General features: G+C 66.9%; 114 protein-coding genes and 1 tRNA gene (2 of these 115 only partly in view). 50 read left to right on the top strand and 65 right to left on the bottom strand.

Annotated features, from left to right (window positions below; all coding sequences use genetic code 11):
* The 3 genes from pcaF to pcaG form a co-directional block, all read left to right on the top strand.
* Positions 1-858 carry the 3' portion of a 3-oxoadipyl-CoA thiolase gene (gene pcaF / locus E8M01_RS13115; RefSeq protein ID WP_136960525.1) on the top strand. The gene continues 348 nt to the left of window position 1, outside the view, so only the last 858 of its 1,206 coding nucleotides appear in the window; its start codon lies beyond the left edge, outside the window; it ends in the stop codon at positions 856-858.
* Between the two features lie 76 nt (positions 859-934).
* Positions 935-1,645 carry a protocatechuate 3,4-dioxygenase subunit beta gene (gene pcaH / locus E8M01_RS13110; RefSeq protein ID WP_136960524.1) on the top strand — a complete coding sequence of 237 codons (711 nt, stop codon included), beginning with the start codon at positions 935-937 and terminating at the stop codon, positions 1,643-1,645.
* Complete coding sequence (gene pcaG / locus E8M01_RS13105; protein ID WP_136960523.1) at positions 1,635-2,231, top strand: protocatechuate 3,4-dioxygenase subunit alpha; 597 nt, start codon at positions 1,635-1,637, stop codon at positions 2,229-2,231. The genes pcaH and pcaG overlap by 11 nt, the downstream gene beginning before the upstream one ends.
* Before the next feature lie 13 nt (positions 2,232-2,244).
* Here the strand turns inward: pcaG and E8M01_RS13100 are convergent, their stop codons facing one another.
* The gene (locus tag E8M01_RS13100; protein WP_136960522.1) at positions 2,245-2,859 is read right to left on the bottom strand and encodes a LysE family translocator; all 615 of its coding nucleotides are present in this window, start codon (positions 2,857-2,859) and stop codon (positions 2,245-2,247) included.
* 75 nt (positions 2,860-2,934) lie between these two features.
* The gene (mutY, locus tag E8M01_RS13095) at positions 2,935-4,038 is read right to left on the bottom strand and encodes an A/G-specific adenine glycosylase (protein WP_136960521.1); all 1,104 of its coding nucleotides are present in this window, start codon (positions 4,036-4,038) and stop codon (positions 2,935-2,937) included.
* 47 nt (positions 4,039-4,085) lie between these two features.
* On the opposite strand from mutY, the gene E8M01_RS13090 reads away from it, so the two are divergent.
* Both E8M01_RS13090 and E8M01_RS13085 read left to right on the top strand, forming a co-directional pair.
* Complete coding sequence (locus E8M01_RS13090; RefSeq protein ID WP_136960520.1) at positions 4,086-4,583, top strand: DUF721 domain-containing protein; 498 nt, start codon at positions 4,086-4,088, stop codon at positions 4,581-4,583.
* A gap of 482 nt (positions 4,584-5,065) precedes the next feature.
* Entirely contained in the window at positions 5,066-5,341 is a 276-nt protein-coding gene (locus E8M01_RS13085) for a hypothetical protein (protein ID WP_136960519.1), read from the top strand.
* A 34-nt stretch (positions 5,342-5,375) separates the two neighbouring features.
* On the opposite strand, the gene E8M01_RS13080 is transcribed toward E8M01_RS13085, so the two are convergent.
* Positions 5,376-5,963, bottom strand: coding sequence for a histidine phosphatase family protein (locus tag E8M01_RS13080; protein WP_136960518.1), 588 nt, complete (start codon positions 5,961-5,963; stop codon positions 5,376-5,378).
* Between the two features lie 148 nt (positions 5,964-6,111).
* Between E8M01_RS13080 and lspA the strand changes: the two genes are divergently transcribed.
* From lspA to E8M01_RS13065, 3 genes are all read left to right on the top strand, one after another.
* Positions 6,112-6,621: a signal peptidase II gene (gene lspA / locus E8M01_RS13075; RefSeq protein ID WP_246088713.1), complete on the top strand. Its 510-nt coding sequence runs from the start codon at positions 6,112-6,114 to the stop codon at positions 6,619-6,621.
* Positions 6,622-6,685: 64 nt separating this feature from the next.
* Complete coding sequence (locus E8M01_RS13070) at positions 6,686-7,384, top strand: hypothetical protein (protein ID WP_136960516.1); 699 nt, start codon at positions 6,686-6,688, stop codon at positions 7,382-7,384.
* Positions 7,385-7,409: 25 nt separating this feature from the next.
* Positions 7,410-7,646, top strand: coding sequence for a DUF2093 domain-containing protein (locus E8M01_RS13065; protein WP_136960515.1), 237 nt, complete (start codon positions 7,410-7,412; stop codon positions 7,644-7,646).
* Here the strand turns inward: E8M01_RS13065 and lpxK are convergent.
* Genes lpxK through E8M01_RS13035 form a run of 6 tightly spaced genes read right to left on the bottom strand, consistent with a single transcriptional unit; the run spans position 7,627 to position 13,196 of the window.
* The gene (lpxK, locus tag E8M01_RS13060; protein WP_136960514.1) at positions 7,627-8,631 is read right to left on the bottom strand and encodes a tetraacyldisaccharide 4'-kinase; all 1,005 of its coding nucleotides are present in this window, start codon (positions 8,629-8,631) and stop codon (positions 7,627-7,629) included. The genes E8M01_RS13065 and lpxK overlap by 20 nt on opposite strands.
* A gap of 25 nt (positions 8,632-8,656) precedes the next feature.
* Positions 8,657-9,994: a 3-deoxy-D-manno-octulosonic acid transferase gene (locus tag E8M01_RS13055; protein ID WP_246088712.1), complete on the bottom strand. Its 1,338-nt coding sequence runs from the start codon at positions 9,992-9,994 to the stop codon at positions 8,657-8,659.
* The gene (locus E8M01_RS13050; RefSeq protein WP_136960513.1) at positions 9,957-10,772 is read right to left on the bottom strand and encodes a lysophospholipid acyltransferase family protein; all 816 of its coding nucleotides are present in this window, start codon (positions 10,770-10,772) and stop codon (positions 9,957-9,959) included. Before E8M01_RS13050 ends, E8M01_RS13055 begins: the two co-directional genes overlap by 38 nt.
* Before the next feature lie 24 nt (positions 10,773-10,796).
* Positions 10,797-11,033 (bottom strand): DUF4170 domain-containing protein, encoded by a 237-nt coding sequence (locus E8M01_RS13045; protein WP_136960512.1) that lies wholly within the window; start codon positions 11,031-11,033, stop codon positions 10,797-10,799.
* Between the two features lie 53 nt (positions 11,034-11,086).
* On the bottom strand, positions 11,087-11,860 hold the full coding sequence (locus tag E8M01_RS13040) for a 3'(2'),5'-bisphosphate nucleotidase CysQ (RefSeq protein WP_136960511.1): 774 nt from the start codon (positions 11,858-11,860) through the stop codon (positions 11,087-11,089).
* Complete coding sequence (locus E8M01_RS13035; RefSeq protein ID WP_136960510.1) at positions 11,847-13,196, bottom strand: TldD/PmbA family protein; 1,350 nt, start codon at positions 13,194-13,196, stop codon at positions 11,847-11,849. Before E8M01_RS13035 ends, E8M01_RS13040 begins: the two co-directional genes overlap by 14 nt.
* A gap of 425 nt (positions 13,197-13,621) precedes the next feature.
* Here E8M01_RS13035 and E8M01_RS13030 point away from each other — a divergent pair, with 425 nt between their 5' ends.
* From E8M01_RS13030 to E8M01_RS13020, 3 genes are all read left to right on the top strand, one after another.
* A complete protein-coding gene (locus tag E8M01_RS13030) occupies positions 13,622-14,152 on the top strand; it encodes a DUF6101 family protein (protein WP_246088711.1) in 531 nt (176 codons plus the stop codon).
* Positions 14,153-14,262: 110 nt separating this feature from the next.
* Complete coding sequence (locus E8M01_RS13025; RefSeq protein WP_211596719.1) at positions 14,263-14,988, top strand: DsbA family protein; 726 nt, start codon at positions 14,263-14,265, stop codon at positions 14,986-14,988.
* A gap of 135 nt (positions 14,989-15,123) precedes the next feature.
* Complete coding sequence (locus E8M01_RS13020; protein WP_136960508.1) at positions 15,124-15,825, top strand: DsbA family protein; 702 nt, start codon at positions 15,124-15,126, stop codon at positions 15,823-15,825.
* 101 nt (positions 15,826-15,926) lie between these two features.
* Here the strand turns inward: E8M01_RS13020 and E8M01_RS13015 are convergent, their stop codons facing one another.
* The 5 genes from E8M01_RS13015 to E8M01_RS12995 form a co-directional block, all read right to left on the bottom strand.
* Positions 15,927-16,412 (bottom strand): F0F1 ATP synthase subunit B family protein, encoded by a 486-nt coding sequence (locus tag E8M01_RS13015; protein ID WP_136960507.1) that lies wholly within the window; start codon positions 16,410-16,412, stop codon positions 15,927-15,929.
* A gap of 10 nt (positions 16,413-16,422) precedes the next feature.
* Positions 16,423-16,968, bottom strand: a complete 546-nt coding sequence (locus tag E8M01_RS13010; protein WP_136960506.1) for a F0F1 ATP synthase subunit B — start codon at positions 16,966-16,968, stop codon at positions 16,423-16,425.
* A gap of 105 nt (positions 16,969-17,073) precedes the next feature.
* Positions 17,074-17,301 (bottom strand): F0F1 ATP synthase subunit C, encoded by a 228-nt coding sequence (locus E8M01_RS13005; RefSeq protein WP_136960505.1) that lies wholly within the window; start codon positions 17,299-17,301, stop codon positions 17,074-17,076.
* Positions 17,302-17,368: 67 nt separating this feature from the next.
* Positions 17,369-18,115, bottom strand: coding sequence for a F0F1 ATP synthase subunit A (locus E8M01_RS13000; RefSeq protein WP_136960504.1), 747 nt, complete (start codon positions 18,113-18,115; stop codon positions 17,369-17,371).
* Positions 18,116-18,189: 74 nt separating this feature from the next.
* Positions 18,190-18,546, bottom strand: coding sequence for an AtpZ/AtpI family protein (locus E8M01_RS12995; protein WP_136960503.1), 357 nt, complete (start codon positions 18,544-18,546; stop codon positions 18,190-18,192).
* Between the two features lie 359 nt (positions 18,547-18,905).
* Here E8M01_RS12995 and E8M01_RS12990 point away from each other — a divergent pair, with 359 nt between their 5' ends.
* Positions 18,906-20,879: a primary-amine oxidase gene (locus tag E8M01_RS12990; protein WP_425467721.1), complete on the top strand. Its 1,974-nt coding sequence runs from the start codon at positions 18,906-18,908 to the stop codon at positions 20,877-20,879.
* Between the two features lie 9 nt (positions 20,880-20,888).
* On the opposite strand, the gene E8M01_RS12985 is transcribed toward E8M01_RS12990, so the two are convergent.
* The 3 genes from E8M01_RS12985 to smc form a co-directional block, all read right to left on the bottom strand.
* A complete protein-coding gene (locus tag E8M01_RS12985) occupies positions 20,889-21,287 on the bottom strand; it encodes a BrnA antitoxin family protein (protein WP_136960502.1) in 399 nt (132 codons plus the stop codon).
* Positions 21,238-21,519, bottom strand: a complete 282-nt coding sequence (locus E8M01_RS12980; RefSeq protein ID WP_136960501.1) for a BrnT family toxin — start codon at positions 21,517-21,519, stop codon at positions 21,238-21,240. Before E8M01_RS12980 ends, E8M01_RS12985 begins: the two co-directional genes overlap by 50 nt.
* A gap of 163 nt (positions 21,520-21,682) precedes the next feature.
* Positions 21,683-25,138: a chromosome segregation protein SMC gene (gene smc / locus E8M01_RS12975; protein WP_136960500.1), complete on the bottom strand. Its 3,456-nt coding sequence runs from the start codon at positions 25,136-25,138 to the stop codon at positions 21,683-21,685.
* Positions 25,139-25,403: 265 nt separating this feature from the next.
* On the opposite strand from smc, the gene E8M01_RS35760 reads away from it, so the two are divergent.
* Positions 25,404-25,532 (top strand): hypothetical protein, encoded by a 129-nt coding sequence (locus E8M01_RS35760; protein ID WP_281287844.1) that lies wholly within the window; start codon positions 25,404-25,406, stop codon positions 25,530-25,532.
* A 101-nt stretch (positions 25,533-25,633) separates the two neighbouring features.
* Here E8M01_RS35760 and E8M01_RS12970 read toward each other — a convergent pair whose 3' ends face one another.
* Complete coding sequence (locus E8M01_RS12970) at positions 25,634-26,218, bottom strand: L,D-transpeptidase (protein ID WP_136960499.1); 585 nt, start codon at positions 26,216-26,218, stop codon at positions 25,634-25,636.
* A gap of 328 nt (positions 26,219-26,546) precedes the next feature.
* On the opposite strand from E8M01_RS12970, the gene E8M01_RS12965 reads away from it, so the two are divergent.
* Positions 26,547-26,726 carry a hypothetical protein gene (locus E8M01_RS12965; protein ID WP_136960498.1) on the top strand — a complete coding sequence of 60 codons (180 nt, stop codon included), beginning with the start codon at positions 26,547-26,549 and terminating at the stop codon, positions 26,724-26,726.
* A 167-nt stretch (positions 26,727-26,893) separates the two neighbouring features.
* Here E8M01_RS12965 and E8M01_RS12960 read toward each other — a convergent pair whose 3' ends face one another.
* Positions 26,894-27,526 carry a LysE/ArgO family amino acid transporter gene (locus E8M01_RS12960; protein WP_136960497.1) on the bottom strand — a complete coding sequence of 211 codons (633 nt, stop codon included), beginning with the start codon at positions 27,524-27,526 and terminating at the stop codon, positions 26,894-26,896.
* A 230-nt stretch (positions 27,527-27,756) separates the two neighbouring features.
* Between E8M01_RS12960 and corA the strand changes: the two genes are divergently transcribed.
* Entirely contained in the window at positions 27,757-28,734 is a 978-nt protein-coding gene (corA, locus tag E8M01_RS12955) for a magnesium/cobalt transporter CorA (RefSeq protein ID WP_136960496.1), read from the top strand.
* A gap of 60 nt (positions 28,735-28,794) precedes the next feature.
* On the opposite strand, the gene E8M01_RS12950 is transcribed toward corA, so the two are convergent.
* The gene (locus E8M01_RS12950) at positions 28,795-29,214 is read right to left on the bottom strand and encodes a hypothetical protein (protein WP_136960495.1); all 420 of its coding nucleotides are present in this window, start codon (positions 29,212-29,214) and stop codon (positions 28,795-28,797) included.
* 151 nt (positions 29,215-29,365) lie between these two features.
* On the opposite strand from E8M01_RS12950, the gene E8M01_RS12945 reads away from it, so the two are divergent.
* Entirely contained in the window at positions 29,366-30,169 is an 804-nt protein-coding gene (locus E8M01_RS12945) for a helix-turn-helix domain-containing protein (RefSeq protein WP_136964604.1), read from the top strand.
* A 16-nt stretch (positions 30,170-30,185) separates the two neighbouring features.
* On the opposite strand, the gene E8M01_RS12940 is transcribed toward E8M01_RS12945, so the two are convergent.
* Entirely contained in the window at positions 30,186-30,998 is an 813-nt protein-coding gene (locus E8M01_RS12940; RefSeq protein WP_425467737.1) for an SDR family NAD(P)-dependent oxidoreductase, read from the bottom strand.
* Between the two features lie 24 nt (positions 30,999-31,022).
* Here E8M01_RS12940 and E8M01_RS12935 point away from each other — a divergent pair, with 24 nt between their 5' ends.
* Together E8M01_RS12935 and eutC are read left to right on the top strand one after the other, a co-directional pair.
* Positions 31,023-32,396, top strand: coding sequence for an ethanolamine ammonia-lyase subunit EutB (locus E8M01_RS12935; protein ID WP_136960493.1), 1,374 nt, complete (start codon positions 31,023-31,025; stop codon positions 32,394-32,396).
* Positions 32,397-32,401: 5 nt separating this feature from the next.
* Entirely contained in the window at positions 32,402-33,178 is a 777-nt protein-coding gene (gene eutC / locus E8M01_RS12930) for an ethanolamine ammonia-lyase subunit EutC (RefSeq protein WP_136960492.1), read from the top strand.
* Here the strand turns inward: eutC and pdxH are convergent.
* On the bottom strand, positions 33,169-33,786 hold the full coding sequence (gene pdxH / locus E8M01_RS12925) for a pyridoxamine 5'-phosphate oxidase (protein WP_136960491.1): 618 nt from the start codon (positions 33,784-33,786) through the stop codon (positions 33,169-33,171). The genes eutC and pdxH overlap by 10 nt on opposite strands.
* A 126-nt stretch (positions 33,787-33,912) precedes the next feature.
* Here pdxH and E8M01_RS12920 point away from each other — a divergent pair, with 126 nt between their 5' ends.
* The 5 genes from E8M01_RS12920 to proB all read left to right on the top strand — a co-directional run bounded on the left by E8M01_RS12920 (position 33,913) and on the right by proB (position 38,988).
* Entirely contained in the window at positions 33,913-34,491 is a 579-nt protein-coding gene (locus E8M01_RS12920; protein WP_170181886.1) for an RT0821/Lpp0805 family surface protein, read from the top strand.
* Between the two features lie 126 nt (positions 34,492-34,617).
* The gene (locus E8M01_RS12915; RefSeq protein WP_136960489.1) at positions 34,618-35,613 is read left to right on the top strand and encodes a DnaJ C-terminal domain-containing protein; all 996 of its coding nucleotides are present in this window, start codon (positions 34,618-34,620) and stop codon (positions 35,611-35,613) included.
* A gap of 74 nt (positions 35,614-35,687) precedes the next feature.
* Positions 35,688-36,497: an enoyl-ACP reductase FabI gene (gene fabI, locus E8M01_RS12910; RefSeq protein WP_211596717.1), complete on the top strand. Its 810-nt coding sequence runs from the start codon at positions 35,688-35,690 to the stop codon at positions 36,495-36,497.
* Between the two features lie 108 nt (positions 36,498-36,605).
* Complete coding sequence (locus E8M01_RS12905; protein WP_136960488.1) at positions 36,606-37,691, top strand: BMP family ABC transporter substrate-binding protein; 1,086 nt, start codon at positions 36,606-36,608, stop codon at positions 37,689-37,691.
* A 169-nt stretch (positions 37,692-37,860) separates the two neighbouring features.
* Positions 37,861-38,988, top strand: a complete 1,128-nt coding sequence (gene proB / locus E8M01_RS12900; RefSeq protein WP_136960487.1) for a glutamate 5-kinase — start codon at positions 37,861-37,863, stop codon at positions 38,986-38,988.
* Between the two features lie 28 nt (positions 38,989-39,016).
* On the opposite strand, the gene E8M01_RS12895 is transcribed toward proB, so the two are convergent.
* Positions 39,017-39,658 (bottom strand): TetR/AcrR family transcriptional regulator, encoded by a 642-nt coding sequence (locus tag E8M01_RS12895; RefSeq protein ID WP_136960486.1) that lies wholly within the window; start codon positions 39,656-39,658, stop codon positions 39,017-39,019.
* Between the two features lie 157 nt (positions 39,659-39,815).
* Between E8M01_RS12895 and E8M01_RS12890 the strand changes: the two genes are divergently transcribed.
* The 4 genes from E8M01_RS12890 (at position 39,816) to E8M01_RS12875 (ending at position 44,735) form a co-directional block, all read left to right on the top strand.
* Entirely contained in the window at positions 39,816-40,577 is a 762-nt protein-coding gene (locus tag E8M01_RS12890) for an SDR family NAD(P)-dependent oxidoreductase (protein ID WP_136960485.1), read from the top strand.
* Positions 40,578-40,603: 26 nt separating this feature from the next.
* Positions 40,604-41,770, top strand: coding sequence for an acyl-CoA dehydrogenase family protein (locus E8M01_RS12885; RefSeq protein ID WP_246088709.1), 1,167 nt, complete (start codon positions 40,604-40,606; stop codon positions 41,768-41,770).
* A 175-nt stretch (positions 41,771-41,945) separates the two neighbouring features.
* On the top strand, positions 41,946-43,427 hold the full coding sequence (locus tag E8M01_RS12880; protein WP_246088801.1) for an acyl-CoA synthetase: 1,482 nt from the start codon (positions 41,946-41,948) through the stop codon (positions 43,425-43,427).
* Positions 43,428-43,517: 90 nt separating this feature from the next.
* On the top strand, positions 43,518-44,735 hold the full coding sequence (locus E8M01_RS12875) for an ABC transporter substrate-binding protein (protein WP_170181885.1): 1,218 nt from the start codon (positions 43,518-43,520) through the stop codon (positions 44,733-44,735).
* An 83-nt stretch (positions 44,736-44,818) separates the two neighbouring features.
* Here E8M01_RS12875 and rpoN read toward each other — a convergent pair whose 3' ends face one another.
* The 5 genes from rpoN to E8M01_RS12850 form a co-directional block, all read right to left on the bottom strand.
* Positions 44,819-46,348, bottom strand: coding sequence for an RNA polymerase factor sigma-54 (rpoN, locus tag E8M01_RS12870; protein ID WP_136960482.1), 1,530 nt, complete (start codon positions 46,346-46,348; stop codon positions 44,819-44,821).
* Between the two features lie 126 nt (positions 46,349-46,474).
* On the bottom strand, positions 46,475-47,368 hold the full coding sequence (gene lptB / locus E8M01_RS12865; protein WP_246088708.1) for an LPS export ABC transporter ATP-binding protein: 894 nt from the start codon (positions 47,366-47,368) through the stop codon (positions 46,475-46,477).
* A 22-nt stretch (positions 47,369-47,390) separates the two neighbouring features.
* Positions 47,391-48,098, bottom strand: a complete 708-nt coding sequence (locus E8M01_RS12860; RefSeq protein ID WP_136960481.1) for an LptA/OstA family protein — start codon at positions 48,096-48,098, stop codon at positions 47,391-47,393.
* A 16-nt stretch (positions 48,099-48,114) separates the two neighbouring features.
* Positions 48,115-48,861: an LPS export ABC transporter periplasmic protein LptC gene (gene lptC, locus E8M01_RS12855; RefSeq protein WP_136960480.1), complete on the bottom strand. Its 747-nt coding sequence runs from the start codon at positions 48,859-48,861 to the stop codon at positions 48,115-48,117.
* Positions 48,862-49,010: 149 nt separating this feature from the next.
* Entirely contained in the window at positions 49,011-49,628 is a 618-nt protein-coding gene (locus E8M01_RS12850) for a ribonuclease D (RefSeq protein WP_136960479.1), read from the bottom strand.
* A 94-nt stretch (positions 49,629-49,722) separates the two neighbouring features.
* Here E8M01_RS12850 and E8M01_RS12845 point away from each other — a divergent pair, with 94 nt between their 5' ends.
* Positions 49,723-50,148 carry a DUF2948 family protein gene (locus E8M01_RS12845; protein WP_246088707.1) on the top strand — a complete coding sequence of 142 codons (426 nt, stop codon included), beginning with the start codon at positions 49,723-49,725 and terminating at the stop codon, positions 50,146-50,148.
* 25 nt (positions 50,149-50,173) lie between these two features.
* Here E8M01_RS12845 and E8M01_RS12840 read toward each other — a convergent pair whose 3' ends face one another.
* Positions 50,174-51,058, bottom strand: a complete 885-nt coding sequence (locus E8M01_RS12840; RefSeq protein ID WP_136960477.1) for a LysR family transcriptional regulator — start codon at positions 51,056-51,058, stop codon at positions 50,174-50,176.
* Between the two features lie 119 nt (positions 51,059-51,177).
* Here E8M01_RS12840 and E8M01_RS12835 point away from each other — a divergent pair, with 119 nt between their 5' ends.
* The 9 genes from E8M01_RS12835 to E8M01_RS12795 all read left to right on the top strand — a co-directional run bounded on the left by E8M01_RS12835 (position 51,178) and on the right by E8M01_RS12795 (position 61,593).
* Positions 51,178-51,993: a putative hydro-lyase gene (locus tag E8M01_RS12835; protein WP_136960476.1), complete on the top strand. Its 816-nt coding sequence runs from the start codon at positions 51,178-51,180 to the stop codon at positions 51,991-51,993.
* On the top strand, positions 51,990-52,421 hold the full coding sequence (locus tag E8M01_RS12830) for a cupin domain-containing protein (protein ID WP_170181884.1): 432 nt from the start codon (positions 51,990-51,992) through the stop codon (positions 52,419-52,421). Before E8M01_RS12835 ends, E8M01_RS12830 begins: the two co-directional genes overlap by 4 nt.
* Positions 52,422-52,440: 19 nt before the next feature.
* A complete protein-coding gene (locus E8M01_RS12825) occupies positions 52,441-53,520 on the top strand; it encodes a TRAP transporter substrate-binding protein (protein ID WP_136960474.1) in 1,080 nt (359 codons plus the stop codon).
* 32 nt (positions 53,521-53,552) lie between these two features.
* On the top strand, positions 53,553-54,173 hold the full coding sequence (locus E8M01_RS12820) for a TRAP transporter small permease subunit (RefSeq protein ID WP_136960473.1): 621 nt from the start codon (positions 53,553-53,555) through the stop codon (positions 54,171-54,173).
* Positions 54,170-55,546: a TRAP transporter large permease gene (locus E8M01_RS12815; protein ID WP_136960472.1), complete on the top strand. Its 1,377-nt coding sequence runs from the start codon at positions 54,170-54,172 to the stop codon at positions 55,544-55,546. Before E8M01_RS12820 ends, E8M01_RS12815 begins: the two co-directional genes overlap by 4 nt.
* A 314-nt stretch (positions 55,547-55,860) precedes the next feature.
* Positions 55,861-58,023, top strand: coding sequence for an FAD-dependent oxidoreductase (locus tag E8M01_RS12810; RefSeq protein WP_170181883.1), 2,163 nt, complete (start codon positions 55,861-55,863; stop codon positions 58,021-58,023).
* A 196-nt stretch (positions 58,024-58,219) separates the two neighbouring features.
* Positions 58,220-60,052, top strand: a complete 1,833-nt coding sequence (locus E8M01_RS12805; RefSeq protein WP_136960470.1) for an ABC transporter ATP-binding protein — start codon at positions 58,220-58,222, stop codon at positions 60,050-60,052.
* The gene (locus tag E8M01_RS12800; RefSeq protein WP_136960469.1) at positions 60,052-61,116 is read left to right on the top strand and encodes an MBL fold metallo-hydrolase; all 1,065 of its coding nucleotides are present in this window, start codon (positions 60,052-60,054) and stop codon (positions 61,114-61,116) included. The genes E8M01_RS12805 and E8M01_RS12800 overlap by 1 nt, the downstream gene beginning before the upstream one ends.
* A 153-nt stretch (positions 61,117-61,269) precedes the next feature.
* Positions 61,270-61,593 carry a hypothetical protein gene (locus E8M01_RS12795; RefSeq protein WP_136960468.1) on the top strand — a complete coding sequence of 108 codons (324 nt, stop codon included), beginning with the start codon at positions 61,270-61,272 and terminating at the stop codon, positions 61,591-61,593.
* Between the two features lie 38 nt (positions 61,594-61,631).
* Here E8M01_RS12795 and E8M01_RS12790 read toward each other — a convergent pair whose 3' ends face one another.
* Positions 61,632-62,642, bottom strand: a complete 1,011-nt coding sequence (locus tag E8M01_RS12790) for a YeiH family protein (RefSeq protein WP_170181882.1) — start codon at positions 62,640-62,642, stop codon at positions 61,632-61,634.
* A gap of 101 nt (positions 62,643-62,743) precedes the next feature.
* Here E8M01_RS12790 and E8M01_RS12785 point away from each other — a divergent pair, with 101 nt between their 5' ends.
* Entirely contained in the window at positions 62,744-63,631 is an 888-nt protein-coding gene (locus E8M01_RS12785) for a LysR family transcriptional regulator (protein WP_136960466.1), read from the top strand.
* 3 nt (positions 63,632-63,634) lie between these two features.
* Here the strand turns inward: E8M01_RS12785 and cysN are convergent, their stop codons facing one another.
* Genes cysN through E8M01_RS12730 form a run of 11 tightly spaced genes read right to left on the bottom strand, consistent with a single transcriptional unit; the run spans position 63,635 to position 75,125 of the window.
* Entirely contained in the window at positions 63,635-65,572 is a 1,938-nt protein-coding gene (gene cysN, locus E8M01_RS12780; RefSeq protein ID WP_136960465.1) for a sulfate adenylyltransferase subunit CysN, read from the bottom strand.
* Positions 65,572-66,531: a sulfate adenylyltransferase subunit CysD gene (gene cysD, locus E8M01_RS12775; RefSeq protein WP_246088800.1), complete on the bottom strand. Its 960-nt coding sequence runs from the start codon at positions 66,529-66,531 to the stop codon at positions 65,572-65,574. The genes cysN and cysD overlap by 1 nt, the downstream gene beginning before the upstream one ends.
* 2 nt (positions 66,532-66,533) lie before the next feature.
* Positions 66,534-67,061 carry a DUF934 domain-containing protein gene (locus E8M01_RS12770; protein WP_136960464.1) on the bottom strand — a complete coding sequence of 176 codons (528 nt, stop codon included), beginning with the start codon at positions 67,059-67,061 and terminating at the stop codon, positions 66,534-66,536.
* Between the two features lie 5 nt (positions 67,062-67,066).
* Positions 67,067-67,828: a phosphoadenylyl-sulfate reductase gene (locus tag E8M01_RS12765; RefSeq protein ID WP_136960463.1), complete on the bottom strand. Its 762-nt coding sequence runs from the start codon at positions 67,826-67,828 to the stop codon at positions 67,067-67,069.
* On the bottom strand, positions 67,815-69,473 hold the full coding sequence (locus tag E8M01_RS12760) for a nitrite/sulfite reductase (protein ID WP_136960462.1): 1,659 nt from the start codon (positions 69,471-69,473) through the stop codon (positions 67,815-67,817). The genes E8M01_RS12765 and E8M01_RS12760 overlap by 14 nt, the downstream gene beginning before the upstream one ends.
* Positions 69,474-69,487: 14 nt before the next feature.
* Positions 69,488-69,814 (bottom strand): DUF2849 domain-containing protein, encoded by a 327-nt coding sequence (locus tag E8M01_RS12755; RefSeq protein WP_136960461.1) that lies wholly within the window; start codon positions 69,812-69,814, stop codon positions 69,488-69,490.
* Positions 69,815-69,823: 9 nt separating this feature from the next.
* A complete protein-coding gene (gene cysG, locus E8M01_RS12750) occupies positions 69,824-71,242 on the bottom strand; it encodes a siroheme synthase CysG (protein ID WP_136960460.1) in 1,419 nt (472 codons plus the stop codon).
* A gap of 9 nt (positions 71,243-71,251) precedes the next feature.
* Positions 71,252-72,325, bottom strand: coding sequence for a sulfate/molybdate ABC transporter ATP-binding protein (locus E8M01_RS12745; RefSeq protein ID WP_425467720.1), 1,074 nt, complete (start codon positions 72,323-72,325; stop codon positions 71,252-71,254).
* Complete coding sequence (gene cysW / locus E8M01_RS12740; protein WP_136960459.1) at positions 72,315-73,196, bottom strand: sulfate ABC transporter permease subunit CysW; 882 nt, start codon at positions 73,194-73,196, stop codon at positions 72,315-72,317. The genes E8M01_RS12745 and cysW overlap by 11 nt, the downstream gene beginning before the upstream one ends.
* On the bottom strand, positions 73,189-74,049 hold the full coding sequence (cysT, locus tag E8M01_RS12735; RefSeq protein ID WP_136960458.1) for a sulfate ABC transporter permease subunit CysT: 861 nt from the start codon (positions 74,047-74,049) through the stop codon (positions 73,189-73,191). Before cysT ends, cysW begins: the two co-directional genes overlap by 8 nt.
* Complete coding sequence (locus E8M01_RS12730) at positions 74,046-75,125, bottom strand: sulfate ABC transporter substrate-binding protein (protein ID WP_136960457.1); 1,080 nt, start codon at positions 75,123-75,125, stop codon at positions 74,046-74,048. The genes cysT and E8M01_RS12730 overlap by 4 nt, the downstream gene beginning before the upstream one ends.
* Before the next feature lie 640 nt (positions 75,126-75,765).
* Here E8M01_RS12730 and E8M01_RS12725 point away from each other — a divergent pair.
* The 3 genes from E8M01_RS12725 (at position 75,766) to E8M01_RS12715 (ending at position 78,180) form a co-directional block, all read left to right on the top strand.
* Positions 75,766-75,963 carry a hypothetical protein gene (locus E8M01_RS12725; protein WP_136960456.1) on the top strand — a complete coding sequence of 66 codons (198 nt, stop codon included), beginning with the start codon at positions 75,766-75,768 and terminating at the stop codon, positions 75,961-75,963.
* 193 nt (positions 75,964-76,156) lie between these two features.
* The gene (locus E8M01_RS12720) at positions 76,157-76,831 is read left to right on the top strand and encodes a response regulator transcription factor (RefSeq protein ID WP_136960455.1); all 675 of its coding nucleotides are present in this window, start codon (positions 76,157-76,159) and stop codon (positions 76,829-76,831) included.
* Positions 76,828-78,180, top strand: a complete 1,353-nt coding sequence (locus tag E8M01_RS12715) for an ATP-binding protein (RefSeq protein ID WP_136960454.1) — start codon at positions 76,828-76,830, stop codon at positions 78,178-78,180. Before E8M01_RS12720 ends, E8M01_RS12715 begins: the two co-directional genes overlap by 4 nt.
* A 6-nt stretch (positions 78,181-78,186) precedes the next feature.
* Here E8M01_RS12715 and E8M01_RS12710 read toward each other — a convergent pair whose 3' ends face one another.
* The 6 genes from E8M01_RS12710 to E8M01_RS12685 all read right to left on the bottom strand — a co-directional run bounded on the left by E8M01_RS12710 (position 78,187) and on the right by E8M01_RS12685 (position 83,566).
* On the bottom strand, positions 78,187-78,756 hold the full coding sequence (locus E8M01_RS12710; protein ID WP_136960453.1) for a flavin reductase family protein: 570 nt from the start codon (positions 78,754-78,756) through the stop codon (positions 78,187-78,189).
* Positions 78,757-78,772: 16 nt separating this feature from the next.
* On the bottom strand, positions 78,773-79,633 hold the full coding sequence (locus E8M01_RS12705) for an ATP-binding cassette domain-containing protein (protein WP_136960452.1): 861 nt from the start codon (positions 79,631-79,633) through the stop codon (positions 78,773-78,775).
* On the bottom strand, positions 79,630-80,406 hold the full coding sequence (locus tag E8M01_RS12700) for an ABC transporter permease subunit (protein WP_246088798.1): 777 nt from the start codon (positions 80,404-80,406) through the stop codon (positions 79,630-79,632). The genes E8M01_RS12705 and E8M01_RS12700 overlap by 4 nt, the downstream gene beginning before the upstream one ends.
* A gap of 89 nt (positions 80,407-80,495) precedes the next feature.
* On the bottom strand, positions 80,496-81,668 hold the full coding sequence (ssuD, locus tag E8M01_RS12695; RefSeq protein WP_136960451.1) for an FMNH2-dependent alkanesulfonate monooxygenase: 1,173 nt from the start codon (positions 81,666-81,668) through the stop codon (positions 80,496-80,498).
* 60 nt (positions 81,669-81,728) lie between these two features.
* Positions 81,729-82,694, bottom strand: a complete 966-nt coding sequence (locus E8M01_RS12690) for a sulfonate ABC transporter substrate-binding protein (RefSeq protein WP_136960450.1) — start codon at positions 82,692-82,694, stop codon at positions 81,729-81,731.
* Positions 82,695-83,305: 611 nt separating this feature from the next.
* Entirely contained in the window at positions 83,306-83,566 is a 261-nt protein-coding gene (locus E8M01_RS12685) for a hypothetical protein (RefSeq protein WP_136960449.1), read from the bottom strand.
* On the opposite strand from E8M01_RS12685, the gene cysE reads away from it, so the two are divergent.
* From cysE to E8M01_RS12670, 3 genes are all read left to right on the top strand, one after another.
* Positions 83,565-84,422, top strand: coding sequence for a serine O-acetyltransferase (cysE, locus tag E8M01_RS12680; protein WP_136960448.1), 858 nt, complete (start codon positions 83,565-83,567; stop codon positions 84,420-84,422). The two genes, E8M01_RS12685 and cysE, sit on opposite strands and share 2 nt — an antisense overlap.
* Before the next feature lie 93 nt (positions 84,423-84,515).
* The gene (locus E8M01_RS12675; protein ID WP_136960447.1) at positions 84,516-85,043 is read left to right on the top strand and encodes a cupin domain-containing protein; all 528 of its coding nucleotides are present in this window, start codon (positions 84,516-84,518) and stop codon (positions 85,041-85,043) included.
* A gap of 111 nt (positions 85,044-85,154) precedes the next feature.
* The gene (locus tag E8M01_RS12670) at positions 85,155-86,255 is read left to right on the top strand and encodes an alkene reductase (protein WP_136960446.1); all 1,101 of its coding nucleotides are present in this window, start codon (positions 85,155-85,157) and stop codon (positions 86,253-86,255) included.
* 61 nt (positions 86,256-86,316) lie between these two features.
* On the opposite strand, the gene E8M01_RS12665 is transcribed toward E8M01_RS12670, so the two are convergent.
* From E8M01_RS12665 to E8M01_RS12635, 6 genes are all read right to left on the bottom strand, one after another.
* On the bottom strand, positions 86,317-87,417 hold the full coding sequence (locus E8M01_RS12665) for a siderophore-interacting protein (RefSeq protein ID WP_136960445.1): 1,101 nt from the start codon (positions 87,415-87,417) through the stop codon (positions 86,317-86,319).
* A gap of 268 nt (positions 87,418-87,685) precedes the next feature.
* Positions 87,686-88,117 (bottom strand): nucleoside diphosphate kinase regulator, encoded by a 432-nt coding sequence (gene rnk, locus E8M01_RS12660; RefSeq protein ID WP_136960444.1) that lies wholly within the window; start codon positions 88,115-88,117, stop codon positions 87,686-87,688.
* A gap of 441 nt (positions 88,118-88,558) precedes the next feature.
* Positions 88,559-89,908 carry a group II intron reverse transcriptase/maturase gene (gene ltrA / locus E8M01_RS12655; protein ID WP_246088531.1) on the bottom strand — a complete coding sequence of 450 codons (1,350 nt, stop codon included), beginning with the start codon at positions 89,906-89,908 and terminating at the stop codon, positions 88,559-88,561.
* A gap of 500 nt (positions 89,909-90,408) precedes the next feature.
* Entirely contained in the window at positions 90,409-90,666 is a 258-nt protein-coding gene (locus tag E8M01_RS12645) for a hypothetical protein (RefSeq protein ID WP_136960443.1), read from the bottom strand.
* Positions 90,667-90,969: 303 nt separating this feature from the next.
* Entirely contained in the window at positions 90,970-91,599 is a 630-nt protein-coding gene (locus E8M01_RS12640; protein ID WP_136960442.1) for a response regulator, read from the bottom strand.
* A 195-nt stretch (positions 91,600-91,794) separates the two neighbouring features.
* Positions 91,795-92,124, bottom strand: a complete 330-nt coding sequence (locus tag E8M01_RS12635) for a hypothetical protein (RefSeq protein WP_136960441.1) — start codon at positions 92,122-92,124, stop codon at positions 91,795-91,797.
* Positions 92,125-92,365: 241 nt separating this feature from the next.
* Here E8M01_RS12635 and E8M01_RS12630 point away from each other — a divergent pair, with 241 nt between their 5' ends.
* The gene (locus E8M01_RS12630) at positions 92,366-93,151 is read left to right on the top strand and encodes a response regulator (protein WP_342778707.1); all 786 of its coding nucleotides are present in this window, start codon (positions 92,366-92,368) and stop codon (positions 93,149-93,151) included.
* Positions 93,152-93,363: 212 nt separating this feature from the next.
* A complete protein-coding gene (locus E8M01_RS12625; protein ID WP_136960440.1) occupies positions 93,364-93,747 on the top strand; it encodes a hypothetical protein in 384 nt (127 codons plus the stop codon).
* A gap of 195 nt (positions 93,748-93,942) precedes the next feature.
* Here the strand turns inward: E8M01_RS12625 and E8M01_RS12620 are convergent.
* A tRNA-Ser gene (locus tag E8M01_RS12620) sits at positions 93,943-94,032 on the bottom strand.
* A gap of 173 nt (positions 94,033-94,205) precedes the next feature.
* A complete protein-coding gene (locus E8M01_RS35325; protein WP_246088706.1) occupies positions 94,206-95,153 on the bottom strand; it encodes a L,D-transpeptidase in 948 nt (315 codons plus the stop codon).
* A gap of 287 nt (positions 95,154-95,440) precedes the next feature.
* Between E8M01_RS35325 and mepA the strand changes: the two genes are divergently transcribed.
* Positions 95,441-96,391: a penicillin-insensitive murein endopeptidase gene (mepA, locus tag E8M01_RS12610; RefSeq protein ID WP_136960439.1), complete on the top strand. Its 951-nt coding sequence runs from the start codon at positions 95,441-95,443 to the stop codon at positions 96,389-96,391.
* A 17-nt stretch (positions 96,392-96,408) separates the two neighbouring features.
* On the opposite strand, the gene E8M01_RS12605 is transcribed toward mepA, so the two are convergent.
* The 6 genes from E8M01_RS12605 to ppdK form a co-directional block, all read right to left on the bottom strand.
* Complete coding sequence (locus E8M01_RS12605; protein ID WP_136960438.1) at positions 96,409-97,650, bottom strand: MFS transporter; 1,242 nt, start codon at positions 97,648-97,650, stop codon at positions 96,409-96,411.
* A gap of 176 nt (positions 97,651-97,826) precedes the next feature.
* The gene (locus tag E8M01_RS12600; RefSeq protein WP_136960437.1) at positions 97,827-98,066 is read right to left on the bottom strand and encodes a hypothetical protein; all 240 of its coding nucleotides are present in this window, start codon (positions 98,064-98,066) and stop codon (positions 97,827-97,829) included.
* A 150-nt stretch (positions 98,067-98,216) separates the two neighbouring features.
* A complete protein-coding gene (locus tag E8M01_RS12595) occupies positions 98,217-99,737 on the bottom strand; it encodes a cell wall hydrolase (protein WP_246088705.1) in 1,521 nt (506 codons plus the stop codon).
* Positions 99,738-99,836: 99 nt separating this feature from the next.
* Entirely contained in the window at positions 99,837-100,778 is a 942-nt protein-coding gene (locus E8M01_RS12590; protein ID WP_246088704.1) for an ArgK/MeaB family GTPase, read from the bottom strand.
* 84 nt (positions 100,779-100,862) lie between these two features.
* Positions 100,863-101,147 (bottom strand): hypothetical protein, encoded by a 285-nt coding sequence (locus E8M01_RS12585; protein ID WP_136960436.1) that lies wholly within the window; start codon positions 101,145-101,147, stop codon positions 100,863-100,865.
* A gap of 95 nt (positions 101,148-101,242) precedes the next feature.
* A complete protein-coding gene (gene ppdK, locus E8M01_RS12580; protein WP_136960435.1) occupies positions 101,243-103,921 on the bottom strand; it encodes a pyruvate, phosphate dikinase in 2,679 nt (892 codons plus the stop codon).
* Positions 103,922-104,121: 200 nt separating this feature from the next.
* On the opposite strand from ppdK, the gene E8M01_RS12575 reads away from it, so the two are divergent.
* From E8M01_RS12575 to E8M01_RS12565, 3 genes are all read left to right on the top strand, one after another.
* A complete protein-coding gene (locus E8M01_RS12575; protein WP_246088797.1) occupies positions 104,122-104,697 on the top strand; it encodes a glycosyltransferase in 576 nt (191 codons plus the stop codon).
* Between the two features lie 92 nt (positions 104,698-104,789).
* Positions 104,790-105,944, top strand: coding sequence for a DUF2336 domain-containing protein (locus E8M01_RS12570; RefSeq protein ID WP_136960433.1), 1,155 nt, complete (start codon positions 104,790-104,792; stop codon positions 105,942-105,944).
* 287 nt (positions 105,945-106,231) lie between these two features.
* Positions 106,232-107,188, top strand: a complete 957-nt coding sequence (locus E8M01_RS12565; RefSeq protein ID WP_136960432.1) for a DUF2336 domain-containing protein — start codon at positions 106,232-106,234, stop codon at positions 107,186-107,188.
* A gap of 4 nt (positions 107,189-107,192) precedes the next feature.
* Here the strand turns inward: E8M01_RS12565 and hemA are convergent, their stop codons facing one another.
* From hemA to E8M01_RS12545, 4 genes are all read right to left on the bottom strand, one after another.
* The gene (hemA, locus tag E8M01_RS12560) at positions 107,193-108,422 is read right to left on the bottom strand and encodes a 5-aminolevulinate synthase (protein WP_136960431.1); all 1,230 of its coding nucleotides are present in this window, start codon (positions 108,420-108,422) and stop codon (positions 107,193-107,195) included.
* Between the two features lie 162 nt (positions 108,423-108,584).
* Positions 108,585-109,301 (bottom strand): aldolase, encoded by a 717-nt coding sequence (locus E8M01_RS12555; protein ID WP_136960430.1) that lies wholly within the window; start codon positions 109,299-109,301, stop codon positions 108,585-108,587.
* 191 nt (positions 109,302-109,492) lie between these two features.
* A complete protein-coding gene (infC, locus tag E8M01_RS12550) occupies positions 109,493-110,032 on the bottom strand; it encodes a translation initiation factor IF-3 (RefSeq protein WP_246088796.1) in 540 nt (179 codons plus the stop codon).
* A 129-nt stretch (positions 110,033-110,161) separates the two neighbouring features.
* Positions 110,162-110,357, bottom strand: partial view of a glycosyltransferase gene (locus E8M01_RS12545; protein ID WP_136960429.1) — the 3' end only. The gene runs 1,028 nt beyond the window's last position; only the last 196 of its 1,224 coding nucleotides appear in the window; its start codon lies beyond the right edge, outside the window; the stop codon is at positions 110,162-110,164.

The following is a 110,357-nucleotide window of genomic DNA, read 5'->3' as shown; positions in this document are numbered from 1 at the left end:
GAGAGCATGACGCGCGCGCCCTTCGTCATGGGCAAATCGGCCGAGCCGTTCCAGCGCACCTCGGAGATTTTCGACACGACGATCGGCTGGCGCTTCATCAACCCCCTGATGAAGGCGCAATATGGCGTCGATTCCATGCCGGAGACCGGCGAGAACGTCGCCGAGGAGTTCCAGGTGTCACGCGAGGCGCAGGATGCCTTCGCGCTGCGCTCCCAGCACCGCGCCGGCCGGGCGATCGCATCCGGCTATTTCGCCGAAGAGATCGTGCCGGTCGAGATCGCCGGCGGCAAGGCCGGCCCCGTCATCGTCGACAAGGACGAACATCCGCGCCCCGAGACGACGGCCGAGGGCCTGGCCAAGCTGAAGGCCTTCGTGCGCCAGCCGGGCACGGTGACCGCCGGCAACGCCTCCGGGGTCAATGACGGCGCGGCCGCGATGATCATCGCCTCGGCAGCGGCGGTCCGGAAATACGGCCTGACGCCGCGCGCCCGCATTCTCGGCCTTGCCTCCGCCGGCGTGCCGCCGCGGATCATGGGCATCGGCCCGATCCCGGCGGTGAAGAAGCTGGTCGAGCGGCTCGGCATCAAGGTCTCGGATTTCGACGTGATCGAATTGAACGAGGCCTTCGCCAGCCAGGGCATCGCGGTGCTGCGCGGCATCGGCGTGCCCGAGGACGCCGACCATGTGAACCCGAATGGCGGCGCCATCGCGCTCGGCCATCCGCTCGGCATGTCGGGGGCCAGGATCGCGGCGACCGCCGTGCACCAGCTGGAAAAGACCGGTGGACGCTACGGCCTCGCCACCATGTGCGTGGGTGTCGGCCAGGGCGTGGCGCTGGCGGTCGAGCGGGTCAGCTGAACCGGCCAGACCGAATTCCGATTGGCCGGGTGAACCACCCGGCAAGACCTCGAGGAAGCCACAAGGGAGCGAGACGATGACGTTGGAATTTCCACGCAAGTCGACGCTGGCGCATCCGCCGAGCCTGCATCCGAGCTATACCAGCACGGTTTTGCGCGCGCCGAAGAAGCCGTTGATCATCGTGCCGCATACGCTGTCCGAGCTGACCGGCCCGGTCTATGGCCACGACAAGGTCACCGAGACCGACAGCGACCTGACCCGCCAGCATGACGGTGAGCCGCAAGGCGAACGCATCATCGTCACCGGCCGGGTGCTCGACGAGGACGGCCGGCCGGTGCCGAACGCCCTGGTCGAGCTCTGGCAGGCCAATGCGGCCGGCCGTTATGTCCATAGCCGCGACCAGCATCCGGCGCCGCTCGATCCGAACTTCACCGGCGCCGGCCGTTATGTCACCGGCGAGGACGGCCGCTACCGCTTCACCACGGTGAAGCCCGGGGCCTATCCGTGGCGCAACCACCACAATGCCTGGCGGCCGGCCCATATCCATTTCTCGGTGTTCGGCCCGTCCTTCCTGTCGCGGCTGGTCACCCAGATGTATTTCCCCGGCGACCCGCTGTTTCCGTTCGATCCGATCTTCAACGGCATTCACGATGCGAAGGCCCGCGAACGGCTGATTTCCCGCTTCGACCTCGACACCACCGTGCCGGAATGGGCGCTGGGTTATCAGTTCGACATCGTCCTGCGCGGCCGTGAGGCCACTCCGATGGAAGAGCCCCATGAGCACTGACCGGCCGGACGGCATCTCACCCTCGCAGACGGTCGGGCCGTTCTTCCATTATGGCCTGACGCCCGGCAGCGCCTATCCAAAGGTGCCCGTCACGGTCGACGGCCAGGTCGCGGCGCAGGGCACGCCGGGCGAACGGATCGTCGTCACCGGCCGCGTTTTCGACGGCGAAGGCACGCCGGTGCCGGATGCCATGATCGAGATCTGGCAGGCCGACGCCGAGGGCCGCTACGCCCATCCGGCCGATGGCCGGGCGCGCGCCAGCAACAGTTTCATGGGTTTCGGACGGTCCGACACGCTGGCCGACGGCACCTATCGGTTCGAGACGATCAAGCCCGGCCGCACGCCCGGCCTGAACGGCGGCGAACAGGCGCCGCACTTGCTTGTGGCGGTGTTCGGCCGCGGCATGCTGAAGCACCTCTATACCCGGATCTATTTCGACGGCGAGCCGTCGAACGCGACCGACGCGATCCTCAACCTGGTGCCGTCCGACCGGCGCCAGACCTTGATCGCCAGGCGCGAAGGCTCGACCTACCGGCTCGACATCCGCCTGCAGGGCGACGGCGAGACGGTGTTCTTCGAAATCTGAAGAGCCCGTCCGCTCAGCCGCGGGCGGCAACCGCCAGGGCGGCGCCCGCCATCACCGCGCCGGTGCCGCGATTGACCAGCTTCATCGCCCTGGGGCTCGCGATGAACCGGCGGGCGCGGGCAGCGGCGAGCGCATAGGTCCACATCGCCACCGACAGGATCAGCATCATCACCGCCGAGAGCTCGACCGCCATCAGCGGGCTGATCGCCGCGAGATCGACCACCAGCGGCAGGATCGAGACGAAGAACACCATGACCTTGGCATTGCCCATGGTCAGCGCCAGGCCGCCGAGAAACAGCCTGAAGCCTTCACCGCGGGCCTGTTCGGCGGCCTCGGGCGCCTCGGCCGGGGCGGTCCACAGCTTGTAGGCGAGATAGAGCAGGTAAGCCGCGCCGGCATATTTGATGACCAGGAACAGCGCGTGGAAATTCTGCGCCAGTGCCGCAAGCCCAAGGACGACGAGCGCGAACCAGACGAGGTCGCCGGCGACAATGCCCCAGATGAACGGCGCGGTCCGCCGCAAGCCGGTGCCCAGCACCCGCGCGACGACCGCGGCGACCGCCGGCCCCGGCGAAAAGGTCGCCATGGCATAGACGCCGCAAAACAACAGAAAGCCTGAGAGATCCATGATCTTGCCCCGAGCCGAGGGCGGCCATCAAACATCTCAGCGGGTCGCCTGTCGAGGCCGTCGCGCCGTTTCGGTTCAGAGCGCGTGGGCGATCACCTTGCGCATGACGGTCGGAAAGGCCTCGCCGGCAATCTCGTCGAGGGTGATCCAGCGCATGCCGGCCGGCGCCGGCGCGCCGGCCGGCGCCGAGGCATGGAACACCGCGAGCTCGAGCGGGAAATGGGTGAAGACATGGCTGACCGAGCCCGGCAGCCGGGTGAAGGCCAGCGGCATCGGCGCTTCCGCCCTGGCCGCCGCGACGGCGAAATCGGCGCTCCAGACGCTACCTGGGATTTCGGTCATGCCGCCGAGCAACCCCTTGGGCGGGCGGGTCCTGACCAGCAAATGGCGATCGGCGCGGACCACGACGAAAGCCGCGCCGCGCCTGAGCCTGCCGGTGGTTTTTGGTGCTTTGCGCGGATAGGTCTCCTGGGTCCCGGCCTTGCGGGCGGCACAGGACGCCTGCCAGGGACACAGCGAACAGGCCGGCCGCTTGGGTGTGCAGATGGTTGCGCCGAGATCCATCATGGCTTGCGCGAAATCGCCCGGGCGGGTGGAATCGAGCAGTTCGGCGACACGGGCCTTGATCGCCGGCTTGGCCGCGGGCAGTTCCGTCTCGATGGCATCGAGCCGGGTCACCACCCGCTCGACATTGCCGTCGACCACCGCCGCGGGCCGATCGAAGGCAATGGCGGCAATGGCGGAGGCGGTATAGTCGCCAATGCCGGGCAGGCCGCGAAGGCCCTCGACGTCGGACGGAAAGCGGCCGCCATGGCGTTCGGCGACCGCCAGGGCGCAGGCATGCAGGTTGCGGGCGCGGGAATAATAACCAAGCCCCGCCCAGGTCTTCATGACCTCCTCGACCGGACTTCGCGCCAGCGCTTCGACGGTTGGCCAACGCTCGGTGAAGCGGGCGAAATAGGGACCGACGGCCTTGACGGTCGTCTGCTGCAGCATGATTTCCGACAGCCAGACCCGATAGGGATCGACCGCGGCGCCGGGCAGGGCGCGCCAGGCCAGCCGGCGGCGGTGCCGGTCGTACCAGGCCAGCAGCGCGGCGGCGTGGTGGCGCGACGCATCGGCCTCACGCCGCTGCTTCGGCCGTGTTAAAGTCGTTGATGTCACCGGTCGACTCGCCATGGCTCGACCCTGACGCGAGGCGCGGGCGCTTTCAACGGTTGGCGATGATGAACACACAGACGTTCCGCCGCAGGGGGCCCCGTCCGCTTGCCGACCTGGTCGCCGCCCAGATCGCCGAAACCCTGCAGAAGGCCGGTTTCGCGGCGACCGAAGTGGTCACCCGCTGGGATGAAATCGTCGGGGACGATCTTGCCAGGCGCTGTTCGCCGATCAAGATCGCCTGGCCCAAGCGAACCCAGGCGACCGCCGAACCGGAGCCGGGCACCCTGCATGTCCGGGTCGAGGCACCCTTCGCGCTCGAGGTCCAGCACATGACCCCGGTGGTCATCGAGCGGGTCAATGCCTTTTTCGGCTGGCGCTGCGTCGCGGCGATGCGGCTGACCCAGGTGCCGATGGCGCTGAAGAAGAAACCCGCCGCGCCGAAGCCGCCGCCGGCGGACGAGCGGCGGCTCGCCGCGGCGCTCGCCGGTTTCGACGACGATGGCCTGCGCCAGGCGGTCGAGCGCTTCGGCCGCGCGGTCGGCCGCAAGACCGGCATGCGGTGACGCCGCAACGCCTGGAACCCGATGACGGTCCCGGTGGTTGGTGTTAGGTCGTGCACTCATAATGGATGGCGTCACGACGCGAGGATTTTTGGCCGGATGGCAGGAGGCTTGCCGACGCAAGCCTCTCGGCTTGCTCAAGGCAAACCAATTGGTTTGCCGGGGTAAGTCGACGCACCAGCCGGCCAAAAGGACCGCGCCGCTTCGCGGTGGGGCGAAAATGGTCGATGGCCGCGTCGAAGCGCTTGCCCGATGGAAGACATCGGGCTGCGCACTTCTCCAAATTGCCAGTGTTTCTCGGCCCTCGATCATTTTGGCCCCATCGTGACGCCATCCATTATGAGTGCACGACCTAAGCCTGAACTCCTCCGTTACGAGCATATTTCCGCCTTACGTCCGGTGGACAACTGCTCGCCTTGCAGTCGCATTTGGTTGCGCGAAGCCGTTGCCGTCGCGTGAAAAATGCTTTCGCTTGAGGAAGCGCCATGATCCGCCCGACCGCCTTCGCCACCTTGCTGCTGCTGGCCGCCGCCGTTCCGGCGCATGCCCAACCGGGCCTTGATGACGAAACCCGCGACCGCGTCCTGCTGGTGCACCAGAGCCGCGGCACATTGGCGCCGGGCACCCGGCCGAAATGTTTCCCGGCGCGCATGGACGAGACGGTCAGCGCCGGGCACTTCCAGTGCCCGTGGGATCGGCCGAGCGGCCGTCCGAACCTGCCGACCGCGCGCAGCATATTCGGCCTGCTCGGCAATTATTGAGGCGCCCCGTCAGCGGCGCCCCGTCAGCGGCGCCTCATGGCTCCTCGACCCGGAAGCCGCCGGCCTCGAAGACATAGATGACGCCTTGTCGGACATAGGTTTCGGCCGCCGCCGGCTTGGCCAGGCCGCCGGCGAGCGCCATCAGGGCACGGCCGACGCCGCCATGAGCCACCACCACGCTGTCGCGCTCGACGAGCCCGAGGAACTGGTGCAGGCGGGTGGCGACCACCTCGTAGTTCTCGCCCGACGGCGGTGTGACATGCCATTTGTCGGCGATCCGCGCGGCGGCAAGCTCAGGGTTTGCCTGTTCCACCTGGCTCCAGGTGAACCCCTCCCAATCGCCGAAGGCAATCTCCTTCAACCGATCATCGGTGCGATAGGCCTTAGCCGCGAGGCCGAGCCGGATGCGCATCAGCTCCATGGTTTCGCGGGCCCGCGACAGCGGGCTTGCCCAATAGGCCAGATCTTCGAAGCGGCCATTGAGCCTGGTCAGCACGCCGGCGACCTCTTCGGCCTGCACGCGGCCGAGATCGTTCAGGGGAATGTCGCGCTGGCCCTGCAGGCGCCCTTCGGCATTCCAATCGGTCTCGCCGTGGCGAACGAAATAGATGATGGGCGTCATGTCGGGCATTTCGGCTGGCGGTTGCGCGGATATGACGGGTCGCGGATGTCTTGTCGAGATGAAAGACCGCTGCCGTGAAAATCGAAGGGGGCTTGACCCGGGCGACCTGGCACGCCAACTGCGCCTGATCTCGACTGGAACCGTACCCGTGACCGCATCGCCCTATCTCCGGCTCGGCCTCATGGCCGTCATCGCGACCCTTGCCGTCGACCAGGCCTTCAAGGTCTTCATGCTGCAGGTCGTCGATATCGAGGCACGCCAATCGATCACCGTCGCGCCGGTGCTCGATCTGGTCATGGCCTGGAACTACGGCGTGTCGTTCGGGCTGTTCCAGCAGGAAAGCCAATGGGGCCAATGGGCGCTGATCGCCTTCAAGGCCGGCGCCGTGGCGGTGATCGCCTGGTGGCTCTACCGTGCCGAAAGCTGGTTGACCGCGCTGTCGCTCGGCCTGATCGCCGGCGGCGCGCTCGGCAATGGCCTCGACCGGCTGTTCTATGGCGCGGTGGCCGATTTCTTCGCCTTTCATATCACCACGGCGACCTGGCAGTTCCGCTGGTACATCTTCAACCTCGCCGATGTCGCCATCGTTGCGGGGGTTGGCCTGCTTCTGTATGAGTCGCTCATCGGCGGCCGGCCGCATGCCTCGAAATCGGCATGATTGCGCGGAATAAGGCCGCAAGCTCGATGCCTCCGGGTGTCGGCGACAACACAAGGTGACGATCATGAAGCGCATCCATGTCGCGCTCCTCGCCACGGCGTTCGGCCTGTCGGCGTCGGCTGCCCAGGCCCAGCAGGCTCCCCCGCAGGCCGAAGGCACCTTCGAACGCAACATGTTCCAGGGCCTGCTCAGCGGCCTCGGCATCGTCGACGGCGAGCGCCCGGTGATCGACTATCGCGAGCGCGCGCCCCTGGTGCTGCCGCGCAACAGCGCGCTGCCGGCACCGCAGGACCCGGCCGCCTCGCGCAATGCCGCCTGGCCGAATGATCCCGATGTCGCCCGCGCCCGTGCGCGCGGGCTTGCAGAAAATACCCCGATCGTCCGCGACGACCTCGGCCGCACCCTGACCAATGGCGAATTGCGCGCCCGCCAGGGCGGCGGCTGGTTCGGCGGCGGGCCGGTGGATGCGACGCGCCAGCAGTCGCAGCAGGAAATCTCCGGCCCGGCCGGCGCCGCGGCGATGGGCGTCCGCCCGATCTGGCAGCAGGTCGGCTCGCTGTTCGGGCCGACGACGCAGGACGCGGTCGTGCCGTTCCCCGGCGAACCGACGCGCCGCCGGCTGGTCGAACCGCCGCCGGGCTATCGCACGGCTTCGCCGGACGCGCCTTACGGGCCGATCGGCCGGCGTCCTGAAGACCCGAGTGCCGCCTATAACCGCCAGCAGAGCGGACAGGATCCCGCCCGCACCGGCGGCTCGCAATAATCTCGAGACAGAATTTGAACCGGCCATGCTCAATCGCCTGACCCCGGGCCGTCCAGCCGATGGCGAAGCCGAGCTTCGCTACCTCGACGGCGACTATCGGATCGTCAAGCCCGGCGCCTTCGTGCGCTGCGGCGTGACCGGCCAGGCGATCGTGCTCGACGACCTGAAATATTGGAGCGTGCAGTTCCAGGAAGCCTATGCGAGCCCGGAGGCCGTGCTCGCCAGGCTGCATCCGGCGCGGTCTAAGGCTCTGACGGGCTGAACGGCTGAAGCAACCGGTCGAGCCCGGCCGGATCGTCCGGCGTCAACCGGACCGGGATGACGGTGGCCGCGGAGCCAAGCGCTTCCAGCGCCGCCGAGCCACGCAATTTGACGGCGTCCTTCTCGGTCGTGACCAAGGGCAGACCGGTGCGCGACGCTTCGTCGAGAAGCCGCCGGGCATCCGCATCACCGTAAAGGTGATGATCCGGAAACGGCCGAAGCACGGCATTGCGGGCCCCCGCTTCCCCCAGGGTTTCGACAAATTTCGCCGGCCGGCCGATGCCGCAGAAGGCCAGCACGTCGCGCCCGTCGAGCCATGCCGCGATGCCCGGTTCCGGAACCAGGCGCGCCCTGACCACGACGCTGCCGCGTCCGGCAACCTCGGCCGCGAGCCTGTCACCGGCCGCACCTGAACCAACGACCAGGAGCGCCCCGGCCCGGGCGATCTGCGGTGCGAATGGCGCCCGGAGCGGGCCTGCCGGCATGACCCGGCCATTGCCGAGCCCGGCGGCGGCGTCGACCGTCAGCAGCGTCAAGTCCTTGATCAGCGACGGATTCTGAAAGCCGTCATCCATCACCACGATGGTTGCGCCGTGGCGCGCGGCGAATGCGGCACCGGCCACCCGGTCGCGCGCCACGATGGTCGGAAAGCTTCGCGCATGGACCAGCGCCTCGTCGCCCACCTCGCTGGCGTCTTGGTGCGCGGGATCGACGGCGAGCGGGCCGGCCAGCGCGCCGCCATAACCGCGGGTGAGAATGGCCGGCCGATGGCCCATCGCCGCAAGCCGGGCCGCGACCATGAGCGTCGCGGGGCTCTTGCCCGAGCCGCCGACCGTCGGATTGCCGATGCAGATGACCGGCAGGGCGGCGCGCGCGCCGGGCCTCGCCATGCGCCTGAGCGTCACCATGCCGACGATTGCACCCAGCGGCGAGAGAAGGTGGCCGGCGAGGCTCGCCGGATCGGACCAGAAGCCCGGGGCCTTCACGGAGCGCGCCTCACGCCCGCGTTCCTCATGATGCATTGCGCATGGCGAGCGCCAGGAAATAGGGTTCGATCGCGGCGAGCGTGCGCTCCAGGGCGCCGCCGAGCCCGGCGACCGTCTCGCTTGCGGCCTCCCGCTGGGCGGTGCGTCCGACGGGATCGGTCAGCAGCATGGTGACCGCGGCGGCCAGAGCCTCGGCCGTGCCGACCTCCTGGACCGCGGCCTTCTCGGTCAGCGCGGCATAGACGGCGGCGAAATTGAACACATGCGGCCCGTGCACGATGGCCGCGCCGAGCTTGGCCGGCTCGATCGGGTTCTGGCCGCCGTGACGGATCAACGAGCCGCCGAGAAAGGCGACCGGCGCCGCGCGGTAGAACAGGCCCATCTCGCCGAGCGTGTCGGCGACGTAGACGGCGGTCCTGATATCGGGAAGCGCGCCGGCCGAGCGCTGGGCCGCAACCAGCCCGTTGTCCTCGGCGAGCGCTGCGATATCGGCGCCGCGCCCCGGGTGACGCGGCGCGATGATGGTGAGCAGGTTGGGCAGCCGCGGCGCCATCAGCCGATGCGCCTGCAGCACGATCTCGTCTTCGCCCTCATGGGTCGAGGCGGCCAGGAAGACCGGCCGGCTGCCGATGGCCTTGGTCAAGGCCGCAGCGGCGCCCGGCTCGACCTCAGGGGCCGGCACATCAAATTTCAGATTGCCGGTGGTCGATACGCGCGGCGCGCCAAGTGCTTCGACGCGGCGGGCATCGTCGACCGTCTGCATCAGGCAAAGCTCGAAGCGCGACAGCAGCGAGCCGATCGAGCGGGGCACCCGCATCCAGCCCTTGAACGATCGTTCCGACATCCGTCCATTGACCTGGATCAGCGGCGTGCCGCGACCGGTGGTCCGCATGATCAGGTTCGGCCAGAGTTCGGATTCGGCGAAGATCGCCAGATCCGGGCGCCAATGGTTGAGGAAACGGTCGACGAAGGACGGCACATCCCAGGGCATGAACTGGTGGATGGCGCCCGGGGGCAGACGTTTGGCGGCAAGCGCCGCGGCGGTCAACGTCACCGTGGTGACCAGCACCGTGACGCCGCGCGCCTGCAGACGCTGGACCAGCGGCACGATCGACAGAAACTCGCCGACGCTGGCGCCGTGCAGCCAGACCAGCCGGCCGGCCGGCCGGGCGACCGTCGCCTCGCCGCGACGTTCCTGCACGCGCAGCGGATCTTCCTTGCCCTGGCGAAGACGGCGGCGGGCCAGCAGGTCGGCCGCCGGCCCGAGCAAAGCGGTCGCGCGGGCGTAATTGCGCAACAGGGCTGTGGTGCGGTAGCGCTGCCATTCAGCCATTGCCGGCTCCGGCGCGGCTTTGCGAGCCATCGGGCGCCGTCCGCCGCGAGGCATCCGACCGCTCGCGGGCGCTCAACAGGGCGGCGACCTCGTCTTCCGACCAGAGCGCGGGCGCGGAATGGCCTTCAGCGATCTCATAGGCCCTGGCGGTCGCCCGGTTCATTTCGTCTTCCACAGCTTGCCGCCAGGTCTCGAGCCCGGCGTCGTCGACATCGGCGGGCACCCAGATGGGTTTGCCGGCGACCACAGCACCGCGCGAGAATGGCAGATTGATGCTCGCCTTGTCCCAGGATTTCAGATCGATGCGCCGCGCCGTGGCAATCGCGATCGGCAGGATCGGCCGGCCCGAATGTTTCGCCAGCATGACGATGCCGAGCCCGGCCTTCTTGCCGACCTTCGGCACATCGGCGGTCACCGCGACGGTCACGCCCGCCCGCAGGGTCTCGAGCATTTCAAAAAAGGCACCGACGCCGCCCTTGCGGGCGAACTGACCGCGGTGGTCGCCCGAGCCGCGGATCGTCCGGATGCCGAGCTTCTCGGCGGCGATCGCATTCATCTCGCCGTCGGTGGAGCGCGAGATCAGCACGGCGGCCTGATATTCCGGCTTGCGCACGAAGGGCGTCAGGAAGTGCTGGCCGTGCCACATGGCGAAGATCACCGGCAGATTGGCGTCGGCATAGTCGTAAAGATTGGGCGGGTCGAAGGCGAACCGGCCGGTGTTCCAGACCAGCTTGAGATAGCCGGCCAGGAAGGAGCCCGCGGCCGAGCGGACACGCGCCGACCGGCCGAAGCGTTTCAGGAAGGACATCGGGCGAGCGACCGCTGGCCGGCGTCAGGCCGCGTCCGGATCGAGCAGGCGGTGCAGATGAACGATGAAGAAGCGCATATGCGCGTTGTCCACGGTCTGCTGGGCCTTGCCCTTCCAGGCGGCATGCGCGGTGGCGTAATTCGGGAAGATGCCGACGACCTCGAGTTTCGACAGGTCCTTGAACTCGGTGCCGTCGAGGCGCGTCAATTCGCCGCCGAAGACAAGATGCAGCAGTTGCTTGGTCTCACTGGTACCGACCATGGCGGCAGTCACTCCGTCAATTCGTGACCGTTCGCGGCGGCCGATCGAGCGCGCTATCGGATCGTGCTCGTCAGCAGCCCGTGCAGCGGAAACCCGGCGCAGACGAGCGGAACATGCACGGGAGCGGGCCTGTTATAGATGGGCACTGCACCGTCGAAACCGGTCAATGATGCGCCTGCTTCGTGCACCAAAAGATCGGCCGCCGCAAGGTCCCAGTCATGGCTTTGGCCGCCGGCAAAGCCGGCATCGATCTCGCCGACCGCAACCTTGGCGAAGCGCAGCGCCAGCGAATGAATTTTCGGCAGCACGATGGCGCCCTGCCGCTGCGCCTGTTCCACCATCGGCTTCGGCCCGGCGACCCGGGCACCCGTCAGGGTCTCGCGCGATCCTGCGACAAGGCTCCGGCCACCGACGGTGGCGCCATGGCCAAGGGCGGCGGCAAAAACGCGGCGGGCCTCGGGTTCGGCGAGCGCCGCGGCCACCGGCCGGCCGTCGCGGACCACGGCAAGCGACACGGTCCAGTCCGGCAGGCCGCCGGCAAAGGCGCGGGTGCCGTCGATCGGATCGACAATGAAGACCTGCCGCTTGCCGAGGCGCGCGGGATCGTCGGCCGTCTCCTCGGAAAGCCAGCCGAAATCCGGCCGGGCGGCGCCGAGGCGGTCCTTCAGGAACGTGTCGATGGCGATGTCGGCCTCGGTGACCGGCGAGGCGTGGGCCTTGGTCCAGGTCTTCATGCCGCGCTTGGCAAAGTCGAGCGCGATCGCGCCCGCCTCGGCCGCGAGCGCGACCAGGAGATCGCGCAGCTGCAGGTCGTCAGCGTCCGGCAATGGTCAGGCCTTCGACCAGCACGCTCGGCGCATTGGTGCCATATCTGAAACTGAGATCATTGGCCGGCGTCAGGTTCAGGAACATGTCGACCAGATTGCCGGCGATGGTGATCTCGGCCACCGGAAAGGCCAGTTCGCCGTTCTCGATCCAGAAACCGGAACAGCCGCGGGAATAGTCCCCGGTGACCATGTTGACGCCGCTGCCGATCATATCGGTGACGTAAAGCCCGTCCTTGATCGAGCGGATCATCGCCTCCGGCGTCTCGGTGCCGGCGGCCAGGTGAAGATTGGTGCTGCCCGGCGCCGGCGGCCCGCCGACGCCGCGGCTGGCGTGGCCGGTGGTCTTCAGGCCGAGTTCGCGCGCCGTCGTCGTATCCAGGAACCAGCTCGTCAGGATGCCGTCCTCGATCACCGCCAGGCGCCGGGCGGCGACGCCTTCGCCATCGAAAGGCCGGGAGCCGAGGCCGCGCGGCCTGAGCGGGTCGTCAATGATGGCGACCCCCGGCTTGAAGATGCGCTGGCCGAGCTTGTCGCGCAGGAACGAGGTCTTGCGGGCGACCGCCTGGCCGTTGACCGCGCCGGCGAGATGACCTGGAAAGCTCGCCGCCGTGCGCGGATCGAAGATCACCGGCACCTTGCGGGTATCGACCTTGCGCGGGTTCAACCGCTTGACCGCGCGTTCGCCGGCGCTAACCCCGATCGTCTCGGCGGAGGCGAGATCGGCGCGATGGCGGACCGAGGAATAGTCATAGTCGCGCTCCATGCCGGTGCCTTCGCCGGCAATGGCGGTCATCTGGAACGAGGTCCAGGAGCCGAGAGAGGCGCCTTCGAAACCGGTCGAGGTGACCAGCGCGAAGCCGCCGAGCCCGGCATTGGCACCCGCCCCACCCGATTTGCTGACGCCCGGTACGGCCAGCGCCGCGGCCTCGGCGCGGCGGGCCAGCCCTTCCAGTTCGGCAACATCAGCCAGCACCGGATCGAGCAGGTCGAGATCGGCCCAGCTGGTGGCGAGCTCGGCCGGGTCGGCCAGGCCGGCGACCGGGTCCTCCGGCGCGACCCGGGCAATGGCCACGGCCCGCTCCGCCAGGGCCGCCACATCCTCGCGCGGATCGTTGGACGAAACCGAAGCGCTGCGCCTGCCGACAAAGACGCGCAGGCCGATATCGTCGCCCTCGGCCCGATCGGTTGCCTCGACCTGGCCGTCGCGCATCTGGACGCCGACCGAGATGCCGCGCACCGCGACCACGTCGCAGGCGTCGGCACCGGCCCGGCGCGCAGCAGCGACGAGGCGGCGCGCCTGGTCGATGAGAACCTCGGTATCGAGAAGATCGGACATGAGCACGCCTGTGGCCGTCGGGAGGATCGTTCTCGTGTAGGGACCGGAGCGCGCCGATTCAAGGCGGCATGCAGGTTTTGCCTTTGGCGGAGCCGCACGATCGCGCGAGCAGCCTTCCATTCAAATCCGGCCGAAACCGGTAGTGATTGATTCATCCTGCCTCTGAAGCTTTGCGAAAGCACGTCTCCCAAGCATTCCGAAAGCAAGCATGCGAAGCCTTTCTCAAGCATAGCAAAACAACTGCATATCTTCCGATCAGATTGAGTTCCGCTTAACCGTTCGCCTTAAGCTCGCGGACAAGAAATGCTGCGACAGTCGGGATAACGACGGGGCGAGAGCTGCTCACCAAGCGGCCAAAGACCCCAGGGAGCATGCAAGTGTTGCGTCAAACGGTGCCAGGCGGAGCGTCCGCCGGGATCGAGGCCTTGTGCCTCGATCCCACCCGTCTTCCGGCCCGCTATTCCGTCCCCGACGAGGGCACCGATAGCGGCGACCGGTCGATCGACCTCTTCGACGACCGGCTGGTCATCCGCAGAACCGTCGGCGGGGCCAGGATGAAGCTGCAATTGCCGGTCACGGCCTATCGCGGTGTCGCGGTCAGGATCGGCGACGGCGCGATCCACGGCACCGACAAGGTCGAGGTCGTGCTTGCCCATGGCGACCCGAGCCTGAACGTGCCGCTGTTCGTCGCCACCGACGGCGACGACGTGGTCGCCCAATGGCAGCTCTGGGCGCGCAGATTTGCCTTGCCCCTGCTGGTGATCGAGCCGGACGGCGCCATCCGCGAGGCTTTCGAGCGGCTTGGCCAGGTGGTTCTCGGCCGGCCGGGGCCACGCCGGCGCCGGCATTCGGCGCTGCGCGCGCGCCGGCCCATGGCGCTGATGCGCCGCAAGGCCGGTGGTGCGGTGGCCGGACGGGCGGTCCATCGCGAACGGGAAATCATCGCGCGCTCGTGACCACCAAGGCGGCCTGCGGGACGCGGCCATGCATTGCATGATCGATGCGGCGTCGCCAGTGTGAGGCCGAGGCCGGCGGCACCAATGCCACGGCCGCGGAGGTCTTGGCCATGCCGATATCGCGACGCGGCATTCTGACCCAAGGGGCGCTCACAAGCGCGCTCATGCGCACGGTCATGGGCACGGTCATGGGATCAGCCGGGCTCTTCGGCCTGGGCTCTCCGGCGCGCGCCCAGATTTTTGCGCAGAGCCCCGATCCGGCCATGACGGCGGTGGATGTCGCCCAGCTGATGGTGCCCGGACCGCTCGGCGACTGCATTCTCGGTGCCCCCGACGCTGCCGTGACCATGGTGGAATATGCCTCCGCCACCTGTCCGCACTGTGCCCATTTCCACATCACCACGCTGCCGGTGCTGAAAGAGAAATTCATCGACCGGGGGCATATGCGCCTGGTGTTTCGCGAATTTCCCCTGAACCAGCTGGATCTGGCCGCCTATATCTTCGCCCGCTGCACGCTTGGCTCGCAGGGCCGCGCGCTCGGCGACCAGGAGCGCTATTTCGTCTATCTGGACGCCCTGTTCCGGCGCCAACGCGACTGGACCGGCGCCGACAACCCGATCGTCGCGCTCGCCAGGATCGCTGCGGATGTCGGTTACGCCCAGGCCGACCTCGAGCAATGCCTGCGCGACCAGGCGATCCTCGACGCCGTGTTGTACAGCCGCGATCGCGCGGCCGGCCGGTTCGGCGTCAATTCGACGCCGACCTTCTTCGTCAATGGGCGCAAGGCGACCGGCACGGATGCCGATCTCGAAGCGCTGATCGGCACCTTGCTCTAGCCGGCAAGACCGCCCGGATTCTCGCGCAAGCGTGACCAATGCCGCCAAAGCAAGTGATCGTCGTGATGTTGCCACGGTTGGACGCGACGGGTATTGGCGTTGGTCAGCTTCGATTGGGCACAAGGAAAGATCGACATGTCGATGTCGCGCAGAGAACTTCTCGAAGGGTCAGCCGGTCTGGCGCTGACCGGCGCCGCGGCGCTGTCGCTGGCCGGCCCCGCCTTCGCCCAGGGTCCGCGGCGCAGCGCCGCCGAAACGGTCGACGTCAAGGAGCTGATGACCCCTGGTCCGCTCGGCGACTGCGTTCTGGGCAATGCGGCAGCACCGGTCACTCTGGTCGAATATGCCTCGCTGACCTGCGGCCATTGCGCCACCTTCCACACCGCCATCCTGCCGGGCCTGAAAGAGAAATATATCGACACCGGCAAGGTGAGGCTGGTGTTCCGCGAGTTCCCGCTGAACCAGCTCGATACCGCGGTCTATATGCTGACGCGCTGCGCGCTCGGCGCCGACGGCATGTCGAGCGGCGATCAGGCGCGCTATTTCGCGATGATCAACGTGTTCTTCCGGGAACAGCGCAACTGGGCCTTCACCAATGACCCGCTGACCGCGGTGACCGGCATCACGCGCCAGGCCGGCTTCACCCAGGCGGCCTTCGAGGCTTGCCTGAACAACCAGGCGATCCTGGATGCCCTGAACGCCGTGCGCGATCGCGCGTCGAGCGTCTTCGGCGTCGATTCGACCCCGACCTTCTTCGTCAACGGCAAGCGCGTGCTCGGCGCGCAGCCGCTGGAGGAGTTCGAAAAGATCATCGTTCCGTTGCTGCCGCCGGCCTGACCGGCGGCAAATGCGGGATTGCTTAAGAAAAAGGCCGCCGGGAGCGATCCCGGCGGCCTTTTGATTATCAGTCTTTGATGCTGCGGGCTGGCGTCAGCCGATCAGTTCAGCTTCGCCTTGACCTCGGCAATGCCGGCCTTGATCAGGTCGTTGCCGGCGGCACCCTTGGCGATGTCGGCCAGCACGGCGCTGGCGGCGGCGGTCGCGACATCAGCCGCGGCGGCACGCACGTCGGCAACCGCCTGGGCCTCGGCCTGGGCGATCTTGGCTTCCGCCATCTTGGTCCGGCGGGTGACGAAATCCTCGACCTTGGCCTTGGCTTCCGCGGCGAGTCGCTCGGCATCGGCCTTGGCGGCCGCGATGATGGCGACCGCTTCCTTCTCGGCCGCGATCTGCTTGGTCTTGTAGTCGGCGACGATCGCCTGCGCTTCCTCGCGCAGGCGCTTGGCCTCGGCGAGCTCGCCCTCGATCTTGCGACCGCGGTCATCGATCGCGTTCAGCACCAGCTTGTGCACGCCGAAATAGCCGAGGATCCCGATAAAGATCAGGAAGGCAACGGCGACCCAGGTTTCAGCTTCGAAGAACATGATGGTTTCCTCAGCTCTTCAGGGCCGCGTCGACGGCCTTCTCGACATCGGCCGCCGCCGGCGTCTTGCCGGTCAGCTGAAGCACGATGCTCGGAGCCGTATCGATGGCGATACCGCGGACATTGGTCATCGCCTTGGTCTTGGACGCGGCGATCTGAGCCTCGGCCTGGTGCAGCTTGGCGTTCAGATCGGCCTCCAGGGACTTGCGGGTGGCGTCCGCTTCGGCCGAGACCTTGGCATGGGTTTCGGCCGCGATCGCCTGGGCATTGCTGCGGGCGTCGGCGAGCGACTTCTCGTAAGCCGCGCCGGCGGCTTCCGATTCGGCCTTCAGCCGCTGGGCTTCCTCGAGGTCACGGGCGATCCGCTCGCTGCGCTCCTGCAGGATCCCGCCAATGCGCGGCAGAGCCACCTTGGAGAGCAGCCAGTAGAGCAGGCCGAACGCGATCGCCAGCCACAGGATCTGCGACAGGAAAGTGTCGCCCTGGAAGGGCGGGAACCCGACGCTTCCGTGTGCATCGTGCGGCACGGAGGTTCCGCTTGTCGTGGGAGAAGCCATGACCGATCCTCAGGATCCTAAAGCAAGCCGAGAAGGGCCCGGCGCCGCTGGCGCCGAAGCCCCGGGATATCGGGGGCGGCGCAAACGCCGCCCGACCGGCTCGTATCAGACCGCGAAGAGCAGCAGCAGCGCGATCAGGAGCGAGAAGATTCCGAGCGCTTCGGTCACGGCGAAGCCGAAGATGAGACGGGGGAACTGGCCGTCAGCGGCGCTCGGGTTGCGCAGGGCGCCCGAGAGGAACTGACCGAAGATGTTGCCCACGCCAATGGCGGCGCCGGCCATGCCGATGCAGGCCAGGCCCGCGCCGAGATACTTCGCTGCAACCGGATCCATGATGAACTCCTTGAGGTGTCGATGAAGGGGGATTGATGGGTTTGGACGGAGACGGGCGGCAGCCGGGTCAGTGACCCGGATGCAGCGCGTCGTTGAGGTAGATGCAGGTCAGGATGGTGAAGACGTAAGCCTGCAGGAAGGCAACCAGCAGCTCCAGCGCGGTCAGGCCGACGGCCAGTGCCAAAGGCAGCGGCGCGAAGATCGCCCAGATGCCGGCACCCAGCATGGAGGCGACGAAGCCCGCGAAGATCTTCAACGCGATATGGCCGGCCAGCATGTTGGCGAACAGACGAACCGAGAGCGAAATCGGCCGCGACAGGAACGAGATGACCTCGATGACGACGACCAGCGGCAGCACGTAGCCGGGCACGCCTGATGGCACGAAGAGGCGGAAGAAGTGCAGGCCGTGCTTGGCGAAGCCGTAGACCACCACGGTCAGGAACACCAGCATGGCCAGCAGGAAGGTGACGATGATGTGGCTGGTGACGGTGAACGTGTAGGGGATCAGGCCAACCAGGTTGGCGATCAGCACGAACATGAACAGCGAGAACACCAGCGGGAAGAACTTCATGCCTTCGTGGCCGGCCGATTGTCGCACCGTATTGGCGACAAATTCGTAGGACATCTCGGCCAGTGACTGCCATCTGGACGGCACCAGCGCGCGGCCGCGCGTCGACAGGAGCAGGAAGGCGAGGATGATCGCCACAGCGACGAACATGAAGGCAGCCGAATTGGTGAAGGCGATCGGCGACTGACCGATCTTGCCGAGCGTAATGAGCGGCTTGATCTCGAATTGTGCGATCGGGCTCGCCATCGGTCGGCTGCTCCAGTTCATTCATGCCACGGTCGCGAGGCCCTAGGGACCCCGCGGCGAACCGGCGGCGCGTTCTATTGATCGCTCTGCCGGCGTTCGCGTTCGGCAAGCCTGAGGAGGTTGAAGACCCCCGCGACAAAGCCGAGCACGACAAAAATCATCAGACCCCACGGTCGCGTGCCGAGCAGACGGTCGAACAACCATCCGATGCCGCAACCGACAAGAACCGCCGAGACGAAATCGGCCGAGTAGCGGAAACCGCGCCCCATGCCCGACGTATCGGAGCCCGACCGGCTGACAGAACCACGCGTCTCGGCTCGCTTTTGCTCGAGTGCTTCGAGCTTCGATCCGAGCGCGCGGCGACGCGCGTCGAGGTCGGCTTCTTCAGACGACCGCCCGCCTGCCGCTCCGTCGTTTCGCTTGTCCGCCATCTAAGACCTGCCTGTTCGGCCGGCCCGGTCAGATCTTGCGAAACCACGGAAGGACGCCGGTCTGCCACCCCCCGTAAGCCGGGGACACCTATAGTGACGGGGCGAAACCGTGTCAAGGATCGCCGGTTTTAGTTTAACCCACTGATATTTTGAATCATTTTCGCGGGATAATCGGTTTGTCCTATCACCCCTGCATCGTCGAGCGACAGTCCGCCGCATGAGCTCGCTTGCGGCCACCCGTCTTGCGGCGGCCGGCCAAACCGGCGCAGGCTGCGAGCGGACGAGACGGCCCCCTGTCGCGGCCGGCAAAACCGATCCTTTGACCGGCTCATTGGGCCGTGCCGCATGGAGTTCGATACATGACCGTGTCCCCGATGGCTGCGCAGTTCTCCATCCCCGGTCATCCGCTGGATCCGCTGACCGAACGGGAAATCGCCAGCGCGACGGATATTCTCCTGTCGGCCGAAAAGCTCGGGCCCAACACCCGGTTCGCCATGGCGCAACTGGACGAGCCGCCGAAAGCCGAGGTGCTGGCCTACACGCCAGGCCAAGCGATCCGGCGCCGGGCCTTCCTGGTGACGGTGGACAGCAAGACCGGACGGGTCCACGAGGCGGTGGTCGACATCACGGCGAGGACCGTCGTCAGCGTCGTCGAGCGCGCGGTGAAAACCCCGCCCTACGGCCAGCCGCCGGTGTTCCTGGAGGAGTTCTTCAAGGCCGGCGACATCGTCAAGGCCGATGCCGGATGGCGTCGTGCCATGACCCGGCGCGGCCTGACCGATGCCGAGATCGAACTGGTCCAGGTCGATCCGTTCTCGGCCGGCTATTTCGACCGCGACGCCGAGCGCGGCCGCCGGCTGGTCAGCGCGGTGTCCTATTATCGCGCCGATCGCAAGGACAATGGCTATGCCTCGCCGATCGAGGGCGTGGTCGCCCTGGTCGACCTGATCGAGGAAAAAGTCGTCCATCTCGTCGACGAGGACGAGATCATCCCGATCCCGAAAAAGAAGCGGAACTACAACCGCGAATCCTTTGCCGACAAACGCCCGGGCCTGAAGCCGCTCGATATCGTCCAGCGCGACGGCCCAAGCTTCTCGGTCGACGGCTGGAAGGTGACCTGGCAGAACTGGTCGTTTCGCATCGGCTTCACCCCGCGCGAGGGCCTGGTGCTGCACCAGCTCGGCTATGCCGACAAGGGCCGGGAGCGGCCGATCATCTATCGCGCCAGCGTCACCGAAATGGTGGTGCCCTATGCCGACCCGAGTGCCAACCATTTCTGGAAGAGCGCCTTCGACGCCGGCGAATATGGCCTCGGCAAGCTCGCCAATGCGCTCGAACTCGGCTGCGACTGCCTCGGCCATATCCACTATTTCGACATTCCGGTGGCCGACGACACGGGCAAGCCCTTCGTCATGAAGAACGCCGTGTGCCTGCACGAGGAGGATTACGGCATCCTCTGGAAGCACTACGAATTCAGGAACGACACCTATGAGGTCAGGCGCTCGCGCCGCCTGGTGATCAGCTTCTTCGCCACCGTCGGCAATTACGACTACGGCTTCTACTGGCATCTCTACCAGGACGGCACGATCCAGCTCGAGGCCAAGCTGACCGGCATCATCCAGACCGCCGCGGTGGCGCCCGGCAAAACCTATCCCTGGGGCGGCATGGTCGACGACAATCTGGGCGGCCCGACCCACCAGCATTTCTTCAACGTGCGCATGCATATGATGGTCGACGGTGAAAAGAACACCGTGTCCGAACACGAGTTCCAGCCACGGCCCTGGGGCCGCGACAACCCCTATGGCAATGTTTTCGACACGACCTCGCGGGTGCTGGCGCGCGAACGCGACGCGGCCCGCGAAGCCGACGGACGCACCGGGCGTTATTGGAAGATCAGCAATCCCAATGTGACCAACAGCGTCGGCAAGCCGACCGGCTACAAGCTGATCGTCCAGCCGAGCCCCTTGATGCTGGCGCAAGAGGGCTCCTTCGTGCACCAGCGCGGCGGTTTCGCCTCCAAACATGTCTGGGTGACCCGCTTCGACCCGGCGGAGAAATATGCCAGCGGCGACTATCCGAACCAGCATGCCGGCGGCGACGGCCTGCCGCGCTACAGCGCGCAGAACCGGCCGATCGAGAACGAAGACATCGTGGTCTGGCACTCGTTCGGCCATACCCATGTCTGCAAGCCCGAGGATTTTCCGGTGATGCCGGTGGAATATGCCGGCTTCACGCTGAAGCCGAACGGCTTTTTCGCCGAGAACCCGGCCATGGACCTGCCGGCCGACAAGAACGACGCGAGCGTCGAGGGCGGCGGCTCCTGCTGCGGCTGAGGCCGCCGGCTACTCGGCGGCGGATTTCGGCACGGATTTCCGCCGCACCGGGCGAGCCTTGGCCGACGCCTTGGCGCCGCGTGCCTTGGTCACCGATGTCATATAGGACCGCAGCACCGCGTTGATATGGGTCTGATAGGGGCCCCTCGCCGCCTTGAAGAAGGCCAGGACATCCTCGTCGAGCCGGATGGAAATGGCGGCCTTGCGCGGCGGCGGCGTCCAGTCGGCGACGATGCCGACATAGATTTCGTCGGGGTCGTCGACCATGGTGTCGGCGTCGGGATCTTCGGCGATCGCCCGCTCGACATCCTCATCGGTCATGGCCCGCACCCGGGCCCAGTCGGTCTCGCCTTTCAGCTTACCCGATCGAACCTGTTCCAATGTGACGCGCGTAATCTTTTCGCTCATTTGGTCTTGCCCGTCGGGCCGAAATCAGCCGCTGCGTTTCGTTTCGCCACGTCCAGATGACCGCTATCAAGACGCCATCCAACTCACCGATCGTGATCCATCGCGCCTCCGACAGGTGCTTCGACCTGACGGTATAGCTTGGAGTTACCAAGACGGCGGTTGCATCGACGAAATCTATGCCGTGCTTGTTGAAGTTCGAGAGGCGCTTATCGTTGTCCCACTCAAAATCCATATCCGCGCTCGCTTCAAAAGGTCTCACTGAACGGAATCGATCCGATCAGCCCGACGTCTGCTTTTGAGTTGGGCGCAGCCCAGTATCTCGGAAAATTTTCAGCCGAGATTGGTCTCAGCCGGCATGTATATACATTCGTAGTGAATTTGCCAAGCGCGAGCAGCTATTCCGCCGCGATCAGGTGCTCGGCGCGGTCGAGATCGACGCTGACCAGGGTCGAGATGCCGCGCTCGGCCATGGTGACGCCGAACAGCCGGTTCATCCGGCTCATGGTGATCGGATTGTGGGTGATCACCACGAAGCGGGTCTGGGTGGTGCGGGTCATGTCGTGCAAGAGGTCGCAATAACGCTCGACATTGGCGTCGTCGAGCGGCGCGTCGACCTCGTCGAGCACGCAGATCGGCGCCGGATTGGTCAGGAACACCGCAAAGATCAGGGCGATCGCCGTCAAGGCCTGCTCGCCGCCGGACAGCAGCGACAGGGTCTGCGGTTTCTTGCCCGGCGGTTTGGCCAGGATATCGAGACCGGCCTCCAGCGGATCGTCGGATTCGACCAGCTGCAGCTCCGCCGTGCCGCCGCCGAACAGGGTGGCGAACAGCCGCTGGAAGTTCTCATTGACGATGGCGAAAGAGGCGAGCAGCCGTTCGCGACCCTCGCGGTTCAGCGAGCCGATGCCGGCGCGCAGCTTCTTGATCGCCTCGACCAGGTCGTCGCGCTCGGCGATCATGCCGTCGAACTGCGCCTGCACCTCGGTCAGCTCGTCATCGGCGCGCAGATTGACCCCGCCGAGCTTTTCGCGCTCGCGCTTCAGCCGCTCAAGGGCGTCTTCCAGGTCGCGGGTCGCAGGCATCTGGGCGTCGACGGCGATCTCGGCGATCTTCGGCAGCGCCATCGGCTGCACTTCGAATTTTTCGGTGATTTCCTGCTCGATCTCGCGCAGGCGCGCCTGCGCCGCCTCGAGCCTTGCCTCGGCCCGCACCAGACCTTCGCGCGCGCCAGCCATGGCATCGAGCGCCGAGCGGGCCGCCCGGTCGGCGTCGGCGAGCGTGGTCTCGCCGGCGGCGAGCTTGTCGGCGGCAGCCTTCTGGGCGGTTTCGGCGTCCTGGATCCGGCCGATCAGAGCGCGGCGCTGCTCGACGAAGGTGTCCGGCGCGTCGGCCAGTCCCTGGGCTTCGGCGCGGGCTTCCGCCAGCCGGCGATCGAGATCGGCGATCTGCCGGCCGGAATTGGCCTGGCGGGTCAGCCAGGCCTGGCGGTCGCTGCCGATCTCGCCGAGCCGGCGGCCGCGCATCTCCGCCTCGCGGGCAAGCCCCTGGGCATTGGCACGGGCTTCGGCGAGCACGGCGCGATGCTGGGCCACCTCGGTGCGGCTTTCGGCAAGGACCGTCTCGAGATGGGCGGTCCGGCCGAGGTTCTCGAGCGCGCGGGCGGCATCGGCCTTGACGGCGGCCGCCTCCTCGATGCTGGCACTCAGGCGCGAGCGCGCCTCGACCAATGCGGCGAGCCGGGTGGTGACGCTGGCGGCGGCGCGCTCGGCATTGGCGAGCTGGTCGCGCAGGCCATCGGCGGCACGCTGGGCGGCCCGCCAGCCGTCGCGGGCGGTCTGTTCGCGGGTCGCCGCGCGCCTGACCGCCGCGGCAGCGGCTTCCGCCGTCGCCTTCAACCCGACGACGGTCGCCCGAGCCGCCACCAGGTCCTTTTCGATGTCGCCCAGGCGATTGCGCTCGGCAAGGCGGCGGGCGGCGGCGGTCGGGGCATTCGCCGCCACCACGAAACCGTCCCAGCGCCAGAGATCGCCCTGCTTCGACACCAGCCGCTGGCCGGGTTTCAGGCCGGCCGCGAGGCGCGCGCCGTCGGCGCGCGGCACGATGCCGATCTGCGCCAGGCGCCGGCTGAGCTCGGCCGGCGCCGTGACATGGGCGGAAAGCGGCTCGGCGCCGTCGGGCAAAGCCGCATCGCCCGCCGCGTCGGCGCCGCCCCAATGCTGCGGCGAGGCTGCCGCGGTCGGCACGTCGAGATCGTCGCCGAGCGCCGCGCCAAGCGCCGTCTCATAACCCTTGGCAACCCGGATCGCCTCGACCACCGGCGGCCAGGCCGACTTGTGCGAGACGTTCAGCACCTTGGCGAGGGTGCGCACCTCGGTGTCGAGATGCTGGACCTGGCGCTCGGCATCGGCCAGCGGCCGACGGGCCTCGCCCTCCTGGCTGCGGGCGCCGGCATGAGCCTGTTCGGCCGACACCGCTTCCGCCTCCGCTTCCTCGAGCGCAGCGGAAGCCTCCTCCAACTGCATCTTCAGGCTTTCGAGCCGGGCGGCATGATCGGAGCTCGCCTCCAGCTTCGCCGTCTCGTCGACGATCTCGGCCAATTGGCCTTCCAGCCGCACCAGCCGCTCGGAGACGTCGCGGATCGCGCGCTCCAGCTGATTGCGCCGGGCGACCGCTTCGGCCAAGGCCGAGGTCGCCTCGGAAAAGGCCTTCTCGCTGCCGCCAAGCGTTATTTCCGCCGCTATGACCTTGGCGCCGGCTTCGATCTCGGCGCCCTTGGCGCCGTCCATCGCCTCGCGCAGGCCCTGCTCTTCGGTTCCAAGCCGGGCGAGAACGCCATCGGCATCGGCGCCCAGCGCCTTCTCGCGGGCGATATCGCCATCGAGCTGGGCAACCCGGCGCTCGAGCTCGGCGATGCGCTCACGGGCACGGCGCTCTTCGCCGTCGAGCTGGTCGCGCGCCAGCACCAGACGCTGCAGCACGGCGCCGGCCTTGGCCGCCTCGTCGCGCAAGCCGGGCAGGTGATGCGCCGCGACGGCCTGGTTCTTGGCGGCTTCCGCCTGGCCGGTGGTGCGCTCGGCGACCACCCGCGTTTCCAGCTCGACCAGCCGCCCGGCCTCGCGCACCGCCTCCCCGGCTTCGCGGAACTTGAGGAAGACCAGCGTCGCCTCGGCCTTGCGGATATCGGCCGAGAGCCCGCGATAACGGACCGCCTGGCGGGCCTGGCGCTTCAGGTTGTCGAGCTGGCCCTCGATCTGGGCGAGCACCACCTCGAGCCGCTCGAGATTGGTTTCGGCCGCCCTCAGCCGGGTCTCCGCCTCGTGCCGGCGCGCGTAGAGACCGGCAATGCCGGCCGCCTCCTCCAGGATGCGCCGGCGCGCCTGCGGTTTGGCATTGATGATTTCGCTGATCTGGCCCTGACGGACCAGCGCCGGCGACCGGGCACCGGTGGAGGCGTCGGCGAACAGCATCTGCACGTCGCGGGCACGCACCTCGCGACCGTTGATCTTGTAGATCGAGCCGGCCTCGCGCTCGATGCGGCGGGACACTTCGAGCACGTCGTGATCGTTGAACTGGGCCGGCGCCAGGCGCTGGCTGTTGTCGACGGTCAGCGTCACCTCGGCCGTGTTGCGCGCGGGACGGCCGCCCGATCCGGAAAAGATCACGTCGTCCATGCCGGAGGCACGCATGTTCTTGAACGAATTTTCGCCCATGACCCAGCGCAGCGCCTCGACCAGATTCGACTTGCCGCAGCCATTCGGCCCGACCACGCCGGTCAAGCCCGGCTCGATCAGGAACTCCATCGGCTCCACGAAAGTCTTGAAGCCGAGAATGCGCAGGCGGGAGAACTTCATGGTCCCAGGACTTCGCTTCAGTCGGATTTCATCAGGGCCTCAAGCTGCCACGAAAAGCACGCTAACGCCATATCTAGCGTGACAATCCTGTGGACCCGCAAGATGTTGGATCGCCTGTGTCCCGAACGAACCGAGGGACGACCCCTGCTGCCGCGCTGCACGCCCGAATGTTGCGTCGCACGACTGGCCCCTTCGGCTCGGCGGCACGATCGTGTAACATTCACCGAACAAACACGAGAACGGTAAAACCGTTCAGGAGGAAGCAATGGTTTCGAAGACCCCGCGGGCGCAGCCTAAGGGCGGTGTCCGGCTGGAAGACCGTTACGGCAAGGTTGCCATCAAAGCGGTCGCAGGTGCGCTCGGTACGCCGAAACCGACCAAGACCGGGCCCTGAGCCAATATCCGAGCGGACAAAGAAAAAAGGCGGCTCAAGGGCCGCCTTTGTCATGTCAAGCCGAGGGCGATCGGTCGATCACGCTCAGCCTGGGCTTCGTGTCAGCGCACGATTACCTTGGTTCCCACCGGCACGCGGTTGAACAGGTCGACCGCGTGTTCGTTATGCATGCGAATGCAGCCCGACGACACGGCCTCGCCGATCTGCAGCGGCGAATTGGTGCCATGGATGCGATAAAGCGTGTCGCGGCCGTTCTGGTAGAGATAGAGCGCGCGCGCGCCCATCGGGTTCTGCGGTCCGCCTTCCATGAAGGCAGGCAATTGCGGCCAGCGCCGGCGCATCTCGGCCGGCGGCGTCCAGGTCGGCCATTCGGCCTTGCGTTGAATGGTCGCCGTGCCGGTCCAGCCGAAGGCTTCATTGCCCACCGCGACCTGATAACGAATGGCCGAACCACCTTCTTCGACCAGGAAGAGATGCTTGGAGGCGGTCTCGACAATAATGGTGCCCGGCGCCTCGGTGGTGCGATAGGGCACCCTGAGCGGCATGCGCCAGTAATCCATCTCGACCTGAGGCCCCTGTGCCATCAAGGTCGCGTCGCGCTCGGAGACCGGTCGAACGGCGTTCACCGTCTGGTTGTTGCAGCCGGCCAATGCCAACGCAGCCAACGCAAGGAAGCCCCACCGCATACCGAAGTCCTCTCAAATGCCACAGGACGCGAGACAGCAACCGGCCAGCGCGCGACTTCATATTCGTTCGTCGGTAATTCTTGTGGCGAAGACGTGACTTTTGGTCAATGCGCCACATTGCGAATGGCTGGCAAATGCGCGGCTCTGTTGCAATTCTGCCATGCCGCGCCACGTCAGCAGCGCCTCGGCCGCCGCGAAGAGAGCCTCACGGCGCCACGATCCGTCCACGATCGGAACCAATGGCCGCCGCATCGCCCGCCTAGACATTGCCCGGTCCGGCGCTGGCCCTATGCAAGCACGCGTCCGGAGCAAAATGGAGATCAGACCCATGACTTTCGCCCCGACGGCCGCTGTTGTCGCTGCCGAGGCGCCCGGCGATCCGCTCGCCGCGCACTATCGTCGGATCGGCATATCGGCCGTTTCCGCGGCCACTTCCCTGACCAAGCCATCGCGATCCAACGCACCGGAAACCCCGGCCCCGCGCAGGATCGAAGACTTCGTCGACTGACTTTTTCGACCGATCTGGTCGATTGACCTGGAACTGATCTTCAAAGACCCGGCTTCGGCCGGCCACAGTGCCTACCTCCCACATGCCTCTCCTGAACCACCTCCAAGGCCGGTCGCAAGACCGGCCTTTTTTTCTGCGCGTCCAGCCCACCGGTCCTGGTTCGCGCGTCAGCCGCGGAGCCAGTTCGAGACCAGGCTTGCGGCGATGGTCCACATGACCAGGGCGATCGAGCCGTCGAGCACCCGCCAGGCCGCCGGCCGGGCGAATACCGGCGCGATCAGGCGGGCGCCAAAGCCGAGCCCATAGAACCACACGCCGGATGCGAGCGCGGCGCCGGCGGCGTAGGCGAGCTTCGCGGTGCCGGAAAACTGCGCCGACAGGCTGCCGACCAGCACGACCGTGTCGAGATAGACGTGCGGATTGAGGAAGGTGAGGGCGAGTGCCGTGGCGAGCGTCGCCTTCAGTCCGTCGGCGGCGCCGTTGCCGGCCGCGACCAGGCTGCCCGGATGAAACGCGCGCCGGGCGGCAAGCCAGCCATAGGCCGCGAGGAAGGCCGCGCCGCCGAGCGTCGCAACGGTGAGAAGCCTGGGCGAGGATTGCACCAGCGTGCCGAGGCCGGCAACGCCGGCGACGATCAGCAAGGCGTCCGACAGGGCGCAGACCGTGGTGACCGCCAGCACGTGCCGGTGCATCAGCCCCTGACGGAGCACGAAGGCATTCTGCGCGCCGATGGCGACGATCAGCCCGAAGCCGATGAAGAAGCCGGTCAGGGCTGCTTGAAGAAGGGGATAGGCCTGCATGGTCCGTTCCGACTAACCTGAATTTCTTCGCGGACCAATCTTTCGCGCGGACCGGAGCCCGGTGTGCGGCCCATGCCGGCGACCCGGTTTGCCACAGGGCTCGGCCGAATCCATTTGCCGGCGTTACCGTCATGGCGACGTCATCGTCACGCTTTCTTGTCGCGCGCGGGTTCCCAGGTCGGCGCGAAGTGCGCTAGGCAGGCCCAGCCGGCGCATTCGGAGCTTGAGCCATGTTTAATGCCTATGGGGTCGAGAACGAGGCCCTCGTTCGAATCGAGGCGACCGCCGATGCGGTGCCGGCCAATGTCAAATGGGTCGACCTGTTCCAGCCCGTGCAGGGCGAGGACAAGCTCCTGGAAAAATGCCTGGGCATCGAGATCCCGACGCGCGAGGAAATGCTCGAGATCGAACCGTCGAGCCGGCTCTATGTCGATCACGGCGTGCGCTACATGACCGCCACCCTGCTGTGCAATACCGAGCTCGGCGCGCCGAAACTGACGCAGATCTCGTTCGTGCTGTCGCCGACACGCCTGATCACGGTGCGCTACGACACGCCGAAGCCGATCAACCTGTTCCTCAACCGGGCGCAGAAACCGGGCGCGGTGCAGGCCACCCCCGAAGCGATCATGACCGGCTTGCTCGACACCATCGTCGATCGCATCGCCGACATCCTGGAGCGGGTCGGCGAGGAGATCGAACAGGCCTCGAGCCGGATCTTCACCGGTCGCCATACCGGCGCGCGGGCGGCGTCCGAAACCTTCCAGGACGTCTTGCAGACGCTCGGCACCAAGGGCGAACTGGTCTCCAAGGCGCGGGAAAGCCTGGTCTCGATCAACCGCCTGCTGTTGTTCCTGGCGACTGAGATCGAGGGCAACAAGGTTTCGAAGGATGTCCGGGCGCTGCTGAAGAGCCAAAACCGCGACGCCGAATCGCTCACCCAGCACTGCGATTCGCTGGCCAACAAGATCACCTTCCTGCTCGACGCGGTGCTCGGCCTGATCGGCATCGAGCAGAACAATATCGTCAAGATCTTCGCGGTGCTGTCGGTGGTGTTCATGCCGCCGACCCTGGTCGGCACCATCTACGGCATGAACTTCAAGATGATGCCGGAGCTCGGCTGGGAACTGGGCTACCCGATGGCCATGACGCTGATGCTGTTCTCCGGCGTGCTGCCCTATCTGTGGTTCCGCAAGAAAGGCTGGCTCTGACCGAGGGCTGGACAAGAGAGGAGCCGGCTTGCCGCCGGCTCCTCGAGGTCGGGTTCGACATCAGCCGCGCGCCAGAAGCTTCAGGCCGATGACCTGGAGCTCGGCCAGGACCGCGACGAACACGGCCTGAGCGACGACGAAGGCCACGCCCAGCACGTTCGGGCTGATCGCGCCGGCGAAGAGCACGGCGAAGCTCTCGATCACCCACAGCGCATTGATGATGACGATCGCCCAGATCGCCTTGCGGCTGAGCTCGGCGCGGGCAGCGGCAAGACCGACACCGAGCGCGAACGGCACCAGGATCGCGCCGGCCAGCATCAGATGGCTCTTCGGAATGGCCAGAAGCGGTTCCAGCAGGCCGGCGCCGAGGATCAGCATGAGACCCATGGCACCGCTGGTGACGGCGTCGAAGGCCAGCACGCGGCGCAGCAGGGTCACCGGATTGGTGGTGCGGAAGATCGAAGTGGCGATGGACGACATCATGGTCTCCGGAGCTGGCGTTTTCGGGTTCAGGACCGGCGTGCCGATCAGCTGATGACGCCATCCTCGGGAGAAATGCGCGGCTGGTCGATTACCTCCGAGGTCATTGGTCGAGGCATGGCGATCGGGCTAACCTTCGGCCATGAACACCATGAACTCCGCCGCCCGCCCCATCGGTGACCACCTGCGCGAATGGCGCCAGCGTCGTCGCCTCAGCCAGCTCGATCTCGCTTCGGAGGCCGATATCTCGACCCGACACCTGAGCTTTGTCGAAACCGGCCGCGCCGCCCCCAGCCGCGAGATGATCCTGCATCTGGCCGAACAGCTCGACATCCCCTTGCGCGAGCGCAACGTTCTGCTGGTTGCGGCGGGCTTCGCGCCGATCTTCCCGGAGCGCAGGCTCGACGATCCGGCGATCGCCGCCGCGCGCCGGGCCATCGATATCGTGCTGGCCGGCCACGAACCCTATCCGGCGGTCGCCATCGACCGGCACTGGACGCTGGTCGCCGCCAACAATGCCATAGGTCCGTTCCTCGAAGGCTGCGACGAGGCCCTGGTGACCGCGCCGATCAACGTGCTGAGGCTTGGCCTGCACCCGGGCGGGCTGGCGCCGAGGATCGAGAATTTCGCGGAATGGCGGGCCCATCTCCTGGCGCGCCTCAGGCGCCAGATCGAGATTACCGCCGACCCGGTGCTGGAAGAGCTGAACCGCGAGGCCTCGGCCTATCCGGTGCCGCTGGCGCCGCCGCGCCCGGGCCGCGGCCAGGAGGCCCACGAGCTGTTCGTGCCGCTCAGGCTGAAGACGGCGGCAGGAACGCTGTCCTTTGTCAGCACGACCACGGTGTTCGGCACGCCGATCGACGTGACCCTGGCCGAACTGGCGATCGAGGCCTTCCTGCCGGCCGATGCCGCGACCGGCGACGCGCTGCGCCGGCTCGCCGAGGACGCCGCCTAAGCCGCCTCAAACCCATTCAAACGTGCTGGCCGCCATTGATGTGGATCTCGGCACCGTTGAGATAGCTCGAGGTCTCGGTGCACAGCACATAGATGATCTTAGCCACCTCGTCGGGCGTGCCGAGCCGGCGCATCGGGATCTGTTCGACGATCTTGTCGGTGCCGGGCGACAGGATCGATGTATCGATCTCGCCCGGCGCGATGGCGTTGACACGAATGCCGTGCGGCGCGAAGTCGGCCGCCATCTCACGGGTCAGGCCGGCGAGCGCGGCCTTGGAGGTGGCATAGGCGGCACCGGCGAAGGGGTGCACCCGGGAGCCGGCGATCGAGGTGACGTTGACGATCGAACCCTTGGCCTCCTTGAGCTCGGCCAGAAGACCGCGCGCCAGCAGGATCGACGAAAAGAAATTGACCTGGAACACCTGCTGCCAGACGGTCAGCGGCGTATGCAGCGAATCCAGCCGGCCGCCAGCCTCGCCCTTCGGTGAAATGCCGGCATTGTTGACCAGCGCCTCCAGCCGGCCGCCGGTGAGGCGCGCCCTGATATCGTCAATGGCGCGCTCGGTATCGGCGGCATCGGCGAGATCCACCTGGATGTGATCTTCAGGCCCCATTTCCCAGGGACAGTTTTCCGGGAAGGCCTGGCGCGAGCAGGTGATCACGCGCCATCCGGCCGAGGAAAAGCGCTTGACGGTGGCGTGGCCGATGCCGCGGCTGGCACCGGTCAGGAGAAGGGTTCGACGAGGCTGGTTCAAGGTCGCGTCCCTGAGCATTCTGGAATGGACCGAGGCGGTCGGTCGGCTACACTCCATAGAGCATATTGGTGTCAGGTGGATACACGATCAGGAGATGCGATGCCGTTTCGCGCGACCATCGGCGGCAGCACCCACGTCTTCGCCGACCTGAGGGATCTCATGGCCAAGGCAACGCCGATCCGCTCGGGCGACCAGCTCGCCGGGATCGCCGCCGCCACCCAGGAGGAATGCGTCGCAGCCAAGCTGGCGCTCGCCGACCTGCCGCTGAAGGCGATCCTGGCGGAACCGCTGGTGCCTTATGACGACGATGAGGTGACCCGGCTGATCCTCGACGGCCATGACGACCGCGCCTTCGCGGCGGTCGCCAGCCTGACGGTCGGCGCGTTCCGCGACTGGCTCCTGTCGGCGGAAGCGACACCGGCCGTGCTGGCGGCGCTGGCGCCCGGCATCACGCCCGAAGTCGCCGCGGCGGTGTCGAAGCTGATGCGCAACCAGGATCTGATCCTGGCGGCCAGGAAGTGCCAGGTGGTGACCAGGTTCCGCAACACCATCGGCCTTGCCGGCACCATGGCGGTCCGGCTGCAGCCGAACCATCCCTCCGACGATCCGGGCGGGATCGCCGCCTCGATCGTCGACGGCCTGATGTATGGCGCGGGCGATGCCACCATCGGCATCAATCCGGCCTCCGATTCGCTGCCGGTCCTCGGCGATCTGCTGAAACTCATCGACGAGATCATCCAGCGCCACGCCATCCCGACCCAGGGCTGCGTGCTGACCCATGTCACCTCGTCGATCGAATTGATCAACCGCGGCGCGCCGGTCGACCTGGTGTTCCAGTCGGTCGCCGGCACCGAGCGCGCCAATGCCAGTTTCGGCGTCACCCTGTCGGTGCTGACGGAGGGACTGGACGCCGCACGCTCGCTGAAGCGCGGCACGCTGGGCGACAACGTCATGTATTTCGAGACCGGCCAGGGCACCGCGCTGTCGGCCGCGGCCCATCACGGCGTCGACCAGCAGACGCTGGAGGCCCGCGCGCAGGCCGTGGCCCGCGCCTTCCAGCCGCTCCTGGTCAATACCGTGGTCGGCTTCATCGGCCCGGAATATCTCTATGACGGCAAGCAGATCCTGCGGGCCGGGCTGGAAGACCATTTCTGCGGCAAGCTGATGGGCGTGCCGCTCGGTTGCGACGTTTGCTACACCAACCATGCCGAGGCCGATCAGGACGACATGGACACGCTGCTGACCTGTCTCGCCGCGGCCGGCGTCTCCTACATCATGGGCGTTCCCGGCGCCGACGACGTGATGCTGAACTATCAGTCGACCTCGTTCCACGACGCGCTTTATGTCCGCGAGGTGTTCGGGCTGAAACGTGCGCCGGAATTCGAGGCCTGGCTGCAATCGCTCGCGCTGACCGATGCCGCGGGGCGGCTGTTGCCGGCCCGTCCCGGCCATCGGCTGATCGCCGCGGAGTAGCCGGCATGACCCGCGATCCCTGGTCGCATCTCGCCTCCCGCACGCCGGCCCGCATCGCGATCGGCCGGGCCGGCGGATCGCTGCCGACGAGCGAAGTGCTGGCTTTCGCGCTGGCCCATGCCAAGGCGCGCGACGCGGTCCATGCGACCTTCGACCCGGAGCGGATCGCCGCCGGCCTCGGCGATCTCGGCCTCGCGGCCGTCACGGTGGAAAGCCTGGCGCGCGATCGCGCCGCCTATCTCAGGCGCCCGGACTGGGGCCGCGCGCTCGCCGAAACCTCGAGGTCCAGGCTCGCGGCTTGCGCCGAGGCCCCTGGTGACCTGGTCATCGTCATCGCCGACGGCCTGTCGGCAACCGCGGTGGAAACCAATGCGCTGGCGCTGGTCGGCGCGCTCCTGCCGCGCCTGGCCTCGGCCGGCATCGCCATCGGTCCGGTGGTGGTCGCGACCGGCGCGCGGGTGGCGCTCGGCGATGCCGTCGCGGCCGAGCTTGGCGCCCGGGCCGTGCTCGTGCTGATCGGGGAGCGGCCGGGACTGTCGTCACCCGACAGCCTCGGCGCCTATCTGACCTTCGACGCGAGGCCTGGCCGGAACGACGCCGAACGCAACTGCGTCTCGAACATCCGGGCCGGCGGCCTCGCCGTCGAGCTCGCCGCCTTCAAGCTCAGCTGGCTCGCCGCCGAGGCCTTCCGGCGCCAACTGACCGGCATCTCCTTGAAGGACGAGAGCGATCTGCTGCTCGCGCCCGGCGGCGCGCCGCCGGGCCTGGCCGGTCAGGGATAGAGCCGCTCCTTGGTCGTCCAGGGCCCCTCCGGGCGTTCGCGGCGGAACACCACGCGGTCATGCAGGCGGAACGGCCGGTCGTGCCAGAACTCCAGATAGGTCGGCAGGATGCGGAAGCCGGTCCAGTGCGGCGGGCGCGGCACCTCGCCAATGGCATATTTGGCCGTGTAGAACGCCACCGCCTTCTCCAGGGCGAAGCGGGTCTCCAGCGGCCGCGACTGCTGGCTCGCCCAGGCGCCGATGCGGCTCGAGCGCGCCCGCGAAGCGAAATAGGCATCGGCTTCCGCATCGGTGACGCGCTCGACCGGGCCGCGCACCCTGACCTGGCGATGCAGCGACTTCCAGTGGAACACCGCGGCCGCCTTGCCGGCGCCCAGGAGCTCGACCCCCTTCTGGCTTTCGGTATTGGTGTAGAAGACGAACCCCCTGACATCGACGCCCTTCAACAGCACCATGCGGACATTGGGCAGGCCGTCGGCATCGACCGTCGACAGCGCCATGGCGTTCGGGTCGTTCGGCTCGGACGCGGTGGCGTCGGCCATCCATCGGTCGAACAGGTCGAAGGGTTCGTCGGCCTCGCTGAATTCCGCTTGATCCGAACCTGACATTAACCAACTCCGTTGTTCACTCCGCCTCAGAGCGGTACTGGGCTCCGGAGTCGAAAGCGTATGGGCGAGACGTTTGGCGTTCGCCAAGCATATAGCGTCAGGGAAGGGGCTTGCCCAAGCCCTGGAATGCGCATCCACCCATGCGATGGCCGCCTCGCGCGCCTCGTCGCGATGGCTGTCGCGCTGATGACATTGCCCGGCTGCGCCGTGACCTTGCCGTCATTGTGGGAGCGCACGCAAACCCCGCCGCCGGCGGCCCAGGCGCCGCAATCGGCCGAGACCGCCACGGCCGAGACCCCTGCATCGCCGGCGCCTTTGTCCCTGGCAGCGGTCGGCCAGACCGCGCAGCCGACCGACCCGATCACCACCGGTTCGATCCGGCGCAGCGGCGAGCCGGTGCCGCCGACGGCCGCGGCCGGTGCCCTGCCGATCCCGGAAGGCGACTGGCAGGCCGCCAAGCGCGTGCTGCTGGAAGCCCTCGCCGACCGGGCCGATACCCCAAGCATTCCCTGGGAAAACAGCCAGAGCGGCATGCGTGGCACCGTGACGGCGCTGCAGCGCGTCAACGGCACGGCCGGCCAGACCTGCCGGGACTTCCTCGGCAGCGCCATCAAGGACGGCAAGGAAGTCTGGTTCGACGGTCGCGCCTGCCGCACCACCGGCGCCTGGGCGGTGCTCGAACTCCGGCCGTGGCGGCGCAGCTGACCGCCAAGAAGCCGCCAAGACCACGCCCCACATTGTCATCATCCGCCGCGATCCCCACATTGAGGCCGACTGAAACCATCGACGGATCGCATCGCCCGGCCGGCCATGCGATTTTCAAGGACAATCATGGCACGCGATCCCTATGACGTGATCGGCGTCGCGCGCACAGCGAACGCCGAGGATATCAAGAAGGCCTTCCGCAAGAAGGCCAAGGCGCTGCATCCGGACGCCAATCCGAAAGACGCCAAGGCGCAGGACCGCTTCGCCGAGCTGAACAACGCCTATGAGCTGTTGTCCGACGAGGCCAAGCGCAAATCCTTCGACCGCGGCGAGATCGACGCCGAAGGCAAGCAGCGCTTCACCGGTTTCGAAGGCTTCGGCGGCAGGCCCGGCGGCACGCGTGGTGGCGCACCGGGCGGCGATACGATCTTCGAGACCTTCAGCTTCGGCCAGGAGGGCTTCAGGCGCTCGGGCAACCGCAAGGCCGGCGGCGCGCCGTCGTCGGACGATTTCTTCGACATCCTGTCCGGCATGACCGGCCGTGCCGGCGGCTCGTTTCGCGGCGGCGACCCGTTCGGGGCCGGCGGCGAGCCGCAGTCCGGCGGCGAGGACGTGACCCTGACGGTGCGCGTGCCGTTCCTCGACGCGGCGCGCGGGGCAACCCAGCGCGTCGTGCTGCCGTCGGGCGAGGCGGTCGACATCAAGATCCCGTCCGGCACCCGCGACGGCCATCGCATGCGGCTGCGCGGCAAGGGCAAACCCGGCAGCCTCGGCCGGCCGACCGGCGACGCCTATGTGGTGATCGCAGTCGAGCCGCACCCGGCCTTCCGCGCCGAGGGCAAGGATGTTCGCCTCGAACTGCCGATCGCGCTCGACGAGGCGATCCTCGGCGGCAAGGTGCGGGCGCCGACCTTGGACGGCGAGGTGGAGCTGACGCTGCCCGCCATGACCGCCTCGGGCAAGAGTTTCCGGCTGCGCGGCAAGGGGCTCGCCAGCGCCGATGGACCGGGTGATCTCTATGTCACCATGCGCATCGTGCTGCCGGAACCGAGCGCCGACCTCGAGGGTTTCGCGCGGGTTCTGAAGGAACGGCGCAAGACCGACCCGCGCCAGGGTTTGTGAGCGCTCCTTGCACCGCCCCGCTGGCGGTGGCATAGCTCCCGGCTCATTTTCTGGAAATGCCGGGCGAGGATCACATGGCGGGCATCATGCAGGGCAAGCGCGGCCTCATTCTTGGGGTGGCGAACAACCGGTCTATTGCCTGGGGCATCGCCAAGGCTTGTCGCGCCCAGGGCGCCGAACTGGCGTTCACCTATCAGGGCGAAGCGCTGGAGAAGCGGGTCAGGCCGCTGGCAGCCGAGCTCGGCGGCCATGTGGTCGGCCATTGCGACGTCACCGACACGGCGACGGTGGATGCGGTGTTCGCCGAAACCCAGCGGGTGCTCGGCGGGCTCGACTTCGTGCTGCATGCCATCGCCTTCTCCGACAAGGACGAGCTCACCGGCCGCTATGTCGATACGACCGAGGGCAATTTCGCCAAGTCGCTGCTGATCTCCTGCTATTCCTTCACGGCGATCGCCCAGCGCGCCGAGAAGCTGATGACCAATGGCGGGTCGCTGCTGACGCTGACCTATTACGGCGCCGAGAAATGGATGCCGCATTACAATGTCATGGGCGTCGCCAAGGCGGCGCTGGAAGCCAGCGTGCGCTATCTGGCCGCCGATCTCGGCGAAAAGAACATCCGGGTCAACGCCATCTCGGCCGGCCCGATCAAGACGCTGGCGGCCTCGGGCATCGGCGACTTCCGCTATATCCTGAAGTGGAACGAGTATAATTCGCCGCTGCGCCGCACCGTCACCATCGACGAGGTCGGTGACGCCGGCATGTATTTCCTGTCGAATCTGTCGCGCGGCGTGACCGGCGAGATCCACCATGTCGATGCCGGCTACCATGTCGTCGGCATGAAGAACCCGAACGCGCCCGACATCACCGTCACCAAAGACTAGGTCGGTCACCGTCAGGGACCGATGGCGCTTGATCAACGCCTCCGGCCGCGCCACGATCCTGCCCGAAGGCCGGGCCGGAAACCGGCTGCTCCAGACGGGACGGGACCCATGAAGCTCAGGACAGTTCTCGCAGCAGCCGTGGCCGCGGTCGGCGTCACGGTCGGCCTTGCCGCGGCCTACGCCCAGGACAAGCTGAAGATCGGCTTCGTCTATGTCGGTCCCGTCGGCGATCACGGCTGGACCTACCAGCATGATGTCGCCCGGCGCCAGCTCGAGCAGACCTATGGCAACCGGATCGAAACCACCTTCGTCGAGAAGGTCGCCGAGGGTCCCGACGCCGAACGGGTCATCGAGCAGCTCGCCCGCACCGGCCACCGGCTGATCTTCACCACCTCGTTCGGCTTCATGGATCCGACCGCGCGGGTGGCCCAGCGCCACCCGAATGTCCGGTTCGAGCACGCCACCGGCTTCAAGCGTTCGGCCAATCTCGCAACCTATGCCGGGCGCTTCTACGAAGGCCGCTACATTCTCGGCCAGATCGCCGCGCGCATGTCGAAGACCGGCACGGTCGGTTATATCGGCTCGTTCGCCATTCCCGAGGTGGTGTCCGGCATCAACGCCTTCATGCTCGGCGCCCAATCGGTGCGGCCCGACCTGAAGATCAAGATCGTCTGGGTCAATTCCTGGTACGACCCCGGCAAGGAGGCCGATGCCGCCAAGGCGCTGGCCGACCAGGGCGCCGACATCATCTCGCAACACACCGATTCGCCGGCCGCCATGCAGATCGCCGAACAGCGCGGCATCCTGGCCTTCGGCCAGGATTCCGACATGATCCGGTTCGGGCCGAAGGCCCAGCTCACCTCGATCGTCAACGACTGGGCGCCCTATTACACCGCCCGGGTGAAGGCCATGCTCGACGGCACCTGGACCTCGGGCGACGTCTGGGGCGGGCTGAATACCGGCCTCGTCCACATGGCGCCCTATACCAACATGCCGGCCGAGGTGAAGGCCTTGGCGGAGGCGACCGAGGCCGCGATCAAGGCCGGCACGCTGCATCCGTTCCGCTGTCCGGTGGTGCGTGCCGACGGCCAGACGGTCGAATGCAAGGGCAATGGCGTGCTGGCGGACGAACAGATCCTCGGCATGAATTTTTACGTCCGCGGCATCGACGAGCGCATGCCCGCCGCCAATTGAGCGGCGGCGCAGTATTGCGGCGGCCGGACGGTTGCGGCGGTGGTCCGCCGCAACGGCGCCTGGGCCATGGCGACTTCAGGAAATCCGCGCTAAGACCGGCGGGCCGCATCTGCGGCAGTCCTTATCCTGCCGCCGCGCCCGACGCGCCGCGGGCTTCGTGTTTCAGGCCGTGACCGCAACGCCCACCCTTTCAGGCTTCCGCCGCATCGTCGTGAAGATCGGCTCCTCGCTCCTGGTCGACGGGACGAAGGGCGAGTTGAAGCGCGTCTGGCTGGAGACGCTGGCCGCCGACGTCGCCCGTCACGCCAGCCGTGGCGCCGACATGCTGATCGTCTCGTCGGGGTCGATTGCCCTTGGGCGCACCATCCTGCAACTGCCGAAAGGCCCGCTCGAGCTCGAGCAAAGCCAGGCGGCAGCCTCGGTCGGCCAGATCGCGCTGGCCCGGGCCTGGTCGGAAGTGCTCGGCGCCCATGGCATCATCGCCGGCCAGATCCTGCTGACGCTGCACGACACCGAGGAACGGCGCCGTTACCTGAACGCCCGCAGCACGATCCAGACCTTGCTCGGCTTCAAGGCCGTGCCGGTCGTCAACGAGAACGACACGGTGGCGACCGACGAGATCCGCTACGGCGACAACGACCGGCTGGCCGCGCGCGTCGCCACCATGATCGGCGCCGATTGCCTGGTGCTGCTCTCCGACATCGACGGCCTCTATACCGCCCCGCCGCACCTGGACCCCAAGGCGACGCTGATCCCGGTGGTGCCGCGCATCACCCCCGAAATCGAGAGCGTCGCCGGCGGCGCGGCGTCCGAACTGTCGCGCGGCGGCATGACCACCAAGGTCGAGGCCGGCAAGATCGCCACCACCGCCGGCACCACCATGGTGATCGCCTCGGGCAAGCATGATCATCCGCTCGGGCGGGTCGAGGCCGGTGGGCCCTGCACCTGGTTCCTGACGCCGACCCAGCCGATCACCAGCCGCAAGAAGTGGATTGCCGGCTCACTGGAGCCGCGCGGCGTCTTATGGCTCGACGCCGGTGCGGTCGAGGCGCTGCGGGCCGGAAAAAGCCTGCTGCCGGCGGGCGTGCGCAAGGTCGAGGGCACTTTCGAGCGCGGCGATGCGGTGGTCATCCGTGGCGCCGACGGCGCCGAGATCGGCCGCGGCCTGGTCGCCTTCGACGGCATCGAGGCGGCCCAGATCATCGGTCGCAGCTCACGCGCGATCGAGGATATCCTCGGCTACAAGGGTCGCGCCGCCATGGTGCACCGGGACGATCTGGTGCTCGGCGCCGAATAGCCGCAAAGCCCAGCCAACCTCGCGCGACTCAACCGAGCGGCTGAGGCACGGCGCGCGGCGCGAGCCCGGCGGTCAGGATCGCCACGATCGCCTCCGCCACGGCCCGGGCGGGCAGCGCGCCATCGGCCGAGAACCAGAAGGCCGAGCCGTTCACGGCACTCGCCAGGGTGAAGGCGGTCAGCTTGACATCGGCAGGCGCGGCCGAGCCGTCGGCCATGGCTTCGGCGACCAGCCGGCGAAGATGGCCATCGATCTTGCGCTTCATGGCCCGGAAGCGCGCCGCGCCCTCCGGCGACAGGGCGTCATTGCCGGTCCGGACCACGCAACGGCCGAAATCGCTCATATTGTTTTCGGCATAACGAACGAGGAAGGCGCTGAGGCGCTCGAGCCCCGTGCCCGGCGCGGCGGAGGCCTTCTCGACCGCCCGGTCGAGCGCGTCGAGGCCGCGGGTGAAACATTCCAGCAGCACCTGCTCCTTGTTGCCGAGATAGTGGTAGATCGTCGGCTTCGACACGCCGATGCTGGCTGCCACCTCGTCGAGCGAGGCTGCGTGGAAGCCGCGCGCGTTGAACATGCGAACAGCCGCGCGGAGCACCGTTTCGCGCTTGCGTTCGCGGTCCTCCAGGCGCTGTTCGCGGTCCCTGAACGGCGAGCCTGCCTCATCCTGCATCGTTTTCGCCGGCGCCACCGATCCCATCACCATCCCCCGCACGACCGGATTGACCCGCCAGCCGGGCACCATGCACCTTACTGAGCAGTAGATATTCTACGGACTGGTTTTGCAATCGTCCGTTTCGACGGCTGCCGAGCGACAAGGGAAGTTGGCCATGGATGCAAAAGGGATTGCGGCGATCGTCACGGGCGGAGCTTCGGGCCTTGGCGGCGCGACCGCCTCGCGGCTGGCGCGGGCCGGCGCCAAGGTGACGATCTTCGACCTGAACGAGGATCTCGGCCGCGAGAAGGCCCGCGAGACCGGTGGCCATTTCGTCAAGGTGAACGTGGTCGACGAAGCGGCGGTGGACGCAGGCCTCGCCGAGGCCGAGGGGCTTCACGGCAAGGCCCGCATCCTGGTCAATTGCGCCGGCATCGGGCCGCCGGCCAAGGTCATCAACCGGGACGGCTCGGCGCTGCCGCTCGGCGACTTCAGCAAGATCGTCGCCATCAATCTCTCCGGCACGTTCAACGTGCTGTCCAAATTCGCCGCGCGCCTGGCGACCGCCGAGCCGGTGGGAGAAGAGCGCGGCGTCGTCGTCAACACGGCGAGCGTCGCCGCCTTCGACGGCCAGATCGGGCAGGCGGCCTATGCCGCCTCAAAGGGCGGGATCGTCGGCATGACGTTGCCGATCGCGCGCGAACTCGCCCGCTACGGCATCCGGGTGGTCACCATTGCGCCCGGCCTGTTCCTCACCCCTCTGCTGGCCTCGCTGCCGCAGGAAGCGCAGGATTCGCTCGGCCGGCAGGTGCCGTTCCCGGCCCGGCTCGGCCATCCCGACGAATATGCCCAGATGGTCGAATCGATCATCGCCAATCCGATGCTGAACGGCGAGACCATTCGTCTCGACGGCGCCATCCGCATGGCCGCGAAATGAGCGCAGCGTCGGGGCAAGAGGCCGGCATGGTGTCCGAGCGCGCCGCGGCCATCGCGGAACGGGTCGAGGCCTTCGTCCGCGGCGTCGTCGCGCCCTACGAGCGCGATCGTCGTTGCGGCCCCCATGGCCCCGCCGAGGAGCTGGTGGCGGAGCTGCGCGACAAGGCGCGGGCGGCCGGCGTCCTGACGCCGCATATCCTGCCCGACGGCGGCCACCTCAGCCAGCGCGAGACGGCGGTGGTGCTGCGCATGAGCGGGCTCTCGCCGCTCGGGCCGATCGCCTGCAACACCGCGGCCCCCGACGAAGGCAATATGTACCTGCTCGGCAAGGTCGGCAGCGAGGCGCAGAAGCAACGTTTCCTCGCGCCCCTGGTCGAAGGGCATGCCCGTTCGGCCTTCTTCATGACCGAGCCGGCGCTGGAGGGCGGCGCCGGCTCCGACCCGTCCATGATGAAGACGCTCTGCCGGCTGGACGGCAACCATTGGGTCATCGACGGCCGCAAGGCCTTCATCACCGGGGCGGAGGGCGCCAAGGTCGGCATCGTCATGGCCAGGTCCGACGATGGCGCCTGCATGTTCCTGGTCGACCTGCCGGATCCGGCGATCCGCATCGAGCGGGTGCTCGACACCATCGACAACTCCATGCCCGGCGGCCATGCGATAGTCGCGATCGAGGGCTTGCGCGTGCCGGCCGACCAGATGCTCGGCGCCAGCGGCGAGGGTTTCAAATATGCCCAGGTGCGCCTGTCGCCGGCGCGGCTGTCGCATTGCATGCGCTGGCTCGGCGCCTGCATTCGCGCCAATGAGATCGCCACCGATTATGCCTGCCGTCGGGAGGCCTTCGGCAAGGTTCTCGTCGACCATGAGGGCGTCGGTTTCATGCTGGCGGAAAACCTCATCGACCTGAAACAGGCGGAGCTGATGATCGACTGGTGCGCCGGCGTGCTCGACGGCGGTTCGCTCGGCACGGCGGAAAGCTCGATGGCCAAGGTGGCGGTCTCGGAGGCGCTGATGCGGGTGGCCGACCGCTGCGTCCAGGTGATGGGCGGCGCCGGCGTCTCGGGCGACACGATCGTCGAGCAGGTGTTTCGCGAGATCCGCGCCTTCCGCATCTATGACGGCCCGACCGAAGTGCACAAATGGTCGCTCGCCAAGAAGATCAAGCGCGACTGGCGCCAAACCCAGACCGCCTGACTTGCAGACCGCCTGACGCGCAGCCGGCGCGGCCATGGCCGCGCCGTTTCGGCAGACATCGAGAACCCAAGCGAAAGAGCGGCACCAAGCCGCCATTGCCCGGAGGAAACAGACCGTGAGTGAGACCCATCCGTCGTTCCACGCCCGCAGCCAGCCGGACAAGATCGCCTATCGCATGGCCGGATCGGGCGAGAGCCTGAACTACCGCACCCTGGACGACCGTTCGAACCAGGGAGCCCATCTGTTCCGCGATCTGGGCCTGGCGCCCGGCGACCACATCGCCCTGATCATGGAGAACTGTCTCGCCTTCATGGAGATCTGCTGGGCGGCGCAGCGCTCCGGCGTCTATTACACGGCGATCAGCCGCTACCTCACGGCGGACGAGATCGCCTATATCGTCAGGGATTGCGGCGCCAAGGCGCTGATCGTGACGCCGGCGACCGCCGATCAGGCCGTGGGCCTTCAGGACGACGCCGGGCTCGGCCGGTTCATCGCCGGCGGCAGCCGCTCCGGATTCAGGTCGTGGGAGATGGAGCGGGACCGGCGGCCGACGGCGCCGGTCGGCGATGAGACCGGCGGCTTCGACATGCTCTATTCCTCCGGCACGACCGGCCGGCCCAAGGGCGTGAAGCAGCCGTTCCGGCACCAGCCGATCAGCCAGCTCAGTCCGTTGCTGAAAGTGCTGTGCCAGGACCTGTGCGGGATGAATGCGGGCAGCATCTACCTGTCGCCGGCGCCGCTCTACCATGCCGCTCCGCTGCGCTTCAACATGATGTCGGCAGCGCTTGGCGGCACCTCGGTGATCATGGAGAAGTTCGACGCCGAGGAATTCCTGCGCCTGGTGGAAACCTGCCGGGCAACCCATTCACAGCTCGTGCCGACCATGTTCGTGCGCATGCTGAAGCTGCCGGAGGCGGTGCGTCGACGCTACGACGTGACGTCGCTGCGTGGCGCCGTCCATGCCGCCGCCCCCTGCCCGGTCGAGGTCAAGGCGGCCATGCTCGACTGGTGGGGGCCGATCCTGGTCGAATATTACGCCGGCACCGAAGCCAACGGCGTCACGGTTGCGACCGCGCAGGACTGGCTCGGCCACCGCGGTACGGTCGGACGCTCGGTGCTCGGCACGCTGAAGATCGTCGACGCGGATGGTGAGGAACTGCCGGTCGGCGAGACCGGCGCGGTCTATTTCGCCGACAGCCTGCCGTTCACCTATCACAACGATCCGAAAAAGACCGAAGACGCCTATAACGACAAGGGCTGGTCGACGCTCGGCGACATCGGCCACCTCGACGCGGACGGCTTCCTCTACCTGACCGACCGCAAGGCCTACATGATCATTTCCGGCGGGGTGAACATCTATCCGCAGGAGGCCGAGGACGCGCTGATCAGCCATCCTGACGTGGCCGACGTCGCGGTGTTCGGCATTCCCAACGCCGAGATGGGCGAGGAAGTGAAGGCCGTCGTCCAGCCGCGCGACATGGCGCGCGCCGGCCCGGCGCTGGAGGCGGCGCTGATCGCCTACTGCCGTGGCCGGCTGTCGGCGCTCAAATGCCCGCGCAGCATCGATTTCGAAGCGGAGTTGCCGCGCACGCCCACCGGCAAGCTGGTGAAGCGACACCTGCGCGATCGCTACCTCGCGGCCGCTGCCGGCCGTTGACGGCTGCCGACGGCAAGGAACCCGGCGCCCGGCGCAGGTCGCCGTCGCCATCACAGACACACCGACACGATGAACTCCGGGGAGAACACCATGATGTCGAAGATCGCCGGCCTGTGCGCCGGGGCATTCCTGTGGCTTGCGGCCGCGGCACCGGCCAAGGCGCAGATTTCCGACGACGCCGTCAGGCTGGTCGTGCTGAACGACCAGTCGTCGGCCTATAGCGACACCTCCGGCCGCGGCTCGGTCGTCGCCGCCGAACTGGCGGTCGAGGATTTCGGCCGGACCGTGGCCGGCAAGCCGATCCAGGTCGTCGGCGCCGATCACCAGAACAAGGTCGACCTGGCCGCCACGCTGGTGAAGCGGATGATCGACGGCGATCGCGCCGATGCCTTTTTCGACATCGCCAATTCCGGCGTGTCGCTTGCCATCCAGGACACGATCCGCCAGGCCAACAAGGTCGTGGTTCACGTCGGCAGCGGCAATGTCGATCTGGTCGGCAAGGCCTGCACGCCGAACAGCGCGCTCTGGCTCTACGACACCCATGCGCTGGCCAAGGGGCTGGCGACCGCGCTCCTCAGCGAGCGGCACCGCCGCTGGTTCCTGTTGACCGCGGACTACGCCTTCGGCCACGCCATGCAGCGCGACATGACCGATACGCTGCGCCAGCGCGGCGGCGAAGTGGTCGGTTCCGTGCGTCACCCGCTGAACACCATGGACTTCGGCTCGTTCCTGTTCCAGGGCGCCGGCGCGAACCTGCAGGTGCTGGCGCTGCTCAATGCCGGCGCCGACACCACCGGCGCCATCAAGCAGGCCGCCGAATTCGGCATGATGCGCAACGGCGTGAAGCTGGCGGTGCCGATCTTCACCATCGTCAACGTCAAGGCCATCGGCCTCGACCTGTCGCAGGGCACCACTTTCCTCGCCGGCTATTACTGGGACCGCGACGACCCGAGCCGGGCCTTCGCCCGCCGCTTCGAGGCGCGCATGGGCCGGCCGCCCACCCATGCCCAGGCCGCCGTCTACAGTGCCGTGCTGCACTACCTGAAAAGCGTGGAAGCCTCCGGCACCGATGCCGGCGACCGGGTCATGGCCCAGATGAAGGAACTGCCGGTCAATGATTTCATGACCGCCAATGCCCGGCTGCGGGCGGATGGCCGGCTGATGCGCGACATGCTGCTGGTGGAGGTGAAAACCCCCGCGGAATCGCGCGGCGCCTGGGATCTCATGCATGTCCGCGCCACCATCGCGGCCGGCGACATGATCAAGCCGGTCGAGGAGAGCGAGTGCCCGCTCGCCCGCCGGTCCTGATCCGGGCAAATCCGGAACAGGCAAACTTGGAACAGGGAAACTTGGAACAGGGAAACTTGGAACAGGCCTGGGGTCGCTGAAATCTAGCTCGCCATGGCCTGTTTCTCGCGGCGGCGCTGCACCGACGAGGGAATGCGCAGGGCTTCGCGGTATTTGGCGACGGTGCGGCGCGCGATGTCGATGCCGGATTCGCGCAACTTGTCCATGATGGCGTCGTCCGACAGCACGTCGGCAACGTCCTCCTGGTCGATCATCTGCTTGATGCGGAAGCGCACCGCCTCGGCCGAATGGCTCTCGCCGCCCTCGGAACTGGCGATCGCCGAGGTGAAGAAATACTTCATCTCGAAAATGCCCCGGCTGGTGGCGATCGATTTGTTCGAGGTGACCCGCGACACCGTCGATTCGTGCATGCTGATGGCGTCGGCAATGGTCTTCAGGTTGAGCGGCCTGAGATATTGGACGCCCAGCGCGAAGAAGGCGTCCTGCTGGCGGACGATCTCGGTCGCAACCTTCAGGATGGTGCGGGCACGCTGGTCGAGCGCGCGGGTCAGCCAGGTCGCCGTCTGCATCGCGTCGGCCAGGAAGGTCTTGTCGGTCTCGGATTTGGCGGTCTTCGAGATGCGCGCGTAATAGGTCTGGTTGACCAGCACCTTGGGCAGCGTCTCGGTGTTCAGCTCGACCAGCCAGCCGCCATCCGGCCCGGCGCGCACCATGACATCGGGGACCAGGGCCTGGACCGGCGCGAAACCGAAGGCGAGGCCGGGCTTCGGGTTGAGCCGGCGGATTTCGGCGACCATGTCGGCGATATCCTCGTCATCGATCGCGCAGAGCCGCTTCAAGGCCTGGAAGTCGCGCTTGGCGAGCAGGTCGAGATGGGCGACCAGCACCTGCATGGCCGGGTCGTAACGGTTCTTGTCGCGCAATTGGATCGCCAGGCATTCGGCCAGATTGCGCGCCGCCACGCCCGACGGCTCGAAGGCCTGGATCAGGCCGAGAATACGCTCCACCTCAGCCAATTCGGCGCCCAGCCGGTCGGCAACCTCGTCGGTGGAAATCGTCAGATAGCCGGCATCATCGACCGAATCGATCAACATCTGGCCGATCAGCCGCTCCTGTGGCGTTTCCACCGCCAGTGCCAGCTGGTTCGACAGGTGATCGGCCAGCGACAGGCCGGCCGAGACAAAGGCTTCGAGATTGTAGTCGTCCTCGTCGCGCCCGCCGGAGCCGACATTCGACCAGGACGAGGTCATCGGATCGGAGGCGGCGTCGGCGTGCTTGAGCTCCGGCCCCTTGTCGTCCGGGAAGACGTTTTCCATGTCGGTGCCGAGCCGCTCCTCGATCGCGGTGCGGCTGTTGTCGAGGGTGTCGCCGAGCCAGTCGCCGGCTTCGGCGTCGCCGTCCGACGCGGCCACCACGGTCGGCGCCTCGGCATCGGGAACCGATTCCGGCGCCGGTTCGGCCCGTTCCAGAAGCGGATTCTTTTCGAGCTCGGCCTCGACATAGGCGACAAGATCGAGATTGGACAGCTGCAGGAGTTTGATGGCCTGCATGAGCTGAGGCGTCATGACCAGCGACTGGCCGACGCGGAGCTCTAATCGTGCAGACAGGGCCATCGGGATCCTTGGCGCCGCGGGGTTGGACCGTTCTGTTCAATAGAGCGGGGCCGGGCGGTTAGCAAGGTTCATGCCATAACAGGCATGACCGATCCGTTAAATCGCTTCCGTAAGGTTATCGTCCGGTCAGAGCCGGAATTCCTCGCCGAGATAGAGCCGGCGGACATCCGGATTGGAGACGATCTCGTCCGGCGTGCCTTCCATCAGGACCTGACCGGAATGGATGATATAGGCCCGGTCGATCAGGCCCAGCGTCTCGCGCACATTGTGGTCGGTGATGAGCACGCCGATGCCGCGCTCCTTCAGGTGGCGCACCAGGTTCTGGATATCGCCGACGGCGATCGGATCGATGCCGGCAAAGGGCTCGTCCAGCAGCATGAAGGACGGCCGTGTCGCCAGCGCCCGGGCGATTTCCAGGCGGCGGCGCTCACCGCCCGACAAGGCGATGGCCGGGCTCTTGCGCAGCCGGGCGATGTTGAATTCCTCGAGCAGTTCGTCGAGTTCGTATTCGCGCTTCTTCTTGTCGCGCTCGGTCACCTCGAGCACGGCGCGAATGTTGTCCTCGACATTCAGGCCACGAAAAATCGAGGCTTCCTGCGGCAGGTAGCCAATGCCGAGGCGGGCGCGGCGATACATCGGCAACGCGGTGATGTCGTGGCCGTCGAGCTCGGTGCGACCCTTGTCGGCCTCCACCAGGCCGGTGATCATGTAAAAAACCGTGGTCTTGCCGGCGCCGTTCGGGCCGAGCAGCCCGACCGCCTCGCCGCGGCGGACATCGAGGCTGACCCCGCGCACCACGGCCCGGCCCTTATAGGTCTTCCAGACGCCGTGAACGCCCAGCACGCCCTCGCCGGAACGCGGCTCGTGCTGATCCTGGATCACCGGTTCGGGCGCTGGCGGTTCCAGCGCCGCGACCTCGTCGGCCATCTGCCGCACCAGCCAATCGGCGTCGATCGCCGGCGCCGGCTGAGCCGGGGCGCGGCGCCCGAATAGTCCTGCCATGCGATCGAGCACCGTCATGCCTTGTCCTGCGGCTGGCGCGTCAGCCGCGCGGCGCGCGCTGCGGAGCAGTGCGTGCCGGCGGGGTGGGCGCACAGTCCGGATTGGCGGCGGAGCCGCCGCCGCCCGGAGCGCCGCTCGAGCTCGACAGCACGCCGGAAACCCGGCCGGCGGTCGACGGGCCGCCGTCGAGACGGACGCGGTTGGCGGTCAGGTCGGCCTGCAGCCGGCTGCCGCGCAGCACGTTGTCGCACTGGGTCAGGACGACATTTCCCTCGAGGATCGCCTCGTTGCGGCGGGCGTCGAACGAGCCGCGCTCGGCGGTGGCGTTCTGGTTCTTGGATTGCACCATGACGCCGCCCTGCATCTCGAAGCGGCGGACATTCTGCTGGCCGGGCTGGCCGGACGCGCCTGGAATGGCTGCCGGACGGCCCTGCGGCGGACGGCCACCACCGGAATTGTCCTCGTAGAGGATGACCAGCCGGCCGGTGGCCAGATTCGATTCGCCCTGACGGATCCGGACATTGCCGGTCAGGATCGCCTTCTTCTCATTGTCGAAGACCTCGGCCCGGTCGGCCTCGAAATTGATCGGCTGATCGCGGTTCTGCGAGAAGCCGACAAAGGGGCTGCCGGCCTGTTGGGCAAGCGCGGGCAGGCCCGAGACGCTCAGGCCGACAAGGCCGGCGACAAGCGCCGCCGGAAGAAGGGCCGCGAGGCGGCGCGGGGGCAGGACAAGGCCGGCCAGCGTCATGAAGTCGATCTCCGGATCAGCGTGGTGCAGGGTCGTTGCGGGGTGCCGCGGGCGGGGACGGGGTATCGGTGTTCAAGTCGGTCACCGACGGATCGGGCGGCTCGGGCATGAAATTACCACGAACCGCGCCTTCGAGCAGGATGACTTTGCCGTTCTCGCGGATTTCCATTCGGTCGCCGGCGATCTGGCCGCGCGGCGACTCCAGATTGACCGGCCCCTTGGCGGTGATCGTGCCGGTGCGGGTGTCGACCACGGCGCTGGTCACCTGGCCCGCCTGGCCGTTGGAGGTCGTCACCGACACCGCCGAAGTCAGTTCGACAATACCGGACTTGGTGTCCAGCACGCCGCTCGACGAGACCACCCGCGCCGTGCCGCCGCCTTCGAGCTCCATCTCGGCATCGATGGCCGACAGGCCGACGACGTTGGAATGGGCGATGTCGTGCTCGGCCCGGATCGCGGTGACGCGGTAGAACCGGTTGTCATTGGTATAGCCGGTCAGGCGCGGCGCCTCCATGGTCACCTTCGAGCCCGAAAGCGACAGGGCGCCGATCGAGACCGGCAGGTTGAGCATGCGCAACGGATCCCACCAGCTGACGAAGCTGACCACGACGACGATCAGGCTCGCCGCCAGCGGCACGGCGACACGCAGCCGACGCACCTGCCGGGAATGCCGGAAGGCGGCCTGAAAGGCTTGCTCGCGCGCGGCGACGCCGAATGCGCCGCCGGCGGCGCCTCCGAAATCGTCGATCGGACGTGCGGCCATTGTCGTTCCTTCACGGCAGAGTGGCGCCGATCCCTTGGATCGACCACCTATGCGGGCGCACTCTACCCCATTCTATGGCCCCAGCATGGCGGGGACGGGATGACCGGCCAGCGCCGGATGTATGAACTCGATCGATCCCATGCCAGGGTTTACGAATGCGCAAAAATATCGGTTTCCGGCCAGCCGGCAAGGTCAAGCTCGGCGCGAACCGGCAGAAACCGGAAACAGGCCTCGGCCAGCGCGGTGCGGCCCTCCCGGGCGAGCATGAAATCCAGCCGATCCTTGAGGGCATGCAGGTGCAGCACGTCGGAGGCGGCATATTCGAGCTGCGCCGGGCTCAACGTCTCGGCGGCCCAGTCGGAACTCTGCTGGGCCTTGGAGATGTCGAGCCCGAGCAGATCCTTGGACAGATCCTTCAGGCCATGCCGGTCGGTATAGGTGCGCACCAGCCTGGAGGCGATCTTGGTGCAATAGACCGGCGTGGTCATCACGCCGAAGGCATGTTTCATCACCGCAATGTCGAAACGCGCGAAATGGAACAGCTTGACGATGCCGGGATCGGCGATCAGCGCCGAGAGATTGGCGGGCCTTGGCTGGCCGGGGCGGATCTGCACGACATCGGCGCTGCCGTCGCCCGGCGAGAGCTGGACCACACAGAGCCGGTCGCGCTGCGGGATCAGGCCGAGCGTTTCGGTGTCGATCGCCACCACGCCGACGCGATAATGGTTGAGGTCGGGCAGGTCGCCCACATGCGAACGGATGGTCATCGGTTTCGGACTCGAAAAAAGGCTGGCTCGCAACGCGCTTATGGACGACGCGGCGGTTCTCCCGTCCTATAGGACGCCACGCATGAGAAATCCAATGACCGCGACACCCCTCAAACTCTTCGCCTTCGATGCCGACGATCTCGGCATCGTTTCCGCTCACCTGCAGGACGCCGTCGTCAAGGCCTCCGACCTCGCCTTCATTGCCAAGACGCGGCAGTTCGCCTTCATCTGCAACCGGTTCGACTGGTCGGCGGCGGAAGACGGCGCCCGCCAGCGGCGGCGGACCGGTGTCCGCTTCGAACGGGTCGGCGCGGTCAGCGCCAAGGGCGTGCCGAAAGGCACCGATACGGTGCTGAACCTGCTGGCACTGCGCTTCGAACCCGCCGACGAGCCGACCGGCACGATCGAGCTGGTCTTCGCCGGCGGAGCCGCCGTGAGGCTTGCCGTCGAATGTATCGAGGCGGCCATGGACGATCTCGGGCCGATGTGGGCGACCGAGCAGAAACCCGACCACGGCTAGGTTGCGGACTGGACAAGGATGGGCTTCAGCCGCCGGCGGCGACCACGCCGGCGAGATCGGCGACCGCCTCGATGGTGGCGGCGTCAGGGGTCACCCGCCAGGCCGCGACAAAATCGAGATCCGGCAGCAGGACCATCGTGTCGACGCGCTTGAGCTGGCCGGCGGTCAGCTTGTCGGCGGCAATCGGGCTCGGGATGGCGGCAATGCCGAGGCCATCCTCGGCCATGCGCAGAATGGTGGCGAGCGAGGCCGAGGCGTGGATATGGGTCGGCGGCAGGCCCGACGCGGAGAACAGCTCGCGGATCGCCATATAGGGCCTGGTATTGCGCGAGAAAGTGACGATCGGGTGGGCGGCGAGCGCTTGCAAGGTCACCCCGCTCGGCGGCAGGCCGAGCGCGTCGCTGGCAAAAAAGCCGAGCGGATAGGTGCACAGCGGCCGGCTCTTCAGGCTCGGGGCGACCAGCGGGCCGAGCATGAAGGCCAGGTCGATTTCCTGGGCGACCAGCCGATCGCGCAGGTTGGGCGAGATGTCGACCTCGATTTCCAGGGCGAGCTTCGGATAGGCCTTGGCCATGCGTTCGACGAAGCGCGACAGCCAGGTATGAACAACCGTCTCGGCCACACCGAGGCGCAGCGTGCCGCGAATCGCCGAGCGGTCGGCGATACCGTGCAGCATCTCGGAGCGCAGCCTGAGCAGCCGATCGGCATAGTCGAGCACGTGGCGACCGGCCTCGGTCGGGACGACATTGCGTTTTTCGCGCTCCAGCAGCCGCGCGCCGATTTCGGTCTCCAGCTGGGCGATGCGCTGCGACACCGCCGGCTGGGTGGTGTTCAGTTTCACCGCGGCCCGGTGAAAGCTCTTGAGCGTCGCCACCCAGACCAGGGTTTCGAGCGCTTTGAAATCAATCATTCTCCCATCGCTTCAATAAGTAGAATTTATCACTCCTGATCCAAACTTCGTATTGGACGCAATGCAACAGGAATGTTGCACTCCCCTGACCTTATGGAACTCGCGCTTGGGGGAGCTCGATGGCTGTGGTGCAATTGAAGGCGCAGGGCGGCGGCGCCCTGACCGATCCGGTCGCGGTCCGCCATGCGGTCAGGGCCGCCGGCATCACCGGCCAGACGGCGGGGCTCGCGCCTGGTCATGTCCAGGGCAATCTGGCGATCCTGCCGAAGGCGCTCGCCGGTGATTTCCTGCGCTTCTGCACGCTCAATCCCAAACCCTGCCCGGTGATCGGCATTTCCGAGCCGGGCAACCCGGCGATCCCGGCACTCGGCGCCGATCTCGACATCCGCACCGACATTCCGCGTTACCGGGTGTGGAAGAATGGCGAGCTGGTCGACGAGCCGACCGATATCCTGTCGGTCTGGCGCGATGATCTGGTCGCCTTCGTGCTCGGCTGCTCGTTCTCGTTCGAAGAGGCGCTGATCCAGGACGGGCTGCCGCTGCGCCATATCAGCTGCAATACCGGCGTGCCGGTCTATCGGACCTCGATCGCCTGCGCGCCGGCCGGGCCGTTCGCCGGACCGCTTGTCGTGTCGATGCGGCCGTTCAAGCCGGCCGACGCGATCCGCGCCATCCAGATCACCTCGCGCTTCCCCTCGGTGCATGGCGCGCCGGTTCATATCGGCATGCCCCAGGCGATCGGCATCAAGGACATCGACAGGCCAGACTATGGCGACCCGGTCGAGGTGAAGGCCGATGAGCTGCCGGTGTTCTGGGCCTGCGGCGTGACGCCCCAGGCGGTGATCGCGGCGACCAGGCCGGCCTTCGCCATCACCCATGCACCAGGCTCCATGCTGGTGACCGACCTGAAGAACAGCCGGCTCGCCGCGCTGTGACGCAAGGCGGCGGCGTCCCGCATGCGGGCTTCGGTGGCTTCGCCAAGCGTCACCGGGAATTCTTTGACGCGCTCGGCGCGGACGACTGGCGCCCGGTCGCCGGTTATGCCGGCGTCGAGGAGAAGATCCTCTCGGGTGAGCTCGATCCGGTTGCCCGGACCGGTTCGGTCACGCGGCTTGCCCGCTGGGCGGCTGGCGCGGCGGTCGACCACGCCGTCCGGCATGACTGGTGTGAGGAGGTGTTCATCGTCTCCGGTTCGCTGTCGATTGGCACGCCGGATGCACGAGACAGCGCCGTCGTGCTTCCGGCCGGCACCTATGCCTGCCGTCCCGCCGATATCGTGCATGGCCCCTTCTTCAGCGAGGCGGGCTGCCTGTTGATCGAGTTCACCTACTATCCGCCGCCCCTTCCGGCCGCCCGGCCATGATCGCCAAGGAGAGCCCCGCATGACCCTGTTCCGATCCGCTACCGCAACGGTCTTCGCGCTCAGCCTCGGCGGCGCGACGGCGACGCTTGCCCAGACGCTGCCGCCCGGACCGCCGGTGAGCGTCCAGATGGTGACCCAGCCCGGCCCGGCCTTGCCGCAATATTCGCGTGTCGACATCCCCATGCTGCGCGAGGGCCTGCCGCAACGCTCCGGCGGCCGCATTTCGGTGACGCTGGCGAGCTGGCCCGAGCGCAATCTCAACGGGCCGGAGATCCTGCGCCTGGTCCGTTCCGGCCAGGTCGATATCGGCGCCGTGCCGCTCAATACCGCCTCCGGCGACGTGCCGCTGGCCGATGTCGTCGACCTCGCCGGCCTCAACCCGACGCTGCGCCAGTCGCGCCGGGTGGCCCAGGCCATGCTGCCGGAGCTGAACAAGGAACTCGAGCGTTTCGGCGTCAAGATCATCGCCATGTACCCGTTCCCGGCCCAGGTGTTCTTCTGCCGCGACCGTGTGACCAGCCTTGCCGACCTGCGCGGCAAGCGCATTCGCACCGGCGGCGGATCGTCGAACGATTTCGTTTCGACCATCGGCGGCCAGCCGACCGGCATCGGCTTCCCCGAGGTCTATGCCGCGCTCGAGCGCGGCGTGGTCGATTGCGCCATCACCGGCACCGCTTCCGGCAATGGCGCGCGCTGGTACGAGGTCACCCAGAGCCTCTATACGCTGCCGCTTTTCTGGTCGATCTCGGCCTATGTGGTGAACATCGCCTGGTGGAACCGGCTCGATCCGGCGGTCCGGACCATGCTCGAGACCACCATGGCCGAGGTCGAGGAGGCCCAGTGGCAGCTCGGCCGGGTCGCGACCGAGGATGGGGTTGCCTGCAATACCGGCAACCGCGAAGGCTGCAAGCTCGGCCGTCTCGTCGACAACAAGCCGATGACCGCCTTCGAGCCGACCCCGGCTGACAGCGAGGCCTTGCGCACGGTGCTGACCTCGACGGTCCTGCCGGCCTGGGTGAAGCGCTGCGGGGCCCGCTGCGGCGAGATCTATAACCGCGTCGTCGCACCGATCACCGGCGTGCAATTCGTCACCAACTGATTGGCGCCGACGTTTCGAACCGGGGACCGGCCATGCTCAACGGGATGATCGACGCGGCGGCGACCTGCCGCCGCGGGCTGGCCGTCATCGGCCGATGGATGGGCTATGCCGCGGGTTGGGGTTTCATCGCCATTTCGGCGTTGATCACCTTCGACGTGCTGGCGCGGCGCTTTCTCGGTTTCTCGACCCAGTCGACCACCGAATTGTCCGGTTATGCTCTGGCCTTCGGCATCGCCTGGGGCCTGGCCCATACGCTGTCGATGCGCGCCCATGTGCGCATCGACCTCCTGGTCAACAAATTTCCCGACGCCATCCGCTACTGGCTGCACGTGGCGAGCCTCGCCTTTCTCTGTGTCTTCGTCGGCTACATGTTCTACGGCGCCTGGCTGCTGGTCGACGAATCCATGCTGTTCGGCGCGACCGACATCTCGATCCTGCGCACGCCGCTGGCGCTGCCCCAGGGGCTCTGGGCCTTCGGCATCGGCGTCATGCTGCTGTTGATCGTCGCCATGCTCCTGGAGGCGACCTGCCTGGTGCTGGCCGGGCGCGGCAGCGAGGCCGAGGCCATGCTGCACGCCCGCACCTATGAAGAAGAGGCCGCCGAAGCGCTGGAAGCGGTCGGCGATGCGCCCGCCACGGAGTTCCGGCCATGATCGCGATCGTCTTCCTGCTGATCCTGGCCGGAACCATGCTGGGCCTGAGCCTGACCGGCTCCGGTCCGGCCAGCGGCCTGGTCGGCGAGATCCTGCTGCTGGTCGGCCTGTTCGCGGTGTTTTTCGGCATGGGCATCTATGTCGGCGCGGCGCTCGGCGTGCTCGGGCTGATCGTCGGTTATGCGTTTTCCGACCGGCCGTTCTGGCTGTTCCTCGGCCAGACGATCTGGAACCCGTCGTCGAGCTTCGTGCTGGTCGCGGTGCCGCTGTTCCTGCTGATGGGCGAGATCCTGTTGCGCGCCGGCCTGTCCGACCGGCTCTACCGGACGCTGAACATCTGGCTCAACCGCATGCCGGGCGGGCTCCTGCACACCAATATCGCGTCGTCGGCAATCTTTTCGGCGATCTCGGGCTCGTCGGTGGCCACCGCCGCCACCATGGGTTCGGTGGCGCTGCCGTTCTTCCGGGGCAAACCCTACGACCCGCGCATGGTGCTGGGGTCGCTTGCCGCCGGTGGCGCGCTCGGCAATCTCATCCCGCCGGGCATTACCTTCATCATCTATGGGCTGATCACCGAGACCTCGGTCGGCGCGCTCTATATCGCCGCCGTCGGCCCGAGCATCCTGGTGGTGCTGCTGTTCACCCTGGTGATCCTCTTGAAGGCCAAGACGGCCGCGCCGCGCGACCTGACCGCGCCGAAGATCCCGATGTGCGAAAAACTGGCGAGCCTCGTCGATCTCGCGCCAACCGCGGCACTGATCCTGATCGTGCTCGGCACCATCTATGGCGGCCTGGCGACGCCGACCGAGTCGGCGGCGCTCGGCGTGATCGCCGCCATCCTGTTCGCCGCCATCGGCGGCAAGCTCAGCTGGAAGATGCTGAACGACTCGGCCGAGGCGACCGCCCGCAACACCGCGATGATCGGCCTCATCCTGTTCGGCGCCTATGTCCTGAATTTCGTCTTCACCGCCCTCGGCGTGCCCCAGGCGCTGGCCAGGCTGGTTTCGGAAATGCCGCTGCCGCCCTGGGCGATCATGCTGATGATCATCGGCTTCTACCTGGCGCTCGGCACGTTCATGGAGGGCTTCTCGATGATCGTCACCACCATTCCGGTGATCTTTCCGGTAGTGACCGCGCTCGGCTACGACCCGATCTGGTTCGGCGTGATCGTGGTCATGCTGGTGGAGATCGCGCTGATCTCGCCGCCTGACGGAACCGTGCTTTATGTGCTGCAGGGCATGCGCAAGGACGGCGGGCCGATATCGGATGTGTTTTCCGGCGTGATACCGTTCATGGCGGTCTATATTCTGGCCATCGGTTTCCTGATGATGTGGCCGAGCATCGCGCTCTGGCTGCCGACCATCATGAAGTGAGCCGGCTCCCGAGTGCCGCCGGCGAGGAGGGCTGATCGCGCTGACGTTACGCGTCAGCTCGAAGGAGCAAAAAGGCCAGCGCCACCAAGCGGTTCACATTGCGTTCAGCTGGTGGCATTCATTGATGCAACCACACTCCTTGCGGGGTGGTGCGAAGGCAGCCGCCAGGTCACTGTCTCGCCGGTTTTCCGGCGGGTGTGTCTTTATTAACCGGCGCGGTCTCGCTATAGCACCAGCCCAAAGCTCACCCGATGATTTCCGGGGATCGCCGTGCTTGTCGCGGATGGTTCCGGCCAAGAGACGAAAGCTCGAATATGACGCGTGTCGCGATCGTGGGTGGCGGGCCGGGCGGCCTGTTCACCAATTATCTCCTCGACCGGTTCTGCGATGGCCTGTTCACCGCGACGCTGTTCGAAGCCTCCGACCGGCTCGGCGGCAAGGTCATCACCGACCGGTTCGAAAAGGGCAATTCGCTGTTCGAGCGCGGTGTCGCCGAATATTATGACTATTCGCATTTCGGCCCCGACCCGCTGAGGCGCATCATCACCGAGGTGATGGAGCTGGACGTCGTGCCGATGGAGGGCAAGGGCGTCATTCTCGGCGACGCGATCCTCAACACCAAGCGCGACATCAAGAAACATTTCGGCGAAGCCACCGTGAAGGCGCTGGACGCCTTCGTGGCCGAATGCCATGCGCTGTGTTCGCCGGATGAATATTACGAAGGCTATTCCGGCGACGACAACAAGCATCCCTGGGCCGGCAAGACCTTCCGGGACGTGCTCGACGCCATTCCGGACGAGACCGCCCGCAAATATGTCGAGGTCGCGGCCCGCTCCGACGTCGCCACGGAAGCGCAGCTGACCAATGCGCTGAACGGGCTGAAGAACGTCCTGATGGACGACCCGAAATATCTCCGGCTCTATTCGATCGTCGGCGGCAATGACCGGCTGATCGAAGGCCTGAAGAAGCGCATCTCGGGCAAGGTGATGCTGCAGAGCCGGGTCGACAAGATCGCCCGCAACGAGGACGGCACCTACAACCTGTCGGTCCGCCGCAACGGCAAGACCGAGATCCACGAGTTCGACCATGTCGTGGTGGCGCTGCCGAACTACTGGGTCAGCCAGATCGAATTCGAGGGCCGCGAGGCCCGCATGGCGATCCAGCAGCACCAGCGGCGCTACGACAATCCGGCGCATTACCTGCGCGTCACGGCGCTGTTCAAGAAGCCGTTCTGGAACGAGCATTTCCAGGGCAGCTACATCATGTCGGACGCCTTCGGCGGCTGCTGCATCTATGACGAGAGCTCACGGCATCCGTCCAAGCATGGCGTGCTCGGCTGGCTGATCACCGCCACCGATGCCTTGGCGCTGTCCAATCTCGACGACCAGACGCTGATTCAGCTGGCGCTCGATTCGCTGCCCTCCGAGCTTTTGCCGCTGGCCAGGAAGCAGTTCGTCGAGGCCAAGGTGCAGCGCTGGGTCGGCACGATTTCCGGCCTGCCCGGCGGCCATCCGGCGCCCGAGCTGCGCGAGCGCCATCAACCCGACGGCAAGGTGCTGCCGAACCTCTATCTGGTCGGCGACTACCTGTTCGATTCGACCGTCAACGGCGCCTATGACTCGGCGAATTTTGTCGTCGACATGATGATGGGCAAATTGCGCGGTGCCGCCTATTCGGGCGCCCAGAAGAAGGCCGACGCCAGCAAGCTCAAGGGCGTGGTGGAAGAGGGCTTCGTCGAATCGACGCTGACCAACGACTATCACGACGAATATGCCGTCGGACTGTCCTACGAGGAATCGTTCCGCGAATATTTCGACGAGCAGTACAATGCCGACCTCTACGAGTGCATTTTCGGCATCAAGGCGCCCTACAACCTGCTGGATGTCGGTTCGGCCAGCGGCCTGACGCTGGAATGTTTCGCCAATATCGGCATCGACGCCTGGGGCATCGAAAACAACCGCCACGTCCATGCCCAGACGCCGAAAAACTGGCTGCATCGCAACCTTCTCGGCGACGTCACCAAGCTGCCGTTCGAAGACCAGTCCTTCGACGTCATCTATGACACCTGCCTCTGCTACGTGCCGGAGGACCTGATCGACGAGGCGATCAAGGAGCTCTACCGGGTCACCCGCATCGGCATCTTTTTCGGCGGCATCACCGCCGACATGACCCGCGAGGTCATCGAGTATCACGACGTCTTCGACGGCGTGCTGACGCTGGAGACCACCTGGCAGTGGTCCGAGCGCTTCCAGCGCCACGGCTGGCGGCCGGCGGTCCACGATCAGAAGATCCTCAAGAAGGCCTGGAAGATCGAATGCGACGCCAATGAAGGCGATTTCCCCTGGTATCCGGATATGGAGACCATGCGCTATTGCTTCTACGCCAAGCCGGATGCGGCCCAATGGGTCGCCAAGCTGATGGCCGGGCGCGAGCAGGGCCCGACCAGCAAGATCCGGACGGCGGCGGCGGCACGCTGATCCGGGACGCGATCCATGGCTCGCCTATTCTGACAATTGCGCTACCATGGCCGGGACGGTATCGCCCCCCGGCCATTCGCTCGATTTTCCAGCGCAAGGCCGGCGCCGGGGCCCCCCAAGGTGAACAACCGCTTGCCGCGAGGCGTTCAGTGAAGCCACGACATCGACGCGCCTCGAGCCGACCGTTGCTCGACCCATGATCAGCGACAAGACGACCGTCGATCCGGAAGACGATCTGGACGAGGAGGCGGAGGACGTCAGCGCCGACGACGTCAAGGCGATCATCGCGTTCCTCGCGCCCTTCTGCAAACCCTACAGGGCGATCTTCGTCCTTCTCGGCCTGCTCGTGCTGGTCGAGGCCGCGCTGAATTTCTCGTTTCCGCTGGTCACCCAATATCTGATCGACGAGGGCCTGATCAAAAAAGAATGGGATGCCCTGGTCAAATCGCTTGTTTTCATGGGCCTCGCCGCGGTGACCGTATCGATCGTCGCGCTGATTGCCGACTACATCTACACCCGCGTCTTTTCCGACATTGTCCGGGACATCCGCCAGCACCTGTTCAACCATGTGCAGACCATGTCCATGCCGTTCTTTCACACCACGCCGACCGGCACGGTGCTGTCGCGCTTTTCCGGCGACCTGGTGGCCATCGAGGTTGGCATCGTCGGCGTCGTGCCGCTGTTCATCATGCCGTTCCTGGAGGTGATCTACGCCACCATCCTGATGTTCATGTTCGACGTCTGGCTCGGCATGATCGGCTCGCTGATCTTCCCGTTGATCCTGTGGTGGCCGCGCATCTTCGCCCGCCGCGCCTTCACCTATGCCTATGACAAGCGCCTGACCGAAGGAAAGCTGCTCGGCGCAGTGCAGGAAAACGTCGCCGCCCAGCCGGTGATCAAGGCCTTTGGCCTGGCCGACCGGGCGCGATCCGATTTCAGCATCCTGAACACCTCCTGGCAGACCATCGCGCGGCGGACCAATTTCACCAGCGCCCTGGTCGAACGCACGGCGCAGACCGGCCTCTACGTCATCCATATCGGCGTCTTCGCGCTCGGCGCCTATTGGGCCTATACCGACCGGATCACGGTGGGCACCATCATCGCCTTCGAGGGCGTGTTCCTGTCGATGGGCTACGCACTGACCAATGTCACGCAATATGTCCCGACCATGGCCCAGGCGGCCGGCTCGATCCGCCATCTCGGCGACCTCCTGGCGATCAAACCGACCATGGTCGATCCGCCCGGTGCCGCCGACCTGAAACCATTCGAGCGCGCCATCGTCTTCGACGACGTGGCCTTCAATTATCCCGGCTCCAGCTTCCGCACCGAAGGGCTGGCGGTGACCGTGCCGAAGGGGTCGTTCTTCGGCATTGTCGGGCCGAGCGGCTCGGGCAAGAGCACGTTTCTCAACCTGTTGATGCGTTTCTACGACCCGACCGAAGGGACCATCCGGATCGACGGCGTCGACATCCGTACCGTCGCCCAGGAATCGCTGCGTGCCCAGATGGCAGTGGTGTTCCAGGAGAGCTTTCTGTTCAACGCCTCGATCGCCGACAATATCCGCATGGGCAATCCGGCGGCGACCCTGGACGACATTCATGACGCGGCCCGCCAGGCCGAGGTGCACGACTTCATCGTGTCGCTGCCCGAGGGCTACGACACGCTGGTCGGCGAGCGCGGCGGTCAGTTGTCGGGCGGCCAGCGCCAGCGCGTCGCCATCGCCCGCGCCATCGTGCGCAATCCGGCGGTGCTGATCCTCGACGAGGCGACCAGTGCGCTCGACGCGGGAACCGAATCGAAACTCAACGACACGCTGCGCCGGATCGCCGAGACGCGCACGGTGGTCAGCGTCACCCACCGGCTCGGCAGCGTGACCAGCGCGGACCGGATCATCGTGCTGGAGCATGGCCGGATCTGCGAAACCGGCAAGCACCAGGACCTGGTGGCGCGCGGCGGCCTCTATGCCTCCATGTGGGCGCGCCAGCGTGCGGTCCGCCAGACCGACATGGACGAAGAAGAAGAAGAGTGATGGCCGAAGCCCGAGCCGACCGCGCCGATGTTTCGCGCCCGCCGAGCCCGCTCCAGTTCACCGCACTGCCAACCCCCCAGCCCGGCGAGGTTCCGGAGCTCGCGGCCGGCCTCAGATGGGCGCGCCTGCCGCTGCCCTTCATCCTCAATCACGTCAATGTCTGGTTCCTGGACGATGGGCAGGGCTGGACGGCCGTTGATGCCGGCATCGAATCGCCCGACATGCGGGCGCTCTGGGAGGCCATGCTGGCCGGCCCGTTGAGCGACCGGCCGCTGGCCAGGCTGGTGGCGACCCATGGCCATACCGACCATGTCGGACTTGCCGGCCATCTGGTCGCGCGCCACGATATCCCCTTCGCCTCGACGCTGATCGAATGGCTGTGGGCCCGCATCCGCCATGCCGATTCCCGCGAGCCGCCGAAACCCCATGTGGCAAAATACATGGCGCGCAACGGCTGCGACGCAGCGCTGGTCAAACGTTTCGCCTCGGACCGGTCGACTTTTTCAACCGCGCTCGGACCGCCGCCCCGGCAGATCGAACGCCTGCACGACGGCGCGACGCTGCGCATGGGCGGACGCGACTGGCGCATCATCACCGCCGGCGGACATAGCGAGGAACATGCCTCGTTCTATTGTGAGGCCGACCATATCCTGATCGCCGGCGACCAGGTGCTGTCGCATATCACCCCGGTCATCGGCGTCTTTCCCGGTGAGCCGGATGCCGATCCGCTCGCCGAATATCTGGCTTCGCTCGATCGCTTCGCGGGCCTGCCGGAAGATACGCTGGTTCTGCCGTCGCACGGCCTGCCGTTTCACGGCCTGCACCTCAGGCTCGCGGCGCTGCGCGACCATCACATCAAGCGGCTCGATCGGCTGCGCGAGGCGCTGGACCGGCCCATGTCGGCCTATGAGGCGGCGGTCGCGCTGTTCCCGCGCGCCATGGGCGACGGCCACGCCTATCTGGCGATCTCGGAGACGCTGGCGCATCTGCACCGGTTGCGTGGCGACGGGCTGATCGTTTCGGCCCTGGACGCCGCCGGCGTGCAGCTGTTCACGCGGCGATAGGCACGCAACCGGCAGACGCGGAATGGTTCGCTCTTCGGGCCACGAATAGGAGATGATCTGTCCTGTCCGGCGCCCTGAAAAGGCAAGGCCATTCTCTTTCGTGACGCCTGATAAGCCCTTAGAATTTCTCGTCTTTTGCGAGGAGCTTGGGCGATGCCAGCGGTTGGCGGCAAGACCGATGAGACGGCGGGCGGGCGGTTCGGCCGCATGTTCGCGACGATCCGCCGGTCGTTTGCGGCCGAAGACCATTACGGCCTGTGGACGCTGACCGTCGACGGCGCGGTCGCCGGTGCGCTGTTTCGTGAGGGCGACCTCATGGAGCTTACGCTGTTCGACGGCGCCGACCCGCGGCTTGCCGGCTTCGACGGCCCGGTCAACGAACCGGCCCTGCTCGAACAGGCGCTCGCCGCGCGGCTGGGCGAAACCGTCGGCACCGCGTCGCGCGTCAAACTGAGCCCGATCCCGGCCTGGGTCTGACCCTCGATTTTCACACGGGGCTGTGCGCCACGGCGCCCTCAGGCAATCCCCAACGACCGGATCAGCAGCAGGCTGATGCCGCCCAGCACGACCAGCGACAGGACTGCCGCCGCGGTCACCCGGCCGCCAGCGGCGCCCAGCATGCGTCCGTCGACACCAAGGCCAAGCGCTGCCATCGCGACAATGGTCAGGACGGTCGAAAGCTCGGTCAGGGACGACACGACCATTGCTGGCACCAGGTCGAGGGAGCGCAGCGCCATCAGCACCAGGAAACCGACGATGAACCACGGCACCAGGCGACGTGGGGCCTGATGACGGTTGTCGCGGCCGCCGAGCGCCAGCGCCAGGATGACCGGGCCGAGCATGAGCACCCTGATGAGCTTGACCAGCGTGCCGACCTGGACGCTCACGAGCCCGACCGGAGCGGTCGCCGCAAGCACCTGCGGAACCGCGTAGACGGTCAGCCCGGCAAAGACGCCATATTGCAGGGGCGAGAGGCCGAGCAGCGGCACCAGCAGCGGCAGGCAGAGAACCACGACCACGCCGAGCGCGGCGGTGAAGGCAATCGAGGCCGCGACATCCTCGCCGTCCGCGCCGATCACCGGCGCGGCCGCCGCGATTGCCGAATTGCCGCAGATCGAATTGCCGCAGGCGACCAGGACAGCCAGCCGATGCGGCAGGCCCAAGGCCCGCCCGATGCCGTAACTGGCCAGGATCGCCACGACGACCACCGTGGCGATGCCGGCGATCAGCAAGGGGCCGGCGGCACTGAGCGCGCCTGCCGAGACCGAGACGCCAAGCAGGACCACCGCCCATTCGAGCACCGTCTTGGCCGCGAATTCGACGCCGCGATCATGGCGTGGGCCGAGCCGCAGAAAGGTCCTGACCGCCATGCCGACCAGGATGGCGAGCACCAGAGCCTCGAGCCAGGCCCGGCCGAACAGCCAGAGCTGGGCCTGTTCGAGGCCGGCCGCGACCCCGGCGACAGCGATGCTGAGGCCGAGGCCAGGCAAGACGGTGTTGGATGTCATGGGACCTGCGGCAGGCATGCGAGGCGCTCCGGTTTGCTCGCCGCAGGCATGCGCCGCCTTAACCGTTCGATCTATCGCGAAATAATGTATGTTCCATTCGATCAGATCGAACGGTTATCATGACCCTGGAACAGCTTCGCATTTTCGTCGCGGTGGCCGAACGCGAACATCTGACCCGCGCCGCATCGGCCCTCAACCTGACGCCTTCGGCGGTGAGCTCGGCCGTGCGTGCCCTCGAGGACCGCCACGGCATCTCGCTGTTTCACCGTGTCGGCCGGCGGATCGAGCTGACCGAGGCAGGGGCGATCTTTCTCGGCGAGGCACGGGCGACGCTCGCCCGGGCTCGCGCCGCCGAACTCGCCCTGGCGGAACTGGGCGGGCTGAAGCGCGGCGCCATCCATATCGAGGCGAGCCAGACGATCGGGAGCTATTGGCTGCCGCGATTGCTCGCCCGCTTCCACGACGCCCATCCGGCCATCGCGCTGCAGCTGACGTCAGGCAATACCCGCAGCGTCGCCGAGGCCGTGCTGAACGGCCGGGCCGAACTCGGCTTCATCGAAGGCGTCATCGACCAGCCCGCCCTGTCGAGCAAGGTGGTGGCCGAGGACCGGCTGATCCTGGTGGCGGCGCCGCGGCATGCCTGGACCGATGGTCGGCCGATCCGGCCGGGCGACCTCGCCGCCGCCCGCTGGGTCATGCGCGAGGCGGGCTCCGGAACGCGATCCGTGCTCGAGGCGGCGCTCGGGGCGCATGGCCTTGCGCCAGCCGAACTGAACGTGGCGCTGGAGCTGCCGTCCAACGAAGCCCTGTGCTCGGCGGTCGAGGCCGGCACCCTGGTGGCGGCGGTCTCGGAACTGGTCGCGGCGGCGCGGCTCGCCGCCGGACGGCTGAAACGCATCGATTTCGCCTTGCCGCCGCGCGCCTTCAGCCTGGTGCGCCACAAGGAACGTTATCGGACCAAGGCCTCGCTGGCGCTCGAGACGATGATCGGCGAGCGCGACGCCTGAACGTCAAAGCTGTGCGGAATCGAGACCGCCAAGCGGCGGTTCGATGCGCGCCAGGATGAGGTCGACCACCCGCTCAGCCGCTTCTTCGGCGCTCAATTCTTCGCTGCGCAGCACGAGCGCGGGCGTCTGGGGCGGCTCATAGGCCTGATCGCGGCCGGTAAAATTGACGATCCGGCCCGCGTCGGCCTTGGCATAGAGGCCTTTCGGGTCGCGCGCCCGGCAGGTCTCGGGCGAAGCATCGACAAACACCTCGACAAACTGGCCAATGGGGAACAGTGACGCGACACGGTCGCGGTCGGCCCGGAACGGCGAGACCAGCGCCACCAGGGTGATCAGGCCTGCCTCGGTCATCAGCTTCGCCACCTCGCCGACACGCCGGACGTTTTCAGCCCGCGCCGCGGCGTCAAAGCCGAGATCGGCATTCAGGCCCTGGCGGAGATTGTCGCCGTCGAGCAGCGTGGTATGGCGGCCAAGGGCCGCGAGCCGCCGCTCGACCAGGTTGGCGATGGTCGACTTGCCCGAGCCGGGCAATCCGGTCAGCCAGACGGTGAGCGGAAACTGGCTTTTCAGCGCGGCGCGCACGGTCGCGGTGACATCGACGGGATGACGGTGCACTTCGCGCGCCCGGTCGAGGCCGTCGACAACCAGGCCGGCGGCCACCGTGAGATGGGTCGCCCGGTCGATCAGGATGAAGGCGCCGGTCTCGCGATTGTCGGCATAGGGGTCGAAGGCAACCCGGCTCGCCGCCTCGATCTCGACCCGGCCAATGGTGTTGAGCGCGAAGGAGAGCGGGCCGTCCCGGCGCGCCAGCGTGGCGACATCCAAGGTGTCGACGAGCCGCGTCACAGTGGCCGGAACCGTGGCGCTGCCGATCTTCAGAAGATAGCGGTCGCCGGCGGCTCCGGGCGTCTCGCCCATCCAGACGAGATCGGCCGAGAGCTTGCGCGCGGTCGCCGGGCGCTGACGCGGTTCGGCGATCAGGTCGCCGCGTGAGACATCGACCTCGTCGGTAAAGGTGAGCGTGATGGCGCGGCCGGCTTCCGCCGAGCCGAGGTCGCCGTCCTGGGTGACGATGCGCTTGACCCGGGTGGTCTGGCCCGACGAGGTGATGAGCACGCTGTCGCCGACCGAGACGCGGCCGCTCGCGACGGTTCCGGCGACACCGCGGAAGTCGATACTGGCGCGATTGACCCATTGGACCGCCATGCGGAAGGCCGCCTGGTCGACATCGTCGACGGTGTCGACCGCTTCGAGATGGCGAATGAGCGAGGGACCCTCATACCAGGGCGTCTGGCGGCTGCGCGTGGTGACATTGTCGCCGAAGCGCGCCGAGAGTGGGATCGCGACGACCGACCGGAAATTCAACGGCGCGGCGAAGACTTCGAAATCGGCGACGATGGCGTCGAAGCGCTCTTGCGAGAAATCGACCAGGTCGATCTTGTTGACCGCCAGAACCACGTGCCGGATGCCGAGCAGCGAGACGATGGCGGCATGGCGGCGCGTCTGCTCCAAAAGCCCCTTGCGGGCATCGACCAGCAGCACCGCGAGCTCGGCGGTCGAGGCGCCGGTCGCCATGTTGCGGGTATATTGGGCGTGGCCCGGCGTATCGGCCACGACGAAAGCGCGCCGGGCGGTCGAGAAGAAGCGATAGGCGACGTCGATGGTGATGCCCTGTTCGCGCTCGGCCTCGAGGCCGTCGAGCAGCAAGGCGAGATCGAGCTCCTCGCCGGTCGTGCCGAAGCGCCGGCTGTCGTCCTTCAGGCCGGCGATCTGGTCTTCGAGAAGCCCGATCGAATCGTGCAGCAACCGGCCGATCAGGGTCGATTTGCCGTCATCCACCGAGCCGCAGGTGATGAAGCGCAGCGCTCCGCGGTCGCGAACCGGCAGCGTGTCATTGGCCGGATCGAGGCCGGCGGGCCGGGTGGCGACCGATGTCGTCATCAGAAATAGCCCTCGCGCTTCTTGCGTTCCATCGAGGCCTGCAGGGCGCCGTCGACCAGCCGGCCCTCGCGCTCCGAGGTGCGCGATGCGACGATCTCGGAGACGATGTCCTCGACCGAAGTGGCTTCCGAGGCGACCGCGCCGGTCAGCGGCCAGCAGCCGAGCGTGCGGAAGCGGATGCGGCGCGTCACCACCTGCTCGTCGGGCCGGAACCGCATGCGCTCGTCATCGACCATGATCAGCGCGCCATCACGCTCGACCACCTGGCGGTCGGCGGCGAGATAGATCGGCACGATCGGGATGTTTTCGGCGCGGATATAGTCCCAGACGTCGAGTTCGGTCCAATTGGACAAGGGAAACACCCGCATGGTGTCGCCGGCGCTCAGCCGCGTGTTGAACAGCCGCCAGAGTTCCGGGCGCTGGTTGCGCGGGTCCCAGACATGGCCGGCCGAGCGGTGCGAGAAGATGCGCTCCTTGGCGCGCGCCTTCTCCTCGTCGCGGCGGCCGCCGCCGAAGGCCGCGTCGAAGCCATGCTGGTCGAGCGCGCTCTTCAGCACCTCGGTCAGCATCAGGCGCGAATATTCGCCGGTCTCGGTGTCGAACGGATTGACCCCGGCCGCGGCCGCGGCGTCGTTGGCATGGACCAGCAGATCCAGGCCGTAGTCGCGCGCCATGCGGTCACGGTGATCGAGCAGCGCCTTGAAGTCCCAGCCCGATGCGATGTGCAGGAACGGAAAGGGCGGCTTTGCCGGAAAGAAGGCCTTGCGCGCGATGTGCAGCATCACGCTCGAATCCTTGCCGACCGAATAGAGCATGACCGGGTTGCGGAATTCGGCCACGACCTCGCGCATGATGAAGATCGCCTCGTCCTCGAGGCGCTGCAGATGCGGCGACAGCGGGCTTCTGGCATCGCGCGTGTCGGTGGTGTCGTCGGACTTCAATGCACGAACGGCGGACACGGTCACTGGGCAACTCCCGGCACTGACGACAGGCGAAGCCAGGGGCGCGGCCCGGGCTTGGCTTCGCCGATCTCGTGAGAGGCCGGCTGATAGTGGTGATGCACGGCGATGATCGCGCCCTCGCGCAAGGCCTTGATGGTGCCCTCATGGGTCACCTCGAAGGCGTCGAAACCGGCACGCGCGAGAAAGATGATCTGGTCGCGCAGCACGTCGCCGGCCGCCCGGATCTCGCCCTTGAAACCGTAGCGGTCGCGCAACAGGCGGGCGATCGAATAGAGCCGGCCGTCGGCATAGCGCGGGATGACCAGCTTGACCAGCGACAGCAGCGGAATGGCTTCGGCCAGCCCGTCGAGATTTTCGCCCGAATTGAGCACCAGGCCGATCGGGTCGGCCCGGCCGGCGAGATCGGTCCAGGCGGCGGTCAGGCGCGCCTTGGGCAAAGCGATCTTGCCCGCGGCGGGCACGGGTTCGGCCTCCGCCGGGAAACTCCAGTCATCGGCGACAAAACCGCCGTCCCGATACAAGGCCATGGTCTCTAGCTTCCTGTTCTCGTCGCAGCCAGCGCTCGGGCGGGCTGGTGAATGCCGCATTCGATCTTGGAAGAGCCGCGCCAGCGCCCGGCGCGGAGATCCTCGCCGGCCTCGACGCGCGACGTGCATGGGGCGCAACCGATGGAGGGATAGCCATCCGCGACCAGCGGATGTGCCGGCAGGTCATGCGCCCTGGCATAGGCGGCGATATCGGCGGCGTTCCAGGCCGCCAGCGGGTTGATCTTGATCTGCCCGTCCTCGGCCTCGAACACGGCAAGGCCGGTGCGGGTCGCCGCCTGGTGGCGCTTGCGGCCCGAAATCGACGCGGCGAAGGGCTGGAGCGCCCGGACGAGGGGGCCGACCTTGCGAAAGCCACAACAGGCGTCGGGATCGCGTTCAGCCAGCGCCAGCACCGGATCATGCGCCGCCACCTCGGCGTCGGTCGGGCCGATGCTGCGCAGATCGGTCAGGCCGAGACGGCCGACCAGCCTGTCGCGATAGGCCAGCGTCTCGGCGAAATGCCTGCCGGTATCGACGAAGATCACCGGAATCGAAGGATCGACCGATGCCGCCAGGTGCAGCAGCACCGCCGAATCCGCGCCGAACGAGGTGACCAGCGCCGTCCGGCCCGGGAACTCATCGACGAGCGCGATCGTCAGGATCTCGGCAGGGTGGCGGTTGCCATGGATACGGTCGAGCAGGGCGGCTTTCGCCGCCAAGGCCTCGTCCGTAGCCTGGCGGCGGCGTGTCAGATCAAGCGTCAGCATAAAGCGCCTCGCGAAACGGAGCCTCGCCGACGCGCCGGTAGGTCGCAAGGAAATTCTCGGACGGCTCGGCGCGGATCTTCAGATAGGTCGTGACGATGTTCTCGATCGCGTCGACCACCTCGTCGGAGGAGAAGCCCCGGCCGACGATCTCACCGATCGCCGAGCTCTGATCGGCCGAGCCGCCAAGCGTGATCTGGTAGAATTCCTCACCCTTCCGATCGACCCCGAGAATGCCGATATGGCCAACGTGATGGTGGCCGCAGGCATTGATGCAGCCGGAGATCTTCAGCTTCAATTCGCCGATCTCTTCCTGCTGCTCGATCGCCTGGAAGCGTTCGGAAATGCGCTGGGCAACCGGGATCGAACGGGCATTGGCGAGCGCGCAATAGTCGAGGCCGGGGCAGGCGATGATATCGGTGATCAAGCCGGCATTGGGAGTGGCGAGCCGCGCCCGCTTGAGCGCCGCGAAGACCGCCGGCACGTCGTCGAGCCGGACATGCGGCAGGACCAGGTTCTGCTCGTGGCTGACCCGGATCTCGTCGGCCGAATAACGCTCGGCGATATCGGCAATGGCATCCATCTGGCCCGAGGTCGCGTCTCCCGGCGGCAGGCCGATCGGCTTCAGCGACACCGTGACGATGCCGTAGCCGGGCGCCTTGTGGGCCGAGACGTTGCGCGAAACGAAGCGGGCAAGCGCCGGGTCGGCGGCCTTGGCCTTATCAAGCACATCCGAGCCGGCCGGCAGCCTGGCCAGCGTCGGCGGGGCGAAATAGGCGCCGATCCGCGCGACCTCGTCGGCCGGCAAGGCCAATGTCTTGTGGCCGATCGCGGCGAATTCGGCCTCGACCGCTCGGGTGATCTCGGCCTCGCCCATTTCGTGGACGAGGATCTTGATGCGCGCCTTGTATTTGTTGTCGCGCCGGCCCTCCAGGTTGTAGACGCGCAGGATCGCCTCGCAATAGGCCAGGAGATCGGCCTCGGGCAGGAAATCGCGCACCTTCTTGGCGATCATCGGAGTGCGGCCCTGGCCGCCGCCGACCCAGACCGCGAACCCGATCTCGCCCCGGTCGTTGCGCTTCACCTCGAGCCCGATGTCGTGGACCTGGATGGCGGCGCGGTCATTCGGCGCGCCGGTCACCGCCAGCTTGAACTTGCGCGGCAGGAAGGTGAATTCCGGATGCAGCGACGACCATTGCCGGAGCACCTCGGCATAGGGCCTGGGGTCGGCGACCTCATCGGCCGCGGCGCCGGCGAAATGATCGGCGGTGACGTTTCGGATGCAATTGCCCGAGGTCTGGATGGCATGCATCTCGACCTCGGCCAGTTCCTTCAGGATGGCCGGCACGTCGGCAAGCCGGATCCAGTTGAACTGCAGGTTCTGGCGGGTGGTGAAATGGCCGTAGTCGCGGTCATAGGTGCGCCCGATATGGGCGAGCTTGCGCATCTGGCGCGACGACAGCGTGCCGTAGGGAATGGCGATCCTGAGCATATAGGCGTGCAGCTGCAGATAGACGCCGTTCATCAGCCGGAGCGGCTTGAACTGGTCTTCGGTCAGTTCGCCCGACAGCCGGCGCGCCACCTGGTCGCTGAACTCCGCGACGCGCTCGTCGACAAAGGCCTGATCGAATTCATCGTAACGGTACATGGCGGCCTCGAACGTCAGAGATGGGCGTAGGCGTCGGAGGGCAGCGCCACCGTCGGCCCACTGGCGCGGATCAGTTCGCGCAAGGATGCCGGCCGGACGAAACCGCCCTCGCGGACGATCTCGATCAGCACCGGCTCGACAACGACGCAGGCGTCCTGGTCGGCCTGGGCACGGGCCAGGAGGTCGTCGCCCGCCTCGCGGGTCTCGGCGATCTCGGCCTTGCCGACATCGATCGACCAGCTGCCGTCGGCGTGACGGAACACCACGGCGCCGGAGGCGAGTTCATTGGCGGTGACCACCACCGGCTTGAAGACTTTGGGCGCCTTGACGGGTTGCGACATGGTGAGCTCTCAGGCGGCCGCGGCGAGCGGCGTGACGAAGGGTTCGGCATCGGCGAGATCGCCATGGGCGACCGCCTGGCCGATCATGATGAGCACCGGACCGGCGAGGTCGTCGCGGGCGGCGAGCCGCGCCAGTTCGGCGAGCGTCCCGGCAAACAGGCGGCGCCCGGCACGGCCGGCATTCTCGACCGCCACCACCGGCGTCGCGCCGGCAAGGCCGGCGGCGGCGAGACGGGCGACAATGCGATCGGCGACCGACTTGCCCATGTAGACGGCAACGGTTGCGCCATCGGCCGCGAGCTTTTCCCAGCCTTCCGGCTCGGAACCCTCGGCCCCATGGCCGGTGGCAATGATCAGCTGCGAGGCGACACCGCGGAGCGTCAGCGGAATGGCGGCGTCGGCGGCCGCGGCAAGGGCTGCGGTGATGCCCGGCACGATTTCGTAAGCGATGCCGGCGGCGCGCAGAGCCGCGACCTCCTCGCCGGCGCGGCCGAACACCATGGGGTCGCCGGCCTTCAGGCGGACCACCTGCTTGCCCTCGGAACCGAGGCTGACCAGCAGCGCGTCGATCTCGGCCTGACCCACCGAGTGGCGACCCTTGCGCTTGCCGACGGAGATACGCTCGGCATCGCGCCGGCCCATGGCGATCACCGCCTCGGGCACCAGCGCGTCGTGAACGATCACGTCGGCGGTCTGCAGCAGCCGATGGGCGCGCAGCGTCAACAGGTCCTCCGCGCCGGGGCCGGCACCAACCAGAAACACCTTGCCCGGCGGCGCGGCCTCGGCGCGCGCGCCGTCAAGCGCATTGATCGCAATGATCGCGGCCCGCTCGACCTCGCCTGTCAAGGCGACGGCAGCGGCGCGCCCGTCGAACAGGCGGGTCCAGAAATGGCGCCGCCGGCCGGCATCGTGGAGCCGGGCATTGACCGTTTCACGAATGGCTGCGGCGAGATCGCCGAGACGGCCGAAGGCCGGCGGCAACAGCGCCTCGATGGCGGCGCGAACCTTCTGCGCCAGCACCGGCGCGTGACCATCGGTGGAAATCGCAATGGCGATGGGCGCGCGGTCGACGATGGCCGGCACGGCGAAATCGGAAATCTGCGGCCGGTCGACGACATTGACCGGCACGCCGGCGGCACGACCGGTCAGCGCCAGCCGGGCGTCGTCGACGGCATCGCCGGTCGCGACGAACAGCAGCGCGGCACTGGCGAGGCGGCGAGCGTCCGGTTCGGCCGTCACATGCTCGATGCCGTGTTCGACGGCAAAAGCCGCGAGTTCGGCCGACGGCGCCGGCGCGCAGAGCACCAGGCGCGCCTCGGTGCGCACCAGCAGCCGGAGCTTCTGCAGGGCTTGCTCGCCATTGCCGGCCACCACGACAAAACGCGATGCGACGTCATAAGAGATCGGGAAGAACTTAAAACGCGACACGGGACGACCTCACACGCTGGCGACAGGAAAAAGACGCACTGTCTTCAGCGTGACCGAGATCCACTCGCCCTTTTCGACACGTGTCTCCGTCCCCACCTCGATCTCGACCGGCGGCTGACCCTCGGCGAGGTGAATATCGACCCGGCGCGCCGGGCCGGATCGGCGGATGCCGACGACGCGCGCCTTGATCGCCGGAATGCCCGCGGCGGCGATCGTCAGATCGTCCGGCCGGACGAACAGCTCGGCCGGGCCGGATGGCGTACCGATCGGCGCCGAGATGATGCCGACCTCGCCGATCCGCACCGCTCCGTCGCGCACCTCGACCGCCAGCCTGACCGCCTCGCCGATGAAGCCGGCCACGAAGGCGGTCGCCGGATGATCGTAGATCTCGTCCGGCGTGCCGATCTGCTCCAGCTTGCCCTTGTTCAGGATGGCGACCCGGTCGGCCAGTTCGAGCGCTTCGTCCTGGTCGTGGGTGACGAACAAGGTGGTGTGGCCGGTGCGGTCGTGGATTTCGCGCAGCCAGCGGCGCAGATCCCGGCGCACCTGGGCGTCGAGCGCGCCGAACGGCTCGTCGAGCAGCAGCACCTTGGGATCGACGGCAAGCGCGCGGGCGAGCGCGACACGCTGGCGCTGGCCGCCGGACAGCTGGTTGGGAAAGCGCTTTTCAAGGCCGGAAAGCTGGACCAGATCGAGCAGTTCGCCGACACGCCGGCGGATCTCGGCGCGCGCCGGCCGGGTGGCGCGCGGGCGAACCCTCAGGCCATAGGCAATATTGTCGGCGACGTTGAGATGGCGGAACAAGGCATAGTGCTGGAACACGAAGCCGACATTGCGCGCCTGGACCGGCAGGGCGGTGGCATCCTCCTCGTCGAACAGGATGCGGCCGGCATTGGCATGTTCGAGCCCCGCCACCACGCGCAGCAAGGTGGTCTTGCCCGAGCCGGACGGCCCGAGCAGCGCCAGAAGTTCGCCCGGCCGGACGTCGAGGTCGATGCCGGCGAGCGCCGCAGCGCCGCCGCCAAAAGCCTTGATCAGCCCCTGCGCGCGAATGGCGACCGCATGCACACCCTCAGTGCCCACGCGTGCCGGCGAGAGCGTCTCCGTAACGCCATTCGAGGATGGATTTGGCGAAAAGCGTGACAAGGGCGAGCCCGGCGAGAAGCGAAGCGACTGCGAAGGCAGCGACAAAGTTGTACTCATTGTAGAGTATCTCCACGTGGAGAGGCATGGTGTTGGTAAGGCCACGGATATGGCCCGACACGACCGAGACGGCGCCGAACTCGCCCATGGCGCGGGCGTTGCAGAGCAGCACGCCGTAGAGCAGCGCCCATTTGACGTTCGGCAAGGTGATGGTGAGGAAGGTCCGCAAGCCCGATGCACCAAGCGTCAGGGCGGCTTCCTCCTCGCTGGTGCCCTGCTCCTGCATCAGCGGGATGAGTTCGCGGGCGATGAACGGGAAGGTGACGAAAATGGTCGCCAGCACGATGCCCGGCACGGCAAAGATGATCTTGAAGTCGTGGGCGTCGAGGGTTTTGCCAAACAGGCCCTGGGCCCCGAACAGCAGCACATAGATCAGGCCCGAGACGACCGGCGACACCGAGAAGGGCAGGTCGATCAGCGTCACCAGCAGGCTCTTGCCCGGGAATTCGAACTTGGCCACGGCCCAGGCAGCGGCGATGCCGAAGATCAGGTTGGCCGGCACGGCGATCGCCGCGACCGTCAAGGTGAGCTCGATCGCCGACAGCGTGTCCTCGTCGCGAAAGGCCTGGAAGAAGGCCCCGGCGCCGCGCCGGAACGCCTCGGCGAAGACCGCGAACAGCGGCAGCAGGACGAACAGCGCCAGGAAGGCGACGGCCAGGGTGATCAGCACGATGCGCGTCGCCAGGCCCTCGCCGGTCGCGGCTGCGGACGGGCGCGTGGTGCCGAGATCGGAGGTGGTGAGGTCAGACATGACCGAACCTCCGCCGGCTGAACGACTGCAAGAGGTTGATCGCCAGCAGCGCCACGAAGGAAATCGCCAGCATGATGGTCGCGATGGCGGTCGCGCCGGCGTAGTTGAATTCCTCGAGCTGGACGACGATCAGGAGCGGAGCGATCTCCGAGCGGAACGGCATGTTGCCGGCAATGAAGATGACCGAGCCGTATTCGCCGACGGCACGGGCAAAGGCCAGCGCGAAGCCGGTCAGCACCGAGGGCAGCAGCGGCGGAAGAATGACCCGCAGGATGGTCTGCCGGCGATTGGCGCCGAGCGTCGCCGAGGCCTCCTCGATCTCGCGGTCGAGATCGGCCAGCACCGGCTGGACGGTGCGGACGACAAAGGGCAGTCCAATGAAGACCAGCGCGACAAAAATGCCGAGCGGGGTATAGGCGACCTTGATGCCGAGGGGATCGAGCCAGGCGCCAACCCAGCCATTCGGCGCGTAAAGCGCGGCGAGCGCAATGCCGGCAACCGCGGTCGGCAGCGCGAAAGGCAGGTCGACAATGGCATCGAGCACGGCGCGACCGGGGAACGAATAGCGCGTCAGCACCCAGGCGACGATCAGGCCAAAACCCGCGTTCAGGGCCGCGGCGGCAAACGAGATGACGAAGCTGGTCTGGAGCGCCGCCAGCACGCGCGGCGACGAGGCGACGTGCCAGATGCCCTCAAACCCCAGGCCGCTGGCACGCCAGATCAGCACGCCGAGCGGAATGAGGACGATGAGCGACAGGTAGGTGAGGGTGAATCCGAGCGTCAAACCGAAGCCGGGCAAGGCACTCGGCTTCCGCAATTGGAAGGCTCCCGCTGGAAGGGCGGTCGCGGTCATCTCGTCGCGGCTCCGGGCCGGTAGATCTGGTCGAAGGTGGCGCCATCGGCGAAATGGTCGGCATGGGCCTTGGCCCAGCCGCCGAAGACCTGATCGATGGTCACCAGCTTGATCGGCTGAAAGCGCGCGATGTCGGCCTGGTCGGCATGCTGGGGATGGACCGGGCGGTAGAAGTTGCGCGCGATGATCGCCTGGGCGGCCGGCGTGTAGAGGAATTCGAGATAGGCCTGGGCGACGGCGCGCGTGCCGCGGCGGTCGACCACCTGGTCGACCAGCGAGACCGGCGGTTCGGCCAGGATCGAGACGCTCGGATTGACGATGTCGAACTTGTCCGCGCCAAACTCCTGCAGCGACAGATAGGCCTCGTTCTCCCAGGCGATCAGCACGTCGCCGAGGCCGCGCTGGACAAAGGTCGTGGTCGAGCCGCGCGCGCCGGTGTCGAGCACCGGCACATTGCGGAAGATGGCCTCGACCAGGCGCTTGGCGGCGGCCTGGTCGCCATTGGTGCGGGCAAGCTCATAAGCCCAGGCGGCCAGGTAGTTCCAGCGCGCGCCGCCCGAGGTTTTCGGGTTCGGCGTGATCACCGAGACGCCGGGTCTCGCCAGATCGTCCCAGTCGCGGATGGCCTTCGGGTTGCCCTTGCGCACCAGGAACACGATGGTCGAGGTATAGGGCGAGGCGTTGTTCGGCAGCCGGGACTGCCAATTGTCGGGCAAGCGGCGGGATTCACGGGCGATCGCGTCGATATCGCCGGCCAGCGCCAGGGTCACGACATCGGCGTCCAGGCCGTCAATGACCGAGCGGGCCTGCCGGCCCGAACCGCCATGGGACGTGCGAATGGTGACGCGCTGGCCCGCGCGGGCCTGCCAGTCCTTGGCAAAAGCCTCGTTGATGACGCGGTAGAGCTCGCGCGTCGGGTCGTAGGAAACGTTGATCAAGGTCACCGCGGCCGCGGCCGGGGCTGGCTGTGCCGGCGTCTGGGCGCGCACATAAAGCGTGGTTGCCAGCACGAAGCCGAAGGCGAGAACGACGCCGGCGAGATCGCGGGTGCGCGTCGATCGCAAGCTCAACAGCATGTCAGTCTCCGATGTCGAAATGCTCAGCGCGGCCTGGGTGGCCAAGGCCGTCTCAACGAAGAGAAAGAACGAAGATGACTGTCAGTTCAAGGTCATAAACGCAGAAAAGAAGGCGTCTATTGCGATACAACAGATCCAGAGAATTTCATTATAGCATGCTTGCGCGCCGAGAGGTCTTTTTACTCTCGCCGATAGGCGGCGGACAAGGGCGTCAGGGTGTCGCGGAGGCCGCCGCCCGCGGTCGCCGTTTTTGGTCGACTAAGAATATTCTTTTCTCATTGCCAATTTGGCACAGGCCAAGAGGAAAATTCCTCTCCGCGGGCCTCAAATATCATGATCCCCGTTTCAATTTCCGGTTGAACTTCGAACCACGATTTCGTTGACGACGATCCGACTATTGTTCAAGTATAGAATTGTCTCGTGTAGTCCTCGATCACAGCCTTTGAAGACAAGACCCTGCACTGCTCGGCGCTTGCCAAACCGCCACGATGTCATGTCGTGGGTTCCGGCGCCGGCACCTGATCGCCAGTCCCGCCGGCAGCCGCTTTGCTCGCCATGACCCGTCGGCAGGCCGTGGGGCAGCCTAACCGCATTCCGTCACAGCAAACAGGGGACGTCGGCGCGGCCGATGGCGATTGTCATGTCGAACGCCCATGTGATCGAAATCGGCGAGGAGACCGCCGGCCTGGTCGGCCGCGATGGCGCGGGCTTCCGGTTCTTCTCCGCGACCAGCCGTTTCGGCGGCCTGGATGGCAGCCTGTTTCCGAACGTACGGGACGCCCACCTGGCCGTCTCGCGGCACCTGCAGGAGCGGCCGCGCAGGCACCGGGCCGCGTAGCGCCAAACGCGCCGCCGCATGGAACGGCCCGGGCCCCCGTGGTTGCCCGCGCTTGAAAGCCAATTGACAGTGTCGCCATGTTTCATTGTCAGATGGAGCAGGTCCGGCGCGTGGGACAGACCTCGCTCCGACCGCCGGACCTTGGCCGGAACAATCGGATCCGGCCGGCCGGCCATCGTGAAGGGCAGCGGCATTGCGCGTACTCGTGATCGAAGACGAAAGGCGGATTGCGGCCGACGTGACCGCGGCCTTGTCGGCCGCCGGCTTCATCGTCGAAACCAGCGGCGACGGCGAGGATGGTTGGTTCCGGGCCGACAGCGAGGATTTCGACATCGTCGTGCTCGATCTCGGCTTGCCGGTCATGGATGGGCTGACGGTGCTGCGCAAATGGCGCGCTGCCGGGCGGCGCATGCCGGTGCTGCTGCTGACCGCCCGCGACGGCTGGCGGGAAAAGGTCGAGGGCATCGATTCCGGCGCCGACGACTACCTGACCAAACCGTTCCACATGGAGGAACTGGTGGCGCGGGTGCGTGCGCTGACCCGGCGCGCCGGCGGCCATGCCTCGTCGATCCTGGCGGTCGGTCCGGTCGAGGTCGACACCCGCAAGAAGGACGTCTCCGTCGATGGCCGCGCCGTTGCGCTGACGCCGCTGGAATACCGGCTCCTGACCTATCTCATCCTGCAGAACGGCCGCGTCGTCTCACAGAGCGAGCTTGGCGCGCATATCTACGACCAGGACAAAGAGCATGACTCCAACGCCATCGAGGTGCTGATCGCGCGGCTGCGCAAGAAGCTCGGCATACCGGTCATCGAGACCCGTCGCGGCCACGGCTATTGCGTCACCCCGACGGAGGGTGCCGCCTCGTGATCCCGAGTTCGCTGCGGGCGCGCTTCACCATCCTGGCCGCGGGCGCCATCACGGTTGCCCTGGTGCTCGCCGGCTTCGTGCTGACCTTCATCTTCGACGGCAATATCCGCGCCCGGGCCGTGGCCGAAGTGGGTGACGACCTGAGGACACTGGCCGCCCATGCGCGGATTGCCGCCGACGGCCGGCTGGTCATCGATGTCGAGCTGTCCGACCCGCGCTTCCGCACGCCTTATGGCGGCTATTACTGGCAGGCGGGCCGGGGCCAGGCGGCCGAACTGAAGTCCCGGTCGCTGCTCGATTTCGCCATCGACTGGCGGCCGCAACCGCCGACCGGCAACGATGTCGCGATCTATGAAAGGCCGGCTCCCGAAGGCCGGCGCATGTTCGTGCTCGAGCGCCGGGTGGTGGTGCCCGGCGGCTCGACGCCAACCATCGCCCGGATCGCGGTCGGCCTCGACCAGGGCGAACTCGACGAGGCACGCACCGCCTTCATCCAGTTCGCCGCCTCCTCGCTGGCCGCGCTCGGCCTGGCGCTCGTCGCCGCGCTGTGGTTTGCCACCCGCGCCAGCCTGGCGCCGCTCAGAGCGCTGCGCGCGGCACTGATCGAGGTGCACCATGGCCGCCGGACCACGGTCGAGGGCGCCTTTCCCGACGAGGTCCGGCCGCTGGTCGACGACCTCAACGCACTGCTGCAGGCGCGCAATGCCGATCTGGTGACGGCGCGCGCCCGCGCCGGCGACCTCGCGCACGGCCTGAAGACGCCGCTCGCGGTGCTGAGCTCGACCGCACGGCACCTGCGCGAGACCGGCCAGATGGACGCGGCAACCGAGATCGACGGCGAGATCCAGCGCATGAGCCGGCACGTCACCCGCGAACTGGTCCGCGCACGCGCCGGCGTGCGGGCCTTCCGGCGCAGCCATCCGACCCCGGTCGCCCCGGTGGCGGCGGCACTGACCAAGGCGCTGGCGGTCCTGCCGAGCACCCATCCGATCGCCTTCGAGGTCAAGGTGCCGGCCAGTGCCGCGGCGCCGATGGATGAGACCGACCTGACCGAGGTGCTGGGCAATGTCATCGACAATGCGCGCAAATGGACCCGCGGACGGGTGCAGATCGCGGCGGAAGAGGTTGCCGGCGGCGGCATCCGCATCACCGTGGAGGACGATGGTCCGGGGCTGCCGGACGACGATCCCAGCTTCGAGATCGAGCGTGGCCGGCGCCTCGACGAACAGGTCGAAGGCTCGGGCTTCGGCCTCGCCATCGTCAAGGACCTGGTCGAGGCCTATGGCGGCGACCTGACGCTCGGCCGCTCGGCGCTCGGCGGACTGAAGGTCGACATCGCCTTGCCCTGACCGGGCTCAATAGGCGGCGAGCCCGGCGGCCAGCGAAAGGCCGGCCGGCGTGGCCTCGAGCCGGTCGTAACCGCCATGCCAATAGACCAGCGCCGAGGTCTTGGCGCCGCTGCGGACGGCGACAACCCGGCCGAGCACGATGACGTGCGAATGCCGCTCGATCAGCTCCTCGACCTCGCAATCGACCGCGGCCAGCGCGCCTTCGAGGATCGGCGCCGAGGTCTGCAGCGTCGTCCATTCGGCGCCGCGATAGCGCTGGGCGCCGCGCAGGCCGCCCTTGCCGGTGAAGCTCTCGGCGACCGCCTGCTGATCGGCGGCCAGCAGGTTGACGGCGAAGTGGCGATAGCTGGCAATGACCGGGAAAGCCGAGGAGGCCCGGTTGATCGAGACCAGGATGGTCGGCGGATCCATCGACAGCGACGTCGGCGACGTCGCGGTCAGACCGGAACGATCCTCGCCGATGCCGGCGGTGATGACGCAGACCCCGCCGGCAAGCTGCCGCATGGCATCGCGGAACGGCGCCGTGCCGGCTTCGAGGGCCTTGGCGGCCAGAGGCAAGGGAGAAAAGGCATTCATGACGGACCTCGTCCGATTAAATCGTGTATTCGGGCGCAAACGTTTCTTCGCGGATCAGCTTTTTCAGGATCTGCTCCTCGAGCCGGGCGAGCGCGACCGAGCCACGTCGTCGCGGCCTCGGCAGGTCGACGGCGATATCGAGCGCGATGGCGCCGTCCTCGATCAGCACGACCCGGTCGGCCAGGGTCAGCGCTTCCGCGACATCGTGGGTGACCAGCACGGCGGTGAAGCCCTGCTGACGCCAGACCCGCTCGAGCAAGTGCTGCATCTCGATGCGGGTCAGCGCGTCGAGCGCGCCGAGCGGCTCGTCGAGGGCCAGGAACCGCGGCCGGCAGACAAGGGCGCGCGCCAGCGCGACCCGCTGCTTCTGGCCGCCTGACAGGACCGATGGCCATTCGCCGGCCCGATCATCGAGGCCAACCGCGCGGAGCGTCTCCAGCGCCCGCTGGCGGCCGTCGGCGTGCCGGCGATCCTCGCCAAGCCCGACCTCGACATTGGCCAGCACGCGCGCCCAGGGCAGCAGGCGTGGCTCCTGGAACATCAGCCGCGCAAATGCCGATCCGGCGGATGCTTCACCGACCGGGTCGACGTCCCGGTCGCCGAAACCGAGGCGGCCGGCACCCGGCCGGTCGAGGCCAGCCAGGATGCGCAGCAGCGTGCTCTTGCCGCAGCCGCTCTTGCCGACCACCGCCAGAAACTGCCCGGCGGGAACATCGAGGTCGAGACCTCTGAGCACCTCGATCGCGCCGAAACGCCTACTCAGTCCGCGCGCCGCGATCGTGATGCCGCGGGCGCGCCGGGCGAGGTCCGCCGGGTCGGCGAACAGACCGTCGAAACGAGGCGCGTGCGCATCGGCACCCTCGACAACGGAGGTCATGCTGGCGCTCCTCCGGTCTTGCGGAAGGCCGGGTGCCAGGCAAGGCACAGCCGTTCGAGGAACCGCACGGTGGAATCGGCGAGCTTGCCGAGCGCCGCGTAGATCACGATGGCCAGCACCACCACGTCGACCAGCATGAATTCGCGGGCGTTCATGGCCATGTAGCCAATGCCGGAACTGGCCGCGATGGTTTCGGCGACGATCAGGGTCAGCCACATGATGCCGAGGCCGTAGCGCAAGCCGACGAAGATCGACGGCAGCGCGCCGGGCAACACCACGCGACGAAACAGCTCCCAGCGCGACATGCCGTAGGAGCGGCCCATCTCGACCAGTTGCGGATCGACCGTGCGGACGCCGTGAAAGGTGTTGATATAGACGGGGAAGAACACGCCGAGCGCGGTCAGGAAGAGTTTCGCCTCCTCCTCGATGCCGAACCACAGGATGACCAGCGGGATCAGCGCCAGGTTCGGGATGTTGCGCAGCATCTGAACGGTGGTGTCGGTGAGTTTCTCCGAGAGGGCCGACAACCCGTTCAGCAGGCCGAGCGCGAAGGCGAGCGAACCGCCGACCAGGAAGCCGGACATCGCCCGACGAAAGCTGACCGCGATATTGGTGGCGAGCTCGCCGTTCAACGTCAGGCGAATGGCGGCGTCGATGACCTGGCTCGGAGCCGGCAGCACATTGGCGGAGATGATCCCGGCATGGGACGCGAGCTGCCAGGCGACCAGGATCAAGACCGGCAGGCCCCAGGGGGTTGCCGACGAGGCCAGCAGAGCCTGACGCCAGCGATCGCCGTCGCCGCGCCGCGGCGCGCGATCCGGCGACGCCGCGACGGTTTGGCCGAGATCCACCACGGCCGGTCTCACGACGCCGCCACGGCGACACGCACGCCGGTGCCGCTGACGCCGAATTCGCCGACCTGGGTGGTGTGCGCGCGCTCGGGCACGGCACCGATGCCGAGCTCGGGAAACAGCAGTTCGGCCACCTGATAGGCTTCCTCGAGATGCGGGTAGCCGGAGGCGATGACGGTTTCGATGCCAAGCGCCTGATAGTCGCGCAACCGCGCGGCGACCGTCTGCGGGCTGCCGACCAGCGCCGTGCCGGCGCCGCCGCGCACCAGCCCGATGCCGGCCCAGAGATTGGGCGCGATCTCGAGATTGTCACGGCCGCGGATCAGCGCGCTCTGGCGCTTCTGCCCGATCGAATCGGAATCCTCGGCGAATTTCCTCTGCGCCGCGGCGATGGCCTCATCCGGCAGTTTCGAAATCAGCTTGTCGGCCGCCGCCCAGGCTTCGGCATCGGTCTCGCGGACGATCAGATGGATGCGCAGGCCGAACTTGACGGTGCGGCCGTGCCGCGCCGCCCGGGCGCGGACATCGTCGAGCTTCAGCTTCACCTGGTCCGGCGTTTCGCCCCAGGTCAGATAGACGTCGACATGTTCGGCCGCGACATCGAGCGCCGGATCGGACGATCCGCCGAACCAGATCGGCGGCGCCGGCCGCTGCACCGGCGGGAACTCCAGCTTGGCGCCCTTCACCTGGATATAGCGGCCGTCCAGGTCGACTTTTTCGCCTTCGAGCAACCGTCGATAGACCGACAGGAACTCGGCGGTGTGGGCGTAACGCTCATCGTGCGAGAGATGGACACCGTCGGCGGCGAGCTCGGCCGGATTGCCGCCGGTCACGATGTTGACGATGAAGCGGCCCTGGCTGATCCGGTCGATCGCCGCCGCCTGACGGGCGGCAAAGGTCGGCGAGGCGACGCCTGGCCGCAGCGCCACCAGGAATTTCAACCGCTCGGTATGGGCGGCCAGGGCGGCGGCGGTGATCAAGGGATCGTCGCAGGCCTTGCCGGTCGGGATCAGCACGCCCTTGAAGCCGAGCCGGTCGGCGGCCTGGGCGATTTCCTTGAGATAGCGGAAATCGGCCGGGCGATGACCGGCGGTGGTGCCGAGATAGGATCCGTCGCCGCTGACCGGAATGAACCAGAACAGATCCAGCGGTTTTGGCGACGGCACGGCGGCATGAAGGGTCATCGGGCTTGTCCTTGCGGAAAATGAGCGGTGGCGCGCCTTGTCGGGTCCGGGCGCTCGGCGTCAGGCTTTGGGCACCCAGGTCCAGACGATCTCGCGGATATTGATCGGTCGCGGAATCAGGCCGAGACGGTGGAACCGGTCGGCGACGCGTTGCTGTTCGGCGATCGCCGCCTCGCTGACCGGGCCAACGGCGAATTCGGTCCGGTCGATGGCGCGCTGCCAGGACTCGCGGTCGAGCCCGGTCGCCTGGGCGAGCAGGATCGCCACGTCGCCACGATGGCCGTCGGCCCAGGCCGCGACCTTGGCCAATTCCGCGTTGATGACAGCGACAACGGCCGGATGCCGGTCGGTAAAGCCACGATTGGCCAGGAAATAGGAGTTCTGCGCGACGATGCCGCGCGACAGCGACAGGATACGCGTGCCCGGGATCTTCTCGGCAATGGCAAAATAGGGATCCCAGATGGTCCAGGCATCGATCGCACCGCGCTCGAAGGCGGCCCGCGCATCCGCCGGCGGCAGATAGACCGGGGTGAAATCGGCATAACCGATGCCAGCCTTTTCGATCGCCTCGATGGTCAGGTTGTGCGCGCTGGATGCCCTGGCGAAGCCGATACGCTTGCCTTTCAGATCGCCGAGCGTGCGGATCGGCGAATGGGCCGGAAGCAGGATCGCCGAGCCGTTGCCGGCCGATTCATTGGCTGCCGCATAATAGAGATTGGCGCGGGCGGCCTGGGCGAAGATCGGCGGCGCATCGCCGGTCGGGCCATAATCGATCGACCCGACATTGAGGGCCTCCAGCAAGGGCGGGCCGAACTGAAATTCGGTCCATTTCACCTCGACGCCCAGCGGCTTGAAGCGCTGTTCGAACAATCCCTGCTGCTTGGCGATCAGGAGGACGCCGCTCTTCTGGAAGCCGATGCGCAATTCCCGCGGGAGGCCGGCCGGACCCGGCTGGGCCACCGCCGGAGCCGTCGGCAGGCCCCACCCCACCGATGCGGTCGCGGCCAGAAATGTCCTGCGGTCCATGATCGCCCATCCATCGCGCCAATATTCCTGGTCTCACGATGGGAACGGTTGAGCAATCAAGTCAATTCATCTGGTTTTCCAAAATGCCGGCGATATCGAGAACGCTGATCTTGTATGAATGACCGAATTGATAATTATTTCTACGCAGAGATTATCTGGTTATGGCGAAACATAATCGCGTTATATTGGCGCCAACAGGGTTGTGATTCAGAGAATATCGATCTCAATATTGCGTTTGCGCGCCGGATCAGACCGAGGCCATCGACAGCACCTCGTCCCGGTCATGTCTGAGCAGGACCAGTGGCAGGTCGGGGCGCGTTCCGATGTCCTGAGCGCTCATCGCCTCGGGCCGGACATCGCTCGCCGCGAAATCCCACGTAACCCGATCCCATGCGGCCGGCCTCGACCGATCATCTGACGGCACGGGCTCCGGCCCGGCCACGGCCGGCCGGCCATCGGCGGTCAATACCAGCCCCAGGGAAAAGGGGGCGAGACGTGGTCAAGCTCTGCCAGCCGACCGTAATAATGATCCAGCGCTTTTCTGATCCAGGCCATGGCGACGGCTCTCCTCAAGACGGCGGACCCGATGCTCCGCGCCCGCGACCTGGCAGTCAATTGGAACGATGTTTCGAATGTTCGGCGCGGCGGAGAACCCCATTGCCCGCCAGCGGCCCGGTCGTGGAAAAGCGCTCCGCCGGCACTTCTCGGCGAGACAAATATTCTTTCGCGCCGAATTCTGATGACTGCTTTTTTCTAAACTGACGCAACCTGCGAGATGATTGTTTTGCCACCAGGAATTGACTTGATCTTTGTCGGTTCGGGGGTGTTCCTTTTGCCTCAGTGATCAAGGCACCAGGCATCGGTTCGCTCATGGCCAAAACACATCCTGCTTCGGGTTCCGTCATTCAGCTGCCCGCCGACACGGCGGACGCGGCCTGGCATCGCCTGCGCGCCGAGGCCGACCAGATTGCCGCCGGCAATCCGGAACTCGCCACCTTGATGCTCAGGACGATCGGCCACGCGAAGTCGTTCGAGGATGCCGTCGCGCGCCGGATTTCGGCCAGGCTCGCCAATGCCGATATTCCGGCCGACATCCTGCTCGACGCCTTCACCGAAGCGCTCAAACACTCGCATGCCATCGGCACGGCCATGCGCGCCGACGCCGCCGCGGTGATCGACCGCGATCCCGCGGCAAGCCGGCTCGCCGATCCCGTGCTGTTCTTCAAAGGCTTCCATGCCATCCAGACGCACCGGCTGGCGCATTGGCTGTTCGGCCGGGGCCGGCGCGATTTTGCGCTCTACCTGCAGAGCCGGTCGTCGGAGGTGTTCCAGGTCGACATCAATCCGGCCGTGCCGATCGGCCGCGGCATTTTCCTCGACCATGCCACCGGCCTGGTGGTCGGCGAGACCGCGGTGATCGAGGACGACGTCTCGATCCTGCAGGACGTGACGCTTGGCGGCACCGGCAAGGAAGGCGGCGACCGGCACCCGAAGGTCCGGCGCGGCGTGCTGATCGGCGCCGGCGCCAAGATCCTCGGCAATATCGAGATCGGCCGCTGTGCGCGGGTGGCCGCGGGCTCGGTCGTGCTGCATGCGGTGGCGCCGAATACGACGGTCGCCGGCGTGCCGGCAAAACCCGTGGGATCCGCCGGATGCGCCGAACCGGCCCGGTCGATGGACCAGATTCTCAGCCGCGAGGCTTATGAAGCCTTCGTCTATGTGATCTGAGCAGCGCAACGACGACATCACGCCTTGAAATTGGCGCGCCCGCGATGATCGCGGGCAGCGACGCCATTGGACCCAATCGAGGATCATTCGCTGATGAGCGCCCAGGACCATGATCATCACCACGCCGGCCACCACCATGACCCCGCGCACGACCACCATCATGCGCATGACGACCGCTGGAAACATGATGGGGTGAGGGTCATTCCAGGCGACCAGCTCGACCCCAATGTGCCCTCGACGCCGGGCATGAACCGCGCTGCGGCGATCAATTTCGCCCGGGTCGGCGCGCAGAAGCTGTGGGCGGGAACGGTGACGATCAAGCCGGATGCCAAGACCGGCGCCCACCATCATGGCCACCTGGAGAGCGTGATCTATGTGGTGCGCGGCCGTGCTCGCATGCGCTGGGGCGAGCATCTGCAATTCGTCGCCGAGGCCGGGCCGGGCGATTTCATCTTCGTGCCGCCTTACGTGCCGCATCAGGAGATCAATGCGAGCCCGGATGAGCAGCTCGAATGCGTGCTGGTCCGCTCGGACGGCGAAGCGGTGGCGATCAATCTCGACATCGAGCCGGTGGAGAAACCCGAGACCGTGCTCTGGATCGATCCGATTCATCGGGGCTGACCTGCGTCATGCGCATTTGTGCGGCGCAACTGAAGGTCCCACCTCAACCCTACCGTTCGGCTGCCTTGGCCGCCGTTCCCCTTTTGCCAACCGCCGACAGGTCTTCCCCCGATGAGCAATGACGCAAGCGCCCTCTTCACGCCGTTCAAGATCGGCGACCTGACCTTGCCCAACCGCCTGGTCATGGCGCCGCTGACGCGCAACCGGGCGACGCCTGGAACCGACGCGCCGAACCGGCTCAATGTCGAATATTACGTGCAGCGCGCTTCCGCAGGCCTGATCATCACCGAGGCGACCCAGATCTCCCGGCAGGGCCAGGGCTATATCTGGACGCCCGGGCTCTATACCGACGAGCAGGTCAACGGCTGGCGCGAGGTGACCGACGCGGTCCACGCCGCCAAAGGCCATGTCTTCGTCCAGCTCTGGCATGTCGGACGCATCTCGCACACCTCGCTGCAGGCTGATGGCCAAGCGCCGGTGGCACCCTCGGCGATCACCGCCAAGTCGAAGACCTATGTCGAGACCGGGTTTGTCGAGACCTCGGCGCCGCGCGCGCTCGACACCGCCGAGATCCCCGGCATCGTCGCCGACTATGTCAAGGCGGCGGAGAATGCCAAGCGCGCCGGCTTCGACGGCATCGAGTTGCATGGCGCCAACGGCTATCTGATCGACCAGTTCCTGAAGGACGGTACCAACCAGCGCACCGACCAATATGGCGGCTCGGTCGAGAACCGCGCGCGGCTGGCGCTCGAAGTGGTCGACGCGGTGCTGAAGGTCTATCCGAAGGAGCGGCTCGGCATCCGCCTGTCGCCGGTCAGCCCGGCCAATGACGCGGTGACCAGCGATCCGGCCGAGGTGTTCGGCTATCTGGTGCAAGAGCTCGGCAAGCGCGGCATCGCCTTCATCCACGTGGTCGAAGGCGCCACCGGCGGGCCGCGTGACAATGTCGCCTTCGATTATGCCGCGCTGCGCCAGTCCTTCCCCGGCGCCTATATCGCCAATAACGGCTATACCCGCGAACTCGCCATCGAGGCGGTCAGCGAAGGCCGGGCCGACGGCATTGCCTTCGGCAAGGCCTTCATCGCCAATCCGGACCTGCCGGAGCGGCTGCGCGTCAACGCGCCGCTGAACGAGGTGGAGCGGGCAACCCTCTATGGCGGCAACGCCAAGGGTTATACGGACTATCCCGCGCTGAGCCAGGCGGCTGAATAACCAGGCCGGATAACCGGCCGGATCATGACGCGCGGCGGTGACCGCCGCGCGTCGCAATCGGTCAAGTGTCGTCGCCAGCAGGCTCCGCCCTGGCTTCAGCCTCGCTTTTACCCAGGCGCCAATAGGCCACGGCCAGGTGCTGGCCGCGCTCGAGGCCGAGATCCTGGCGCCAATGGCGGCGGATCGCCTTGACGGTCGCCGCCTCCGCGCCGAGCCAGCCGAAACAGGTGCCCTGCTTCGGCCATTCCACCGCTCTGACATGTCGCTCCAGCGCCGGCGACTGGCCTGACGGCACGCCGTTGCGATGCAGCCAGACGATATCGATGGCGGCCTTGCTGGCGATCGGCTGTTCGTCACGCGCATCCTCGACCTCGATGAAGGCAAGGCCGCGGGCCGTCCCGGGCAAGCCCCCGATGAGCCTGGCCATGGCGGGAAGCGCGGTCTCGTCACCGGCGAACAGGTGCCAGTCGGCGGCCGGCATCCGGCTGCCGCCCGGCCCGAGCATGCCAACCACCTGGCCGGCCCTGGCGCGTGCCGCCCAGGCGGAGGCGACGCCCTCATCGCCATGCATGACGAAGTCGACATCGAGCTCGCCCGCCGCGACATCGACCCGGCGCGCCGTATAGGTGCGCGCGGCCGGCCGGCGGCCTTCCGGTGGCCAGGCCGGACGGCCGTCGCGGCCCGGCACCGGCCATTCCGGCACGTCGAGGCCAGCCGGCGGGATCAGCAGGCGGAGATGCAGGCTGGCGGAGTCGAAACGACCGAGATCCTCGCCTGAAAAGGTGATGCGCCGGACATGCGGCGTGACGTCGACCCAACGTTTCACTCGCATTTCGCGGAAACTCGGCAGGACCGTGCCGCCGCAACCGTCGCCGGTCCAGACGATCTCGGGTTTCTCATCGGCCGCCAGCGCGGTCAGCCGCTCGGCCAGGACAAATTTGAGGGTGGAGAGCGCTTCTTCGTCACGCGCTTCGGCACGCATGAGCAGGGCCTCGGCCTCGGCCCGCATGGTGGCAAGACCCCAAGGCAGCTCGGCGCGACCGGTCTCGACGCTACAGGTCGCGGTGAACAGGTCGAATTTGGCGATATCAGCGCAGAGCCTGGCGATATGGGCTTCGGCGGCGCGCGTCCTGATCCGAGCTTCCGAGATGAGGATAGCCATGCATCACTCCGATGCCACGACCGATGCGCTGCTTGTCAGGCATCGTTGCGTGGTCACGGGAGCGATTAGCGAAGTCAAACTGGCGATTCAACGTCTATCTTCTGGAACTATTTCAAGCTGGCCAGAGGGAACACTTCTTTAGAATAGTACTATTCTTATGACTTTCGCCAAGATCACAAATAACCCAAGACAATGAACATTCCGTGCCGGTTCCCACCGGCACGGAACTGAAAGGCCATGGGGCAGAAGATCGGGCGCTGTGCGCCGATCAGGCCGAGGCGCCTGCTTCGGCGGCGCGCTCGACGCTGATGACGGTCAATCGGTTGGGATGACCGCCCGGGCCAACCCATTCGAAGGACTGGCCCGGCGACAGGCCGATCAAAGCCGCGCCGAGCGGCGTCATGATCGAGATCTTGCCTTCGGCAATGTCGGCCTCGGCCGGAAAAACCAGCTGGACACGGCGCAACTGTCCGCCGTGCGAGGTGAATTCCACGGTGGAATGCATGCCGATGGCATCACGCGGCAGCGCCTGCGATGCGACGACCTCGGCACGGTCGAGTTCGGTCAGCAGCGCTTCGGCCACTTCCGGCGCGCGCCGGAGCGCATCATTGGCGAGCACGGACAACCGCTGGTGGTCAAAATCGCTGACGACAATAGGCGGCAGGGTGGCTGCATTGGTAGTCTGGATGGGGGTATTCATAGTCAAAACCTGAGGGATATGTCTGAGGGAGCCGCGGCAAAAGCGCCGGCGGCCGACGACCTCGGCTCTAAGTCCGCGCCTTGGCGGAACATGAGCGCATCTGTCGTGCGGAGAATGAAACCGTCGCCCCGTCTCGGGGCGCACGCACGCCGAGCCGGGGCTACGCGCCCAGGATGAGCTTCACCCGAAGGGAAGCGTTTTGGTGATCGGCGAAAAGCGGTTTCATCGGAGTGAATCTGGCGTCTCCGCCGGTTTTGTCAAGGGCGCGGCGGTTGGAGACCATCATCCGCGGGCTGGCTCGGGCGGTTGCAACCACAGGCCCGACGATCGGCACCAGGCCCGGCGGCAGGGCCTAATCGGCATAGGGGGCGGTCGTTTGACCGCACCCCTGCCACACCACCCGGCATGCGGGTCCGCACCGGGCGGTTCGAGAGATTGAGGTCAGGCGAGCCTGGGCATTCCCAGTTGGTCGGCCCATTTGATCGTGAGGACTGAGTTGAGGAGCATCCCGCTGTTGCGCCACCAGCAGCGGGAGTTTCCCGCTACCTTCTGAGCGACGTTGGGTTTGGCTCCCATCGCTATCAGCTCCCGAAGGATTGTCCTGCCCCGCTTCCAGTGCTTGAGCTGGATGGCCCGCAAGCGATGACGCATCCACTCGTCCAGCTCGCGCCAGACCTTGGGTGTTTGCGCCAGTCGGAAGTAGGCTTTCCACCCCAGCACGAAGGAGCACAACCGCGCCGTCACCGCTGTTAACGATCGCCCGGTCACCCGGGGTGTCAGTTCACGGATCCGGGTCTTGAACGCCTTGATCGCCTTGTCGGCGACCCGCCGTTTGACCACCCGACCCGGCGCCACCCAGAAGGCGTAGCCGAGAAAGCGGCGGCCGAAGACGGAAGCCACGGCACTCTTGGTCTCGTTCACCGTCAGATGAAGCCGGCCGTAGAGTCGTCGCAGCAGAGCCATGACCCGCTCGCCCGCCCGCCTGGACCGCACATAGACGTTGCTGTCGTCGGCATAGCGGCAGAAGGCATGGCCGCGTCGTTCAAGCTCCTTGTCCACCTCGTCGAGCAGCACGTTGGCCAGCAGCGGTGACAGCGGGCCACCTTGCGGCGTGCCCCTGGTCCGCTTGATGACCGCATCCCCATCAACAATGTCAGCGTTCAGGAAGGCACGGACCAGACGGATAACGCCGGGATCCGGGACCTTCCGGCGCAGACGATCGATCAGGATGTCGTGGTCCACCCGGTCGAAGAATTTCTCCAGGTCGACATCCACCACAACCCGCCGCCCGGACTGCACGAACGATTGCGCCGCCAAAACGGCATCGTGTGCGCGTCTGCCCGGGCGGAAGCCGTAGCTGTGCTCGCTGAAGGTCGGATCAAGGATCGGCTGCAGGACTTGCAGGAGCGCCTGTTGGATCAGGCGATCCAGCACCGTCGGGATGCCGAGCTCGCGCTCGCCTCCCCCCGGCTTCGGGATCATCACGCGACGCACCGGCTGCGGCTGGTACGTCCCCTTCAGCAGACTGTCGCGGATCACGGACCAGTCGGTTCGCAGCATGCTGGCCGTCTGGTCGATATCCAGACCATCCACGCCTGCCGCACCCTTGTTGGCGCGCACCTGCTTCAAGGCCCGCAGAAGGTTCTCTCGCGCCAGAACCGCTTCGAGCAGTCCCGGCCCCGTGTCGTTCCTGGTCCGGGGCGGGGGCGCGGCTTCGTCGAGACAGGAGCCCGAGCGGGCTTCACCCGTTCGCCTCTCCCGCTTCCCGGGCGTACCCGGCATCTGACGCATGGCCTTGCTCATCCTTGGGGGAACTTCACTCTCTCTCGTTCGGTCCTTCGCCGACGGTGGCCCGCCGGCTACTACGACCTCGGCTGACTTCTCGCTCCGGTTCGACACCGTCGCCCTTTCAGGCACGAGGCGAGATCTCCCCAGGTAAGAACGCAATCCTTCCCCGCACAAACGCCGGATTTACGTCATCGAGCCTTGACCACAAGGGCTTTGCGGTTCGTTGCCCGCTCGCCCTGCTCGACACCGCCTTCTATCCGGTTCTTGTCCATCGTCTCGCGGGTTACGCTCCACGCTTCCTCCCCACGGTCGGTCGCCCTTCCGCAGTTGCGCTTCGCTTCGTTCGCTGTGGCCAGCTTACGGGAGGACTTCCACCTCCAAGATTGCGCCCATGCTGGGCGCACAACAATAAGAAGGCCACCTTTCGGCGGCCTTCAATTCGGTCTGCGCAGGGCTGTTGAAGGGAGGTGAAGTTCGCCGCCCGGACCCTCGACGAAAGCAGATCAGCGCCGGCCGGGAATGGTTCCGCCGTTGCGCACGCAGGACTGGTACATCGCGGCCCGGGTGCGCGAGATGCCTTGATCGTTACGGTCGCCGGGAACGGCATCGACGACATCGTGCATGCACTTGGAGATGACCCGCGGATTGTTGCGTTGCGATGCCGAACGCGACTGCGCATCGGCATTGGTGACAAACAACAGGACGGCACCGGTCGACAGGGCTGCAATGGTCATCAGGAACTTGAAGGTTGGGCGAGCCATTTGGTCCTCCTCTTGGCGTGGCGACTTCATGAAACGCTTGAATGGATTCGACTTCGATCAGGCAATGCCCTGGGCTGGACTACGGCAACTACTGAGGCGGCATGAGATGATGACCTCAGGAACAGGGTTGGGTTTTGGCTAGGTTTGCCGACCGGCCCCTCGATCGGAGGCGGTACTGCGGATCGCCCTTTCCGGTGCTTCCCATCGACCCATGCCGGGCGGCGGCGACCCATGAGGCCATGTCGGCTTCGGCATCCCCTGGGGTGATCCGGCCCTGGGGGATCCGGGGGGCCGCGTGGCCGGTCAGGACTCCACCAGCTTGTTGCGCACGGCATAACGGACGAGATCCGCCATCGATTTCGCACCGAGCTTGCGCATCGCCGTCGAACGATGGGTCTCAACCGTCTTGACGCTGACGCCAAGCTCGGCGGCGATGCGCTTGTTGCTGGCGCCCTCGGCGATCAACTGCACCGTCTCGCGTTCGCGGCTGGTCAATTGCGTCGCCGGCGTCGTGCTGCCGATAAAGGTCGCCAGCATGGTTTCGGAAACCCGCGTGGTGAAATAGGGCCGCGACATCGCCAGCGCGCTGACCGCCTGGATCAGATGTTCGTCGGCCTCGCTCTTCAGCAGGAAACTGCGAACTCCGGCGCGCAGGATGTCGCGCATCAGATCCTCGCTGTCATGCTGGGTGAACATCAGGATCTGGATCCGCGGCAGGACCTTGCGGACCTGCTTGACGACCTCCAGGCCGTTCAGCCTGGGCAGGGAATAGTCGATGATCGCGATATCAGGCTTTTCCTGGATCGCCAGGCGCACGGCATCGAGGCCATCCGCGGCTTCGGCGCAGATTTCAAAGTTTCCGCGCGATTCCAGCAGGCTTCGGATACCGCGACGGACGATCTCGTGATCTTCGGCCAAGAGGACCCGCGCCATGACGATGCTCCTACCCGCGTCTTCAAGACCTAATCACTCCCGACGCGCGCGTAACTTGGCGGATTCCCTGACCCCGAAGGGAAAATCAGATGCGGTTTCGATGGGCAAAAACCCGCCCGGAGATCCGCGGGTGATTGCGGAGGCGGCCTCGGGCCGGCTGCGCCCGGACATCCGGTCGAGGCGATGCGCAGTTGGTCATTGCTCGGCGGTCCTCCCGACCGGATCGACCCTGGCGACACCAATATCCATCACACAGGGCCCGATGACGCCCCTGAAGCGCGGCGGATCGACACCATGCACCGGCCCGCAGGTCGGGCCGATCAGCGGGCTCGCGCAGCGGCTGGCACAATGACGCCCGGCCGCGTCCGCCAGTGTCTGCGGCGGGTTGGCCGGCATCGGCCTTTCGGCCGGCGCACCATCGCCCCAGACTGGACCGGCCTCGGCCGAACGGGCCGGCGAACCGGCAAGCAGGGCCAGCGTGACCAGGGCCGACAGGGCCGCAAGGCGTGTTCGGTGCAGGACCATGTCGCTGCCTCGGGCGGAAAGGCCATTGTGATCAAGGCACGCACAGGACCGGAGCGGCATCGGGTCAGACCTCCGTCGCGCTCAGGTGAATTGCCGAGCCGATCCCCGTGATGTCCCTGGATGAGATCCAAGCGGGCTGGCGCCGCCAGGCTGGTGCAGGCCGCCGCGACCATGATCGCGGACGCCGGGACCGCCGCTTTGCTCACGCAATCGTGCCTTGTGCGGTCAAATCGACGGCGCCATGAAGCTGTTCTATATCCGGTCTCATCCGGAAATAGCCCACCTCCCGGCTCGGGGTTTGCCCGGTGAAGCCGATCCAGAATTCCTCAAGCGAACAAGGACCGGTGGACAACCCCCGATCAGAAGATGGCGTCCCAACGGGGCAAGGAGCGGCGTCATGGTGCGTATATTGTTGGCTGATGACCACGAGATCGTCCGGCGCGGACTGCGCAGCCTGATCGAGACGCGCGACGGTTGGGACATTTGCGGCGAGGCGGCGAATGGTTTGCAAGCCGTCGAACGCGCGATCGAGACCAGGCCGGATGTTGCGATCCTTGACTATTTCATGCCCGAGCTGAACGGGTTGGATGTTGCCAGGCAGATCCTGCCGGTCCTGCCGAAACTGCAGGTGCTGATCTTTTCCGAGCATGACGGCGAGACCTTGATCCGCGACGCGCTGCAAGCCGGCGCCCGCGGTTTCCTCCTGAAGAGTGACGCGGAAGATCAACTGCTCAACGCCATCAGCACTCTGGCGCTGGCACGACCCTATTTCACCGCGCGGGTCTCGGAAGCCATGCTGTCGTCATTGGTCGGCCAGGGCGAGCCTTCGGTGAAGCTGACGCCGCGCGAACGCGAGACGGTCCAGTACATCGCCGAGGGGCTGAGCAACAAGGGCATCGCCTGGCGGTTGCAGGTCAGCGTCAAGACCATCGAGACCCATCGCGCCACCGCCATGCGCAAGCTCGGCATGCGCTCGATGGCCGAACTGGTGCGTTATGCGGTGCGCACCAAGCTGATCGAGGCCTGATCGGCTTCGCACCGGCGGCCGTCCGGAGGCAGCGCCGGCCTCGCGCCGCCTTGCGATCTCGCGGGCGCGGGAACGCTGAAAAAAACGCGTTCCGGACGCAACATCCCGCCGCCATTCTGACTTGACCGCCTGATAGCCGCTAGCGATAGAGCCGATCATCAGGCGGGAATCGCCACCCGCGCCCTCGACCCTCATGTCCCAAGGACGTCCGCATGCGCATTCAGGTTCGTGCCTCTTTCGCCCTTGGCGCCGCATTTGCGACGATCGTGGCTCTCCAACCCGCCTCCGCGAACACCGATCTCTGCCTTTGGGGTTTTGCACAGAACAGCCGGATCGACCTCGGGTCGGTTGCCCAGGTGCAGGGCGCGTTCCAGCGCCAGGGCGGGTCGTGCCATACCAGCCGGGTGAATGACCAGTTCACCATGCAATGCGCGACGCCCGGCCAATCCGCGCAGGCCCGGCAGGAGCTGCAACTGGCTGGCGAGATGGACCTGCCGCGCTGCGTCGGCGTGACCTCGGTGCGGTTCAATGGCCGGCCGGTCGGCAGCGACCGGTTGGAGGATATTCTCCGTCGGTTGACGCCGGCCCGCCGCTAGCCGGCGGGCGCCGGCGGGCAAGCGGTCGACCAGGCGAATTGAGCCGGCGACCGCCGGTTCACCGCCGCGATTGTTCCAGCCTTTGTCGAGACCGCGCGCGATGGGAGCCTCGCATGCCGCAGCCCTCGGCCCGGCGACCCGTGACGGTCGTTGCGGGTCAATAGCCTGCAGAAACATAGGGGTTTCGGTAGGGGATGGCGGACAGGGCGGGATTCGAACCCGCGATACGGTTCCCCGTATACACACTTTCCAGGCGTGCGCCTTCAACCACTCGGCCACCTGTCCGTGGAGGGCGCTGATAAAGGCCCACGCGGCAATTTGCAAGGACGCCGCCGCAGGCGACGCGTGCACATCGGTCGGCTCCGTCCTTCAGGACCGAGTCACGCCCGGGACCGCCGGCAAAAGCGGCCCGAATCCATCGATTTATGAGCCGGGGACCCCTGCTCAGACGCCGCGCTTCATCGCAGCATGAACCAGTTGGCGAAGGGATTGGCCGAGGGCGCCGGCATGACCACCATCGGGCGCGGCTGCGCCGTCCGATAAGCCACCGGATGGGCCGCGCGCGGGTGTCCGGCAACCTGCGTCACGCGATGCTGGCCCGGTGTCTGGACCAGGCGCAGCGGCGCGCCAGGGGCCGCCACCCGGTATTGGCCGGCCGGCTGCACGGCAACCTGCGTCGCACGATGTTGGCCCGGTGTCTGGATCAGGCGCGGCGGCGCGCCCGGCGCCACCGCCCGGTATTGGCCGAGCGGCTGCATGGCCGCCGCCACCGCACGACCCTGGCCCGGTGCCTGGATCAGGTGCAGCGGCGCGCCCGGGGTCGCCACCCGGTATTGGCCGGCCGGCCGCGTGGCCTGGTTGCGGACCGGCTGGGCGAGCCGCATCTGGGCCGTGCGGGCCCGGCCGGCGGAGGCGACCCGCGGGCCGGAGCGGCGCGAGGCCATGACCGCCGGCTCGGGCCGCGACGTGCCCTCGATGACGATGCGGGTGGAGCCGCGCCGTGCCGCGACCATCTCAAAGAGCGTGCGGGCATTGCCCGGTGCCAGCCGGATGCAGCCATGGCTGTCGGTGCGGCCGAGCCGGCCAACCATATTGGTGCCGTGAATGGCGTAGCCGCCCCGGAAGAAGATCGAATGGGGCATGGGCGCCATGCCGTATTTGCGCGAGCGCCAATGGCGCTCCAGCCGCTGCGGGCTATAGGTGCCGACCGGCGTGTTGTAGCCGATCCGGCCGGTCGAGACGTTCCAGACATGGCGTTGCTCGCCATCGACGATGACCCGCATGGTCTGGGTGGTCTTGTCGACCCGGACGACGATCGCGGCATCGGCTCTCGTCATTGCGAAGATCAGGCCGGCGACTGCCACGACGCCCGATGTTATCGCGCGCGTGAATCCCGAAAAGCGCATGGAATTCCCCTTCCACCAGACCCGGAACCGGATCCGTCCACCTTGGTGGGCCCAAGTGATTCCTGGTCTTCGCCGACCTGTAAAGATGACTCGCGGATTCACCTTAAGCATTAATTCAATGGCCCGACGCCCGGCTGCGCCCGAATTCTCGCACCGCCAAGATGTGAAAACTTGCATCGGCCGCACCGCGCCAGGCGAAACACCCGGCGCATGCGACTTGACATGAATGGTTAACGAATACTTGGCTAAGCTCGCTGGACCTGTCCGTCTGTCGCGCCGGAATGCCCATGACCCGCTCGCCCGCCGCCGTCGCGGCATTGATCGCCAAACTCGCCCTGGCCGCCTTGGTGTCGGCGGCGCTCGCCGCGCCTGCGTTCGCCCAGGACCGCGGCACGGTCAATCCCCGGCCGTTGCCGCCACTCGCCAATCCGAACGACCCGAGCGTGCCGGCCAAGGAAATTTTCGGCCGCGCCACCGGCGCGGCGCCAATGGAGGCGCGGGCGTTCGGTTTCTATTCACGTGGCTGCCTCGCCGGCGCCACCGCCCTGTCGGTCAATGGCGACGCCTGGCAGGTGATGCGGCTGTCACGCAACCGCATGTGGGGTCATCCGGAGATGATCTCCTTCCTGGAGCGCTTCGCCCGCCAGGTGCCGCGCCTCTCGAGCTGGCCGGGCATCCTGGTCGGCGACATCTCGCAGCCGCGCGGCGGGCCGATGATAACAGGCCATGCCTCCCATCAGATCGGGCTCGACGCCGATATCTGGCTCACCCCCATGCCGCGCCGCCCACTGACCCATGAAGAGCGCGAGGTGACCTCGGCGGTCAACATGGTGCGCACCGACCGGCTCGACATCGAGCCGTCGACCTGGACGGCGGAACATCTGAAGGTGATCCGCGCCGCCGCGACCGATCCGCGGGTCGAACGCGTGCTGGTCAATGCGGCGATCAAGAAGGCGCTGTGCCGCGAGGCCACGGGCAACCGCTCTTGGCTCGCCAAGGTCCGGCCGGTGCCCGGGCACAATTACCACATGCATATCCGGATCACCTGTCCGGCCGGCTCGGCCGCGTGCCGGCCGCAGGACCCGCCGCCGTCAGCGGAAGGCTGCGGTGCCGAGCTCGACTGGTGGTTCACCGACGAGGTGCTGAACCCGCGGCCCAACCCGAACTGGCGGCCACCGCCGCCAATCACCATGGCCGGCCTGCCGGATGCCTGCCGGCAGGTGGTGGTCGCCCGCTAAGCCCAAGCCGGACCGGCCTATTCGGCCGGGACCAGGTCGGGACGCCGGACCGGCTCTTCCTTGATCGGGATATTGATCAGGGCGGAGCCGACGCAGAACAGCACGCTCAGCCACCAGACGATGTCGTAGGAGCCGGTGCGTTCATAGAGCACGCCACCGAGCCAGACGCCCAGGAAGCCGCCGACCTGGTGGGAGAAGAAGACGAAGCCATAAAGCATCGCCATGTAGCGGGTGCCGAACATCAGGGCGACCAGGCCGGAGGTCGGCGGCACGGTGGAGAGCCAGAGGAGCCCCATCATGGCGGCGAAGGCGAGCGCCAGGGCCGGGCTCGGCGGCAGGACCAGCAGCATGACCACGACCGCGCCGCGGGCGAAATAGATCCAGACCAGCAACCAGCGCTTGGACATGCGGCCGGACAGCCAGCCGGCGCTCAGCGATCCCACGATGTTGAAGAGGCCAATGAAAGCGAGCGCCAGGCCGGCGACCCAGGCCGGCATCTTCAGGTCGGCGAGATAGGGCGGGTAGTGGGTGGTGATGAAGGCGAGCTGGAAGCCGCAGGTGAAAAAGCCGAGCACCAGATAGACGTAGCTGCGATGGCCAAGCGCCGCCTTCATGGTCGCCACGACGCTGGCCTCGGTGCCGGTGCCGGTGCCGATGCCGGCCTTCGGATTGGTGGCGAGCGCCAGCGACAGCGGGAAGATCAGACCAACCACCGCGGAGAACACCAGCAGCGCACCTTGCCAGCCCAGAAGGTCGATCAGGAACGGCGTCAACGGCGCGAAGACGAACTGGCCGAAGGAGGAGGCGGCGGTGCCGAGGCCGAGCGCCATGGGCCGCTTGGCCTCGGGCAGAAGCTTGGTGAAGCAGGCGAGCACAAGATTGAAGGAGACGCCGGCAAGGCCAAGGCCGACCAGCGAACCGGACAAGACGTGCATGGCGAGCGGCGGCAGCGGCAAGGCCATGCAGGCAAGGCCGGCGGCATACATGATGGTGCCCGCCCAGAAGACCTTCAGCGTACCGAAGCGGTCGGCAATGGCGCCGGCAAAAGGCTGGCCGACCCCCCACATCAGGTTCTGGATGGCAATGGTCAGGGAGAGGACGTCACGCGTCCAGCCGTTCTCGACCGAAATCGGCATCAGGAACATGCCGACCACCGATCGCGGCCCGAACGACAGCAGTCCGATCAGGCAGCCGCAGACGACGATTACGAAGGGTGTGCGCCAGCCAGCCTGCCGGTCGGATACGGTCGTGGTGGCCATGGGTCTCTCCGGAATTCGCGTCGTGCTGATACACGGGCGCAGCTCAACCTAGGAGCGGAAGCCGCGAAGGCAAAACGAAAAGCCGTAATGACTCCCATGCGATGACGTAATGGGCAAGCCGGCAACGGCAAGCGCCGGGGGCAGGCCCCGGCGCGAGACGGCATGGTCGATGCGATTTATTGCTGCGAGACGGCGGCCATCGGATAGGCCTGCCGGTCATTCAGCTGCGACAAGCCGGAGGTTGTCGCGACCGGCGCCGGTGCGCGGCGCAGGCTGAATTCGCGCAGGGTCCCAAACTCCCGAGTGTTCGTCACCTGACGCTCGGGGGTGCCGTAGAAATGGGGGCCCTGGCCTTCCGCGAAAGCCGGAACGAGCGAGGCGGCGGTCAGGGCGGCGGCGAGGATGAGCTTCTTCATGGTCGTTCTCCGTTTCCTTGGGTTCTGGCTTCGATTGTGCGGAAGCGCCTCCTGCGCCTCTGCTGCCAGTACCCCTGGAAACGACCATTGGTTACGCCGGTCACGTGCGATTGATCCGGGCGTGACAAGCCGTGATCGCCGCCGGCGCGCTCAGCTTTGATGGGGCGGCTGTTGGGTCAGCTGCACTTGCGGCAGGGGATCCCATTGCCGCGGTCGGTAGAACACATGGACGCCGATCTGCTGCAGCCGGTTCATCGAGCGCGCCCACCAGGGCCTGACATAGGTCGCGTGATAGTGGGTCGCGTGACCAACCTCGGCGATCCAGGTGCGACCGGCCAGCATGTCGCGGGCGATGCGGCTTGCCTGCGTCCAGGGCTCCACCTCGGTCGGCGCCAGGCTGCGGCGGCCTTCACAGGCGAAGGTGAACTGGCAGGCGAGATAGCGGTGGGCATTCTGGTAGACGACGCCGCAGATGTCGCGTGGATAGAAGCCGGAAACCGCGCGGTTGACCACCACCTGCGCGACCGCCATCTGGCCACGTTCCGGCTCGCTGCGGGCCTCCCAATAGACCGCTTCAGACAGGCACTTCTCGGCGCGCGCCAGCGCCGGACCGGACAATGCGAGCGCCAGGACCGGATGGCCGGTGCGGGTCAGCCGGGCCGGCGACGGTTCCTCGAGCCTGAGCGGGCCAGGCGTGCGGAAGGCGCGCGCGAGCGCCGGATCCGGACGGTCACCGCGCCGATCGGTGGCAAAGGCGCCGAGGATCGGATCGAAGCCGGCGACCGGCTCATGGGTCGTGGCGACCCGGAATGGCTCATTTTCGAGCGGCAGTGCCGGGGCACCGAAGCCGGCACCGGCGCGCGCCAGCGGCCCGTCGCCTGATATCGCAATGCCGGCGCGCTCCTCGGTGAGTTCGGTGGCGAAACGACGCTCGTCGCCCGACCGCCCATCGGTCGATTGGCTGTCGGTCGACTGGCCGTTGTGCGATTGGCCGTTGCTTGGACGGTCCTCGGCCACGACCGGATCGGCCGGCCCGATCGCCGGCCCGGCGAGGCCGAGGCGGGCTGCCGCGGAACGGTCGTCGAGCACCGCCTCCGGCGCGATCGACGCAAGCTGGACGCCGCCGAGAGCCAAAGGCGAGTGCTCGGTATCGGTGCGTTCGACCGCCGGGTCATGGCTGAAGCGGGCGATCGTCGTCAGGTCCGCAGGCGCCTGGAGCAGCGCCGTGGTCGGCTGCGCCGCGGTGAGGCTCGGCCGAAGCCGCGCCCGTTCGACCAGAAGGTCGCTCTTGGCCTCGCGATTGACTGCCGGATAGACGACCGCCCGGCCGGTGCCGGCGCCGACCGCCGGTCCAACCAGGCGGTCGCCGGAACGGGGATTGGCACGTCCGGCGCCGGCGGCATCGAAATGCGCCAGCACCCGGTTCGGCTGAGCCTCTTCGCGCGGCATGGGGCGGGCGAAGGCGAAGCTCGCCATGGTCATTTGCGGCCGGACCAGGCTCGCCACGTGCCGGCGCCAGGTCTGGTCGACGCCCGAACGCTGGGCGAGATAGCTCACGAGGTCCTGATAGGCGACCGACTGGCAGGACAGGACCAGGATGGACGCGGCCAGGCCCGGAACCAGGGCGGCCGAACGGACTCCGGACGCAGAACGCCGACGCAACGCACGCATACGCAACGCACTCCACGCGAAACACGCCACAGAACAAACCGGCCCCAGAACATGGTGACCGGATATCAACCTTATTGCCTGGGTAAGGTTGAGGGCGCGTTAATGACGTTCAGAGCGCGTCAGAAGCCGGTTCAGCGCGGTGGTGACGGCATGCTCGCGGGCAAATGGACCCGTCGCCGTGACCGGCACGGCCCGCGCCGCGTCCAGGCCGGCGGTGCCGAAGCGGCTGCGCACGACCTCCTCGATCCACTGCGCTTCCTGGGCGCGGCGGCGCATCGCCAGCCGCTCGGTGCCGAGCCAGCGCCGGTGGCTCTCGATCGCCGCGTCGAGCCCGTCCATGCCATCGCCGGTCGCCGACGAGATCAGCACCACCGGCGCGACCCAGGCGCCCGGGTCCTGGGCCACAAGCGTCAGCGCGCCCTCGACATCGGCCTTGGCCCGCCTTGCGGCGTCGCCCATGTCGGCCTTGGTGACGGCGATGACATCGGGCAATTCCATGACGCCGGCCTTCATGAACTGCAGGCTGTCGCCGGAACCCGGCTGAATGCACAACACCACCGTGTCGGCGACCATGCCGACATCGGCTTCGGATTGACCGATGCCGACGCTCTCGATCAGCACCCGGTCGAACACCGCGCGCATCACCACCATGGCCGCCACCGTCTGGTCGGACAGGCCGCCGAGCCGATCGCGGGCCGCCATCGAGCGCACGAAGACGTTCCTGTCGGCCGGGTCGGTGGAAATCCGGGCGCGGTCGCCAAGCAACGCCCCGCCGGTCCGGCGCGAGGATGGATCGACCGCGACGACGCCGACGGTTTCGCCACGTGCGCGCCAGCGCTGCACCAGCACATTGGTCAAGGTCGACTTGCCGACGCCCGGCGGGCCGGTCAAGCCGAGAGTGGCGCCCCTGGCCTCACGACAAGCCTGGTCGAGAAAGGCCGCGAGTTCGGCCTGACCCGCCATGGTCTCGATCGCGGCGAGCGCCTGGGCAATGGCGCGCTTGCCGCCAGCCCGGACCGCTTCGAGCGTGAAGGGTTTCACGTGGAACGCCCCATGGAACGCCCCATGAAACGCCCTTTGGAACGTCCGCGGATCATCGGGCCGGCCATTGACGCGGTCGAAGCGTCAGAGGGCATAGGTGGAGGTAAAATGCTGGACGACGGCGCCGGCGCAAAAGCCGCCGACACGCCAGGGCATGGTCAGCGCCTGCGCAACGCCGCGCGTGGCGAGCGCATTGACCGCAACATCAAAGACCAGCGCCGCGACCAGCAGCCACATCAGGCCGGGCACGGTCTCGCCGAGCCCGGGATAGGCCTTGAGCAGCAGAGCCAGGGCGAGCCCGGCCACCAGCATGACAAGAACAAAGACGAGACCGGTGATCGGGATCGTGCGGCTGGTGTCGTCGGTCACGGCGGCGCTCTTCGGCTTCAGGGTCGTCGGGTTTGCGACCCTGACACGGAACGGCGGCACGGACCAGCCGTGCCATCAGGCCGATGCGCCGCGGCTCAGGCCTGGCCGGCGGCCGCCTTGCCGAGTGCCGCCTGAGCCGCGGCGAGGCGGGCGATCGGCACGCGGAACGGCGAGCAGGAGACATAGTCGAGCCCGACCGTCTCGCAGAAATGGATCGAGGCCGGATCGCCGCCATGCTCGCCGCAAATGCCGAGCTTGATGTCGGGCCGGGTCTTGCGGCCACGCTCCGCGGCGATCTTGACCAGTTCGCCGACGCCTTCCTGGTCGAGCGAGATGAACGGGTCGACCTCGATGATGCCCTTGGCAAGATAGGGATTGAGGAAACTCGCCGCGTCATCACGCGAAATACCGAAAGTCGTCTGGGTCAGGTCATTGGTGCCGAAGGAAAAGAACTCGGCGGTCTCGGCGATCTTGCCGGCCTGCAGCGCGGCGCGCGGCAGTTCGATCATGGTGCCGACGATATAGTCGAGCTTGGCGCCGGTTTCCTTGATCACCGCATCGGCCATGGCAACGATGCGCGCCTTGACCAGATCGAATTCGGCCGTGGTCGCGACCAGCGGCACCATCACTTCCGGCACGATGGCCGAACCGCTGCGGCGCGCAGCCTCGACCGCCGCCTCGAAGATGGCGCGGGCCTGCATTTCGGCGATCTCGGGATAGGCGACCGCCAGGCGGCAGCCGCGGAAGCCGAGCATCGGATTGACCTCATGCAGCTCCTCGGCGCGCGCCTTCAGCTTTTTCGGATCGGCGCCCATGGCCGCCGCCACCTCGGCGACCTCGGCATCGGTGTGCGGCAGGAATTCATGCAGCGGCGGGTCGAGCAGGCGGATCGTCACCGGCAGCCCGGCCATGATCTCGAACAGCTCGACGAAATCCGAACGCTGCATCGGCAGAAGCTTGGCGAGCGCCAGGCGGCGGCCCTTCTCGTCGTCGGCGAGAATCATCTCGCGCATGGCGACAATGCGGGCCTCGTCGAAGAACATGTGTTCGGTGCGGCACAGGCCAATGCCTTCGGCGCCGAACTTGACCGCGACCCGGGCATCGGCCGGGGTATCGGCATTGGTGCGGACTTTCAGGCGGCGCGCCGCGTCGGCCCAGCCCATCAGGGTGGCAAACTCGCCCGACAGTTCCGGCTGCAGCATGCTGACCTCGCCGAGCAGGATCTGGCCGGTCGAACCGTCAATGGTGATGACTTCGCCCTTTTTCAGCGTCTGGCCGGCCACCGTCATTGTCTGCGCGGCATAATCGACGCGCAGCGAGCCGGCGCCCGACACGCAAGGCTTGCCCATGCCGCGGGCGACCACGGCGGCATGCGAGGTCATGCCGCCACGGGTGGTGAGAATACCCTCGGCGGCGTGCATGCCGTGAATGTCTTCCGGGCTGGTCTCGACACGCACCAGAATGACCTTGTGGCCGCCGGCCTTCATGGCCTCGGCCTCGTCCGAATTGAACACGATTTCGCCTTGCGCGGCGCCGGGCGAGGCCGGCAGGCCAGTGGCGAGAATCCGGCGCTCGGCGGCGGGATCGATGGTCGGGTGCAGGAGCTGGTCGAGCGAAGCCGGATCGACCCGCGAGATCGCCTCGTCGCGGGTGATCAGGCCCTCGGCGGCGAGCTCGACCGCAATCCGCAGGCTCGCCTTGGCGGTGCGCTTGCCGTTGCGGGTCTGCAGCATCCAAAGCTTGCCGCGCTCGACGGTGAATTCGAGGTCCTGCATGTCGCGATAATGCCGCTCGAGCGTATCGGCGACCGCGATGAACTGATGATAGACCTCGGGCAGCGCCGTCTCCATCGACGGCTTGTCCGACTTGGCGCCGATCCGGGCGACTTCGGTGATGTTCTGCGGCGTGCGGATGCCGGCGACCACGTCCTCGCCCTGGGCGTTGATCAGGAACTCGCCATAGAGCTCCTTGGCGCCGGTCGAGGGATTGCGGGTGAAGGCGACGCCGGTGGCCGAGGTCTCGCCCATGTTGCCGAACACCATGGCCTGGACATTGACCGCCGTGCCCCAGCTTTCCGGAATGGCATGCAGCCGGCGATAGGTGATGGCGCGCTGGTTCATCCAGGATGAGAACACTGCGCCGATCGCCCCCCAGAGCTGCTCGTGCGGGTCCTGCGGGAAGGGCTTGCCGGTCTCTTCCTGAACCTTGACCTTGTAGTCGCCGACCAGATGTTTCCAGTCGGCGGCCGACAGCTCGGTGTCGAGTGAATAGCCCTTGCGGTCCTTGTAGTGCTCGAGGATCTCCTCGAAATTATGATGATCCACCTCGAGCACGACGTTGGAATACATCTGGATGAAGCGGCGATAGCTGTCATAGGCGAAGCGCTCGTCGCCGGCTTCGGCGGCCACCGCCGCGACCGTCACGTCGTTCAGGCCGAGGTTGAGGATCGTGTCCATCATGCCCGGCATCGAGGCGCGGGCGCCCGACCGGACCGAGACGAGCAGCGGGTTCCTGGCGTCGCCGAACACCTTGGCGGCCAGCTTGCCGACATGGTCGAGGCCCGCCTCGACCTGCGCCTTCAGCTCGGCCGGATAACTGCGCCCATTGGCATAATACGAGGTGCAGAGCTCGGTGGTGATGGTGAAGCCGGGCGGAACGGGCAGGCCCATATTGGACATTTCCGCGAGGTTCGCGCCCTTGCCGCCAAGCAGGTTGCGCATGCTCGACTGCCCTTCAGCCTTGCCGTCGCCGAAGGTGTAAACCCATGTCGTCATTGTCGACATCCCGTTCCGATCTTGCGCCGCACGCTCGCCGCCACGGCGCGTCTGTTTAGGCGCTTTCCGTGGCGCATTTCAACCTCGGCCGGTTCAAGCCAGCCGGGCCCGGTGTTTTGCTGCCCTTTGAATGAAGGCTGGATGAACGCAGTGCGACATCGTTATACTGCGCTGCAAAAGGACCGGCCGTCTTGCTGAGCGTGGTGATCCCGACCTTGAACGACGAGCGCAGGCTCGTCCCGACGCTCGCCTCGCTGGTGGCGGGCGCCGCCGACGGCCTCATCGTCGAAGCGATCCTGGTCGATGGCGGCTCGACCGACGAGACCGAGGCGGTCGCCGACATTGCCGGCTGCCGCCTGTTGAAGGGCTCGGCCGATCGCGGCGCCCGTCTCGCCGAAGCGGCAGCCGCCGCCAAGGCGCCCTGGCTCCTGTTCATTGCGCCGGGCGTGGTGCTCGACGAAGGCTGGATCCGGGAGGTTCGCAGCTTTCTGGAAAACGTCTCGCGGCACGGCGAGGCCAGGCGCCGCGCGGCGATCTTCGCCCACGGCGTCGACGGTTTCGGCATGGCGCCAAAACTGACCAGTTTCCGGGCGCGCCTCGGCTTTGCACTTGGCTTCGGTCCGGCCGCGAGCCAGGGCCTCTTGATCAATACCGCGCATTATCGCTCGCGCGGCGGACATCGGCCCGGCCAGGGCAGCGAGCGCGCCTTCGCCCGGTCCATCGGCCGGCGCGGCATCAGCGTGCTGCGGTCGCGGGCGACACCGCTCGATATCTAGCCCGGTTCGGACCGATTCTCTGCGATCGCATTTACGCGGCCTTATCGGGACCCGCCGCATCCTGCCGCGGCAACCCATCGGCATGGCAGCCAATGCCCAGTTCACTCGACAGCTCGGTGGAATCAGTGCTGGTCGCCATCGACCGGCTGCCGGCCGAGGCGCAGCAGGCCCTGGTCGCCGACATCCTCGAGCAGATGGGCACGACCGGCCGGCGGCTGTCGAGCCGCGCCCGGGCTCAGCTCGACCATATCGTGGCGCACCTGCTGCCCCGCGTGCCGATCGCCGGCCGGCTCGACTTCGCCCGCGATTTCGGCGCGCTGGATTATGACCTGCCGGCCATCGCCGCGGCGGTCGAGGCCGACGGAGCTTTGATCGCGGAGATCATGCGGGCAGAGGCCGGCACCGAGTTGGCGGCCGACGGCCCGGCCGTCCGGCTGCTCGGCCAGACCCGGCGGTTCCTCGACATGCGGATCATCGCGGCGCGCGCCGACCTGACGGCCGAGGCGGCCGAGGCATTGGCCGAAGCCGGCGATGCCCGCACGATCAGGGCGCTGGCCTCGAATTGCCGCGCGCCCTTGCCGGCCAGGGCCTTGAACCTGATGCTGGCGCGCGCGTCGCACGACCGCGCGCTGCAGGAACATCTTTGCGCCCGGACGGATCTCGACGGCGAACAGGTTCGCCGGCTGGTCGGCCTCATCTCCGACCAGCTGAAGGCGCGGCTTTATGAAAAGCTCGACCGGGCCGTGGTGACCGCGGCGCGCCAGAGCGCCTCGGATGCGACCTCGGCCAAGGCGCGACGGCTCCGGTTGGATCACGGCTCCGAAATGACCACGCAGGAGGTGCGCGACGCCGTCCAGGCCGGCGCACTATCGCTCGGCGAAGCCGTGACGCTGCTGAGTGCGACCGATCGGGCGCTGCCGGCCATGGACATGCTGACGGTCATGCTCGATCTCGATCACGACGCGGTGCTCGCAACCCTCGGGCGCACCCGGATCGAACCGTTCGAGGCCATTGCCCGTGCCCTGGGCCTCGACGAGCAGGTCTATCTCACGCTGATCGCGGCGATTCATCGGCGCTGGCGCAAGCCCATGCCCGACCCGCGCTTCCTGCTCGGCCGCTACCGCTGCCTGGAGGACTCCGCGGTCGATGCCCGGCTGGCGCCGCTCCACCGCCGCGATGACGACATTGGCACCGTCGAGCAATTCCTGATCGATATTCCGGATAACGTCATAATCGGGCAGAAATAACACATTCCCTAACGGAATGCATGGGCTTGCCGCCGTTGCCCTCCGAGCATCTGGGGCGAACGGCATGCCGTATCGCGTCGTGATACTTGCCTTTTTACTCCAATTCCTGCCTGGCCCACTCATATCTCTAACAATAAACAAGACTATATTATAATATTCCTGTCACATATATAGTTATTCTGAATCAGATCGCAGTCAAACGAAGCTTTTCGAGTGCTTTGGTCAGGCGCTCACCTTTAGATCTAGTTAATACATTTAGGTCATGGTGCAAAAAAAGGTCATGGCCGATGACATCGAATATCGCCGCGGCACTAGAACCGATCAATGCGATGATTGGCGAGCTCGCACCGAAGCTGCGCGGCGCGCTGGTCGAAGAGCTTGTCGACGAGATCGTCCGTGAACGCCCTGACGCCGAAAGCCGCAAGGCTCTGGTGCTCGACCTCATCGTGGCCCAGGCGTTGCGGGAAGCGCCCTTGTCGAGCCGCGTTCGCGCCTCGCCGAAACTGGCGCGTTGCGTCGCTGCCCTGCCGGAGGCCAGCATGGCGCTGGCCTGCGACACGGTCGCCGTCGCCGAAGTGATCCTGATGGCGCCCGACATGAGCGACACGTTGCTTGTCGGGGTCTGCACCGCCGAGCGGCAGGATCACATGCGGATCATTGCCAAGCGGCAAGCCCTGTCGGGCCCGCTCGCCGATACCATCGCGCGGATCGGCGAGAGTACGACGATCGCCGTGCTGGTGCGCAATCAGGGCGCCCGGCTGTCGGCCGAGGGCTTCGGCGACATTGTCGCCCGGCTCGGTTCTGATCCGGCGATCCGCTCGTTGCTCGGACAAAGAACCGATTGTCCGGCCGACATCGCCAAAAAGTTCAAGATCTCGCAAGAGGAGGTCCTGACCGGCGACGCGCTGATCGACACCGTCTCGAAACTGGCCGAAAAGCGCGAAATTCTATCCGCGATCGATCTCATCATGCGCTCGATCGGCCGGGATGCCGAGGCTGGCCGCAAGCTCATCGAGCGCGACGACGAGAAGGCGCTCGGCGCGGTCTGCCATGTCGCCGGCGTCGATGCCCATACCTATGAGGCGCTGGTGCATGGCTGGCGCGTCGCCGCCGGCAAGCCGCTGACCGATGTCCACAAGGCGCCGGTGCGGTTCCGGCTGATGCGACCGGCTGAAATCGACCGGATCGTGTCGCGCCTGCCGATGGCACGCGCCCGGCTGGTGCCCGACCTGACGACCGCCTGAGCGGCTATTCCGCCGCCGCGGCCCAGGCCTTGAGCGGCAAATCGAGCGCCAGCCAGACCTCGAGGAGGCCCGCGGCGAGATCGTCGATCATCACATCGGAATGCGCCGGCCCAGGCGTGATTCGAAGCCGCTCCGCGCCGCGCGGCACGGTCGGATAATTGATCGGCTGGATATAGATGCCGTGGTGCCGCAACAGGCGATCGCTGGCCGCCTTGCACTTCTCGGCATCGCCCACCAGCACCGGCACGATATGGGTCTGGCTGTCCATGACAGGCAAGCCGGCGAGCGCCAGCACGCGCTTGGTGCGGGCCGCCTGGCGCTGCTGGGCCGACCGTTCCAGCGACGAGCCCTTCAGATGGCGGATCGAGGTCACCGCCGCGCTGGCGATCGCCGGCGGCAGCGCCGTGGTGAAAATGAAGCCGGCGGCGTGGCTGCGCACCGCATCGATCAAGACGGCATCACCGGTGATATAGCCGCCCATGACGCCGAAGGCCTTGCCGAGCGTGCCTTCGATCACGTCGAGGCGGTGCATCATGCCGTCACGTTCGGCAATGCCGGCGCCGCGCGGCCCATACATGCCGACGGCATGGACCTCATCGATATAGGTCATGGCGCGATAGCGCTCGGCGAGATCGCAAATGGCCGCGATCGGCGCGATATCGCCGTCCATCGAATAGACGCTTTCGAACACGATCAGCTTGTTGCGCTCGCGGCCGGCGGCGGCGAGCAGCTGCTCGAGATGACCGAGGTCGTTGTGCCGGAACACCTGCTTCTCGCAGCCGGCCTGCCTTATGCCTTCGATCATCGAATTGTGGTTGAGCGCATCCGACAGGATCAGGCAATCCGGGATCAGCCTGGCAATGGTCGAAATGCCGGTCTGGTTCGAGACATAACCCGAGGTGAAGACGAGCGCCGCCTGCTTGCCGTGCAGGTCGGCCAGCTCGCGCTCCAGTTCGACGATCGGATGCGAGGTGCCGGAGATGTTGCGGGTGCCGCCGGCGCCGGTGCCCATGCGCCTGGCGCATTCGGCCATGGCCTCGATCACCTGAGGATGATGGCCCATGCCGAGATAGTCGTTGGAGCACCAGATGATGACCTCGCTGATGCCGTCAGGGCCATGCCAGGTGGCCCGCGGGAAGCAGCCGACCGACCGTTCGAGATCGGCGAACACCCGATAACGGCGCTCGTCCTTCAACCGGGCGACGGCATTTTCGAAGAAGCTGGAATAGGTCATGGCAGGTCCGGTCTCGCTCGGGCCGCCAGGACGGACGGTCCAACGATCACCGGGCGGCCTTGCACGGCCGCCCTGATCAAGATCAAACTGGTCAACAGCGCTTTAGCACGGTTCTAATCTGCCGTCCCATGCGGCAAAATGCACAGGAGCCGGCCGTCCGGCTCAAAGCCCGTGCAGCCGCATCAGCGCATCGAAATGCTTGTTGGCCTGATAATCGAGCACCTGCATCCATTCGCGCGCGGTCTGCCTGGCCTGCGCCTCGGGGATGATCTTCAAAGGTTTGCCGGTCGACTGCGCCAGGATCTGCTGCCGGCAGGCGCGTTCGAGATAGTAGAGATCGTCGAAGGCGACCGCCACCGAGGGCCCGCCAATGCTCACGCCGTGATGCTCGAGAAAGATGATGTCGGCGTGCGGATTGTCCTTTTGCGCCTGGGCGATGCGCTCGCCCTCCTCGGCGGTCAGCGCCACGCCGCCGAAACCCTGATAGGCGGTGCGGTCGAGAAACCGGCAAGCGGTCTGGTGGGCCATTTCCAGCTTGCCGTCCTCGACCATGGTCAGCGCCGTGGCATGCGGCATATGCACGTGCAGGATCGCCTGATGGCGCGGATTGGCGCGATGGCCGGCAATGTGGATGTTGCGCGCCGAGGCTTCGACCTCGCCCCAGCCTTCATGAATGGTGCCCTCGCCGTCGATCAGGAGCAGGTCGTCCGGCCGCATCTCGGCCCAGTGGATGCCATAGGGGTTGATCAGGAAGCGCTCGTCCTTGCCCGGAACGACAACCGAGAAATGGTTGCAGACGCCCTCGTTGAGCTCGAACTTGGCGGCGAGCCGAAGGGCGGCGGCGAGTTCCCGGCGCAATGTCTTCAATTCGGCGGTCATGATCCCTGTCCCTGATCCCTTGGAAAGACGCCGCGTGGTCCAAACAAAAAACGCCCGCGGCGATCCGCAGGCGTCTTTATGGCGTTCGAGCGCCGTTCAGTCGATGCGCTCCCGGCGCAACTCAGTCCGGCGGATCACCGTTGCCGCGGCCCGATCGTCCGGCCGTCACCTGGACGCATCGCGTCGATGCATCATTTGGGCGCGAGGATCATGATCATCTGCTTGCCCTCGAGCCGGCTTTCCTGCTCGACCTTGGCAATGGTCAGCGTGTCGGCCTTGACGCGATCGAGAACCTTCACGCCGATATCGACATGGGCCATTTCGCGACCGCGGAAGCGCAGGGTCACCTTGACCTTATCGCCCTCCTCGAAGAACCGCTTCATCGCCTTCATCTTGGTATCGTAGTCGTGGTCGTCGATACCCGGACGCAGCTTGATTTCCTTGACCTCGACCGTTTTCTGGTTACGGCGGGCCTCGGCGGCCTTTTTCTGTTCCTGGAACTTGAACTTGCCGTAGTCCATGATCTTGCAGACCGGCGGCACCGCGTTCGGCGCAACCTCCACGAGATCAAGACCCGCTTCTGTAGCCATCTGGACGGCGTCGCGCGTCGGCACCACGCCGCGGTTCTCACCTTCGGCGTCGATCAACTGGACGTCACGGACACGGATCATGTCGTTGATGCGCGGACCGTCTCGTTCGACGGGGGCGGCGGCTCTCATTGGTCTGCGAATGGGGACATCTCCTCTGATGTTGAAAGGTCCCGGACGGGTGGAAACGCGCGCCATTCCGGTTGCGGGAACGAACGCAGGATCAACTGGGCATCCGGAAGGACGGGAAGATCGGTAGAATTGCTGCGGAAGTCAATGGTTCGCGGCGATTTTAGCGCGGCGTCCGACGATCAGCAGCCGACGATAGACGCCAAGAACGTCTTCTTGCATGCGCTCGAGCGAAAATCGCCGGGCATGGACGCGGCCGCGACGGCCGATCGCGTCATGCGCGCCGGGTTCCAGCGACAGCCCGGCACCGATGCCTTCGGCGAGCGCCAGCGCATCGCCG

Origin of the sequence: Phreatobacter stygius, from assembly GCF_005144885.1 — a bacterium.
Taxonomy (GTDB): Bacteria; Pseudomonadota; Alphaproteobacteria; order Rhizobiales; family Phreatobacteraceae; genus Phreatobacter; species Phreatobacter stygius.
Note: the sequence above shows the minus strand (reverse complement) of the source record. Positions and strands in the feature narration are given on the sequence as shown.

What these genes read in the sequence shown, in the direction of transcription:
- E8M01_RS12920 (WP_170181886.1), top strand. Translation starts at nt 33,913, where the DNA reads ATGCGCATCCACCCATGCGATGGCCGCCTCGCGCGCCTCGTCGCGATG.
- E8M01_RS12605 (WP_136960438.1), bottom strand. Translation starts at nt 97,650, where the DNA reads ATGGCCACCACGACCGTATCCGACCGGCAGGCTGGCTGGCGCACACCC.
- E8M01_RS12675 (WP_136960447.1), top strand. Translation starts at nt 84,516, where the DNA reads ATGAGCGCCCAGGACCATGATCATCACCACGCCGGCCACCACCATGAC.
- E8M01_RS12835 (WP_136960476.1), top strand. Translation starts at nt 51,178, where the DNA reads ATGGCTGTGGTGCAATTGAAGGCGCAGGGCGGCGGCGCCCTGACCGAT.
- E8M01_RS12600 (WP_136960437.1), bottom strand. Translation starts at nt 98,066, where the DNA reads ATGAAGAAGCTCATCCTCGCCGCCGCCCTGACCGCCGCCTCGCTCGTT.
- E8M01_RS12710 (WP_136960453.1), bottom strand. Translation starts at nt 78,756, where the DNA reads ATGAATGCCTTTTCTCCCTTGCCTCTGGCCGCCAAGGCCCTCGAAGCC.
- E8M01_RS12845 (WP_246088707.1), top strand. Translation starts at nt 49,723, where the DNA reads ATGACCGCGACACCCCTCAAACTCTTCGCCTTCGATGCCGACGATCTC.
- E8M01_RS12800 (WP_136960469.1), top strand. Translation starts at nt 60,052, where the DNA reads ATGGCCGAAGCCCGAGCCGACCGCGCCGATGTTTCGCGCCCGCCGAGC.
- mepA (WP_136960439.1), top strand. Translation starts at nt 95,441, where the DNA reads ATGACCCGCTCGCCCGCCGCCGTCGCGGCATTGATCGCCAAACTCGCC.
- E8M01_RS12770 (WP_136960464.1), bottom strand. Translation starts at nt 67,061, where the DNA reads ATGGCCTTGTATCGGGACGGCGGTTTTGTCGCCGATGACTGGAGTTTC.
- fabI (WP_211596717.1), top strand. Translation starts at nt 35,688, where the DNA reads ATGGCGGGCATCATGCAGGGCAAGCGCGGCCTCATTCTTGGGGTGGCG.
- E8M01_RS12630 (WP_342778707.1), top strand. Translation starts at nt 92,366, where the DNA reads ATGAAGCTGTTCTATATCCGGTCTCATCCGGAAATAGCCCACCTCCCG.
- rpoN (WP_136960482.1), bottom strand. Translation starts at nt 46,348, where the DNA reads ATGGCCCTGTCTGCACGATTAGAGCTCCGCGTCGGCCAGTCGCTGGTC.
- E8M01_RS12640 (WP_136960442.1), bottom strand. Translation starts at nt 91,599, where the DNA reads ATGGCGCGGGTCCTCTTGGCCGAAGATCACGAGATCGTCCGTCGCGGT.
- E8M01_RS13035 (WP_136960510.1), bottom strand. Translation starts at nt 13,196, where the DNA reads ATGTCCGATCTTCTCGATACCGAGGTTCTCATCGACCAGGCGCGCCGC.
- hemA (WP_136960431.1), bottom strand. Translation starts at nt 108,422, where the DNA reads ATGACCTATTCCAGCTTCTTCGAAAATGCCGTCGCCCGGTTGAAGGAC.
- E8M01_RS12625 (WP_136960440.1), top strand. Translation starts at nt 93,364, where the DNA reads ATGCGCATTCAGGTTCGTGCCTCTTTCGCCCTTGGCGCCGCATTTGCG.
- E8M01_RS12765 (WP_136960463.1), bottom strand. Translation starts at nt 67,828, where the DNA reads ATGCTGACGCTTGATCTGACACGCCGCCGCCAGGCTACGGACGAGGCC.
- E8M01_RS13100 (WP_136960522.1), bottom strand. Translation starts at nt 2,859, where the DNA reads ATGGATCTCTCAGGCTTTCTGTTGTTTTGCGGCGTCTATGCCATGGCG.
- cysT (WP_136960458.1), bottom strand. Translation starts at nt 74,049, where the DNA reads ATGACCGCGACCGCCCTTCCAGCGGGAGCCTTCCAATTGCGGAAGCCG.
- E8M01_RS12990 (WP_425467721.1), top strand. Translation starts at nt 18,906, where the DNA reads ATGACCGTGTCCCCGATGGCTGCGCAGTTCTCCATCCCCGGTCATCCG.
- E8M01_RS13055 (WP_246088712.1), bottom strand. Translation starts at nt 9,994, where the DNA reads ATGGCTCGCAAAGCCGCGCCGGAGCCGGCAATGGCTGAATGGCAGCGC.
- cysE (WP_136960448.1), top strand. Translation starts at nt 83,565, where the DNA reads ATGGCCAAAACACATCCTGCTTCGGGTTCCGTCATTCAGCTGCCCGCC.
- E8M01_RS12850 (WP_136960479.1), bottom strand. Translation starts at nt 49,628, where the DNA reads ATGACCATCCGTTCGCATGTGGGCGACCTGCCCGACCTCAACCATTAT.
- E8M01_RS12565 (WP_136960432.1), top strand. Translation starts at nt 106,232, where the DNA reads ATGACATCGAATATCGCCGCGGCACTAGAACCGATCAATGCGATGATT.
- E8M01_RS12885 (WP_246088709.1), top strand. Translation starts at nt 40,604, where the DNA reads ATGGTGTCCGAGCGCGCCGCGGCCATCGCGGAACGGGTCGAGGCCTTC.
- E8M01_RS13015 (WP_136960507.1), bottom strand. Translation starts at nt 16,412, where the DNA reads ATGTTCTTCGAAGCTGAAACCTGGGTCGCCGTTGCCTTCCTGATCTTT.
- E8M01_RS12995 (WP_136960503.1), bottom strand. Translation starts at nt 18,546, where the DNA reads ATGGCGGACAAGCGAAACGACGGAGCGGCAGGCGGGCGGTCGTCTGAA.
- E8M01_RS13025 (WP_211596719.1), top strand. Translation starts at nt 14,263, where the DNA reads ATGCCGATATCGCGACGCGGCATTCTGACCCAAGGGGCGCTCACAAGC.
- E8M01_RS12890 (WP_136960485.1), top strand. Translation starts at nt 39,816, where the DNA reads ATGGATGCAAAAGGGATTGCGGCGATCGTCACGGGCGGAGCTTCGGGC.
- E8M01_RS13000 (WP_136960504.1), bottom strand. Translation starts at nt 18,115, where the DNA reads ATGGCGAGCCCGATCGCACAATTCGAGATCAAGCCGCTCATTACGCTC.
- mutY (WP_136960521.1), bottom strand. Translation starts at nt 4,038, where the DNA reads ATGGCGAGTCGACCGGTGACATCAACGACTTTAACACGGCCGAAGCAG.
- E8M01_RS12860 (WP_136960481.1), bottom strand. Translation starts at nt 48,098, where the DNA reads ATGACGCTGGCCGGCCTTGTCCTGCCCCCGCGCCGCCTCGCGGCCCTT.
- E8M01_RS12970 (WP_136960499.1), bottom strand. Translation starts at nt 26,218, where the DNA reads ATGCGGTGGGGCTTCCTTGCGTTGGCTGCGTTGGCATTGGCCGGCTGC.
- E8M01_RS12725 (WP_136960456.1), top strand. Translation starts at nt 75,766, where the DNA reads ATGTCGAACGCCCATGTGATCGAAATCGGCGAGGAGACCGCCGGCCTG.
- E8M01_RS12905 (WP_136960488.1), top strand. Translation starts at nt 36,606, where the DNA reads ATGAAGCTCAGGACAGTTCTCGCAGCAGCCGTGGCCGCGGTCGGCGTC.
- E8M01_RS12805 (WP_136960470.1), top strand. Translation starts at nt 58,220, where the DNA reads ATGATCAGCGACAAGACGACCGTCGATCCGGAAGACGATCTGGACGAG.
- pcaG (WP_136960523.1), top strand. Translation starts at nt 1,635, where the DNA reads ATGAGCACTGACCGGCCGGACGGCATCTCACCCTCGCAGACGGTCGGG.
- E8M01_RS13080 (WP_136960518.1), bottom strand. Translation starts at nt 5,963, where the DNA reads ATGACGCCCATCATCTATTTCGTTCGCCACGGCGAGACCGATTGGAAT.
- lptB (WP_246088708.1), bottom strand. Translation starts at nt 47,368, where the DNA reads ATGACGGTGCTCGATCGCATGGCAGGACTATTCGGGCGCCGCGCCCCG.
- E8M01_RS12595 (WP_246088705.1), bottom strand. Translation starts at nt 99,737, where the DNA reads ATGCGTGCGTTGCGTCGGCGTTCTGCGTCCGGAGTCCGTTCGGCCGCC.
- E8M01_RS12760 (WP_136960462.1), bottom strand. Translation starts at nt 69,473, where the DNA reads ATGTACCGTTACGATGAATTCGATCAGGCCTTTGTCGACGAGCGCGTC.
- E8M01_RS12875 (WP_170181885.1), top strand. Translation starts at nt 43,518, where the DNA reads ATGATGTCGAAGATCGCCGGCCTGTGCGCCGGGGCATTCCTGTGGCTT.
- E8M01_RS12840 (WP_136960477.1), bottom strand. Translation starts at nt 51,058, where the DNA reads ATGATTGATTTCAAAGCGCTCGAAACCCTGGTCTGGGTGGCGACGCTC.
- E8M01_RS13020 (WP_136960508.1), top strand. Translation starts at nt 15,124, where the DNA reads ATGTCGATGTCGCGCAGAGAACTTCTCGAAGGGTCAGCCGGTCTGGCG.
- E8M01_RS12985 (WP_136960502.1), bottom strand. Translation starts at nt 21,287, where the DNA reads ATGAGCGAAAAGATTACGCGCGTCACATTGGAACAGGTTCGATCGGGT.
- E8M01_RS12795 (WP_136960468.1), top strand. Translation starts at nt 61,270, where the DNA reads ATGCCAGCGGTTGGCGGCAAGACCGATGAGACGGCGGGCGGGCGGTTC.
- E8M01_RS12945 (WP_136964604.1), top strand. Translation starts at nt 29,366, where the DNA reads ATGAACTCCGCCGCCCGCCCCATCGGTGACCACCTGCGCGAATGGCGC.
- E8M01_RS13085 (WP_136960519.1), top strand. Translation starts at nt 5,066, where the DNA reads ATGATCCGCCCGACCGCCTTCGCCACCTTGCTGCTGCTGGCCGCCGCC.
- E8M01_RS13010 (WP_136960506.1), bottom strand. Translation starts at nt 16,968, where the DNA reads ATGGCTTCTCCCACGACAAGCGGAACCTCCGTGCCGCACGATGCACAC.
- E8M01_RS12965 (WP_136960498.1), top strand. Translation starts at nt 26,547, where the DNA reads ATGACTTTCGCCCCGACGGCCGCTGTTGTCGCTGCCGAGGCGCCCGGC.
- E8M01_RS13070 (WP_136960516.1), top strand. Translation starts at nt 6,686, where the DNA reads ATGAAGCGCATCCATGTCGCGCTCCTCGCCACGGCGTTCGGCCTGTCG.
- E8M01_RS12810 (WP_170181883.1), top strand. Translation starts at nt 55,861, where the DNA reads ATGACGCGTGTCGCGATCGTGGGTGGCGGGCCGGGCGGCCTGTTCACC.
- E8M01_RS12555 (WP_136960430.1), bottom strand. Translation starts at nt 109,301, where the DNA reads ATGACCGCCGAATTGAAGACATTGCGCCGGGAACTCGCCGCCGCCCTT.
- cysN (WP_136960465.1), bottom strand. Translation starts at nt 65,572, where the DNA reads ATGACGACATCGGTCGCCACCCGGCCCGCCGGCCTCGATCCGGCCAAT.
- E8M01_RS12690 (WP_136960450.1), bottom strand. Translation starts at nt 82,694, where the DNA reads ATGGACCGCAGGACATTTCTGGCCGCGACCGCATCGGTGGGGTGGGGC.
- E8M01_RS12665 (WP_136960445.1), bottom strand. Translation starts at nt 87,417, where the DNA reads ATGGCTATCCTCATCTCGGAAGCTCGGATCAGGACGCGCGCCGCCGAA.
- ssuD (WP_136960451.1), bottom strand. Translation starts at nt 81,668, where the DNA reads ATGACCCTTCATGCCGCCGTGCCGTCGCCAAAACCGCTGGATCTGTTC.
- E8M01_RS12895 (WP_136960486.1), bottom strand. Translation starts at nt 39,658, where the DNA reads ATGCAGGATGAGGCAGGCTCGCCGTTCAGGGACCGCGAACAGCGCCTG.
- E8M01_RS12685 (WP_136960449.1), bottom strand. Translation starts at nt 83,566, where the DNA reads ATGAGCGAACCGATGCCTGGTGCCTTGATCACTGAGGCAAAAGGAACA.
- E8M01_RS12820 (WP_136960473.1), top strand. Translation starts at nt 53,553, where the DNA reads ATGCTCAACGGGATGATCGACGCGGCGGCGACCTGCCGCCGCGGGCTG.
- corA (WP_136960496.1), top strand. Translation starts at nt 27,757, where the DNA reads ATGTTTAATGCCTATGGGGTCGAGAACGAGGCCCTCGTTCGAATCGAG.
- ltrA (WP_246088531.1), bottom strand. Translation starts at nt 89,908, where the DNA reads ATGCGTCAGATGCCGGGTACGCCCGGGAAGCGGGAGAGGCGAACGGGT.
- E8M01_RS12705 (WP_136960452.1), bottom strand. Translation starts at nt 79,633, where the DNA reads ATGACCTCCGTTGTCGAGGGTGCCGATGCGCACGCGCCTCGTTTCGAC.
- pdxH (WP_136960491.1), bottom strand. Translation starts at nt 33,786, where the DNA reads ATGTCAGGTTCGGATCAAGCGGAATTCAGCGAGGCCGACGAACCCTTC.
- E8M01_RS12755 (WP_136960461.1), bottom strand. Translation starts at nt 69,814, where the DNA reads ATGTCGCAACCCGTCAAGGCGCCCAAAGTCTTCAAGCCGGTGGTGGTC.
- lptC (WP_136960480.1), bottom strand. Translation starts at nt 48,861, where the DNA reads ATGGCCGCACGTCCGATCGACGATTTCGGAGGCGCCGCCGGCGGCGCA.
- E8M01_RS12960 (WP_136960497.1), bottom strand. Translation starts at nt 27,526, where the DNA reads ATGCAGGCCTATCCCCTTCTTCAAGCAGCCCTGACCGGCTTCTTCATC.
- E8M01_RS12635 (WP_136960441.1), bottom strand. Translation starts at nt 92,124, where the DNA reads ATGGTCCTGCACCGAACACGCCTTGCGGCCCTGTCGGCCCTGGTCACG.
- ppdK (WP_136960435.1), bottom strand. Translation starts at nt 103,921, where the DNA reads ATGACGACATGGGTTTACACCTTCGGCGACGGCAAGGCTGAAGGGCAG.
- E8M01_RS13045 (WP_136960512.1), bottom strand. Translation starts at nt 11,033, where the DNA reads ATGGTCGGTACCAGTGAGACCAAGCAACTGCTGCATCTTGTCTTCGGC.
- E8M01_RS12670 (WP_136960446.1), top strand. Translation starts at nt 85,155, where the DNA reads ATGAGCAATGACGCAAGCGCCCTCTTCACGCCGTTCAAGATCGGCGAC.
- rnk (WP_136960444.1), bottom strand. Translation starts at nt 88,117, where the DNA reads ATGAATACCCCCATCCAGACTACCAATGCAGCCACCCTGCCGCCTATT.
- eutC (WP_136960492.1), top strand. Translation starts at nt 32,402, where the DNA reads ATGACCCGCGATCCCTGGTCGCATCTCGCCTCCCGCACGCCGGCCCGC.
- E8M01_RS12815 (WP_136960472.1), top strand. Translation starts at nt 54,170, where the DNA reads ATGATCGCGATCGTCTTCCTGCTGATCCTGGCCGGAACCATGCTGGGC.
- E8M01_RS12790 (WP_170181882.1), bottom strand. Translation starts at nt 62,642, where the DNA reads ATGCCTGCCGCAGGTCCCATGACATCCAACACCGTCTTGCCTGGCCTC.
- E8M01_RS12935 (WP_136960493.1), top strand. Translation starts at nt 31,023, where the DNA reads ATGCCGTTTCGCGCGACCATCGGCGGCAGCACCCACGTCTTCGCCGAC.
- cysW (WP_136960459.1), bottom strand. Translation starts at nt 73,196, where the DNA reads ATGTCTGACCTCACCACCTCCGATCTCGGCACCACGCGCCCGTCCGCA.
- E8M01_RS12880 (WP_246088801.1), top strand. Translation starts at nt 41,946, where the DNA reads ATGGCCGGATCGGGCGAGAGCCTGAACTACCGCACCCTGGACGACCGT.
- E8M01_RS12980 (WP_136960501.1), bottom strand. Translation starts at nt 21,519, where the DNA reads ATGGATTTTGAGTGGGACAACGATAAGCGCCTCTCGAACTTCAACAAG.
- E8M01_RS13005 (WP_136960505.1), bottom strand. Translation starts at nt 17,301, where the DNA reads ATGGATCCGGTTGCAGCGAAGTATCTCGGCGCGGGCCTGGCCTGCATC.
- E8M01_RS13090 (WP_136960520.1), top strand. Translation starts at nt 4,086, where the DNA reads ATGAACACACAGACGTTCCGCCGCAGGGGGCCCCGTCCGCTTGCCGAC.
- E8M01_RS13050 (WP_136960513.1), bottom strand. Translation starts at nt 10,772, where the DNA reads ATGTCCTTCCTGAAACGCTTCGGCCGGTCGGCGCGTGTCCGCTCGGCC.
- E8M01_RS12730 (WP_136960457.1), bottom strand. Translation starts at nt 75,125, where the DNA reads ATGCTGTTGAGCTTGCGATCGACGCGCACCCGCGATCTCGCCGGCGTC.
- E8M01_RS13065 (WP_136960515.1), top strand. Translation starts at nt 7,410, where the DNA reads ATGCTCAATCGCCTGACCCCGGGCCGTCCAGCCGATGGCGAAGCCGAG.
- E8M01_RS12645 (WP_136960443.1), bottom strand. Translation starts at nt 90,666, where the DNA reads ATGGCTCGCCCAACCTTCAAGTTCCTGATGACCATTGCAGCCCTGTCG.
- E8M01_RS12570 (WP_136960433.1), top strand. Translation starts at nt 104,790, where the DNA reads ATGCCCAGTTCACTCGACAGCTCGGTGGAATCAGTGCTGGTCGCCATC.
- E8M01_RS12915 (WP_136960489.1), top strand. Translation starts at nt 34,618, where the DNA reads ATGGCACGCGATCCCTATGACGTGATCGGCGTCGCGCGCACAGCGAAC.
- E8M01_RS12825 (WP_136960474.1), top strand. Translation starts at nt 52,441, where the DNA reads ATGACCCTGTTCCGATCCGCTACCGCAACGGTCTTCGCGCTCAGCCTC.
- E8M01_RS12785 (WP_136960466.1), top strand. Translation starts at nt 62,744, where the DNA reads ATGACCCTGGAACAGCTTCGCATTTTCGTCGCGGTGGCCGAACGCGAA.
- E8M01_RS35325 (WP_246088706.1), bottom strand. Translation starts at nt 95,153, where the DNA reads ATGCGCTTTTCGGGATTCACGCGCGCGATAACATCGGGCGTCGTGGCA.
- smc (WP_136960500.1), bottom strand. Translation starts at nt 25,138, where the DNA reads ATGAAGTTCTCCCGCCTGCGCATTCTCGGCTTCAAGACTTTCGTGGAG.
- E8M01_RS12950 (WP_136960495.1), bottom strand. Translation starts at nt 29,214, where the DNA reads ATGTCGTCCATCGCCACTTCGATCTTCCGCACCACCAATCCGGTGACC.
- E8M01_RS35760 (WP_281287844.1), top strand. Translation starts at nt 25,404, where the DNA reads ATGGTTTCGAAGACCCCGCGGGCGCAGCCTAAGGGCGGTGTCCGGCTG.
- pcaH (WP_136960524.1), top strand. Translation starts at nt 935, where the DNA reads ATGACGTTGGAATTTCCACGCAAGTCGACGCTGGCGCATCCGCCGAGC.